99 protein-coding genes (1 of these 99 running past the window's edge) are annotated in these 115343 nt (G+C 46.6%); 42 read left to right on the top strand and 57 right to left on the bottom strand.

What is annotated here, in order from left to right:
• The 3 genes from B9N89_RS06670 to B9N89_RS06660 form a co-directional block, all read left to right on the top strand.
• On the top strand, positions 1-364 hold the 3' portion of the coding sequence (locus B9N89_RS06670) for a cbb3-type cytochrome c oxidase N-terminal domain-containing protein (RefSeq protein ID WP_132316866.1). The gene continues 203 nt to the left of window position 1, outside the view; 364 of the gene's 567 nt are visible here — the last part of the coding sequence; its start codon lies beyond the left edge, outside the window; it ends in the stop codon at positions 362-364.
• Positions 351-1715 carry a cytochrome c oxidase accessory protein CcoG gene (ccoG, locus tag B9N89_RS06665; RefSeq protein ID WP_132316868.1) on the top strand — a complete coding sequence of 455 codons (1365 nt, stop codon included), beginning with the start codon at positions 351-353 and terminating at the stop codon, positions 1713-1715. The genes B9N89_RS06670 and ccoG overlap by 14 nt, the downstream gene beginning before the upstream one ends.
• 111 nt (positions 1716-1826) lie before the next feature.
• Positions 1827-2048, top strand: coding sequence for a hypothetical protein (locus tag B9N89_RS06660; RefSeq protein ID WP_132316870.1), 222 nt, complete (start codon positions 1827-1829; stop codon positions 2046-2048).
• 38 nt (positions 2049-2086) lie between these two features.
• Here the strand turns inward: B9N89_RS06660 and B9N89_RS06655 are convergent, their stop codons facing one another.
• Positions 2087-3529 (bottom strand): sensor histidine kinase, encoded by a 1443-nt coding sequence (locus B9N89_RS06655; protein WP_132316872.1) that lies wholly within the window; start codon positions 3527-3529, stop codon positions 2087-2089.
• A gap of 331 nt (positions 3530-3860) precedes the next feature.
• Between B9N89_RS06655 and B9N89_RS06650 the strand changes: the two genes are divergently transcribed.
• Positions 3861-5369: an OmpP1/FadL family transporter gene (locus B9N89_RS06650; RefSeq protein WP_132316874.1), complete on the top strand. Its 1509-nt coding sequence runs from the start codon at positions 3861-3863 to the stop codon at positions 5367-5369.
• A gap of 16 nt (positions 5370-5385) precedes the next feature.
• Here B9N89_RS06650 and B9N89_RS06645 read toward each other — a convergent pair whose 3' ends face one another.
• Entirely contained in the window at positions 5386-6270 is an 885-nt protein-coding gene (locus tag B9N89_RS06645; protein WP_132316876.1) for a DMT family transporter, read from the bottom strand.
• Between the two features lie 238 nt (positions 6271-6508).
• On the opposite strand from B9N89_RS06645, the gene B9N89_RS06640 reads away from it, so the two are divergent.
• Positions 6509-7018 carry an RNA polymerase sigma factor gene (locus B9N89_RS06640; protein ID WP_159455195.1) on the top strand — a complete coding sequence of 170 codons (510 nt, stop codon included), beginning with the start codon at positions 6509-6511 and terminating at the stop codon, positions 7016-7018.
• The gene (locus tag B9N89_RS06635) at positions 7015-7575 is read left to right on the top strand and encodes a hypothetical protein (RefSeq protein WP_132316880.1); all 561 of its coding nucleotides are present in this window, start codon (positions 7015-7017) and stop codon (positions 7573-7575) included. The genes B9N89_RS06640 and B9N89_RS06635 overlap by 4 nt, the downstream gene beginning before the upstream one ends.
• A gap of 94 nt (positions 7576-7669) precedes the next feature.
• On the opposite strand, the gene B9N89_RS06630 is transcribed toward B9N89_RS06635, so the two are convergent.
• Positions 7670-9562, bottom strand: coding sequence for a 7TM diverse intracellular signaling domain-containing protein (locus B9N89_RS06630; protein ID WP_132316882.1), 1893 nt, complete (start codon positions 9560-9562; stop codon positions 7670-7672).
• 87 nt (positions 9563-9649) lie between these two features.
• Positions 9650-10585, bottom strand: a complete 936-nt coding sequence (locus B9N89_RS06625) for a cyclase family protein (protein ID WP_200820678.1) — start codon at positions 10583-10585, stop codon at positions 9650-9652.
• Between the two features lie 322 nt (positions 10586-10907).
• Between B9N89_RS06625 and B9N89_RS06620 the strand changes: the two genes are divergently transcribed.
• Entirely contained in the window at positions 10908-11606 is a 699-nt protein-coding gene (locus B9N89_RS06620; RefSeq protein WP_132316884.1) for a DUF8213 domain-containing protein, read from the top strand.
• A 30-nt stretch (positions 11607-11636) separates the two neighbouring features.
• On the opposite strand, the gene B9N89_RS06615 is transcribed toward B9N89_RS06620, so the two are convergent.
• Positions 11637-13967, bottom strand: coding sequence for a translocation/assembly module TamB domain-containing protein (locus B9N89_RS06615; protein ID WP_132316886.1), 2331 nt, complete (start codon positions 13965-13967; stop codon positions 11637-11639).
• Positions 13964-15706 carry a BamA/TamA family outer membrane protein gene (locus B9N89_RS06610; protein WP_159455194.1) on the bottom strand — a complete coding sequence of 581 codons (1743 nt, stop codon included), beginning with the start codon at positions 15704-15706 and terminating at the stop codon, positions 13964-13966. Before B9N89_RS06610 ends, B9N89_RS06615 begins: the two co-directional genes overlap by 4 nt.
• 408 nt (positions 15707-16114) lie before the next feature.
• Here B9N89_RS06610 and B9N89_RS06605 point away from each other — a divergent pair, with 408 nt between their 5' ends.
• Together B9N89_RS06605 and B9N89_RS06600 are read left to right on the top strand one after the other, a co-directional pair.
• Positions 16115-16564 (top strand): DUF2383 domain-containing protein, encoded by a 450-nt coding sequence (locus B9N89_RS06605; RefSeq protein WP_132316891.1) that lies wholly within the window; start codon positions 16115-16117, stop codon positions 16562-16564.
• 70 nt (positions 16565-16634) lie between these two features.
• The gene (locus B9N89_RS06600; RefSeq protein WP_132316893.1) at positions 16635-17408 is read left to right on the top strand and encodes an OmpA family protein; all 774 of its coding nucleotides are present in this window, start codon (positions 16635-16637) and stop codon (positions 17406-17408) included.
• Between the two features lie 49 nt (positions 17409-17457).
• On the opposite strand, the gene B9N89_RS06595 is transcribed toward B9N89_RS06600, so the two are convergent.
• The gene (locus B9N89_RS06595; protein WP_132316895.1) at positions 17458-18363 is read right to left on the bottom strand and encodes a hypothetical protein; all 906 of its coding nucleotides are present in this window, start codon (positions 18361-18363) and stop codon (positions 17458-17460) included.
• 307 nt (positions 18364-18670) lie between these two features.
• Here B9N89_RS06595 and B9N89_RS06590 point away from each other — a divergent pair, with 307 nt between their 5' ends.
• Positions 18671-19441: a hypothetical protein gene (locus B9N89_RS06590; protein WP_132316897.1), complete on the top strand. Its 771-nt coding sequence runs from the start codon at positions 18671-18673 to the stop codon at positions 19439-19441.
• 21 nt (positions 19442-19462) lie between these two features.
• On the opposite strand, the gene B9N89_RS06585 is transcribed toward B9N89_RS06590, so the two are convergent.
• Positions 19463-20725 carry an acetyl-CoA hydrolase/transferase family protein gene (locus B9N89_RS06585; protein ID WP_132316899.1) on the bottom strand — a complete coding sequence of 421 codons (1263 nt, stop codon included), beginning with the start codon at positions 20723-20725 and terminating at the stop codon, positions 19463-19465.
• A gap of 272 nt (positions 20726-20997) precedes the next feature.
• Here B9N89_RS06585 and cls point away from each other — a divergent pair, with 272 nt between their 5' ends.
• Entirely contained in the window at positions 20998-22353 is a 1356-nt protein-coding gene (gene cls, locus B9N89_RS06580; protein WP_132316901.1) for a cardiolipin synthase, read from the top strand.
• A gap of 223 nt (positions 22354-22576) precedes the next feature.
• Here cls and B9N89_RS06575 read toward each other — a convergent pair whose 3' ends face one another.
• On the bottom strand, positions 22577-22939 hold the full coding sequence (locus tag B9N89_RS06575) for an HPF/RaiA family ribosome-associated protein (protein WP_159455193.1): 363 nt from the start codon (positions 22937-22939) through the stop codon (positions 22577-22579).
• A gap of 306 nt (positions 22940-23245) precedes the next feature.
• Here B9N89_RS06575 and B9N89_RS06570 point away from each other — a divergent pair, with 306 nt between their 5' ends.
• The 5 genes from B9N89_RS06570 to B9N89_RS06550 all read left to right on the top strand — a co-directional run bounded on the left by B9N89_RS06570 (position 23246) and on the right by B9N89_RS06550 (position 29395).
• Positions 23246-25273, top strand: coding sequence for a sensor histidine kinase (locus B9N89_RS06570; RefSeq protein WP_132316905.1), 2028 nt, complete (start codon positions 23246-23248; stop codon positions 25271-25273).
• A gap of 127 nt (positions 25274-25400) precedes the next feature.
• A complete protein-coding gene (locus tag B9N89_RS06565) occupies positions 25401-25979 on the top strand; it encodes a peroxiredoxin (protein WP_132316907.1) in 579 nt (192 codons plus the stop codon).
• 317 nt (positions 25980-26296) lie between these two features.
• Complete coding sequence (gene pruA, locus B9N89_RS06560) at positions 26297-27925, top strand: L-glutamate gamma-semialdehyde dehydrogenase (RefSeq protein ID WP_132316909.1); 1629 nt, start codon at positions 26297-26299, stop codon at positions 27923-27925.
• A gap of 41 nt (positions 27926-27966) precedes the next feature.
• Positions 27967-28869 carry an N-acetylmuramoyl-L-alanine amidase-like domain-containing protein gene (locus B9N89_RS06555; protein WP_132316911.1) on the top strand — a complete coding sequence of 301 codons (903 nt, stop codon included), beginning with the start codon at positions 27967-27969 and terminating at the stop codon, positions 28867-28869.
• Positions 28870-28999: 130 nt separating this feature from the next.
• Entirely contained in the window at positions 29000-29395 is a 396-nt protein-coding gene (locus B9N89_RS06550) for a response regulator (protein ID WP_132316913.1), read from the top strand.
• Positions 29396-29501: 106 nt separating this feature from the next.
• On the opposite strand, the gene B9N89_RS06545 is transcribed toward B9N89_RS06550, so the two are convergent.
• The 3 genes from B9N89_RS06545 to B9N89_RS06535 form a co-directional block, all read right to left on the bottom strand.
• Positions 29502-31205, bottom strand: a complete 1704-nt coding sequence (locus B9N89_RS06545; protein ID WP_132316915.1) for a 3'-5' exonuclease — start codon at positions 31203-31205, stop codon at positions 29502-29504.
• Between the two features lie 242 nt (positions 31206-31447).
• Positions 31448-32008: an elongation factor P hydroxylase gene (locus B9N89_RS06540; protein ID WP_132316917.1), complete on the bottom strand. Its 561-nt coding sequence runs from the start codon at positions 32006-32008 to the stop codon at positions 31448-31450.
• A gap of 111 nt (positions 32009-32119) precedes the next feature.
• Positions 32120-32515, bottom strand: coding sequence for a hypothetical protein (locus B9N89_RS06535; protein WP_132316919.1), 396 nt, complete (start codon positions 32513-32515; stop codon positions 32120-32122).
• 71 nt (positions 32516-32586) lie between these two features.
• On the opposite strand from B9N89_RS06535, the gene B9N89_RS06530 reads away from it, so the two are divergent.
• The 3 genes from B9N89_RS06530 (at position 32587) to B9N89_RS06520 (ending at position 36887) form a co-directional block, all read left to right on the top strand.
• A complete protein-coding gene (locus B9N89_RS06530; RefSeq protein WP_132316921.1) occupies positions 32587-33792 on the top strand; it encodes a hypothetical protein in 1206 nt (401 codons plus the stop codon).
• 373 nt (positions 33793-34165) lie between these two features.
• Positions 34166-35995, top strand: coding sequence for a sensor histidine kinase (locus B9N89_RS06525; RefSeq protein ID WP_132316923.1), 1830 nt, complete (start codon positions 34166-34168; stop codon positions 35993-35995).
• Between the two features lie 238 nt (positions 35996-36233).
• On the top strand, positions 36234-36887 hold the full coding sequence (locus B9N89_RS06520) for a hypothetical protein (protein ID WP_132316925.1): 654 nt from the start codon (positions 36234-36236) through the stop codon (positions 36885-36887).
• A gap of 37 nt (positions 36888-36924) precedes the next feature.
• On the opposite strand, the gene B9N89_RS06515 is transcribed toward B9N89_RS06520, so the two are convergent.
• A complete protein-coding gene (locus B9N89_RS06515) occupies positions 36925-37668 on the bottom strand; it encodes an SDR family NAD(P)-dependent oxidoreductase (protein ID WP_132316927.1) in 744 nt (247 codons plus the stop codon).
• 242 nt (positions 37669-37910) lie between these two features.
• Here B9N89_RS06515 and B9N89_RS06510 point away from each other — a divergent pair, with 242 nt between their 5' ends.
• Both B9N89_RS06510 and B9N89_RS06505 read left to right on the top strand, forming a co-directional pair.
• On the top strand, positions 37911-38618 hold the full coding sequence (locus B9N89_RS06510) for a hypothetical protein (protein ID WP_132316929.1): 708 nt from the start codon (positions 37911-37913) through the stop codon (positions 38616-38618).
• Positions 38619-38896: 278 nt separating this feature from the next.
• A complete protein-coding gene (locus B9N89_RS06505; RefSeq protein WP_132316931.1) occupies positions 38897-39706 on the top strand; it encodes a LysR family transcriptional regulator in 810 nt (269 codons plus the stop codon).
• A gap of 27 nt (positions 39707-39733) precedes the next feature.
• Here the strand turns inward: B9N89_RS06505 and B9N89_RS06500 are convergent, their stop codons facing one another.
• Complete coding sequence (locus B9N89_RS06500) at positions 39734-40123, bottom strand: response regulator (RefSeq protein WP_132316933.1); 390 nt, start codon at positions 40121-40123, stop codon at positions 39734-39736.
• A 359-nt stretch (positions 40124-40482) separates the two neighbouring features.
• Here B9N89_RS06500 and B9N89_RS06495 point away from each other — a divergent pair, with 359 nt between their 5' ends.
• The 5 genes from B9N89_RS06495 (at position 40483) to B9N89_RS06475 (ending at position 46201) form a co-directional block, all read left to right on the top strand.
• On the top strand, positions 40483-41595 hold the full coding sequence (locus B9N89_RS06495; RefSeq protein ID WP_132316935.1) for a hypothetical protein: 1113 nt from the start codon (positions 40483-40485) through the stop codon (positions 41593-41595).
• Between the two features lie 80 nt (positions 41596-41675).
• The gene (locus B9N89_RS06490; RefSeq protein ID WP_132316937.1) at positions 41676-42983 is read left to right on the top strand and encodes a metal-dependent hydrolase family protein; all 1308 of its coding nucleotides are present in this window, start codon (positions 41676-41678) and stop codon (positions 42981-42983) included.
• A gap of 106 nt (positions 42984-43089) precedes the next feature.
• The gene (locus tag B9N89_RS06485) at positions 43090-44328 is read left to right on the top strand and encodes a hypothetical protein (protein WP_132316939.1); all 1239 of its coding nucleotides are present in this window, start codon (positions 43090-43092) and stop codon (positions 44326-44328) included.
• A gap of 274 nt (positions 44329-44602) precedes the next feature.
• Entirely contained in the window at positions 44603-45385 is a 783-nt protein-coding gene (locus B9N89_RS06480; protein WP_132316941.1) for an endonuclease/exonuclease/phosphatase family protein, read from the top strand.
• Positions 45386-45670: 285 nt separating this feature from the next.
• The gene (locus B9N89_RS06475; RefSeq protein ID WP_132316943.1) at positions 45671-46201 is read left to right on the top strand and encodes a hypothetical protein; all 531 of its coding nucleotides are present in this window, start codon (positions 45671-45673) and stop codon (positions 46199-46201) included.
• 63 nt (positions 46202-46264) lie between these two features.
• Here the strand turns inward: B9N89_RS06475 and B9N89_RS06470 are convergent, their stop codons facing one another.
• Positions 46265-46555 carry a hypothetical protein gene (locus B9N89_RS06470; protein WP_132316945.1) on the bottom strand — a complete coding sequence of 97 codons (291 nt, stop codon included), beginning with the start codon at positions 46553-46555 and terminating at the stop codon, positions 46265-46267.
• 396 nt (positions 46556-46951) lie between these two features.
• Here B9N89_RS06470 and B9N89_RS06465 point away from each other — a divergent pair, with 396 nt between their 5' ends.
• The gene (locus tag B9N89_RS06465) at positions 46952-47149 is read left to right on the top strand and encodes a hypothetical protein (protein ID WP_132316947.1); all 198 of its coding nucleotides are present in this window, start codon (positions 46952-46954) and stop codon (positions 47147-47149) included.
• 61 nt (positions 47150-47210) lie between these two features.
• Here the strand turns inward: B9N89_RS06465 and B9N89_RS06460 are convergent, their stop codons facing one another.
• The 3 genes from B9N89_RS06460 to ligD form a co-directional block, all read right to left on the bottom strand.
• Entirely contained in the window at positions 47211-47774 is a 564-nt protein-coding gene (locus B9N89_RS06460) for a DNA ligase-like domain-containing protein (RefSeq protein WP_132316949.1), read from the bottom strand.
• Between the two features lie 117 nt (positions 47775-47891).
• Positions 47892-48527: a hypothetical protein gene (locus tag B9N89_RS06455; RefSeq protein WP_132316951.1), complete on the bottom strand. Its 636-nt coding sequence runs from the start codon at positions 48525-48527 to the stop codon at positions 47892-47894.
• A 58-nt stretch (positions 48528-48585) separates the two neighbouring features.
• Positions 48586-50712: a non-homologous end-joining DNA ligase gene (gene ligD / locus B9N89_RS06450; protein ID WP_132316953.1), complete on the bottom strand. Its 2127-nt coding sequence runs from the start codon at positions 50710-50712 to the stop codon at positions 48586-48588.
• Between the two features lie 263 nt (positions 50713-50975).
• Here ligD and B9N89_RS06445 point away from each other — a divergent pair, with 263 nt between their 5' ends.
• Positions 50976-51344 (top strand): response regulator, encoded by a 369-nt coding sequence (locus B9N89_RS06445; RefSeq protein WP_159455192.1) that lies wholly within the window; start codon positions 50976-50978, stop codon positions 51342-51344.
• 106 nt (positions 51345-51450) lie between these two features.
• Here B9N89_RS06445 and B9N89_RS06440 read toward each other — a convergent pair whose 3' ends face one another.
• From B9N89_RS06440 to B9N89_RS06425, 4 genes are all read right to left on the bottom strand, one after another.
• Complete coding sequence (locus tag B9N89_RS06440) at positions 51451-54372, bottom strand: tetratricopeptide repeat protein (protein WP_132316957.1); 2922 nt, start codon at positions 54370-54372, stop codon at positions 51451-51453.
• A gap of 140 nt (positions 54373-54512) precedes the next feature.
• Positions 54513-54926 carry a response regulator gene (locus B9N89_RS06435; protein WP_132316959.1) on the bottom strand — a complete coding sequence of 138 codons (414 nt, stop codon included), beginning with the start codon at positions 54924-54926 and terminating at the stop codon, positions 54513-54515.
• 15 nt (positions 54927-54941) lie between these two features.
• Complete coding sequence (locus B9N89_RS06430; protein ID WP_132316961.1) at positions 54942-55985, bottom strand: M14 family zinc carboxypeptidase; 1044 nt, start codon at positions 55983-55985, stop codon at positions 54942-54944.
• A gap of 9 nt (positions 55986-55994) precedes the next feature.
• A complete protein-coding gene (locus B9N89_RS06425) occupies positions 55995-56834 on the bottom strand; it encodes a GNAT family N-acetyltransferase (RefSeq protein ID WP_132316963.1) in 840 nt (279 codons plus the stop codon).
• Between the two features lie 326 nt (positions 56835-57160).
• Between B9N89_RS06425 and B9N89_RS06420 the strand changes: the two genes are divergently transcribed.
• Positions 57161-58048: a lysophospholipid acyltransferase family protein gene (locus B9N89_RS06420; protein ID WP_159455191.1), complete on the top strand. Its 888-nt coding sequence runs from the start codon at positions 57161-57163 to the stop codon at positions 58046-58048.
• Between the two features lie 154 nt (positions 58049-58202).
• On the opposite strand, the gene B9N89_RS06415 is transcribed toward B9N89_RS06420, so the two are convergent.
• Complete coding sequence (locus B9N89_RS06415) at positions 58203-60047, bottom strand: PAS domain-containing protein (RefSeq protein WP_132316967.1); 1845 nt, start codon at positions 60045-60047, stop codon at positions 58203-58205.
• Positions 60048-60105: 58 nt separating this feature from the next.
• Here B9N89_RS06415 and B9N89_RS06410 point away from each other — a divergent pair, with 58 nt between their 5' ends.
• From B9N89_RS06410 to B9N89_RS06400, 3 genes are all read left to right on the top strand, one after another.
• The gene (locus B9N89_RS06410) at positions 60106-61068 is read left to right on the top strand and encodes a response regulator (RefSeq protein ID WP_159455190.1); all 963 of its coding nucleotides are present in this window, start codon (positions 60106-60108) and stop codon (positions 61066-61068) included.
• A 765-nt stretch (positions 61069-61833) separates the two neighbouring features.
• A complete protein-coding gene (locus B9N89_RS06405) occupies positions 61834-62586 on the top strand; it encodes a protein kinase domain-containing protein (protein WP_132316971.1) in 753 nt (250 codons plus the stop codon).
• A gap of 2 nt (positions 62587-62588) precedes the next feature.
• Entirely contained in the window at positions 62589-63347 is a 759-nt protein-coding gene (locus tag B9N89_RS06400) for a PP2C family protein-serine/threonine phosphatase (RefSeq protein WP_132316973.1), read from the top strand.
• Here the strand turns inward: B9N89_RS06400 and B9N89_RS06395 are convergent.
• From B9N89_RS06395 to B9N89_RS06380, 4 genes are read right to left on the bottom strand one after another with little or no spacing between them, the layout of a single operon-like run.
• Positions 63319-64056, bottom strand: coding sequence for an ABC transporter ATP-binding protein (locus B9N89_RS06395; RefSeq protein WP_132316975.1), 738 nt, complete (start codon positions 64054-64056; stop codon positions 63319-63321). The genes B9N89_RS06400 and B9N89_RS06395 overlap by 29 nt on opposite strands.
• Positions 64046-65041: a FecCD family ABC transporter permease gene (locus B9N89_RS06390; RefSeq protein ID WP_159455189.1), complete on the bottom strand. Its 996-nt coding sequence runs from the start codon at positions 65039-65041 to the stop codon at positions 64046-64048. The genes B9N89_RS06395 and B9N89_RS06390 overlap by 11 nt, the downstream gene beginning before the upstream one ends.
• Positions 65031-65924 (bottom strand): ABC transporter substrate-binding protein, encoded by an 894-nt coding sequence (locus tag B9N89_RS06385; protein ID WP_159455188.1) that lies wholly within the window; start codon positions 65922-65924, stop codon positions 65031-65033. The genes B9N89_RS06390 and B9N89_RS06385 overlap by 11 nt, the downstream gene beginning before the upstream one ends.
• Positions 65912-67732 (bottom strand): TonB-dependent receptor plug domain-containing protein, encoded by a 1821-nt coding sequence (locus tag B9N89_RS06380; RefSeq protein WP_159455187.1) that lies wholly within the window; start codon positions 67730-67732, stop codon positions 65912-65914. The genes B9N89_RS06385 and B9N89_RS06380 overlap by 13 nt, the downstream gene beginning before the upstream one ends.
• 265 nt (positions 67733-67997) lie before the next feature.
• Here B9N89_RS06380 and B9N89_RS06375 point away from each other — a divergent pair, with 265 nt between their 5' ends.
• Positions 67998-69917: a sensor histidine kinase gene (locus B9N89_RS06375; protein WP_132316983.1), complete on the top strand. Its 1920-nt coding sequence runs from the start codon at positions 67998-68000 to the stop codon at positions 69915-69917.
• Positions 69918-70105: 188 nt separating this feature from the next.
• Complete coding sequence (locus tag B9N89_RS06370; RefSeq protein ID WP_159455186.1) at positions 70106-72103, top strand: SpoIIE family protein phosphatase; 1998 nt, start codon at positions 70106-70108, stop codon at positions 72101-72103.
• Between the two features lie 20 nt (positions 72104-72123).
• On the opposite strand, the gene B9N89_RS06365 is transcribed toward B9N89_RS06370, so the two are convergent.
• Complete coding sequence (locus tag B9N89_RS06365; RefSeq protein WP_132316987.1) at positions 72124-73146, bottom strand: hypothetical protein; 1023 nt, start codon at positions 73144-73146, stop codon at positions 72124-72126.
• Positions 73147-73399: 253 nt separating this feature from the next.
• Between B9N89_RS06365 and B9N89_RS06360 the strand changes: the two genes are divergently transcribed.
• A complete protein-coding gene (locus B9N89_RS06360) occupies positions 73400-75208 on the top strand; it encodes an OPT family oligopeptide transporter (protein ID WP_132316989.1) in 1809 nt (602 codons plus the stop codon).
• Here B9N89_RS06360 and B9N89_RS06355 read toward each other — a convergent pair.
• From B9N89_RS06355 to B9N89_RS06315, 9 genes are all read right to left on the bottom strand, one after another.
• Positions 75176-76339 (bottom strand): alpha/beta hydrolase, encoded by a 1164-nt coding sequence (locus tag B9N89_RS06355; protein WP_132316991.1) that lies wholly within the window; start codon positions 76337-76339, stop codon positions 75176-75178. The genes B9N89_RS06360 and B9N89_RS06355 overlap by 33 nt on opposite strands.
• Before the next feature lie 32 nt (positions 76340-76371).
• The gene (locus tag B9N89_RS06350; protein WP_165931695.1) at positions 76372-77973 is read right to left on the bottom strand and encodes an ATP-binding protein; all 1602 of its coding nucleotides are present in this window, start codon (positions 77971-77973) and stop codon (positions 76372-76374) included.
• Between the two features lie 89 nt (positions 77974-78062).
• Complete coding sequence (locus B9N89_RS06345) at positions 78063-81242, bottom strand: CheR family methyltransferase (RefSeq protein WP_132316995.1); 3180 nt, start codon at positions 81240-81242, stop codon at positions 78063-78065.
• 87 nt (positions 81243-81329) lie between these two features.
• Entirely contained in the window at positions 81330-82538 is a 1209-nt protein-coding gene (locus tag B9N89_RS06340) for a 7TM-DISM domain-containing protein (RefSeq protein ID WP_132316997.1), read from the bottom strand.
• Positions 82539-82702: 164 nt separating this feature from the next.
• Positions 82703-83056: a hypothetical protein gene (locus B9N89_RS06335; RefSeq protein ID WP_132316999.1), complete on the bottom strand. Its 354-nt coding sequence runs from the start codon at positions 83054-83056 to the stop codon at positions 82703-82705.
• 228 nt (positions 83057-83284) lie between these two features.
• Positions 83285-84388 (bottom strand): PQQ-dependent sugar dehydrogenase, encoded by a 1104-nt coding sequence (locus tag B9N89_RS06330; protein WP_159455185.1) that lies wholly within the window; start codon positions 84386-84388, stop codon positions 83285-83287.
• Positions 84389-84473: 85 nt separating this feature from the next.
• Entirely contained in the window at positions 84474-85007 is a 534-nt protein-coding gene (locus tag B9N89_RS06325; RefSeq protein WP_132317003.1) for a hypothetical protein, read from the bottom strand.
• 69 nt (positions 85008-85076) lie between these two features.
• The gene (locus B9N89_RS06320) at positions 85077-85649 is read right to left on the bottom strand and encodes a hypothetical protein (RefSeq protein ID WP_132317005.1); all 573 of its coding nucleotides are present in this window, start codon (positions 85647-85649) and stop codon (positions 85077-85079) included.
• 30 nt (positions 85650-85679) lie between these two features.
• On the bottom strand, positions 85680-86618 hold the full coding sequence (locus B9N89_RS06315) for an alpha/beta fold hydrolase (RefSeq protein ID WP_132317007.1): 939 nt from the start codon (positions 86616-86618) through the stop codon (positions 85680-85682).
• 11 nt (positions 86619-86629) lie between these two features.
• Between B9N89_RS06315 and B9N89_RS06310 the strand changes: the two genes are divergently transcribed.
• The 3 genes from B9N89_RS06310 (at position 86630) to B9N89_RS06300 (ending at position 93348) form a co-directional block, all read left to right on the top strand.
• The gene (locus B9N89_RS06310; protein WP_159455184.1) at positions 86630-87703 is read left to right on the top strand and encodes a tetratricopeptide repeat protein; all 1074 of its coding nucleotides are present in this window, start codon (positions 86630-86632) and stop codon (positions 87701-87703) included.
• A gap of 298 nt (positions 87704-88001) precedes the next feature.
• Positions 88002-91184 carry a TonB-dependent receptor gene (locus tag B9N89_RS06305; protein WP_132317011.1) on the top strand — a complete coding sequence of 1061 codons (3183 nt, stop codon included), beginning with the start codon at positions 88002-88004 and terminating at the stop codon, positions 91182-91184.
• Positions 91185-91344: 160 nt separating this feature from the next.
• Positions 91345-93348, top strand: coding sequence for a sensor histidine kinase (locus tag B9N89_RS06300; RefSeq protein WP_132317013.1), 2004 nt, complete (start codon positions 91345-91347; stop codon positions 93346-93348).
• A gap of 6 nt (positions 93349-93354) precedes the next feature.
• Here the strand turns inward: B9N89_RS06300 and B9N89_RS06295 are convergent, their stop codons facing one another.
• Positions 93355-94956 carry a chemotaxis protein CheA gene (locus tag B9N89_RS06295; protein ID WP_132317015.1) on the bottom strand — a complete coding sequence of 534 codons (1602 nt, stop codon included), beginning with the start codon at positions 94954-94956 and terminating at the stop codon, positions 93355-93357.
• A gap of 150 nt (positions 94957-95106) precedes the next feature.
• Here B9N89_RS06295 and B9N89_RS06290 point away from each other — a divergent pair, with 150 nt between their 5' ends.
• Positions 95107-95823, top strand: a complete 717-nt coding sequence (locus tag B9N89_RS06290) for a response regulator (protein WP_159455183.1) — start codon at positions 95107-95109, stop codon at positions 95821-95823.
• A gap of 21 nt (positions 95824-95844) precedes the next feature.
• Here B9N89_RS06290 and B9N89_RS06285 read toward each other — a convergent pair whose 3' ends face one another.
• The 12 genes from B9N89_RS06285 to B9N89_RS06230 form a co-directional block, all read right to left on the bottom strand.
• The gene (locus B9N89_RS06285) at positions 95845-96402 is read right to left on the bottom strand and encodes a hypothetical protein (protein ID WP_132317019.1); all 558 of its coding nucleotides are present in this window, start codon (positions 96400-96402) and stop codon (positions 95845-95847) included.
• Positions 96399-96779, bottom strand: a complete 381-nt coding sequence (locus B9N89_RS06280; RefSeq protein ID WP_132317021.1) for a response regulator — start codon at positions 96777-96779, stop codon at positions 96399-96401. The genes B9N89_RS06285 and B9N89_RS06280 overlap by 4 nt, the downstream gene beginning before the upstream one ends.
• 14 nt (positions 96780-96793) lie before the next feature.
• Positions 96794-98311: a PAS domain-containing sensor histidine kinase gene (locus tag B9N89_RS06275; protein ID WP_132317023.1), complete on the bottom strand. Its 1518-nt coding sequence runs from the start codon at positions 98309-98311 to the stop codon at positions 96794-96796.
• A complete protein-coding gene (locus B9N89_RS06270; protein WP_132317025.1) occupies positions 98308-98922 on the bottom strand; it encodes a chemotaxis protein CheX in 615 nt (204 codons plus the stop codon). Before B9N89_RS06270 ends, B9N89_RS06275 begins: the two co-directional genes overlap by 4 nt.
• A 9-nt stretch (positions 98923-98931) precedes the next feature.
• On the bottom strand, positions 98932-99306 hold the full coding sequence (locus tag B9N89_RS06265) for a response regulator (RefSeq protein ID WP_132317027.1): 375 nt from the start codon (positions 99304-99306) through the stop codon (positions 98932-98934).
• 16 nt (positions 99307-99322) lie between these two features.
• Positions 99323-100327, bottom strand: coding sequence for a response regulator (locus B9N89_RS06260; RefSeq protein WP_132317029.1), 1005 nt, complete (start codon positions 100325-100327; stop codon positions 99323-99325).
• On the bottom strand, positions 100328-100711 hold the full coding sequence (locus B9N89_RS06255; protein WP_132317031.1) for a response regulator: 384 nt from the start codon (positions 100709-100711) through the stop codon (positions 100328-100330).
• 282 nt (positions 100712-100993) lie between these two features.
• Positions 100994-103684 (bottom strand): TonB-dependent receptor plug domain-containing protein, encoded by a 2691-nt coding sequence (locus tag B9N89_RS06250; protein ID WP_132317033.1) that lies wholly within the window; start codon positions 103682-103684, stop codon positions 100994-100996.
• Positions 103685-104087: 403 nt separating this feature from the next.
• Positions 104088-104537, bottom strand: a complete 450-nt coding sequence (locus B9N89_RS06245) for a thermonuclease family protein (protein WP_159455182.1) — start codon at positions 104535-104537, stop codon at positions 104088-104090.
• A 950-nt stretch (positions 104538-105487) separates the two neighbouring features.
• Positions 105488-105922, bottom strand: coding sequence for a hypothetical protein (locus tag B9N89_RS06240; protein WP_132317037.1), 435 nt, complete (start codon positions 105920-105922; stop codon positions 105488-105490).
• A gap of 45 nt (positions 105923-105967) precedes the next feature.
• On the bottom strand, positions 105968-106279 hold the full coding sequence (locus tag B9N89_RS06235) for a hypothetical protein (RefSeq protein ID WP_132317039.1): 312 nt from the start codon (positions 106277-106279) through the stop codon (positions 105968-105970).
• A gap of 186 nt (positions 106280-106465) precedes the next feature.
• Positions 106466-107440 (bottom strand): DUF4423 domain-containing protein, encoded by a 975-nt coding sequence (locus B9N89_RS06230; protein ID WP_132317041.1) that lies wholly within the window; start codon positions 107438-107440, stop codon positions 106466-106468.
• 195 nt (positions 107441-107635) lie between these two features.
• Between B9N89_RS06230 and B9N89_RS06225 the strand changes: the two genes are divergently transcribed.
• Complete coding sequence (locus tag B9N89_RS06225; RefSeq protein ID WP_132317043.1) at positions 107636-108040, top strand: hypothetical protein; 405 nt, start codon at positions 107636-107638, stop codon at positions 108038-108040.
• Positions 108041-108088: 48 nt separating this feature from the next.
• On the opposite strand, the gene B9N89_RS06220 is transcribed toward B9N89_RS06225, so the two are convergent.
• Together B9N89_RS06220 and B9N89_RS06215 are read right to left on the bottom strand one after the other, a co-directional pair.
• Positions 108089-108553 carry a hypothetical protein gene (locus tag B9N89_RS06220; protein ID WP_132317045.1) on the bottom strand — a complete coding sequence of 155 codons (465 nt, stop codon included), beginning with the start codon at positions 108551-108553 and terminating at the stop codon, positions 108089-108091.
• A gap of 154 nt (positions 108554-108707) precedes the next feature.
• Entirely contained in the window at positions 108708-109274 is a 567-nt protein-coding gene (locus B9N89_RS06215) for a hypothetical protein (RefSeq protein WP_132317047.1), read from the bottom strand.
• 96 nt (positions 109275-109370) lie between these two features.
• Here B9N89_RS06215 and B9N89_RS06210 point away from each other — a divergent pair, with 96 nt between their 5' ends.
• Positions 109371-110234, top strand: a complete 864-nt coding sequence (locus B9N89_RS06210; RefSeq protein ID WP_132317049.1) for a TIGR02147 family protein — start codon at positions 109371-109373, stop codon at positions 110232-110234.
• 150 nt (positions 110235-110384) lie between these two features.
• Here the strand turns inward: B9N89_RS06210 and B9N89_RS06205 are convergent, their stop codons facing one another.
• Together B9N89_RS06205 and B9N89_RS06200 are read right to left on the bottom strand one after the other, a co-directional pair.
• Positions 110385-111056, bottom strand: a complete 672-nt coding sequence (locus tag B9N89_RS06205; protein WP_132317051.1) for an SGNH/GDSL hydrolase family protein — start codon at positions 111054-111056, stop codon at positions 110385-110387.
• 382 nt (positions 111057-111438) lie between these two features.
• Positions 111439-112011 (bottom strand): hypothetical protein, encoded by a 573-nt coding sequence (locus tag B9N89_RS06200; RefSeq protein ID WP_132317053.1) that lies wholly within the window; start codon positions 112009-112011, stop codon positions 111439-111441.
• 134 nt (positions 112012-112145) lie between these two features.
• Between B9N89_RS06200 and B9N89_RS31270 the strand changes: the two genes are divergently transcribed.
• On the top strand, positions 112146-112364 hold the full coding sequence (locus B9N89_RS31270; RefSeq protein ID WP_132317055.1) for a hypothetical protein: 219 nt from the start codon (positions 112146-112148) through the stop codon (positions 112362-112364).
• 100 nt (positions 112365-112464) lie between these two features.
• Here the strand turns inward: B9N89_RS31270 and B9N89_RS06195 are convergent, their stop codons facing one another.
• From B9N89_RS06195 to B9N89_RS06185, 3 genes are all read right to left on the bottom strand, one after another.
• The gene (locus tag B9N89_RS06195; protein WP_159455181.1) at positions 112465-113217 is read right to left on the bottom strand and encodes an IS5 family transposase; all 753 of its coding nucleotides are present in this window, start codon (positions 113215-113217) and stop codon (positions 112465-112467) included.
• A gap of 752 nt (positions 113218-113969) precedes the next feature.
• Positions 113970-114644, bottom strand: a complete 675-nt coding sequence (locus B9N89_RS06190) for a transposase (protein WP_132317059.1) — start codon at positions 114642-114644, stop codon at positions 113970-113972.
• A 51-nt stretch (positions 114645-114695) separates the two neighbouring features.
• On the bottom strand, positions 114696-115343 hold a 648-nt coding region (locus tag B9N89_RS06185; RefSeq protein WP_200820677.1), incomplete at its 5' end, for an Rpn family recombination-promoting nuclease/putative transposase.

Here is a 115343-nt window from a genome sequence, read left to right as displayed (position 1 = left end):
GATGGAAAAGCAGGCATCAGCGAAAAGCCCCGCTGGTGAGGATCTGATAGCTCAGCTAAAATCAGATGCAATGATCGCCGAGGGTAAGACCCACTATGTAACAAACTGCGCCCCTTGCCACGGGCAAAATGGAGAGGGCCTTGTAGGCCCCAATCTCACGGATGTCTTTTGGTTACATGGTGGTTCCCCAGAGGATATCATCAAGGTGATCACCGATGGGGTACCTGCCAAAGGCATGATTGCTTGGAAAACAATTTTGGGCCCGAAGAAGATCAAAGAGACGACGGCATTTATCTTATCTCTTCAGGGCACCAACCCAGCGAACCCCAAGGCACCGCAAGGGGAAAAGTATGAAGGATCATGAAGTCATCAATAACGATCGACTCCGTGCTCCAACCGTCGACGCCTCAGGGCGTCGACGATGGATCTACCCCGAACGACGGCAAGGTCGCCTGATTAAAATCAGGCGGGCTCTAGCTATGGTTCTGATGGCTATCTATATCATCGCCCCTTTTAGCACATTTCAAGGGCGCCCCCTGATCCGACTCGATGTCTTAGAGTCCAAAGCCTACTTTGTGGGCTTGGTTTTTCCATTTCACGACGCTAGCTACTTGGTTTTCATTCTAATTGGCTTGGCGTTGATGCTATTTCTCGTAACCGCCCTTTATGGGCGCCTTTGGTGCGGCTACGCCTGTCCACAAACGGTTTTCGTGGAGTGGTTGATCCGCCCTATCGAGGAATTCTTCGAAGGTCCAGCATCCCGTCGCATGGTCCGCGATAAAGGGCCCTGGAGCCTGGAGAAAACCCTCCGTAAAACAGGCAAGCATATCACCTATATCATCGTGGTGGCTGTAATATCCAATGCCTTCCTTGCCTTTTTCGTCGACTACAAGATTCTACTTCATTGGATTGTGAGTCCTCCAAGTGAAAACCCTTGGGCCTTTTCATTTATGGTTTTTTTAAGCGCTATGCTTTACTTCGACCTCACTTGGTTTCGAGAGCAGTTTTGCTCATTTATTTGCCCTTATGCGCGCTTTCAGGCCGTGATGATTGATCGTCATACGCCAACGATCTCCTACGATCATAAGCGAGGGGAACCTCGCAGCCGTCGGCCTGGAAAAGGTGACTGTATAGACTGCAAATTGTGTGTTCGAGTCTGCCCAACAGGTATCGATATCCGCGACGGTTTGCAGATGGAGTGCATTCAATGCGGCCGGTGCGCCGATGCCTGCGATCAGATTCAAACCAACCTGAAGCGACCGATCGGTTTGATCCGCACTGCGTCCGAAGCTGAACTCGAAGGGACTCCCGGCGCTTCATGGCGTATGCGCCCCATTTTGTACGGTCTAGGCCTAGTGATTACCATGAGTGTGATTGCCATTCGCCTCAACCTACGTGATGGGTTACGCTATACCGTCATCCGCCAACCTGGGACTACTTACAGCGAAATGGAGGGATCTCTCTGGGGAAATTTCTTCACAATTCGCATTGATAATCAGACTAATGCCTCACTACCCATTAAAGTCAAGGCTCCCGAAGGCGTGACCTTGATCTGCAATGTCTGTCAAGCCACTATAAAGCCATTTAGCGAGCAAAAAGGCTTGCTCGTGGTGCAAGTCCCCCAAACCTTTAGGGCTGATGCAGTGACCTTAAGTTTCGGGGATGGCGAAACAGTTAAGCTTCCCCTAATCATTCCAGGAAACGAAAAACAATAGGCTTTTTGTTAGTCAAGGACTATGATTCGCAGTAGGCTAGATAACAGCCTTGTACCATAGGCCTTTTTTATGATAAGAGCGGGGGTTCTTGTCTAACTTAGGGGAAGTCAAATGAACGATCAGTATTTTTACAAGGACGGCACAACATCCGATGAACTCGACAGCGATAAAGTTCTCCATCGTTTAGACGGTCCAGCTTGTATCGAGGATGGCTTTGCCGAAGCTTGGTTCAAAGATGGCGTTCGTCATCGTGATAATGGCCCTGCGGTCATCTACAAAAATGGTAAAAAGGAATGGTGGGTCAATGGCAAGCGGCTCCCTGACCAGGAATAGTGGGGATCGACAGGAGTTTTTGCCAAAGCTTATCGCAGTCAACGCTTTTTTAAGGGCAGGACAATGTCGATCTCGGTATTGGTGTTGTCATTGTTGACGAAAATACGGCCACCATGCAAATCCAATACTCTCTTGCAAATTGCCATTCCAATGCCAGTCCCACCGCGATCTTTCTTTGTTGTGTAGAGGGAATCAAACATGTTTTGCTGAACCTCTATGGGAATTCCTTGACCTGAATCAACGATTCGTACAAAAAGTTCGTTGTCGATAGTTTCCCAGGAGATTCTTATCCAGGGATCCTCTTGGGATTGAATAGCCTCCACCGAGTTTTTAATGAGGTTCACAAAAACCTGGATCACAAGGCTTCGATTTACGTCCACTGATATATCATCACCAGAACGACTTTCAAAGTTAAGCGGCACCTGGTGCTTTTTCAAATAGTGCTCTAACGAAGCCTGACTATCTTCTACTAAACCTTTGATAGTACGTGCTTCGAAGATTACCTCCTCAAGTAGCATAGACCGCATTCCCGAAAAAATATCTTTAATACGGTCGACTCCAACTTGAATCATATTGCGAATATTCTTCACAAGCTTCACTTGTTCAGGCGGGACTTTGAGCATCTGCACCATGTATTCGCAACCTTGGATCTGAGTTAACGGATTCATTACATCATGCATGATCTGGGCTGATGCCTCTCCGAGTGAGACTAATTTCATCATCTGCATATCTTCTAACTTCTGTATCATGACACTAGTCACATCACGACAAATACATAGGTACTCGGCATTCGGTTGCTGACCACGACTCTGATTAATCATAGAACCTTGCAGCCAGAAGTTTTCTCCCTTGGCTGTTCGGCACTTGATCGTGCCATACCAGGACTGATGAGTTTCGATGGTTTCTTTGATAACACGCCACTCATCGCCACCTTCGAAGCTTGCTCCAAGTTCGTGAAAGGGGCGATTCAACATTTCTCCACGAGGGCGATCAGCATGACGACAGAATTCCTCGTTGGCGAACAATAAAATGCCATCATCATCGAGCTTGAAAATCACTGAAAAGCTGTTGATGAGCAACATATATTGCTTCAGATCGTGTTCAGTACGCAGGTAGCGTTTTTGCATGATTTTCCACATGGAAATATCTTGAACCATGCCCCGGAAAACACCATCACTGGCTCCACGATAGATAGCAATGCGCACGTACTTGCTTCGCCCCGAACGAACAGCTTTCACCCTAGTTTCTATATCCAGTGAGTCGGTTTGCAAGCGCTCATGCCAATCGATTTGATCCTCTCCCTGAAAGATCTCTGCCCAAGATTCAAGAGGGAGTTCTTGATGATCGAGTTCTAGGATATCAGCAGCCTGACTTGAGCATGTCACCATCTGCTTTTCACAGTGCAGGCTCCAAACGCCAATACCTGATTGCTTCATCATCCACTGGATATGGTCATGATGATAGGTTTGTTCTTCGGTCATTCGCTCCGACTCCTACCCCACCTTTTTAATTAGCGGTTTTGTCTTAGCCATATCATACCATGGAAATTCAACGGATTCTTCAACGACAGTCCGTAAATAACCGTAATACGTCATCTAATGCTTAAGTATTTAAATCAGTGCAAGAATCTGACTTGCTCCAGAGTCGAATTTGATGGCCTGGCTGAGACGATGTCCCACAGCTTCGACGGGCCAAGGCCTAGCTAAAAAATTTAGGCTCAATTTTTTGATAAAAAATGATGATTTTCGATTGCAATTCAACTATTTTAAGGCACCTAGTTACAATGTAATACTTATATAGAAGGGGATCAAAATGAACCAGAGACAACGAAGAGCCCATGTCGCTACGGCGTTAGGCTTAGCTTGTATAGGGGCTCCACTCTACGGTGCTGGCTTCGGTGCACGCATTCAAAGTGCTCAATCACTTGGAACGGCCTATTCTGCGGAAGGAACTGGCAAAGATCCTAGTTTAATTTTTTCAAATCCAGCATTGATTGGTTCTTTCAAGCGCCACAGCATCACCATTGGTGCAGCTCACATTCGTCCTGAGGTCGACTTTGAAAGCGGCAGCCGCACAATTCCGGGTGTAGGGCTCACGGCCCAAGATACTGAAACGAGCGTTTCCAATGTTTCACCGAAATCGTCGACAGTACCAACTCTGTCTGGCGTGCATCCCATTACAGAATCCGTAAATATTGGCTGGAATGTTACCGTTCCCTTTGCCACAAGTAGTGATTACGGAGAAGAGTGGGTGGGGCGTTATCACGCTAGCGAAACTCAGCTTCAGGTATTGAACTTCGATTTAGCGGCCTCCTACCAGCTTTCAGAGCAGTGGACTTTTGGATTTGGTGTTCAAGCCCAACGGGGTACAGGTGTGATTGCTGGCGCAAGCAATGGCGGTGCCGGATTTGCTAGCGCTGGCGTCAAGGAGTTTCAAGCCGCACTTGCTGCTGGCGGAGAAGCGCTAAGTACTTTGACAGGTGTTGCCGCTCAAATGTATCAGGCCTTTCAGGGCTTGAATCCTGATCAAAAAGACCCGAAAGCAGTGCAAGCTGCCGCTCGCAAAGCCATTGCCTCAACATTAGCGAACTACGATTCCCAAGGAGATGTCATTGCCGAGTACAAGGGCGATAATCTTGCTTATGGGTATGTTGCGGGCCTCACCTTCGATCCAAGCTCTTCACTACGATTTGGTCTTTCCTACCGGTCATCTATTAAACACGAAACTGAAGGGGATATCACTCTGAGCGGAGACAATAATCTATCCCTCGGCATCATTCAGCAGCGTGGGCTGGTTCCAGGCCAAGCCACAGGCGCAAAGCTTGATATCACGCTACCGGATACCGTCGTCTTTGGAACCTCTTACCTCATCACCGATGATCTAAATCTTTATGGCAACCTTACCTTGACGCGATGGTCGACCGTTGAATCACTCAACATAGAGTACACCGATATTAATAGCGATCCCGTCATCGTAAAACTCGACTGGCAGGATACCCTTGCTTATTCAATCGGAGGTGACTACCGATTGAATGATCAGATCACCTTGCGAGCTGGTGCTGCGATCGACCCAACACCTACAACCGACGACTTAAGGTCACCCCGCAGCCCAGATAACAACCGCACGGTTCTTTCCCTGGGCGCTGGCTATGGTCAAGGCAACTGGCGTGTTGATGGTGCCTTTGCCCACTACATCATCGAAGATCCCACTCTAAACCTTGATGAAAACGCATATCCTGGCGCTGTAGGACGCGGTAATCTCCAAGGTCGCTACAGTGCTACAGTAAATACCTTCATGATGCAGTTTGGTTACCAAATCTAAGCTTTGTTAGATTTCATCAGGGCGGCGTGCCCTGATGCCTCCACTTTGCGATCGCTCGAAGAAGCTGATGCGCCCACGACTCTTCCCCAGTTTTGATCTTCATCGAACTCAGTATCGACCCTCCAACGATGAAACACGATGCCAGCAATTGCATGGCACTCAAGCAATCGTCTGTTAGCAAGACCAGCCACAGAGTTGAAAGCAAAGGAGTGAGGTAAGATAAGCCCCCAAGAATTTTGGGTTCGATTTGTTTGATCGCAATATTCCAAGTATAGAAACTTAAGCCCAACGGGCCAAATCCGGCAAGAATCAAGTAAAGCCATTCCGTCTCATTGGGGTTATAGGGTACTTCGGTAGCCAGTGAAAGAACCAAGGCCAGCAAACCAGAAATCAAGCAGCACAAACCCACGGTTGCCGAATTGATTCGTCCCACTCGTTTCACCAGCAGGGAATAGCTGGACCAAATCATGGCGGCAGCGAATGCTAAAACGTAACCCCAGATCATACCCGATGGATCGTGAAGCCGCTCCATTAGCATCAACACCACTCCGAAAAATCCAAAGGTGCCGCCTAATATATGACGCAGCCCAATCTGTGAGTGAGCGATTATAGGACTCAGTAAGACGATGAGCAACGGCCATAAGTACTGAATCACATTCGCTTCCACAATGGGAGCCAGCTTGAAACTGGAAAAAAGAAAAAAATGATAGCCAAACAATCCATAGATTCCGAGAGCGATAAACGCTGGCTTGAACTGCCACTCTGAATGCCAGGGGAGGGACAACAAGCCTCCCATCGATAAGGTTAAGCCCGTCAATTGAAAACTAGGTATCTGGCTGAGCTGGGCACTAAGCACAGCCAGACTGCTCCATAATGCGATTGTAAACAATCCTGCAAACATGTAGGGACTCCGTGATAATATCTTAGAGACCTTTAAACTATGCGAAATTCCTTCATTTGTTTATCGATAAATCGGTTAGTTTTCCTGAACCATAGCTAAGTTACGAATATCTTGAAGAATAAAAACGTCTCACGAGGCAGGGCTTAATGCCCCATGCTAAGTTCGCTAACGCTAAGGAGGATAAAAAAACATTGTCACAAACCTCGCAGCCCCATCGTAATCAAGATCGGGAGGGATGATGAAACACTGGACGGACGAAGCCCTGATGCAAGCTCATAAAGCAGGCAAAGCTGAGCCATTTGAAGAACTTTATAGCCGCTATGCGGGTAGGATTCTTGGATACTTAAAAGCAAAAGGCTGCCCTGATAAGGATGCTGAGGATTTGATGCAAATGGTACTATTCAAGGTGCATCACAAACGATTTCATTACGATCCCAATTACCCCTTCGCTACTTGGGTGTTTACTATTGTTCGAAATACCTTAATTGATTACTTCCGCCGCCAAAAAAAAGAAGTTCCTATTGAAAATGATATTCCAAATGAGGAAAAACCACAGGTTCCCATTGATCTCGCAGCATACCAAGCGAAACTATCGAAGCGCCACCAGGAAGCCTTGCACCTGCGTTATGAACAAGATTTGAGTTTTGAAGAGGTGGCCCAACACCTAGGATCTAATCCAGTTGCAGCTAGGCAAATCGTGAGTCGAGCGATTAGACAGTTACGAAAAATCATAGGAGAGAAGCCATGACCAATCCTAACCAACATGATTTTGAACAATTTATGAGTTCGGACACCAATCCTCCTGCCACCATCAAAAAAACAGTATTGAATGATATCCGTCGAGACCAAAAACTGTTTCCCTGGCGGTGCCATGGCAAATTCGTATGCATTCATGCGATGGCTGCTAGCTTAACGTTGCTTATCTGCCCGCAGTTTGGCCTAGGAGGACAGAGCTTTGTGATGGATTTTCTACATCGTATCGCCCAGCATAACCCTTGGCTCTGTGCCTTGATCTGCTCTGGAATCTTTTTCTTTATCAGTACCACAAGTTCGGTCTTGGCGATGCGGGAGTACGAACTTCGGGTCATAGAACAGTTCCACCTGCGATCGTTTTCAATTTACACACTAGCCATTGGCGCTCTGATGATGGTCATGGGGACTCAAGGCTCATCAGCACATCAAGAGATGTTTTTTTCCAGTGTATTTATCGTCATGTGGCTGATGTCTGGCTACTTAGTGATGCTGGCCTGTTTTCACCTAGTCAAAACTATTTCGTTTCCCAGTAAGACCGAAAGTAAAGGATAGCGGTATTGCTATCATCGTTTCCTGTCACTGACATTCTTACTGATCCAAATAGTCCTTAGTTTCTCACTGCGCTTGCTCTTCTCATCGATCGAGCCTAAGCTCCCAGAGATAAGGTCGATGGAGCCCCATAAGACCTAACATAGAGCGACTTAGCGTCTCGGTCATCACGAACTTGGATACCTAAGTCTTGAAGATTGATTTCAAGATAGCGACTCTGGAGTGCGGAGTCTATCGCTTCATATACTGAGTTCTGAAGGATGATCCCATGGCCTTGAATGTCCTGGCCCAAGTCACGATGGTCTCCAATTTTCTGATAGCGATCAGCTTGATCCAACGCTGGCCCCGACAGATCGTATACAACAGGGTGAGTCTGAGAAAAGCTACCTTCGATGGTACCACCAGCAACTCCGATGCGACATGTGACTCGATCGTGCAATAATTCATGAAATTCCTGCTGTAGAATTTCAATGAACTCTTCGGCTAATTGCACAGCACTGTCAGCAGGGGTGCGCCCCATTGGTGTGGAAAAAGGAAAACCAACGGTGCAAATCAACCGTGAACCCAGCTCGCGCCAGCGAAAAGCCCGAGCTTGGAGTGATTCTTTGTCATATTCTTCTTGGCAGAGACTACCACATCTTTGGAGGTACCGCCTAAGAGAGTCGCGAATATCATCAGTGTCGCCTAAAGGTTTTAACTGCAATGAGATCACATATCCTCGCCCAATTTCGGTTGGCATGGTATTTACAAGAGCTTGGCCGGATTGCATGGCCGCAACTTGATGGGGGTAGAAGACACGAGCCAACTGCTCCTGGGATTGATTGAGCTGCTCGAACTGATCGCCAAGTGCCATATGCTTATAGCGACGAGCCCGTTCCATAGCTGCCAACTTTCGCCCCAAAGCGAGAAGCAGAAACACATTAGCAACACCGTAGGCATACCAATAAATCCAGGTGGATACACCTTCAAACATGGCAAAATCAGTGAAGCGCCCTACTTGTAGGCTGGCACCTATACAAAGCGCTAGGAAACCGATCCCAATCATATAGGAATTGGCACGCTCCTTCATAATCTGCGCTGCAGAAATAAAGAGGCTTAAGATCATAGCCAATGGCGAACCCAAAGCAAAGATCGTCAGTGCTAGAACATCATCTGCAGGATAGAGGAGAGCCAAGCAGGAGTAAAATGCTAAAATCCCCCGCGCTAGCCATAGCTCACCGCTGCGATAGCGCTTGAGATCAAGAAACTCGATTAAAAATAGGGTCAAAAGCAAAGATGATACAATAAGAGAAAGGCTTCCTAAGTAATTCACCACTGCATCGCCACTTAAACCCGCTGCCACAACCGTAAAAAACAGAAAGAAACCCACGTGGGCGATATAGTAGATTTGATCGAGCTTCCGAAAAGCAATCAATAGCATCACATTAAACAGAACCGTCATGCTGCCAATCGTGAAAATACCTTGGAGTACCGATGACTGGTAAAACTTTTCCTCAAGCAACCGTCTTTCTGAAAGCCAAAACTTCCAGGCGATGGTATGGGCGTGGGGTGAGAAATTTCTGACAAAGTAGGTTTGCGTCGAGCGAGGGGGAATCTGAATTTCAATCACTCGTTCCTGATTGCGGCGATTATGTGCGAGGTTGCTAAAACGCCTGCCTTCTCGGTAGATCGATGTCATAGTTCCAAAACTACTTGGTGTTTTAAGATAGATTTCTTTTGGGGTATCGTAGGGGTTATAGAGAGTAAAGCGCAGCCATACAGTTTTATCACCGACAAACGAAAGGAGGTCGCTTTGCCCTAATTTAAAGTCTCTTTCCCGCATCGGGTCCATCGCTTCTTTTGGCAGTAGATTTTGTCGCAGATAGTAGATTTTTTTGCCAAAGAACTGACCTTCAAGGTCACGAATGTTAATAGCAGCTTTAACCACAGCAAGGGTAACGCTGGCTTGGGATAATAGAACTAGCACTATGAGAGTTTTGTAGTACTGCACCAGATTCCTACTTTTCGGTTCTAGACCTAAGCCTATTCGGCTTTGGAAACGGGCCGGTGATAGGCAATTGGTGCAGCGTCGTGGAGTCTAACGAATCGCAATTGGATTGATCATAGCTTGAACTGATCCGCCAAGCTTTGGAACACCAAGGACAAACATAAATTCATAGGCCTTGTCCCTGGCAAGCTCTTCCGTTCGCAGGGCTTCTAAAATATAGACCCCTTCATCAACCAATAATTTTTGATGAACTGGAAATACCTTTTCAGGGTTTTCAAAAGGAATAACTTCCAAAGCTGCGGTGTCAGCACCGATAGCCACCACTCCCTGGGAAGCAAGATAGGCTGCCCCATCTTCACCTAGTCCTGGGTGGGCTGCAAGCCACTGCTGCTTATCCACCTCAAGTAGCTGATTCCAGCCTGCGTGAAAGATCACAACATCCCCAGATTCTATCGATATGTTCTGGCTTTTTAAGGCTCCCTTAATCTCTTTCCGATTGTAAGGAGTTCCTGCAGCAACCCGGTCTTTGCCTAAAAACTTGGCCATATCGAGCAGAATTCCTCGTGTTACAATAGGTGGTAGCTTGCTAGTGCTAAACTCTTGGATACCGTTGGGTGTGAGGAAACTCTCTACTGGAACTCCGTTATAGTGAACTGAGTTGCTTCCAGCGTGACCAAAGCCATCAATCTGAGTCCCAATACCATTAAAAGTGGTGACCTGATCGTCGAGAAAGGTAATTTGGTTGACCCCAAAAGGCTCGGGGGCTTGCACCGTTTCGATCCCGTAAGTTCGTGGCTCGTAGGCTGGTGTTTCGGAATTCGTTTCAAGAGCGAGGGAGTAGACCTTCCCCTTGGTCACTAAGCTCGCACCCTCTTTAACCTGCTTAGGCCCCAGAAGGTTGATCGCGCCCAACCGATCGTCTGGCCCGTACTTGCTACCCGAGTCCTTGGCACTTAAAGAACTGCCCATAATAGCAGTGAGTAAAAGCGAGCAAGACACGGCTCGGGGTAACTGTCTAAATTGCATGTGAGACTCCTAATGCTAAAGTAATGACATCACTATACGCCTTAGTTCTTTTCACGGAAAATCCATTCTGAGCAGTAGCAATTTGTGGCGCGACGAATTCAAATGTCTGAGAGTCAGCCTTAAAATCTGGGTTTTTGATTCCGTGACATATCTCATCTCATAAATACGCTTAACCGGCTCACAGTCGAAGCTTGTAATGGTCAAAATTCAGTAGTATTTTATGTACTTATGACTGAATCGTAATATTTACTCAAGGTAGTTTGTAGCCCTCCCGAAAACAGAACTGTGTCCTTCGGGACATGACTAAATGGAGGATACTTAGATGAATCCATCACTTGCGCTATTAGCGCTCATCTTTCTGAGTGCTTGCGGCTTGCCTAGCCAATCCCTTCGGTCATCTGGAGGCATATGGGGTGAGCACCGCGGCCACGAAAACAAATTGAATTATTCCGCTCATTACATCAAGGGTGGTGACATTGCCATTCAACTAAGCCTTAATGAAGTCAAGAGGATATATATCGTCATATCCCCATACGAAGGGCTGCGAGAGATTGACGGTCGGGGGCATAGCTTAAATAACGAGGAGATTGCCCTGCTGAAGTCGACCCTCGCGAAGATTAAGAAAAACAACCCAGAAGGCCCAACACGGAATGCCTTGCTGATGATGACAGAGTATATCTCAGAGGTACCTACTGGGCATAAGATGCACCGAGAAACTTACAGCATTGAAAAAACTTTAAAGCACAAGGGGATTCAGTGTCTTAATAAGGGTGAAAACTATCAGGCCCACTGGAGCCTGACCTCAAGCCAAAGGCGCACCCATAAAGTCGACGACAAGGCCTGTCTCGGTCGCTGCGGTCGGGGTTGCGATAGCTCCCCTTCCAACTGGACCCGCGATTGTCTCAATTTAGATGCTTGTAAAATTGCCAGCCAGCACAGCAATCCCTCTCTATGCGGTGATGAGTGGCTGCGTTCTGCTGATGACTGGGCCATGGGCAAGATGCTAGGCTGCCAAATATAGATAGATGAAGCCCATAAATACCCGGGGGCATCAATAACGACGTCCCCACTTCAGCATCGCGATGGTTCGAGTGAGGCTTGAGTCGCCATCTGATACAAAGCTAGTATCCACAACCCACCCAGCTCCCAACCGCTTGCGAAGCCCAACCTGCCTTTGCTCGTCGCCATCAGTACCCAGAGTTAGGGAAAGCCCTTCTTGAACATTCACCTTTGCCGATAGAAGGCCAGAATGAGGGCTATAACCCACGCTTTCGATAGGAGTCGAAGCCAGATAGTACATGGAAATCAAGCTAATCGCGCCATCGGCGATGGCAGCTCTCGTTTCTCCGACTGACTTGAGCTTGTCGGGATCAAGAACGTCTGGATGCTTACCAAATAATAGAATGGCCATAAGATCCTTGTCCGACATGGGAGGATCACTGGTGAGCCGATACTCAGGTTTGTCCAATGTTCCAAAAAGTTCCATAGCGATCTTATAGTCATTATTCTCAAATTCAATGAGCCCGTCTAGGCCCGCTTTATCGCCTTCTCGATTGAAGTTCACCCTTAAATACCGAATCTGGGCTTGCCGCCTTAGTAGTTCGAGGGGAAAATCCTGAACAGCCACCTTGCCCGTAAGCGGGCTGTCATGAGTTAGCAGTAAGTCCACATTAATGGGAACTGGCTCTTTAAGAAGATTCGAGTGAATCTTAATGGAGTCAGCTTTCTTAGTCTTGATACGAAGATTGTAGCTTACCGGACTTTTCTCTGGAGACGCTTTGGGCTGCTTCTGATCTTTGGGATCACTCATCACAATGCGCTCATCGGGGGTCAAAGCAGGCATAGGGGTGCCCGGCTGCATCGTTGGAGCTACCAGCTCGATACCGTCAATAAGGATATCAAAATCCAGATGAGGCCTCAGATCTTCTCCCTCTCGAATCAGCTGCACTTTACCATCTGAATCGATGTGAAGCTTCTGGGTGCTAGATGCCAGATCTAGTTTACATACGAGGGGAAATTCATTGGTGGTAAAGTTTTTAGAATAGTCGCCCTTAATATGACAACGGGCAGGGCCGTCAAGCCCGTTGAACGGCGCTGGTACGGACCACGGACTCCCATTCAACTGGTTGACCAAGCCTGAGAACTGTTCCACGATCAGCCTGAAATCAAAAGTCACATCGATACGATGATTTTCAGGAGCATTCAAAGGCACCGGGCCTTGCGCCATGGCAGCACCAAGAATCTTCACCGCTCCTGAACGAATTTCCTGCAATTCAAGTGAGGTTTCCGTATGCAAGACCTCCTCTCCCTGGCCAAGGAAACGAATGTCGCTGTTGAATTGGAAGTGAATCTCTTCCGGCAAAAAACGGGCAATCATATCTTCTTGCTTAAGCACAGGTCGTTTGGTGCGACCATCACAGGCCACAGCGATATCATAAGGATCGTCCAAGCTTTTTCCCCATCGACCTTCCACTGAACAAGGCTCAAGACTAACATGTGTCATCGCACCAGACACCTCTCTGGCGAGGACACCCCAAGTCCCCTTGAAGCTTGTATCATTCCGTGTTCCCTTAAGGTTCAAATCGATCGCGGTTTGACCAAGATCAACTTTAAGTTTGCCGTTTAAATTTTGTTTCAACTTGCTTTGGGAAGCGATATTGATATCGAGGCTGCCTCGAATTTGCTCAATGTTTGCTTTCGCTGCTAGGCTTATGTTTGCCTTAGGGTCCAGAAGATAGTTATAGTCTTGAATACTAGCATCAATGGTGACTTTACCCAGATTTTTATCCCCTTGGACAAGGTCTTTGACGATCACTTGTAGTTCATCTTTCGAGTTCTGGTTTAAGCCTGTTAGCTTGAAATGACCGGAAAATGAAACGTTACCTGAGTCCTGAATCAAGTTTGCTTTTTTAATCCTGATGTCAATGGTCTCAACAGGGAGCCGATTCCAATCAGCTAGTGCTGTTAAAAATGATGAGTCACTGGAGCTCGATTCTTCCTGATCACCCTTAAGGGCTAGCTCAAGGTTCAGTTCCTTGGCTTCGATCGGACCTAGATTTATGAGCTGCAATTGACCATATCTTAGATCAAGGGTGGCTTTAGCCTTCAATTTAGGCGCTTCGATCAAGACCCCCTCTCCATCTACCTTAAGCTGCTCAGCCTCAAGCCTAATTTCCCTTTGCCAAAAAGATGTTCTGACAAATTCAACATGAATTGACTGCCAGTTTATCAGATCGTTCAGCCACTTCTCTTGAACATAATTCAAAGTCTTCGAATTGATAACAAGACCCGGCTGCCAGAACACAAGCCCGCCAACGAGGGTCAGGGCAAGACCAAGAATAAGGCTAATCCATAAGGTAAATTTCGCTATCGTCTTTGTCAAAACTGTTCCCCCAAGCTAAGAAAGACTTGCCATGATTCAAGATCGCCTTCCAATTTTTCATCATCAGCAGATTCTACAAAGCCGCGGGCTAGGGTGGCTCGTAGCGGGCCAATGGGTGATTTCCAATGTACTCCAAATCCTGGCCCCCAATATAGTTCCTGATCAAACTTCCAGGACTCTTCGCCAACCTTTCCAAAATCCAGAAATACAATGGGCTGAATGCCATAAGCCAGAGTATTGGCCAAGCGCAGCTCAAGCCCCGCATAGGCTGACAGCAAGGCCCCATCCTCAGCCACAAGGTTACGGCCAAAGCCTCGCAGGTTGCGAGTACCCCCAAGACGCTGCTTGAGGTTGTCTGGAACGTCTTCTTCCGCCGTGTCTGAGCCAACCACCGTTGAGGACAGGCTTCCTCTTAGGCCCATGATCCAAATCGGTGGGTCGAAGCTCATAATGTTTGCCAAGTAACTCGATCGTAAGCCGTAGCGATTGATACTCAAATCGGAACCGATTCCTTTCTTGGCAAAGCTGGTGGTAAAACCAAGATCAAAGCCCGAACGAGGATCGTTGCGATGGAGCTGATGGTCGTGGCTCGATACTGTACCCTGGAGTCTCAAAGACAGCATTTTAGACCGACCTAGCCCCTCGCCCCGAACAATTTTGGTTCGAGTCATGGAAAGTGACGGCCACAAGCTAAAAAAGTGATCCGCACTATCGAAATCCCAAGAGGGCCCTGTACTTAAGTCGAGAACCCGAGATTCGAAGTTATCCTCGTTTGTTCGCGTCAATTTTACTGCCGACCGAAGATAGTGACGCATCACGATAGGCGCATAGTACCAATCAAAGGCCAATTCGGCGCTAACGACTCGATAGGATGCTCTGAGGCTGGCATCAAGCTTCGAAGCGGTGGTGGTAAATCGCGTATTCTTCCACCGAAGCTCAGCGATACCATACTCCTCGGTATCGAAACCCAGCCCGACAGTGACGAGCCTTGGCTCACCTGGAATACTTTTCTGGGCTATCTTGAAGGTTTCGCCCTCACACTGGGTCACAAAGTTCGTGCTGATCACAAGCTCATCTTCAATCATTCGCTGGGCACTCAATTGAAGCTTACTAGCATCGTAAGTATCCGACTCTTTAAATGCATAGTAGCGGCTGCCAATATGAGCTATGGTTCCTGGGAGCTTTTCGTAGTCGATCTCGTCTATAGTTTTAAGGTCGCCTGGTTGGATCTCAACCTGGACCAAGCCTTTGCGAGGAAAGGCCTTTGTTCTCAAGGACAAGCAAGGATAGCCTCGTTGCCCATACTGCCCGCGAATCCAACTTTCCAATTGATCAAGGGACTGGGGTGTCATGGGTCTACCATAGATTTTCCAGAAGCGATAGGCTTGCAAATTGGCTTTATTATTAACTAATTCAACCTCATCGATACTAGCAATCTCCTGGAAATCAACAAGCATAGCCCCATTTTTAGAGACAAACTTAGGATTGTAGTAGCCGCGAGTTTGTAAGAAGTTAGTCAAAAAGTATTCTTTCTGCATCAAAGATGTTTTTCGCCAAGCCTCAGGGCCTTTGGTATCACAGACCAGCTCTTTTTCTGTAACCGTCAATTCGATTTCTAGTTTAGATTTTATTGAGATACCGGGGCAGACCATGCGTGTCAGGGTAGGTTCTGCGCTATAGCTAGCAGTGGTCGCGAGTAATACCATCAATAGAATTGTAATTTGTTTTTTCGTCTTCACTATGTCTTGTTTGGAACCCTGCATTTTCATCTCATCCGAACCGCTAGATTTTCAGCCATCAATCGCTCCCCATCCCTTTATCATAGATAGAGGTGCAATTTGAATACCATCGTTGCGGGCAGCATATAAATGGCAAATCGATGATTCTTACAGGGCGAGCAGATCAATTTTCGTATCACCGACCGAATGGCGAATGAGGCTTCATACACCTCCCTTTCTCAGATCGTATGGAAATACGAACAGAAGTGATTCTGCATCCTTACTTGCTCGGCCGATACCAATTCTGAAAACCTTGTTTATCAAATCATTGAGGGTGTTTAGCGCATTTTTTTAAAACCTGGCAAGGTCCTTGCTGAGTAAGGAGTATCGGCCGAGCTATGATGCAACAAGGACGAAAGGATAATTAAGATGGACGTTTCAATGAGCAACAGCACGGGTTCAAAACTGAACGAGATGCTACGCGGGGAACGAGCAGCCACCGAAACCTATGCCCAGGCACTGGAAAAAGTCGGCACAGACCCACGAGCCGACGGACTCCGCGAGATCCAGTCGGATCACATTCAAGCGATTCAAGAGCTGCAGAAGCATCTTGAATTTAGGGGTGAAGAGGTCGACGACGGCATTGGCTCCTGGGGTGTTTTTGCCAAAACCATTATGGGATCAGCCAAGCTTCTTGGTGATCACACCGCACTGATGGCACTCAAGCAGGGTGAGGAATACGGTTTGAATATGTACGCCAAGGCCCTCGAAAATGATGACATTCCGCCCAAGGTGAAATCCCTTGTCCGAGGAACCCTGATCCCGATGCAACACGCTCACAATAGAAAGATCGAAGCGATCGCAAATGTGATGCAATAGACAAAGTTATCGATTAACGGTCGCAACTGATTGCGGCCGAGGAATTTTTTTAATCACAAAGGAGTATGTGATGATCTTGCCAAGAGTTTTGAGTTTAACATCAGCCGCAATTCTAGTTTCATGTTCGACCGTTCCCGATGACGCTCCCCAGGAGTACCATCAGGCCCATGCATCCCTAGAGAAAATGGATGAAAAGGATGTCGATGACATGCTTCCACAAACTGCCGAACGCGCCGAGAAAAAGTTTGAAAAAGCACTCAACATGCTAGAGAAGGCACGGGACGAGGACGACCGAAGCATCACTGAGTACGCAGCTATCGGTCAGGCTAATGACGCTCGCAACACCGCTGACAATGCTATAAGACTTCACGATCAAATCAAGACCGCGGACAAAAGCGAAATGGCATTTCGCAACACCCTGGCTCAGCTTAACCAAGACCCCACAGATATCAACGTTGCTGTGGTAGGCCCAGAAAGCCCGTTCGCTAAACTCAAGGGTAGCGAAGTGGTTTCGACAGTAGCATATTTTGATACAGCCAGTGCTACCGACCCAGTGGTTAATCGAGACGAGATGGATGCCCTCGTTCAGATTCTCAGCAAGGACAAGAACTTTAGAGTGATCCTCAAAGGACACGCCGACCCCCGCGGAGAAAATCAATTCAATAGGAAGCTTGCAATGAATCGGGCTCAGCTGGTTGCAAACAAGCTGCGCGATAAGGGAATCGGGTCCGATCAGATGGTGGTAGAAAGTGTCGGTGAAAGCAGCGCCAGAACTTCGGCTAAAGCTAGCTCGAACCACCTGCAACTGGATCGACGAGTTCAAGCAACTCTCATTCTCCAGTAATAATGAGGCTTTAAGAGCTAGAAAAAAGGGCTGCGACTGCGGCCCTTTTTTAGTGTTGAAGCAAACGATCGATTTGAGCCATCATCGGCTCGCTTAACTTATGGCGGTAACCTAGGGACGCTAGTACATAATGCGCTACATTTTCCGCAAACCACTCATGAGAACTACTGTAGGAATAGGCCGATGGGAATGAGCCGTTAGCGACTGTACCTTGAAATGGATCTAAAAACTGCTTTGCGTAAATATGAGTTCGATGATCGAGTCGCCAGCCACCATGATCATTGGCAAATTGAGAAAAGCTCGCAGTTTGAAACAAAGAGAACAATAGGCCATGACCTAGTTCGTGAGCGATAAGCTCAACTAGCTCCTGGTAGCTTAGATCACTCAAATCAGTTCGTATAACGATGGCATCAATCGGCTCTAAGTAGAGACCAAGGGCCTGCGGCCGCGACAACTCCTTAAAGGCGAACATATACCGAACCCGAGAGAGCTTATCCTTTATTTTCAAACCTATTGGTGACGAGAAGATCTCGATGGCAGCCTTTAGGAAGCGCGGATCAAAGTCACCCTGATTCACAATTGCATAGATGCCCGAGAGATCAAATAACTTCTTTTGCATGTCTGCTATTTTGGAATCATCTGATAAACCATAACTTGGGAAGCTCCTCACATGAGAAATATTTTCATTAAAACGAAGAGGCTGGTGGTCCAAGAAGTTTTCAAGTCCATCCCCATCCATATCAGGATCCCCTGGGAATACTAAACTCCCAAAGTTTCGGTTCCAGCGCCAGTCAAGCTCGCCATCGCCATCCATATCCTGATGTTCCACGATGGAGCAGGCTTGTGACATGGGAAAGTCACGATGGATTGGAAAATACAGGCATGGCTTTGGCGCGCCGATGAGCGCCGTGCTAAGCAAGGTCCATACAAAGCTTAAGAATCTGTATTTATTCAATATTTTTCCTAATTTATGAGGGCTCCCAGCTTTTATTGTAGGGTTTTACTTAAGGGATTTCAAATGGCAATTGTTGCCGAGTGATCACGGATTTAAACCCATGCGCTTAAAATCCGTGATATTGAATTTCTGTCTAATAGATGGCCGATACCACGACAAGCGCTTGTATAAAATTTTCCTCCTTGCTCCCTGCCGGCACTTGACCAATCCCTCGACAAGTCAAAAACTAGTAATATCTGTTAGTTATAGATGGTCTAAACCTTGCTCCCTGATAGGTGTAGGAGTGACTGACACAGGAGCCAATGCATTGAATTCATACCTATCTTTTTGGACTGTACTTGTTGTTTTAGGACTCGGCGCTTGCAATAGCAACGATAGCCGAGGCCCACTCGTCGAGGCCGAAGTGCAAACGGTAACACCACCATCTGATCCTGATGCTGATGCGAATCTTGGTACCGACCTCCCTCCTGAAGAGGGAACTCCTGCCCCCGTCGATACTCCTGAACCTGAAGTAAGCTTCTCCCTCGAAGCATTTTTCTCCATATCTAAATATCAAAATGATGACCTTCCCTATAACCAGAGCACCGTAGACTGCCCAAAGGAAGATGTCGGTCGTCTTACAGTGTCAGCACTCTACCCCACCAGGTTGTGGCAATGTATGGGCTCCCCGGAAACTGGTTTCGCCTGGGAAGCTAAGCTAAATTATAAAGAAGACTACCTCGATGATATCGGACTTGAAACCCCCACCTATTACCCGCCTAAATCTTTTGGGTTTATGATTGGCGATCAAATCTATACAGGCTGGTATTTCCCATACAGTGGTGTTGTGGAAGGACTCGAAGTTTTAGCCCTCGATATATTCGTCAGTCGCGAAACTACTAGCGAGCGGATTGATATGTATCTAAATAGTGTGTTTTTCACCTTCAATCTGGATCAAGAACAAATTCTTCAAGACGAAACAAAACTTAGCGAGATTTCTATCTCCAGCAACTTTGATAGCGATACTCTAAGCATCGCTGTTCGTCATAACGATATGACCATCATCACATTCGATGATGCGATCCAAGCCCTCAAATAGGGCTCATAGATTGTCCAAACCTCATATATAACCTGCTTTACGACATGATTCAAGCAGCTCAGCTCGCACATCGGGATGAGCTAAGTCGATCAAGGCTAGGGCTCGCTCCCGAACCGTCATACCTTTTAGCTGAGCAACCCCAAATTCTGTGACCACAGTATCGATGTCGTTGCGGGAGATGCTGACTTTGGCACCTGGTTGAAGTTCGAAAACGATCTTTGACTGACCATTCTTGGCTCGCGCATGCATAGCAATGATGCCTCTACCTTCTGGCGATCGTTGTGCTCCGATATGGGTTTCACTAGCTCCACCAACACCACTTAGCTCACGATGCCCGACAGACTCTGAGCAGACCTGCCCCGTAATATCAATTTCAACAGCCGTGTTTATCGACATCATCTTATGATTCTTGCCAAGCCTATAAGGGTCGTTAACGACAGATGCCGGATGTAGCTCGACAAGAGGATTTTTATCGATAAAGTCATAGAGTTTCCGACTACCGTAGGCAAAGCTCCCGACCAGCTTACCTGGCCAGCGAGTTTTTTTGCGGCCCGTCACAACCCCATCACAATAGAGATCCATCATGGTGTCGTTGATCATTTCAGTATGAATGCCAAGATCTTGCTTGTCTGCCAGGGCCTTGCCAATCGCGTTAGGAATCGAACCAATGCCAAGCTGAAGGGTAGCTCCATCAGGAATGAGGGCCGCAATATGCCGGGCAATTTTCTCGTCGGTCTCAGTGATGGACGCTCTCTGAACTTCTGGTAGCTCCTGATGAGACTCGACCAGATAGTCGACATCCTCTAGACGAACGGTTGTGCTGCCATAGGTCATGGGAATATGAGGGTTCACTTCAAGTACCACATGCTTGGCTCTTGCTATCACTTCGGACTCATAACAACAAGATGGCCCTAGACTGACAAAGCCTCGATCATCAGGCAAACTACAGCTGCCCCAGAAAAGATCAATACCGCGCTTGGTGAGATGTCCTGCCCACTGAGAGAGGTGATGAGGGAAGTACTGCACACGCTTGCCGGACAACTTCCGTACGGCAGAGGTTAAAAACATGACAACTACCTGAAGTTGATCGAAGCCTTCATCTTGAAAACAACCGTAGGCCCGACTCGGGTTGGCACAATAGAGAGTTTTACCATCGCCAATAAGTTCGGAATGCTCCGATAGGAAGCTGTAAAACTGTTGCGGTTCAGCAGCAGCCATCCCTGTGACGATCCGATTACTTTCGGCAATTAGTGACTTAAGGGACGCAATGTCAACTTGTTTCATAACTCGATCTCCACTCTAGGGTGTCGGATTTCGTATTTAGCTTTTATAGCAAGGGCTAGATTCGATTCTATGCTCTCGTTTCAGCTTCTAAGCAATTCGCATTCCAGCAAAAGAATCAAAATTTTGCACCAAATGAAACCACTTGGACAAGACTAAAAGAGTGAAATCCTACCTTTTGTACCAAGCACCGCGGACCCTGCGGGATATGTCTTTGTCCTAGCCTCCTTATCTGCTAGCCTTAGAGCGTCGACTACGGAGAGAGTACCTACGCCATGATTGATATATTCCAACCTGTTGATGCTGTCATCTATTCTGTGCTAATCGGATGTGTCTATGCGCTAGCAATTCGAAATGTCTGGGCCATCGTATCGAGTGAGATGAACCCTTCGGCTGCCGCCACCTGGATTCTGATCAATATCTCATTCCCTTTCTTAGGGGTTCCCCTATATTTTTTCTTAGGTCAAAGTAAGCTAAGACTTTATAGCAAGCGACGACGAAAACGCCTTAAAGGCCGTAATCACGATTACCCCCCCCTCACAAGTTATAACAAGATTCATCTTTTAACCTCGGGGCAAGGTACATTCGACGAGATTTTTGCCGAGATCGAGAATGCTAAAGACTACATCCTGATTCAATACTATATCTTTCGAACGGATCGACTGGGTCTTAAGTTTATCGACTTGCTTATCAAGAAAGCTCAGCAAGGTGTGAAGGTCTTCTTCCTTTATGACAACTTGGGATCTTTGGGTCTTACTGGGACCCACACCCGCAATATGAAGCAGAACGGTATTTATGTTGCAAGGTTTCTACCACTTAGGATTCGATTTAACTTTCAAATCAATTTCCGTAATCACCGCAAGATCATTGTTATCGATGGTCACAAAGCATTCATGGGAGGTATGAATGTCGGTGTTGAGTACCTTGGTATCGAAAAGCACTGGCGAGATACCCAGCTCAAAATCGAGGGGCCTGGTTGTGCCCAGTTCAGCCAAACATTCGCGGACGACTGGTCTTTCGCTGCATCACCTAAATATCGAGAACCACTGGACACGGCCCTCGACCATAGGAGTGAACATATTCCTCAAGGCCCTTGTGCGACCAAAGTTTACTCATTTGGCCCAGGGGATGACTTGGATTACGGGCTCTACTTATTTATGAATTTAATTCAAAATGCCAAGGAGAGTATCTACATTGCAACCCCTTACCTAATTCCAGATTTGGTTCTCGAACGTTGCCTAGAACTTGCCATCATAAAAGATATCAAGGTGGTCATCATCGTACCAGAGCGCACAGATTCTATTGTGGTTCAGATCATAAATAATCACTATGTTCGTAGACTTTGTCATCGAGGCGCACAGATTTACCTGTATCAAGCTGGGTTTATGCATCAGAAAGTCGTCTTGGTCGATCAGGAGAAAGCATTGGTTGGCTCTAGCAATTTCGACAACCGTTCCATCTACCTCAACTTTGAAACCAGTGTTCTTGTAGAGAACGAATCATTTAGCCTTGAAGTCTATGAAATGCTAATGAACGATATTTCACGTTCCGAGCAGCTAGAAGTCAATAAGATAAGATTTGTCGAGCGCCACCTTGGGAATATCCTACGCATCGCATCTCCCCTTTTCTAGTGCTTAGTCACATTGAATCCTTGGCGTTGTTGTCTTCGTCTCTCAATCGTCGCTGTACGGGAGTACTATCTCCTCATTCATTCCTCGACGCCTAGCCGAGAATCCAATGTGACTAAGCACTAGGCAATCACAGAGCAGTGAAAGGCTTTCAGGGTGAAGCTTTTTTCTATAAGAAACAATATAAACAAAAAGGGAGGCTTAGCCTCCCTTCGCATGTTCTTTTTTAAGCAGTTTCAAGAGCAGCTTCTTCTTGTTCTTCGAAGAACTCCAATTCTCGGTACTTGTCTTTGAATCTACCTTTCAAGCGTTTATCCTTGCGACGCCTCAGGTATTTATCCAGTTGATTCGCAAGTTTGTTGATGGCCACATACATGTCTTGTGCAGCTGCATGAAGGGCAATTTCATCTCCTTTCTTGTCTTTCAACCGGAGCTTAACAATCTGGTCCTCTTTGTTGACCAGGAAGGTGAGATTACCACCGGTAGGTCCTTGGGTGAGTCGATCGATCTTGGCTCCTAGCTTCTTCTGTGCAAAGTCCTCAATGGCTTCAGTTCGGTCCATGTGAAGAAAGGCAGTTTTGAGTACCATATGGAGTTCCTCCATTCTGAGTGAACGATCGGGAATCTCTTCCCTATTCTTAAAGTAACACTCGATTGGTAAGAATCAAGTGAGTCACTTTTAAAAAATTTAGCCAACGCTCGATAAGAGCAAGTTAAGTGCCAATATGATAATATCTAATAATCACTCATGAAATTCTTAAGAACTCTTTTTGTTGGATTATTTGCCTCAAGGAATCTTGAGGAATCCCCACAACTAAGCATGATTTACCCAGATCACTTTCGGTAAGAATCCGATCTCTAGCTGCCTGAAAAAGTCGAAGTCAAGGGTGGTTCTTTGAATCTTCTAAGTATCCTATTTTTGATATCGCTCAACAGCTTACCCCTATACGCTAGCATAGGATTCCAGGCTAATCAGGGCATGGTTAATATTGCCCCCAGCGAAATCTACCAGTTTGATGTTGTAACGATTCGTGGCTCTTGGCAGTACATGGGCGATTTGGTGGAAAGCGATGATATGGACCAAATCCGTCCCTTCCAACGAAAATTCGCGCCAGTTCCTAAAGTATGGGACGACGATGATCAGCGTTTTGCGAGCTACAGGCTCATCGTCCACCTACTCCATGATCCTGACCCTAGTATTCCCCTTGCGATTTCTATGTCTGCAATTCCATCTGCGTATCGACTATATGTCAACGGTGAACTTAAGGCGCAAAAAGGAATTGTGGGTCGGACCTCCCAGGAAGAGACTCCAAGCCTAGGCGACCTTCATTTCAGTTTAATACCTGGAACCCAGATTCTCGATATTGTTTTACAGGTCTCAAGTTTCCATCACCATATCGGTGGCGTCACCTCACCCCTCATCATTTCAAAGGAGAAAAGCTTTCAACAGAATAAAAATAGGGAGTTTGCACTGTCTATGTTGCTGGCAGGCTGTGCCATGATCCTTGGTTTGTATCATATGGGCCTTTTTTTCGTAGGCTATAACAACCCTAGCATCGTTAGGCTTTTTTTAATTGCTATGGCCATTACTTTGCGCCCCTTTATTGACGAGGACTATAGTATTCTGCCACTGTTTTTCGAAACGATTCCGTGGCGACCCTATCACATACTCAAGGTCTTGGTATTTGGCTCCATTGTACCTTTAGCTGTCGACCTGATTCGCTGTATGCGCCCAAAAACATTTCCCCTAGCATTTCAATATATCATCCTGTTTGCCTTTGGTACTGCTGTTCTTGCAACCCTAAGTGCACCGCACCCTGTTCACACCCGCGTGTTTGAATGGCTCCTTATATTCTATCTTTTGGTTGTCATTACCATTGGCATTCACAGCGCTTGGTTCGACCTTCGCTTTGTGAGGGGAAACCCAATGCAGTACCTAACACTAGCCGGCCTGGTCGCTGCAACATTTATTGACTACACAAGTTTCTCTCGCCAATTTATCGATATGGGGAGAATGGATCTTGTTTGGAGTTCCACTATTTTGACAGCTGTTTTAGCCATCGACAGCCTTCAACTGGCTAGTCGTTTGTCTCATATGTCGAGCTTTGCAACCGCTCAAGAAAAAGAGATCATGCGCCTCAACCAGCAGCACAAAGAGCATATTAAACTCTTGGACCGGCAAATCGATGATGCCGGGCATCGCCTTATCCAGCAGGAGAAGCTCGCAGCTATAGGCCACCTAGCAGCTGGAATCGCTTTCGAGTTGAATAACCCCATGGCTATTATTCAAGGCTATAGCCAAAACTTAAGCAAGGCAGCAGACCAAGGGCGCCTCACACCCAACCTACTCGATCGATCACGAATCGGCATCACCAGCGCCTTGGATCGGATGAAACGGGTCATCGACAGCTTAAAAAATGTTTCTGAGAGTACAGGCAACCCTCAACTGCAACCATGCTCACTCCTTGAAATCATCCATAGCGTCCTGATTCTAACCAAAGCACGTTTTAATAAGGATGGCATTAACCTGAAGCTAAGCAACGAACTCCCGGACAGCGATGATCTGGTTGTGGCCAGCAGCGCACAAGTTTGTCAAATTGTCATTAACCTACTGAACAATGCCTTTGAAGCTTTGCATCGAGTTCCCGCACAAACTCATCGAGAAGTTATGATCATCGTGTGGCGCGATCAGTTGGGAGCTACCTGCCTCGCAGTAAACGACAACGGCCCTGGAGTGGAGCCTGACCTTCGGCATCGCATATTTGATGCCTTTTACACTACCAAAGATGTTGGTGAAGGGACTGGGCTAGGATTGTCCACATCCCAGTCTTTGGCTCAGCAAAATGGTGCGACTTTGGAGCTTGTCAACCTGCGTCACCCAACAAGTTTCGTACTGACTTTAACCCAAGCATCCAGCTCTTGAACGGGCTTGTTGTAAAAGGTTCCCGCCTTTCTGTATCACCTTGACAAGACCTAGGACATGTGATTCGATCAACCTCTATTAACTAGTGCGAATAACGCTGCGTTTTTGACCCCGAAAGGAGAATATCATGGGAGTTCTTGTTAACAAACCTGCTCCAGATTTCACAGCTAAAGCCGTTGTCAATAAAGAGTTCAAAGAGATCAGTCTTTCTGACTACCGAGGAAAGAACGTTCTTCTCTTCTTTTACCCACTGGATTTCACCTTCGTTTGCCCAACTGAGTTGCATGCTTTCCAAGAGAAGCTAGAAGACTTCCGTTCTAAGAACACTGAGGTTCTCGCAGTATCTATCGATAGCGAGTTCAGCCACCTAGCATGGCTCAATACTCCTAAAGAAGATGGTGGGATCGAAGGAGTTACATACCCTGTGATTTCAGATATCCATAAGACCATTTCAAGGGATTTCGATGTACTTCACGAAGACGGAGTTGCACTTCGCGGTGCGTTCCTCATCGACTCTCAGGGGCTTGTACGGCAGCAAACCATCAATGATCTGCCTCTTGGCCGTAACATTGACGAATTTCTCCGCCTCGTAGATGCCCTTGCATTCCACGAAGAGCACGGCGAAGTTTGCCCCGCGAACTGGGAAGAAGGCCAAAAAGGAATGACTACTGATTCCGCAGGCCTCAAGTCCTACTTCGGCAGCTAACCCTGTAGATGCGAGAAAGCCACCACAGGCTTTTTCAACCCAGTCCTTGCTGGACTGGGTTTTTTTCTTCCTTTTCTCAAAAACCGTCGACTCGCACAAACTCATCCCTACACATACTTCAAGCACAGTTTCATACTCTTGCTCGCTTCGAGACAGTCAGAAGCTTAGGCCTTTGTCTCTCCTCCAACCCACTGTGCAAGGCTGCTATTTTAGCATAGTTACGTTTATCTTCAGGGGACTATGTAGCTTGCCTTTTCAGGACTGATGCCTATTATGGTAGGCCTGAACATCAAATCTGTTTAAAGAGGGTCCACTGTATGTCAAACGCAAGATCAATCACTCCCAAACCAAGCAATGAGCCGGTTTTAGCCTACAGCCCAGGCACTTCTGAGCGAGAGGCAGTGATCCAAGAACTGAAACGCCAAAAATCTGAAATCACCCAGATTCCGATGGTCATCGATGGTGACAAAATATTTACAGACACAAAAGATAAGGTGGTTTGCCCTCACGATCACCAGCAGGTGATCGCAGAGGTAAGCCAAGGAACCGCAGATCATGCTAAGTCTGCAATCGACGCAGCTCTGAAAGCTCGCAAGGAATGGGCCGCACTTCCCTGGGAAGCACGAGCAGCTGTCTTCTTAAAAGCTGCGGACCTTCTCGCAACCAAGTATCGAGCTGAGATGAATGCAGCGACGATGCTGGGCCAGTCGAAAACTGTTCACCAGGCGGAAATCGATGCTGCCTGTGAGCTGATCGACTTCTTCAGATTTAATGTTCATTACGCCGAGCAGATATATAGCGAACAACCTGGCTCTGCCTTTGGTATGTGGAATCGAAGCGAAATCCGAGGCCTTGAAGGCTTTGTCTACGCCATCACGCCGTTCAACTTTACGTCCATTGCGGTCAACCTGCCAGCAGCACCAGCCTTGATGGGATGTGCTGTGATCTGGAAGCCCGCCCCCACCAGCATGCACGGTGCTTATCTGGGGCTGCGCATTTTGGAAGAAGCGGGACTCCCCAAGGGTGTGATCAATATGATCTCTGGCGACCCGCAGGAGCTTAGCTCTGTGCTCTTGCCTCACCCTGAATTGTCGGGCATCCATTTTACCGGCTCCACTGCCACATTCAATCACCTCTGGCAAGAGGTTGGCAAGAACATCAACAACTACCGCTATTATCCCAGGATCGTCGGGGAGACTGGTGGCAAAGACTTTGTTTTTGCCCATAGTAGTGCCGATGCTCAGGAGCTTTGCACCGCTCTTGTTCGAGGAGCTTTCGAATTTCAAGGTCAAAAGTGTTCTGCAGCATCACGAGCCTATGTTCCCAAAAGCTTATGGTCGAAGCTTAAGCCTGCCCTTGTAGAAACTGTAAAATCAATAAAAATGGGCGATGTGGAAGATTTCCACAACTTCATGAGTGCCGTGATAGATAAGCGATCCTTCGACAAGATCGCCTCTTATATCGATCATGCGAAGCAGGCAAAGGACGCGGAAATTGTAGTGGGCGGTGAGTATGATGATTCTAAAGGGTATTTCATAAGACCAACGATTATCGAAGCATCCAACCCTCATTACAAATCAATGGTTGAAGAAATCTTTGGCCCCGTCCTCACAATCTACGTCTACGAAGATGAGGCATTTGAAGAAACTTTAGCCATCTGTGATAGCAGCACCAAGTATGCTCTAACAGGCGCTATCTTTGCAAAAGATCGTCATGTCATCGATCACATGGCTAAGACTCTTGTACATGCAGCTGGTAACTTTTATATTAATGATAAGCCCACCGGCGCGGTGGTGGGTCAGCAGCCTTTCGGCGGTGGTCGTGCTTCTGGCACCAATGACAAGGCGGGAAGTATGCTGAACCTTTTGCGCTGGGCTTCGTTCCGCACGGTTAAGGAAAACTTCCTTTCTATCACCGACTACCGCTACCCCTTCATGGGCCAATAGGAAATCCAGGGGGTGGCTCAACACCCCCTGAGAGACGTATCATGCTGTTAAAATCAGAGAAAGAAGCCCGGTTCTACAGTGCAAGTCTTTGCTTACTGATTCTAGCTCAGCTCGGTCTTGGCAATGACCCCATTCGTGCAAACACAGCTGGCATCGCCCTTGTTCAAGCCAGTGAGGCCTTCATAGGCGCACCCTACAGCTCTCACCAATCAGTTCTCCTAAGGCCACTGGACAAGGCGCCACAGTTCGACTGCCAAACCCTGGTTGAAGCGACATTAAGTCGCGTCATGAGCCGGGGCCAACAAGACTATTACCATCACCTTCACCAACTTCGTTATTTTAAAAAGCCTGAGACCGAGGCTTATCGCCGCCACTTTATGTCCAGCGACTGGCTGCCGAACCTATGGCAAAAGCAGGTTCTTATAGACGAAACAGCCAAATTGTTCCCGAAAGCAAAAACAATTTCGCGGCGGATTGATAAGGTGCAATGGTTTTTAAAGACTAAGGAAAAGCGCGACCATGAGGCATTTACAAAATCAGGCTTGCCTCAGACTCCCCAGGCAAGGCTAGCATTTATTCCAATTAGCGAGCTTTATCATGAAACCAGGGAAACCGTGGCGCTGTTCCCCGGTAGCAACGATCCGGTGAATTTGGTGAAAGCCAGAGCAAAGCTAAAACCCCTAGCAGCCAAGATTCCAACGGGTGCACTTTTAGTTTTTGTGAGTCGCAACCCCGACCGTTTTATCGAGAAGATTGGAAGTCCTCTTATCGTCGGCCACCTAGGAATCGCTGTTCGCAAAGACCAGAAACTTTTTCTCAGGCATGCTGATCTACCACGAGATACGGTGATTGATATCCCATTGGAAACTTTCTTAAGGTCCAACAGCCATAAATACCAAGGCATTCACATTTCTACCTATCAAGCCAACGCAAACAAGCTCTAAGCAGCTTTGCAGCCGACTCTGAGAACCTTATACCTAGCTTTTACCTTTGTCATCCCCCAGCTTTTTTGGGATAATGAACGGAGGTTTTTCGGAAAACTGAATTGGTAAGCCCTGTCCTGCGAGGTATGTGATGCAACTGAAAGCTCTTATTATCGACGACAACCCTGAAATTGTCGACCTAGTGAGAGAGGTTCTTGCAGCAAACAATTTTTCGGTGACCCCTGCATTGTCCGCAGAAGAGGGACTGCTTCGCTTAAAGCACGGTAAGATTCAAGTTGTGATTTCTGACATTCGGATGCCTGAAATGGATGGCTTCGAATTTGTTGCAGAAGTCAGACGGCTTGGGTATGCCTTACCGATCATTGGTCTCACAGGCTTGAGCGATCTCGGCAAGGATATCTTTGAATCTCAAGACGGTAAGCAACGAGCTTGGCCAGATCAGATGCTAGCCAAGCCTTTTACCTATGATGAGTTCTACCAGGCCTTTGAGAGTATTTCAGATCGCATCGACTACGCATCTGCCTAGGGACTGTTAGCCCTCAAGTATCGGCCTACAAGTTCCAGTTTTTTGTAGCTCCCACCTTGTCTGAGACATTTCCAGACAGTCCCGTATGATTCTGTTTATCACCTAGCTAGCTAGGAATCGCTGACGTGAGTAGCGATGGCAGCTCGTCCACTTGATAAACCCGCACGTCCTCGTGTCGACTGCCAAAGTAGGCCCACCAAAACATCCGATTGATTAACACGGCCTCTCCATATGGCAGGGCCTGAGTTTGCTTGCGACGTTTAAGAACCAAGCGCTTGATCTTCTTGTATAGCTTCACATTCAGCCGACTTTCTGTGAGTGCTTGCACCAAGTCTCCATGCAAAACCAATTCTTCATCAGGCACTCCAGCTGCCACGGTGTGCACATGCCAAGCGTCTCCTCGCGGGACTGCGATGATTCCCGAACAGGCATCGAGCTTATGAAGCTCCATCGGCACATCAATACTGTTAAGCTGATCCCGAAGAGACTCTGCTTTATTCGAGGCGAAAAAGCTGGGAAGTGCGGATAATACCCTATCCACAAGCCCTTCTCGCCGCCGGCGTCCTTCAAGAAAGTCTAGAAGCACACCACCCTCTTTAAGGCTTAATTTCAGACCTTTTTTGCTTATCTTTTGCTCGAAGATGTTCGAGAAATGATCCATAAGGATACTTACTTCCTTGCCCCCTCGAATCGGCCCCAGTGCAAAGACCACATCATGGCTTAGAGGTCCAGTTCCCACCCGATAGGAGTCATCCTCCTGCTTCACAAAGAGGAAATTCGCTGTTCTTTGATGCCAGTTGGCAGGATCGAACCGCAGATCGTTCTCTTTGAGGCCTTCAGCCTCTGCTAAAGCCGCAGCAAATGCAGTGGATGTTTCAGCAAAACGTACCTCAGTGCTCGCCAAAACCGACTTTAGAAGCTGTTTTGGGAGGGAGCTGAAGCGTTGCAGCTTTCGAACCTCTTTGGCGATGTTATGGGCAGAGGACAGAAAGGTGATCCGTCCTGCATAGTCATATAAATAGAAGATCCCAGTTGTTTCGGGTAGCCCTTTCAGCACTTCAGGATCAACCCCCCAGCCTAGTCGGGTTCCAGACTCGTAATCTCCTTGGAACCTAATGGCGTCGATAATGCGATCGATACCTTTTTCTACTAGTTTGTCTTGTAACTTCTTAAAAAGCTCTAAAGTAAGAAAGGCATCAGCCTTAGCCCGATGCAACTTGTCATCAGCCGGTAGATGAAAAAAGTCTGCCAGGCCTTTCAAAGATTTATCTGGTGCTTCAGAAACAAGCTTTTCCACCAGTAGGTGGGTACAAAGATAGTAGTTGCTAACCATCTCCCCAAGAACCTGCTGAGAAAAGTGACGGATAAACTTCATATCGCCAATGGTGTTGTGGCTCACAAGAACATCGTCACCAATAAACTCCACAAAACCCGGCATCACGTCTTCGATCAGTGGCGCGTCCTTCACCATTTTATTGGTGATTCCTGTCATGCGCCTGACAATGGGCGGGATAGGGACTTTTGGATTCACCATGCTACAAAAAGTATCGACAACCTTGCCATTATCATAGCGCAAGGCAAATATTTCGGTGATACCGTTACGCTCAGGGTTGCCTCCGGTGGTTTCAATATCAAACGCGATATAAGAGCCTTCCATGATCTTGGCATGGAGGTGGCGAGTCTTGCCTTTTAGGGTGACAGCTAGGTTATTTTTTTTCTTGGAGCGTCTTTGGTAGGGTCTTGAGCCAGATCGTTTTTTTCGTTTTTCTTGTCCATGATTCCTGCTAGTTTTGCCTGAGTTCGCATCCAAATCTATATCTGCCTTTTATTGCTCAAAGTATGCCACGATTTGTCTCAATCGCTTTCTTGGTGCCTTCAGCCGCCAGTCTCAGCTTTAGAAACAGCTCTTTCTATCAAAATTCGGAAAATTATTCACGGGTTTTGATTGTCAGAGTCTAGAAACAGTTGACATTCTAGCGTACTTTTTCCCAGAAGGCGCGGGTATTCCTGCTTTCCATGATACGAAAAAACACATTATGCCATTAAAACACACTACGAAGGCAAGATGTTTTCGTCTCGAACCCGCTGCCAATAAGCATTGAACCTTTCTGAGCTGGCAAAAGCCTTTTGAAGGCCCTGAGCGAATTGAGCAGCTCGTTTTGGTAGACCTCGATCGATGTAGCTCAGCGCTTGCCTCTGCACATCGCGACGAAACTGGGATGTGTCGTAGCTGCCTCCACCACTCAAATTATCAATACTGAGGTAGAAGTCCCGATCGACGCAGCTGGTAAAAATCCACTCAAGAGCTTGAGGCTTGATCTCAACGTTTTGAAAGGCCATTTGTTGCTCGGGAGATCGGCCATCAGGCTGGTACCAATAGCCGTAGTCTTCTTGTAAGCGACGTTCAGGCCCTGCTACACACCAATGAGCAATCTCATGAAAGGCACTGTTCCAGAACCCATGGGCGAAGACAATTTGGTGATGTTCCTGAGCGTTAGCCTTGGGAATGTAGATAGGCTCATGTCCACGATCGACCAGGGTGGTTTGATAAGAATCTTGAAATAGCTGATGAAAAACGGCTGTGATCTTATGTTTGATGTCTTGTTCGCTCACTTCGGCCTCATATTAAGGCGGCTAACCTAGCAAACGTGGATAAGACTTCAAGAAAAAAAGCAGAGTCTAACTTAGAAAGATTGGGGCCAGCTTACACCAACGGCCCCTTGCTCAAGGCCATAGCTGCCCATGACACAGGTAACAACTGGGGGTATCATCGGTGCCGTTGCCCTCTAAACTGGAGCCATGGCAATTGACACAGGTGGTGAGCGGAGTTTCCAAGTCTGGATGATGGCGATAAATGCCATTCACCACCGTGTGATCATCAGGTGCCGCTGATTCGAAAGGGTCTCCATCGCGCCAGCGACGGCCGTGGCATTGGTAGCAAGATGGTTCCCCTTGATCGCCACCTACCAGGTTTTCACCGTGGCAGTACTGGCAGTAACGCTCAGCCTTTTTCATGGGAACCGCATGAGCAATCCCTAGAAATCCGTAGCTATGAGCGCGAATCGAGCGCAGGCCTTCAGATTCCAGGCTACACCCGCTAAGGCTACCGAGAATCAACATTGCGAAGAGGATGGGATATACTAGTATAATGTTCGTGACCCCAGCAATTGATAAGCTAAGGGAAGTTTAGCATGAAGGTCTATCCATTTCCAAGTCGCTCGCTAGCCACTTTTCTGCTGATCATCAGCTGTTGGGTGGGACTAGCCGAAAGCCTGCGCGCAACGCCATTGCTCGCTCTTCGGGAAGCCGAGAATTGTGGTGGTTGTCATAATCCTGGCCGCTCCCAAAAGCCATTTCTCGATCGACGTTGCTCCCTAGATTGCCAAGGTTGCCACATCGATCCCGGAGGCGGTGGCGCTCGCAATCAATGGGGAGCCTATTATGCCAAGGATCAGTCGTCACTTGTTCACTTTTTAAAGCCCATCGATCCACTGCAAGATCAAAGCTTTATAGATTTTCACTACGATGGTCGGTTTATGTCATGGAGCAAAGACGGCGGAGAAAGCCACACCTTCCCTATGGGTCAAGAGTTTACTGTTCGATTGCGCCCTTTAATCCGCTATCTTCACCTTACCTATACCGCGCTATACTTGGGTCGCATTGAGGATAACCTATTCCGTGTGGTAAGCGAGGGCGATCGACGCTTTCGTGAAAAGTATTCTGTCATGGTCGATAATCTGCCTCTCGCCACCTATCTGCGCTATGCTCGGGGTGCGCCCATGTACGGAATCAAACGTCCCAATCATAGCTTATGGATTCGGCAGCGTATTGGACTCGATCAGTTTGCCACAACGGATTCCTTCGAGTTTGGCCTGACCCCTAACGTACCGTTCTTTCGCTATTCGATCATGGAAGGTGATCCCTACGAAATTGAAGCCAATCGCCAGAAAGGCACCAGCTATCACGGTGGGGTTCGAGGGGTTTCATTTGGTTGGCACCTCAATGGCAGCGGTTGGGAAACCGAATCGGACTATCACAAAATCAAGATGAAGGCTGCTGGTATCGGAGCTAACTTCTTTAAGACCATACTCTATGCAGAAAGGAACTGGCGTAAGGTTGATACCAAAACCGAAGCCCCGGCTGATACCACTCTATTTGTCCATCCTGGGTCTACCATCACTGAGTACACCATTGCCTTTGCCCAAATCAGAGGTGTGACCTTCGGTTTTGTGAAGGAAGAATACGAAGATGATACGATACAAAGTGAACGGGACAATCTTTTTGTCGACATTCATCCGATCCCAGGAATTCAAGTGGAGTTTTGGCAACGCTCGGAAAGCGGTGCGCGAAGCTTAAAAGATGTCTTGGGTATTTTGCACCTCTATTTTGATTGGTAAGACCAACTAACAATTTCTGAGCCCAAGGCAGATCCCTGATATAGCGAGGAAAGTGGCGATCCTATGATTAATCCTCAAAGCCAAGATTAACGATTATAGACAGCTTGGACGATCTATAGTACAGCAGTATCTTTTTGATTTCACTAAAGGGTGGAAGACCTTCAATCTGTGAAAGCCATATTGAGCCGAAACCATCTCGGCATGCTGTATACAACATTTTCATGGGTAATCTTAGTCTTCGGGAGCAGCTCTAGCTGGGCTATCACCTTGCCTACGGAGCAGACTCCTTACGCCATCAATCTATCTGAGCAAATGGAAGTATTGTTGGATCCAGATCGGGCTTGGGATGTACAAGACGTTTTAAAGAGAACAGTTGGATCCAGATCGGGCTTGGGATGTACAAGACGTTTTAAAGAGAACATTTGAGCCACCCCATGCTGGTCCCTACAAGCTTCGCCAAAGTAATTCTGCTATATGGCTTCGATTCCAATTAACGAACCCAATTGAAGTATCACAAACGCTGATTCTCAATTCATCTGCGGTGTTCAATGTTGAATTTCAGTTATTCAAGGTTGTTGGCGACAAAGCCGAACCTTCAGGTAAAGAGTTTAAGTTCCATCGCCCTGCAATTCGAATGACCATCCCGCCAGGGACATCGAACTATGTTGTTAAGCTCGTGAACTGGAATAATTTCTATGAATTAAATCTTCACACCATTGAGCTGCTGTGGAAGGAGGGGGTGCTATCGTTGGTGACCCTTGGCCTTGCCATCGGTATTCTCCTGGTAACCGTATATCTATCGAGCGGCATGTGGATCGGCTTACGACAAACCACCCTTAGCTACTATCTCATATATATCCATACCCTCATGGTCACGATATTTGCCAATTCAGGACTCATTCGCTACTTTTTCGAGGGCCCGGCTCTCACTTGGGGAACTTATAACTTGAGTGGCTTCATGGGTGCTGTCTCTATCATGTGCCTTGCTAAATTGCTGAGTCACCTGCTAAGGCTGAAACTCAACTTAAAATTCCTTTATTACCTGTGTGAGGCCTATACGGCCGTTTTTTTTGTGCTTGGAATCATATCGCTTTTCACGGCTAATCCTGGTTTAAACGAAGGCATCCGACTGGTTATTGCCAGCTTCATGATCATAGGTCTACTGCTATTTGTATTGCCATTCAGTCACCGGGTCAACGGCCACCGTCTTCTCACCATCGGTTGGCTGAGTATCATCGTGGGTACTGCTGGATACGTCCTCACGATTCAAAACATAATTCCCCGATACTGGTTTAGCACCAATTTAATACTTATCGGAAGTTGTATTCATGTTATCTGTTTTACTCTAGTGTTTCTCAAGCAACATAAAATTTTAAAGAAAGAGCACCAGCAGATAAAGGAAGATCTATTGATTCAATCGATGGAGTCCGAGAAAAAGGAAGCTTTGGTAAATTTAGAGAAGGAGCGGACGGCAGCCCTCACCTCTCTTGTTCATGTTTTTAGCCACGACTTACGCAACCCATTGACAACCGTTATGGGGTACTTAGATTTGCTGGTCCATGAAGAGAACAGCGTCCCCCCGAAGAAGCTGTTGCAGAAGATTCACCAATCAGCTCAGCGAATGGACCAAATTATCGATATGGTGAACAAACAAGAGGCCATTCGGCTCAACAAAAAGGAGCTAAAGCTGGAAGACATCGATCTCATGGAGTGTATTCAGGCAACCATGGATATTTTCGAAGGCAAGTTAAGAGCGAAAGGCCTTCGTTGGACTGTTCATGATGAGGAGCAGTTTAAGGATACTAAGGTTAGAGCAGATACAACAGCCCTTACCTATTGCGTGTTTTCTAATATCATCTCCAATGCGATTAAGTACTCAAGCTATGATGACTCCATTGACTGGTCTATCAAAGTGAACCAAGATCAGATCGAGATCGCCATCGCTGATTGCGGAGTGGGTATCCCTCCCGAAAAACTTGAGGCCATTCGAAGTTTTGATCAGCACATCCGATCTAACAAAGGTACCCTAGGAGAGGACGGCACGGGCTTTGGCTTGCAGCAAGTCCACCGCTTCGTCGGTCTTATGGAGGGGACTATGGCCATAGGCCCGAATCCCAATGGGGAGGACCCTAATTTATCTGGTACCGAAGTGAAGATTACACTTAAACTCAGTCCGCAGCAGTCTAAAGAAAAGGTTGCTTAAGGCTAAAAACCTCTTGCGTCTTCTTGCCCCTAGGCATTCAAATATATTCTAAGAGTAAGAATTTACATATTTTATTTCAGGGTTTTTGCATTTATTCATTTTCTTAATGAGATTCAAATCTTGGCTAAGCTCACCCACTTTTTAGGCGGTGAATATTTACATCAAAAAACAGAATCAAGTTTTGGGCCTGAAGTCCGAACCTTACTGAGGAATATATCGTCGATAAGGATAGAGAACTATGAACCTTACAATTAAACGACTAGTGATGACTCTCAGCCTGCTGGTAGGGCTTGCCTGCGCCAATCCAGCGATCGCATCGATCGGTCTGGGCCTGAATGCGGGACTAGGAGTTCTCCCAGTTCCAACAATGGGAGCTGATATCTTTTACGATATGGGGCAAATCACCGTTGGAGCCCACTATGCTGCTGGAAGTGGAGACTTTTCCGATATCGCAGACGTCGGATCAGCTGACATCTCTGTGGAGAAGCTTGAAGCTGACGTCAGCTTGATGACCATCGATGCCCGCTTTTTCCTAATCTTCGGCATGAACTTCTTTGCAGGAGTCGGACAGCGAACTGTAGACTTCGCCTACAGCCTTCGTGATTCCAGCCTTGGTGCGGAAGCTAACGGCACCATCGAGACGAAGAGTACTATAACGAAAGCTGGCTTCGGCACCATGGGCCGATTCGGGGTCTTCTATATCGGTTTCGATTTGGCGGCGGTTCATGCTGCTGCTTCGGGCTCTGCAAGCACTAGCACCACGACCAATATTCCTGCTGCTGCATCAGAACTACAGAACCAACTAGATGATCTTCAGAACTTCGCAGAGAATGACGTAGCCAAGGGTACCACAGTAGGTGTCGCCATCCTAAGCATCGGCGCATTGCTCTAGCCTTAACGATTCACCCAGGGGTTCAGTCTCTGGGTATCTAGTTGCTCAATACCCTACGCTTTAAAGCTTCTGGAAGCAGATTCGCAATTCTGATCAGATAGTAAAGCCGACGAGGAAAGTTAATCACCTTCTTGCCACTTTCAATACCGTCAATCATCAATCTCACAGCATCATCGACCTCCATTAGAAACGGCATCTTGAACTTGTTCTTTGCGGTGAGAGGGGTTTTGATAAACCCAGGGCAAATAGTGGTAACTTTGATACCAAAGCTATGGGCTTCCAAACGGAGCCCATCCAAATGAGCCCGAACCGCATGCTTGCTAGCGCAGTATACATATGTCTTAGGAAAACTTATGTATGACGCAAGACTCGCGACCCCAACGATATGCCCCTGGCGACGGGCTACCATATCAGGGAGCACAGCAGCGATAGTTTCCATCAACCCGATGACATTCACTTCATAGATCTTTTTGGCTAGCTCTGGGTCGAAGCTTTGTATGGGCTGGTCGACACCGATTCCAGCATTGGCCACCAACAAATCGATCTGCCCCAGCTCCCGGCTCACTTGCCGAACAGCGTCCTGCACTTGGTCTCGATTCACCACATCGCACGGACAGGCCACGGCACGACGCCCCTTGGCCTCTACCTTGGCCGCGAGCTCTTTGAGTAGATCCTCCCGTCGTGCCACCATTCCAATATCGTAGCCACGATCGGCCAACTGTAGGCAGAGTTCATGACCGATCCCCGTGGATGCACCAGTGATAAATGCAACTTTTGTCATAGGCTGTGTCTCTTAATTATTTCTTAGAGTAACTCAACCCCACTCATAGAATAGAACTGCGATAGTGTTCAAGTCTTTACGAATCCACAGGGAATGTTTTATCAAAAATTTTTTTGAGGAAGGGAGCAATGTAAATTCTTGGTTTTGGCTTCATTTACTTTTCTAGACTGGCTGGCCAAGCCTTCCTCTCTAGAAATTTCGCTGTTAGAAACAATGCATAACTTTTGGTGAGGGAATACCCAATGACAATTTTAAATGCACTTATTTTAGGTACCGTGTTCCAAGCGGCCCCAGTACAACAAACTTCATCGATCTACGTTCACGAAGCAAGCTACCAAAGCAATCATCAGGTAGAGGTCGAGTTTTCTCATGCAGGCGGATGCCAACCAAGACAGTTTGCAATGGATATCAATTCTTGCAACGGCGAAATACCAGCCACCTGTGCTGCAACCATTCGTGATGTGACTGACACAGACTATGTTTGCGAACGTCTGATGCGAACCAGGCAAATTTTTACTATCCCAGACCACCTAAGAGGTGCAGGATTCTACCTTCGCTTTACCCAAGCGGAAGATATCGAGATTGTTGCATCTGAAATCAAGACGGCAGACTCTGTTATCAGAAGAGCTAGCGTTGAGCCAGTCAATGCTGGTATCAACCCAGACTACAAAGCCTATGAATTCAAAGCTCAGGTTATGGTGGGTGCGAATCCGTGTCAGGCCCGAGATGTGAATGTTGAACTGTCACCTCAGCAACAAGGTGAAACACTCGTTATACGCGCCATACGCTCTTATCCAGAAATCAAAGAGCAAAGTCTTTGCACCTTGGAGTTCAATCCTCAGTTTCAAACTCTAAAAGCTCAGTACCGCTTCCGCGACGGTGAAGTCCGCCAGATCCGGATTGAAAATGTCACGAGTATTGGTGAGCATGTCACAGTCGACATAGATTAAGGTGTGTATTGAATGTTGAACTCTCGATTGGTACGAAAAATAAAATGCCTCGCTTAAAAGCAAGGCATTTCCCTAACCAATCTGCCATCAATCTATTTAGAAATCTAAACACATGAAGGCTTATCCCCTATAGGTTGCTATACCTAGCAGCTCACTAAGTCTCTAATCCAATTCAATTTTTTCATATTTACTATCAGATTTTTAGATATCCTAGACTAGGCTCTAGCTTTTTTTTGAAATTTTGACATAATGAATTCTGTACAAGTAGAGGATTTCTTATGGATTTTAGATATTTGAAGGCATTCATCGCCACCGCCAAACACGGAAGCTTCTCCAAGGCTGCCGAAGAACTCAACATTGCTCAATCCGCTGTTAGCCGCCAGATCAAACTACTCGAAGAGAGCATCAACGATGAGTTGATCCTGAGGTCTTCCAAGCAAATCACCCTGACCCCTAAGGGTAAAGAAATCTTTGAAATTGCTTTAGGGTTTGTGAATCAGATCGACGAAGCCCTTGAAGAAGACCATCAGAAAGAGATTCGGGTCGGCATCATTCATGGCCTTCTTGAAAACTGGTTTCCCGACGTCTTACTGAGCTACTATCAAAAGTTCGACAATAATGTGAAGATCTCAATTGCCAATTTCCAAAAACTCCAGGACCGACTAAGTCAAGGCAAGTACGATATCATCTTCACGCCGTTTAACGTACAAAATGATATTATGACCTCTCGGCTCATCTTCGAGGAGTCTCGTAAGATTGCCTCTGCGAAACCGATTGATATGGAGAAGCTGCACGAAGAACGCTGGATCATCTACAACCAGGAAGATTTAATCCTGAAAATTAGCAAGAAGCATTCGCGGCGAATCATTGAAGTAAATTCCATAACGTCCATGCTTCGATTCGTCAAAGAAGGCTTAGGGATTGCTGTATTGCCCGATCACATGCTGCGCTTCGAGCCTGACCTCAATGTAGTCGAGTTGCCAAAACACGATAAGTCGCCTATTTACATGTCGACACTAAACTATACAGTTATGCCTGGCTACCTAAAAGCCCTTATCGATGAGATCGTCCAACAACCGCCACACTAAAGCCTCGAAAAGAAGACGTTATCCCTTTCAAAATGATGTGGCCACCATTGTCGGGTGGTTCACCACCTGATCCCGCATCACCATCTGATGAATCCAGGCCATTGCATCGAGCAGATCTTTTGGTTTGTAGAATACTCGACTGACACCTCGTTTCATCATTTCGTCCACGCTATATTCAATACAGCCAGAAATCATGACGATTGGTAGATGGGGAGCTGCGTGTCGAATCCGCTGAATTCTATCCAGATTGCTCTTATAAGGCAGACCCAAGTGCGAAACCAATAAATCGTAAGCGCCACCTACGATTTTACTAGGATCTAAAACTTGGAATGAATCTGTTCTTACCGGTAAATCGAGGAATAACTCACGATAAATATCAAGCATATCACTGTTGCGCTCGACGATGGCGATTTTCATATCCAAAGCCCTAGGAAAATAAGATCGTTAGCTTAGTCCTCCCATAGATCCTTAGTCGTCGCAAGAAAATAGACCCAAGTTAAGATAAATTATAGGTTTCAATCAGCCCGCCGCAAAAGCAGGCTGCTGGATGAAGATAGGCCTATAAGCGAGGAAGAGACATGTTGGCAATATGGTGACGGCGAGCGCCAACGGATTGCGTTTATCAAGGCATATCAGATGCTTGTGTTCCAAACGTCAACAGTCCCTAGGTTCAACCTCCCTAAAATCAATTCTCATGCCACGAAAAAAGTTGCGCCAGCGCTCCGATGATCGACTAGACTGAGGAAGCAGCCGATAACGAAAAGCAGGAGGCGGGGATGATAAAAGAACTTTGGGATCGCATAAGAGGCCAGAATCAAGGTCTGACGATCAAAATCAACGAACACTTGAGCGCTATCGCCCAAGAGTCTGAGGGTCACTATTCCATCTGCTACTTGTTTATTGGAGTCCACGGCAATACACTCATCGGCCTCCCACCTCGCCCAGGGAGCTTCCGCCAGTTTTTCATTGATCGCGGCGGGGTGAAACAAGTATTTCCATTCCGAACGAGTCATCACCTAAGCAGCGCAGCCGAGGAAATATTCCGAACATTCGGCTGCCGGTTTATTTTTACAAGTCATGCGGGTCCCTGGTCAGTGCCCTGGCTATCATTAGATGAAACTTTCCAACACGGATTTCATGTAACCACCCAAACAGATGACGAGGGCGAAACCTCATGGCTAGTGAAAACTCGCGGTCAAAGCTTTTTAGTTGGTTCGTATAAGCAGACTCATTCCGATGAAAGTACGGAACTTCGGCTGAGAAACCAATGGAGTGTTCCACCCCTGCCTAGTGACCTGCTGGATAGACGTTTGTCCACAAGCTCGTTGGCAGAGCGCCAGGAATTGATAGATTTGCTTTGCTCACAAAAAATTTTACTCCACCAATCCCCTCATGTACCGCTCATCGCATTATTTGATGATATCGAGTTCGAAGCCTCGGACTACGAAGTCATTTCACCGAAGGCCCGCATGCAATTGGATCAAGCTCTCACAGAACTTGGAGCCATCCGATTTCGCAATCGCTTCTATCGCTGGCGCCAATGGGAACTTGAGATTAGTCGACCACCACGATCATTGGCAAGCCCGCCTCTGGCTAACATCGAAACTAAGCATCAAAAACTCATTTTCGTCACACCGACTCAATTTTTTATCTATGTTATGGAAAGTTTTGATCTGAGCCATCGCGACAAGAAAGAAATAACCTTGGCCTTGGTAGCCGCATTGCCTGTGAACTTGAGAAAGTTAGCTCGCCTTCTACCAGATGTCTGGCGAGACGAAGTGTTTCTGATGCAGCTCAAGCGAACGCAAAAAGCTAGTATCGAGCACTTCAAAAGCCGTAGACCCCGAGGCATTATTGGCCACCCGAATCGCGAAAAACCTCGGGACTAGCAGAAAAGTTCGCCGATCTATTGCCTCCGTTGCCAAGCTGTCATAAGTTCAGAAAAACTTACACACCAACGGAGTTCAATATGAAGCTTGTGGTTACAATCACCCTACTTATATGTAGCAGTGTTGGCTTGGGAAACCAACGGCAAATCATACATGCTGGCCACCTGATCGATGGCGTTTCGAATCAGGCAAGGGAGCGAGTTTCGATTCATATCGAAGGGTCTCGTATTACTAAGGTTCAGTCTGGCTACCAAAGCCCAGCCTCAGGGGAGCAACTGATCGACCTTCGCGATTCCTACATTTTGCCGGGCTTGATGGACATGCATACTCATGTATCCTTTGAGTTCGGGCCAAAGACCTACCTAGAAAAGTACACGCTAAATCCCGCTGACTACACGATCATGGCCCTTAAAAACTCAGAAAAAACCTTGATGGCCGGCTTCACGACAATCCGCGATCTGGGAGACACTGGAAATATAACTGTGGCAGTTCGGGAAGCTATCAACAAGGGCCTGTACCCAGGACCTCGTATTTTCACAGCAACGAAGAGCATCGCAACAACAGGTGGACATGCAGACCCAAGCAACGGCAATCGCTTGACTGATATGCACGACCTCGGAGCAGCTCGCGGGGTGATCAATAGCGCAACGGAAGCCCGCAAAGCGGTGCGCCAACGCTATAAGGAGGGAGCTGATCTCATCAAGATTACAGCAACTGGAGGAGTGCTTAGCGTTGCTAAAAGTGGTCAGAACCCTCAGTTTCAAAAAGATGAACTGGATGCCATCGTGAAAACTGCACAAGACTATGGCTTTACAGTGGCAGTGCACGCTCACGGTAAAGAGGGAATGAAGCGAGCGATTCTTGCTGGAGTCGATTCCATAGAACATGGCACCTACATGGATCAGGAGATCATGAAGCTCATGAAGCAAAAGGGGACTTACTATGTCCCAACCATACTCGCCGGACATTGGGTTGCTGAAAAATCCAAAATATCAGGCTTCTTTCCTGATCTGGTACGACCCAAGGCCGCACAGATCGGACCTCTGATCCTCACTACCTTTAGTAAGGCCTATCACTTCGGCGTTAAAATCGCATATGGCACCGACAGCGGCGTATCCTCCCATGGTGACAACTGGCAGGAATTCGGACTGATGGTGAAAGGGGGTATGAGCCCCATGGAGGCTATTCAATCAGCAACGATCCATGCTGCAAAGCTTCTCAAACAAGAAGACAGCTTGGGCTCTATCGAGAGTAAAAAAATAGCCGATATTGTCGCCACAAAGGACAACCCTCTGAAAGACATCAATGCCATGGGGCAGATTCATTTTGTGATGAAGGAGGGCCGGATTTATAAGAACAATAATCGATCTTTGCAAGTGAGTCACTAAGCTCCCACTGTTTGAGGGCTGTCGTGTAAATAATTCGAGTATTTACTTTGATGAGTAAACATGAAATATTGACGGCCCTCAAACGTCTCGGGAAAGGACATTCATCTTGCTAAAAATACAGAATTTTTTCTTGTGCCTCGGACTCATCTCTTCTTTAGTTAGCTGTGGCGAGCCAGAAACCTCCAGCCCCAAATATGGGATCTATAAAAATCCTAAATCGTCGTTCGAAAGCTTTTCGACCCTCTACACCCTGCAACGAACTCAGGGAACGCTCAATGTCGTACTTTCCTATAAAAACTTCGATGAGCCTATTGGAATAGCTACAGACCAGATGGTAAAGGACAGCATAACCCGCGCCTTGTCCGACTGGAACAACGCTTTGGCAGAACACCCCGACTGGACCCACAAAAATCTAAGGGTGAATTTTGTAGATGGCGATACTGATGATTATTGTACAAAGGATGATGCCGTTGACTATCAATCAACTTGGTGGGAATGCCGACACGAAGATAAAATCAAGATTGTCATCGATCAAAAAATCCGCCGCAGCTATGCAAACATGTGGCATGGGATGCTGATTATTGAAGGTCAGAGAGTCTTTTTGGATGCTAGTGATTTCTATAAGCTAGTGCTTCACGAGTATGGTCACTTGCTAGGTCTCGCGGATACTTATAATGAGCCTGGCCGCCAAGAACTCCAGGATCAACCGCAAGCGATTATGAATAACCTCTGGCTGGTTGACGGCTTACAACGAGATGACGAAATCGGTATCCGAGCACTATGGTCCTATCTTGACCAAGACGCCCCCTATTGCAAGATTGAAGACGGCTATGGCTCCGATGATATCAGCCAGGGATTAGGGCTTTACTGCGTACCACTGAAAGATACGAGTACGATTGAACTACCTCAGCATGGAACCCTTACCAATGCTCACTCATCAACTTTAATGCATGCCAGCAGCTACTACAAAGCTGGACCGGGCAAAGAAATTTATCAAGTTGATGGACCGAAAAACGATGCAGACGTCTACATATTCCATAAGTCGCGGAGCAACCCTGGTTATTACAAAATGATTTCACGGCGCTATAACACATGTGTGCACGGTAGTTCGACTCAACGTTTTGGCAAAGGCTTCAACGTTTATCATAGGGCTTGCGATGGCAGCGACGGCGACTACTGGAAAGTGAAGGCACTATATCGTGGTAACCTTGAGTTTAGGAATAAAGCAAACAATCTATGCTTACGATTTAGCAAAAGCTTGAAAACGTCTGCTCAGAAACTTCAGATTTATCTGAGTTCCTGTGATGAAAACCAAGAAACCCAGCTCAGGGTAACCCCAGAATAAGATCACACGCTTTGACTTGCCTCACGGCAAGTCCTCCTCACCCTCTCGTTAAACTCTCGTGAAGAAATGCAACTCAAAACTCATGTTAGTTTTATAGAACAATCATTCGCCTGTGTTCAGCCAACACAAAAATACCTGTCTATCACTGTCATCTAGCAACACTTAAACGTAACGTTTAGTTAATAAAATCCTTATAATATTTCGCTGTTCTGAAAACTAGAAAGTCTTTAAGGTGTCATCAAAATTCAAGGACCCTATTTTTTATGGAGTAACTATGCTTAGAATCCGCAATGGACTCGTGAAGCTGCTAGTCATTCATGGGATGGCACTTGCAAATCCTTCTGCCTATTCTGAAGACAACGAATATCGCTCACTAAAAGTTATGACTTTCAATGTTAGAACTGAACTGGCTAACGACCCAGGTGAGCAGAACTGGCAAGCGCGAAAACAAGAGGTAGTTCATGCTATCAAGTATCAAGACCCCGATTTACTTGGAATTCAGGAGGCCACATGGCAGCAGTTTGATTTCATTCGCTCTCGATTTCCCCAACTGAGTAGTTCCCCAAGAAATCAGATGTTTTTTAGGAACGATCGCTTTGAATTTCTTGCATCGGGAACCGTAAATCTCGTGGATGACAAGTGGGGTGATCGATTTGCTGAGTGGGTTAAACTTCGCCGCATCGCTACAGGGGAGCAACTGATTTTTTCTAGCTCTCATTGGGGAGTGGATACCAACGCACAAAATGGATCGGCTGGAGCAGTTCGAGACAATCTACCTTATATCAATAATAACTGGCAAATTCCCACTATCATTGCTGGTGACTTTAATGCTCATCCTGGAACTTTAGCGATCAAAATCCTTCTTCAGGAAACTCCACTAATAAACCTCTTTTGGGGCAACACATTTAATTCTTGGGGAGCTATGGACGTTCAGCTGGATTATATCATGGGCTCAAATATTTCAGCTGATACCTGTTACCTCGATTGGTATCAGGAAGGAGCCTTCGCTCCGTCTGATCACAGACCCATCATCTGCCTCATCCGCCTTGGCTCTTAGGAACTCATTATTTACAGATGTCCGTGGCTTTTACATTAGTTTCATGGTTCATTAGCTCCTACCCAGCGCTGTCCAACACAGTGCTGGATGTCTACCTATGCTAAAGCGCTGGAACCACTGACTTTGGCAAACGCTCGTTTTAGATAGACAGCATATCAACATTAGATACTCTTGGAATGATTGATGTTTTTCATCAACAGCCCTGCACTTCGCGCAGATTTTGCAGTGGTGTCGTTGAGAAGACCTTGTCCATCCTTGCTGTTCTTACGTTAAATAGGAGTTGAAATGAAAGCCAGTCACAGCCTGTTATCTCTAAGTATTTTGTTTATTTTCGCATGTCAGCCAAAGAATCAATCAAATTTGGCAAGCTATCAAGATCCTGAATGTGCAAGTATACCAACCCTTGCCCCTGAACCATCCGTGGTCATTGCTGATCTAGAGAAAGATTTAGTTCATAGCGGTTTATCTCAGCCTGAGAGCCAAGCCCTTGCCACCTACATTCTGAACAACCGAGAAGAGTACACCTCCCTAGTGGAACGTATTCGCTTCAACCAATCGGAAGCAGGGTGTGGTATCAATGATGAATCTACCCTCCAAAAACTTGCCTTGCATGGTCTTAATCATAGAAGCCGTGTGAATGTATTTCAGGGAGAAAAACTTAAGATCGTTGGGGTTAGTGATCCCCGTGTAACTTCATATGTTCAGGTATTTGTGGACTTCTACTGGGATTCTGGAGTGTATTGGTTTGTGCTGTCCAACCTAGAAGACCAAACATCTGCCGATCGCTTGATCATAGAGCATGGTGTTGACGACTAGATGTGCTTGTGGGATATAAGAAAGAGCCTAGGCGGCTCTTTCTTGCTGCCAAATTCCACTTAATTACTTTTCACCAGTTGCTGTCACTGAATACATCTGCACAATTATAAAGTTTCTCATTTCAAGACGAGTCGTTACATTCTTAGTCGCACCCTTTTGCTTTAACTGAGCAATCGCACTAGCCTCTAGTGATTTGGCGTTGGGAGTTGTTAGGGATAGAAAACCCATGCCAGACGTTGATGCCATCACTTGACGACCCTTGTCTGCTGTAACGTTGGAAGCACTAACCCCAGCGATGTGAACACAAGAAGTCATGGACAAAGACATTAGAATTGCGAAAAAAATTCGTTTCATGAGGGCTCCAAAAAAATTTGTTAACATTCTCTTAGCTCCCTGGGTGTCGGCACCTAGTCTACAAGTTAAAGCCCAATGGCAAAAAAATACGCCATAGGTCTTTAGTTTTTTCTGGAAGTACCTGCGAATTCTTGGAAAAATCTGCTAGCAAATTCAGCACCTTCTACCCCCGTTGCATGGTTAAGTCGCAGATAAGAGTCCCATGGCAGACGCCATTGAGCAGATTTCAAGCCGGAATATTTTTCCGAACATGCCCCATAAGCTTCAGAATTCACTGACTTTCAAACCGAGCCGTTGGCGCCATGGATTAATGCATTGAAGACTAAGGCCACCATTGACGAGAGTAAGAGTGGTAACCGTCGACCTCCGGGTCGTAACTACATGTTAGGAGTTGACATGAAATCTTTGGTCCCCATCATCGTTAGCCTTTGCCTTGTTCCTTCACTGAGCTTCGCTTGCCCGAACTCAAAGAAGATGAAGGCTGAGACGGACGATAAGAAGAAGAATGTGATTGCTGAAATAGTGGAATCTGAAGGCAGCATCACCAAGTCCCCCGATACCAAGCCCGCTCTCGCTAGTGCCGAGAAGCAGTAAGTCCTTCATTCGATCTGGGTCCTTTAGCGGGCCCAGCTTCAAAAACGCACTCGCGATGTGGTTAATGAATCGAACGCCCAGGCCATCGGCAACGGATCACAGAAGTGTCGTGAAACCCTTTCGTCGACCACGCCTTCAATACAAAGCCTTCAACATACGGCGGTGCTTCTTCGATCAGGGAAAAGCACTGGGCAGCGGATCGCCAAATCCCTAGAGTCTCTACGTTATCTGATTGATACACCCTAGGTAAAAACTCATAGCGATCACCATAGGAGAGATGATTGAGTAACTGGCCGTCCTTCCGTAATATATCGAACAGGAAAATCTTATCCTGGCCTTTAAGCCACTCACCCTCAATGACTGTCCATCCATCCTGCGGGGCGAATAATCGGCGTAATTCCTGACAGAGGACGTCAGGAAGTTCTTTCTTATGAAGCTTACCTTGGCGATTATAAACCAAGACGGGATCACTGGTATTTGCGCTTAAGTGACATTGTGCACGATGACCGTGAATCTTGTACTGCGCGATCCAACCTCGATCTAAGACCCTTTGAAAAGCCCCTTGGTCTGGTCTCATAGTTGTTTTAGGGTGAGGGGAGCGAATATAGCGTGAGGGTAGATCCATGCGAGGCCTCGTAAATATGGTGCTCTGATGAATGCTGCGGATGCCGTGCAATGCTCTCTCCGATTCGGTGGAGAAATCTTATACGCCATCCAATGGGACATCTCAAGGCGTCTTCACTTACCGTATGTAATGCTTCAATTTGAGATCTCTTATCAAGTCAGAAAGTTCATCCGCACTTTTTACATGTTTTTTAGCACGCTCTAATGCACCCGGAGCCGCCTTCATCAGCATCGGCTTAAAAAGGTTCTCTAAGACTTCTTCCGGCAGGGTTTGCAAGGCATCCACTACAGCGTCGTAGTTTGCTTCGAGAACCTTAGGGTCGAACCGTATCGACCTATAGTCACGAACCACTAACTCCTCCGCTGCGTCTTCTCCCCACCGATCACGAATCATATCCAACTCGTCCTCAGTCAAGCCAGCACTTGAGTCCATCACCACATAGGTGACCATCGATTCATCACCCAAAATTTTGTAGCTCTTATCAAGTCCTGACTGAGAACGCTTACAGAATTCACCGCTGGCAAACTCCATAATAGCGTCTTTATGAACGGTCGCTTCAGCCTCGAAGTGTTTGGCCTGTTCCTGTGCGTCTCTAAAATGATCAATGGCCTCTTTGATTTCCGCTGGAGGTTCGACAGTATCTGAAACTTGAACAGACTCTGTACGCGACTTTTTTGTTTTGAAAGGGTCTTTCTTGGAGCTTTTCTTCGGTGCCGAGACCATGGTCCACCTCACCATTAAATCTAAAGACACCTTAGCTATCGGAAGATTTATGAAATAATCAAAAACCTATCAACAAGCCCTCATGTTTCTAGGGCTTTACATCCTTCAGCCGGTGCCTAGCCGTCTCCAGATCGTTAGCTAAACTCAAAAGGTCGGCCCAAGGTTCGCCCCGCGACTTGAGCCGATCGCGAACAGAGACAAGGTTAAGATCACCAGCCCGAAGATCAGGGACAAGCTCATCCCAAAGCAGTGGGCACGACACGCTGGCATCTGGAGTCGGTCTTAGGCTGTAGGGAGCAACAATTGTCTGGCCACGTGCATTCTGATAGCAGTCAAGATAGAGTCGGCCTCGCCGTTTATTGGGATTGCGCTCCAGAGTGCAAATATCTGGCAACTGCTCTTCCACCAAAGTACACACGGAAAGGCAAAAGTCGCGAGCCTGTTCGTAGGAGTGGTTTTGACCAAGAGGAATTCCAATATGCAGGCCTGATCGACCCGAAGTTTTAATTCCGGAAACGACCCCAATTTCATCCAAAAGCTTCTTCACAAGTTCAGCAACACGGTAGGTGTCTTGAAAGGGGCGACCATGGGGATCAAGGTCGATATAAACCAATTTCGGCTTATCAAGCTCATGAATCGTCGACATCCAAGGATTGATCTCAATAGTGCCAAGATTTGCGAGATAGAGCAGTGAATCCAAGTTTTGACAAAGAGCATAATTGATTGTCTTTGAAGATCGACTAGAGCGCCATGGATAAGTCTCCAGATAGCGAGGCAAGAAGCCAGTCATATCTTTTTGGAAGAAGCCTTGCCCCATGACCCCCTGAGGATAACGCACCAGTGATAGAGGACGATCCTTGATATGGGGGATGATATACGGCGCTACCTGCAGATAATAGTCAAAGACATGAGCCTTCTTAATTCTGCGCTCGGGCCAGTAGACCCGATCACCGTGGCTCAAGCGAGCCTTGCCTCGATAGACTTGGGGCTCTGGTAGAATGAAGGATGCTTCAGTGCTAGGTTCATCGTGCTGATGAGCAGCCGAGCCCACCTTCAATTCCGGCTCCTCATGGCCCTCCTTGAAACCCAGCAGGACCTGGTGACTAACTCCAGCTACATAGGAGCCATACATGTAGTAATGGCGAAAAAGCTCTGTTTGCCCCCGTACTTCCCGTGGAAAATACAGGTGACTGCATGAATCGATCAAGGGCTTCAGTGCTGTCTGACGATTTTCGTAGGTTTGATGAACCCAAAGCTTACCATCAAGAGCCACTAGATCGTAGACAATCAAACCATCGACTATTTCTGGCGACAGGACGCAATCGAGAATTCCCTGACTTAATTGCCCTTTTAGGTTACGAATCAAGTCTTTGTAACGAGTGGTATGATCTAAGCCTCCTTTGCTCACAAGTTTAGGCCGACCGTGATGAAAGCTGAGCAAGTACCTCTTGCCCGCCCAATTTGGCTGCATGATCCAGTGCTCGTGGCTCTGCAAGCGCTCTCTCTTTTGTGGAATCATCAGCATCTTACCATCTGAGGCCTTCGCCACAGACTCCCAAATTTCCGATGCCCTGGCCGGTTGTGGGTAAGGACTCTCTTTTTCCTGGCGCTCCGTCCTCTCTCCTGCTCCTTGCCACACCTGGTCAGAGGCTGCCAACTGGGAAAAATCGCGACCAGAACGAATCGATGTCATTGGCCAATTTTGGCGTTTAGTGCTGGCGAATTGGTCCCATTTCTTTACTAGCAACCAGTTTTTTGTTTGCTTGATTCGAATCAAGGCGAACTCACCCTGCACCCTCTTCCCCTTTAGAACCACCGTTATATGGCCGGTATTTAGCGCGTTCTCCATAACCTCCCTAGCACGACCTGGTTCCGGAAAGGAGCGTTCTTGATAGGTGCCCTCATCCCAAATCATTACCGTTCCTGCTCCGTAGTTCCCCGGGGGGATCACACCTTCAAAGTCAGCATAGGCCAGTGGATGGTCTTCAACAAAAACTGCAAGTTGTTGATCGGACGGGTTCAGAGAAGGGCCTTTGGGTACCGCCCAACTCTTTAAAACATCACCAATCTGAAGTCGAACGTCGTAATGCAAACGCGTCGCATCATGACATTGAATAACAAATCGACTCTCATTGGATGATGGTACTAAATCACGATCGTCTGGCTCAGGGGTCTCGTCGAATCGCCTTTTCGTTTTGTACTCTTTGAGACTCATTCTCTGCCCTTACGCTGATCACAGACCATAGTCAATATTCGAGGTGGAGATGCTCCAACAGGTATGGCTGAGATTCTAAACTCTTCAAAATCGTCGATTATCAGAGCAATTCTATCCTAATAACCACTATCTCCATTATCGGCTGGAAAGTTGCCACTCTTAGAATTCTTAGGGAATTTTGCCAGCCTATGATGAAATCTAAGGGTGACTCGACGAATGGCGAGGGATGTTAGATAATAATAGGGTGATATAAGGAGGTGGGCTTGAGCCGAGTTCTTATTGTAGAGGATGATTTCGATATCCTATCAATTATTGAAGAGCGACTAGAGATGCTGGGCTTTGAGATTTCCAGTTGTGGGTCCGCGGAGGGTCTGCCGGAGGCTTTAGATCGGAGTCAGCCAGATATTATTCTCCTCGATATAAAACTCCCTGGAAAAGACGGAATTGAGATTGCTCGCGACCTTAAAGCAGATCCCAAAACCGAGGCTATCCCACTGATTGCCGTCAGCGGCAATCCCGACATTGGAGAAACCAAGCAATATCTCGATGCTGGATTTGCCGATACCTGCCCCAAGCCAATTGATTACACAGACCTGATGATGAAGATTGCCAGAGCTTTAGGTCTCCAGTAAGTCCCTGGCATTCAGGGACTACACTACGTTTTTAATACAGCAAGCACTGATCTTGGACCTTTTAAATCAGACTCGACAGCATATGCCACCCAATAGAGGCGGCCTGCTATGAGCCTTCTTCGAGCCTCTCATTTCGGATTCGATATTTATCAGCAAGGTCGTCGAACTTCGACTTATCTTTTTCTACCTTTTGGAGAAATTCCTGCTGGAAGTCCCGAAGAACCTTTTCCATAGACTGTTGGATATTTCCAGATAGCTCCACAGCACCTATGGCGTCTAGGGAATCCTGGCCAAATTGTTTAAGCCTTTCGTAGGCATTCTGACAATATTTATTTTCCTTAGGTGTACAAACTCTCTCATAGGCGGTTTTTATCGTTTGAAACACCTTATAGATTGATTCAATTTGAGGCCGAAACTCCTCGATGCCAAAGGGCCGATTTGGAAAGGGAACTTCGTACTCATAGTGCTCAGCCAATGAAAATCTCAAGAAGCCGAGGGCTTCACCAACTTCTTTGTATTTCTCCACATACTGCATCAAGATTTGCTCTTCTCGCTTCATATCTTGAATCGCTAATTTCTCAGTAGCGGCCTGAGCCAGTATGGTGTGAGCCAAGACATAATTTTCCTCACCAAACTCAATACGGGCCAGCTTGATCACAGGAATCACATCACTGATGGCCTTATTGCCTTCCCCGTAAAGCCTTTCCAAATTCACGTAGGTTAGTGCCGACCGCACCCGCTCCTTCGTCGTAGCTCTCTTGTCCAGAGCGTGATCGCGCAGGTGTTTCGCCGCCAGTGTATACTGCTTTAGGGCAATTAGGATCTTAGCACGCTCGTAGCGAGCTTCGGTCAGCTTAGGATCGTTTGGAAAATTATCAATATAGATTCGGTAGAGTTCGGAGGTCTTTTCCAATATATCAAAGTCTTTAGAGTCCCTTCCCCAGGCACCTGCTTCCAGAATCATAGCCTTAGACACAGCACTGTTGGGATACTGATCTACAAGATTTCGAACAGTGACAAGTGCCTTCGTCAACTCTCCGAGGCGTTGATAGAGACGTGCAACCTCCACCAGAATATTTTGCCTTTTGGGGTCATTAGGATACTTTTCAACCACCTCTTCCAAATCGACAATAGCCTCTTTGTATTTTTTCTCTTTAGAATACACCTGAGCCCGATTGATCAGGGCGACTTGATAAAACTTCTTCATATCGAGAACTTGTTGTTCTAAAGTAGGTAATATCTTTCGCACCTCGCACAAGCGAGTAAGGTTGATAAAATCGGTCCAGCGTTTTTGCTTAAAATAAGCGGCTAAAAGCAAACCAGCTGCACCGTTCGCGTCTGTTCCTGGCTCAGCACTTGGTAAAGCCTTACTCCAGAGAACCTCTGCATTACTAAACTGACCTGTAACACGATACAGCAGCCCCAGGTGACCAAGATCAGCCCAGCTAATATTTTGCTGGGCCTTGGCTTGGGCTCCAACTATAGCGCTATAAATCTTGATCAGGGTTACTCTCTCTGCCTTATTTCCTGCAGGTAACTTGCCCCAAGGTGGTTGCGGAGGCCAATTTGCCAAGACCCTTTGCGAATCTGAAGCCTTTCGGTAAAAGGTGAGCGGGTCCTCTCTCGCAAGATCAATAAACTCAGCTACAGCTTCTTTATGCAAACCAAGAATCGAATACAGCTGCGCTAAGTTCTTCTTCACCTCTAGAATATCCTTGCGGAGACTTTTAAAAATGTTGGTAAACTCTCGGGAAAGGAGCATTGCTCGTTTTCTAAGCGCAACATCTTTAGACTCGATCGCCTTATCTTGCAAATCTCGTATCATTTTTCGGTAACTTAAAAATATCTTCCTGGAAGCTGACTGGGAGATTTTTTGATACTGAGGGTTCGGTTTCTCATAGCGCTTCACCAGTTCGTTATACACAAGGGCCAAGTCTTCATATCGCTTATTTTTATCGTTTAACATTTGTGCGATCTGAAGGTACCTGAAGTCTAGCTTCACAGCTACAGGAGAGGACCGGAACGCATTGGAAAGGTTTTTATAGGTGAGCAGCCCCTTACGCAGCTGTCCGTCCTGGACCTCTTCAAGGATGATTCGTTCGATAAGTGGAGCGATAAGCTGCTTGCCTCCCTCTCGCACTTCCACCAAAGGTGCACGACGCCAGTCAACTGATTTCTGCAAACGTAACCAAAGGTATAGTATGGTATGATTGATCCGCCAGCGAAGGCCCGGCGCTCGTATCCCTTGAGTGCTACGGTTGATCGCTAGGAGTCGCTGATTCATCTTATCGAGACCTTTACCTCCAGAGATGAGATCTTCCCCAACTTCCAGACGTCTTTCGATATCGATAAGAGCCACGATGGCCTTTTCATAGCGATCTAACTTAGTCTTCTTATTGAAGATCATCCTTGCTGATTTAGCTGTACTAGATGACGAACTAAGGTTGTAGTAGATCAAAATATCTATGGAGCTGCGAAACTGAGAGGGAGCATCTTTTTGCTTGTCAGCAAGCTTCGCCACCGCATCGCCTAGGTAGGCTGGCTGACTCAAACCTGTTGACAAATAGAGGGTATGAACATAGTTCCGCTTCATGGGCTCTTTTTCTTTTAGGTAAACCCATTCTCCAAGTTTGTAGATCATATCCCGAAGTTTTTCCATTTTGTCTTCATGCTGGCTGATGTAGTCGCTTTTTAGGAAAAAGATGTACACATCGACCGCCTCTTCAAAAGCGGTTTCTAGCTTCCCTTGAGTTGCTTTATTGGCATCTTGGATCAATGAACCGTAGCGTTTGGCCAAGCGCTCGTAACGGCGAACAGCATCGCGGTTAGTCTTAGATAACTTTCCGGGGCGGTGGTTGAGGAAAAAGTTCGATTCAATCAGTGAGAGAACACCATTTTCGGGGCTATACTGAATCACAGGCGGCAGTTTCTCACCGACCCGCTCTTCAATATAGGTCTCTGCCTGTAAAGTTATACTGCTCGCTGCAAAGCTGACGGCAAATGCGATGAGGCTCCACACCTTAGCCATCGATCGTCTCCCTTCGAAACATCTCACACAAGTCTTATTCACGGGCAGACTATCGTACTAATTGGTGGTAAACCTTAGAACATATAAGCATCATCTAATTATATCAATGACTTTCGAAAATGCTCAGACCTTTGGTGGGCTCAGGCCCCTTGTCTCATCTTTTGCCCCACCGCGAATGTGATCACGCGATGGAAGCGATCTTGCTCAAGGGGCTTATCAAGAGTGAAGACATGACTCCATGCATCGGTCTTAATTGCCTCGGAGTAAGAATCTGCATACCCAGAAACCACAATGATTGGCACCTGCTGATTGGGCCCTGGATTGGACCGCAAAGCTGTAACCATTTGAACTCCCGTCATCCGAGGCATCTTCATGTCCGCTATGACCAGATCGAATGGCTCTTCATGAAGCTTATTCATACCATCCAAGCCATCAATAGCAGATCGGAAGGCAAAGGTCACATCTAACCCTAAGCCTTTCCACTGAGAAATGATATCCTGCGTATATTCGCGAACATCTTCGTCGTCATCGACGATTAGAACCTTAAGTTCCATCAAAGGCCCCTTCCTTTAGCTTGCCTGTGAGCGATACCAAATATGAGTTGCTTTTTTCTGTAAGTGAATTTTCTGACCAGGCGTGAGGTTCGCCCATGAATCCCCGGAATTCACAGCCTTCAAAAGAAAATCAAACAGCAGTAGGTGTCGGCGCTGGGTGCGTTTCAACCGGTGAGGTAAAACTGGATTAAAAATTCCTAGCGCAGAGAAGACCTGCCTAGGGTTTTTTCGAATCCAATGCCATGACCCCATCTCTAAGCAAAGAGGTACAAAAACCCGATCTTGATCCTTGCAATACTTACGATGCTCAAAATACATGTAGTCCCAGACATCCCCATGGGCCATGTAGTGGATATTTTGAGGTTCGACAGTATAGATATGATTAGGGTAACTATGGTCGAGCAAGCGCTTAAGTGCAAGGACCTTATGGGCATCTGGGAAAACAGTTTCAGAAAAGGCAAATGGAAACCAGAGGCGGTCGATCAAGCCAAAGCCCGAATGGACATCGAGTACTACTGCAAGATCTGAATCGAAGGTATAACGCCTCACATAATCGCATAGGACTTGAGTTTCCAACTCCATAGCTTCGCCCTCCTCGCCACGATACCAAGGAATCTTGGGAGACACACGATGACCACTTACAAATGGCAAGCTGGTTTTGCGAGCATCTATCGGGGCGTTGCGCATGATATCGACACCATTACCATTGGATCTGGTACGACGATACATACCCACTGGATTTGCAAGAGGGTAGATGTGAAGCTGACATTTATCAAGAATTGCCCGCACCGACTGATCCCACTTTAGAAGTCGGATCAAAGTTTGCAGATAGGAGGTCACCACATGGGTACCCACCTTCTCCAAACCGTGAACTCCGCCCACAAGAACCAGCTTAGGAACGTTCTTATCTTCAGAACCGAAGCGAAACGACAAAAGGGGAAACTTGTATTTCTTATAGGAAACCCAAGCCTCCTCGCAGAATTCGCCTACCCCGTTGAGATTCTGTGCGCATTCGTAAATATCTCTTAGCTCTGGGAAGTAACTAAATTCCGCGCTCAATGATTTGCCCTACTGAATTTGTCGTTGTATGTACTTCCTTAGAAAGGACTTCGATAGACGCTCAAAATCTAGGACTGTGAAAAAGTCAATGCACCCAAAGCGTAGATCAACAGCTGGGGCACCATAGATTTTAGCTCCGGCCTTGATATAGCCCAAGAGCAGCGGCGGTATCAAACTGGAGTCAACCACCTCAGGTTCCGATTGCTTGCCAGTCAACATACCTTCTACCTTAATTAAATGGTAGTTGGCATGGGGGCATATGTCAAATTCATCAGACAGTACCCCTTCCTGCTTAAGAAATCTGTAGATATTAACAATCTCTTGCAGATCCAAACTCTGAACGCTACTGCACCCAAACAGAAATTGAGCCCCCGAGCGGGTCATGTATTCGGCTATTCCTCGCCAGAGCAAGTGCAATGCGATTCCTGCTCGTTTACCTTTTTTCACACAGGCCCTTGAAAGCTCCAACGTTCGTGACGAGTTCTTAAGGAAGGGCTTAATGTCGAATTCTGAAGCTGAGTAGAAATTCTTAGAATAATCGGAGTAAATCAGGCGATAGCTGGCAATGACCTCCTCACCTTGCATGATGATGAGAAAGTCAGCATCAAGGTCGAAGGCTTCAAAATCACTTTGATCAGAAATATCGTGGCTGGCAAACTCGCTTAGGAAGACCTCGCGCCTCAACTCCAAGACTTTGTCGAACTCTGCTTTGCTGTTCGCCGTCTTGATCGTATAAGAGGATTGCTGAATCTCGAAAGGTAGTTTGGCTTGCCAAGACTGCGGCAAACTCTTATTTGCTTGTTCTGCCATGGATACCGGAACGGAACACGCATTACTTTCGTAGTACACTTAGGTCTCCAACGCTGGTGAAAAAATGTATAAGGAATAGCTCACTAATCAATCATACTGATTTATTTGAAGTCTATTTAAAGTGTAAATAAACTAAAGATTAAACTTAAGTCGTTTTTTTTCCTTCTACACTGTATGCCATCCAATCGTGTCACTTTAACCTGTTTTCAGCGCCTGTCAAGGGGGCTAGGTTGCTTTCCTAGCCTACCATGCTAGTAGTAATTTAAGGGAATATGAAGACTCTATAAACTTGAAAATTATTTGCTGACGCAGCCTTGTCAATAAAGTTAAGCTTGGCGTTGTTGTTATTACTTAAGGAGATCAAGGTGGCCACGATTCGAGGATTGTATCGTCTCTTACTCGTCATTCTAAGTTGCCTCGCGCTGTTTGGAGTCCATCTCGTCCTAAGCTTCCTTGATGTAGGTTTACGTCTGTTTAAACCTACCTGGTGGAAGGAAGGGGTGCTTCGTGTGAGGCTAAAAGGCTTGATTTTTAAAGCCCTTGTAAAAACAACTGGAATTCGCTTAGAAACCACGATCGAAGCCAAGGAGCCCCTGAGCGACACCAGAATTCTGTTTCTCGGGAACCACGTCAACTATTTAGATATTATAGCTCTTTCTGTTCTACACCCCATGGCTTTTATTGCCAAGGAAGAAGTCGGTCGGTGGCCTCTGATCGGTCCTCTCATAGCTCGTATGCACACGATCTTCGTGCAACGGGAAGATGTCTGGCAGCGTGTTCGCTGCGTGAGAGCCCTTCAGCGGGGAATCAACAGTATGTGCTATTGTCTTTTCCCAGAGGGCACAACCACAGATAAGCTGGTTCCAGACCTTAAAAACTGGAAGGCTGGGCACCTTTTAACCCTGCGAGACCCGGGTGTTCGAGTGATTGCAGCTGGTATCCGCTACCAAGATCACGAGAAGCTAGCCTGGATTGATAATATGACCCTAGCTCCCCATCTATGGATGGTCTTAAAACGCAAAAGCATCATCATTTCGATGCAATTACGAGAAATCGACATTCAGCCATCTGATCTTAATGATCTACGAGGCCTTTCCTATCGGATTCGAGACGAGGTCGCCGCACTATGCGTGAAGGCCGAGCAAGCTCTACGACCCATATCAGCTAGCGCGCCCTGTGAAGACGACGAAGAAGAGGACATGGCACTCATGGTGTCGAGTGGTGAGCTGGAAGCACCCGCCAGCCGCTGTTAGAACCACCACGGCAAAATTTCACTGGATAATATATAGGATTTTAGCTACTCATACGGACTACACAGGGTAGCCTGACTTCAAACTTCACTTCGAAACCATGCTCATCAAGGCAATGCCCCAAAAAAGGACCATCGGGACAAGTAACCATTTGTCCCTATGACACTAAAGGCAAGATGATATCAAATTGGGTATTCTCACCATTGCGAAGCAACTTCAATTCCGCGCCGTAGGCTTCAAGAACTTTTTTCGCAAAGCCAAGACCAATGCCTGTACCTTGCCCTCCTGGTTTGGTGGTAAAAAAGGGGTCGAAGATATGCTCGGCAATCTCATCGCTGATGCCCTTACCTGAATCTACAATCGAGACCACTACAGATGGCCCTTGTTGATGAACCATGACCTTCACCCAAGCGGCATCGGTATCTTTAATCGCATCAAAAGCATTGTTGACTAGATTAATGATGACCTGCGACAACTCAAGGGGTCGGCAGCGGACCCTCATGACCTCATCCTGAACCTTCACAATGAAGAGAACGTTACTACGTTTGAAGCGCCACTCACAGAATTCGCAGGTGTCCTTGACAATACCATTAATATCATGGCTTGCAATGTTATCAAGGGATCCATCACGGGAATAGAGTAAAAGGCTGCTGATAATCTTAGATGTACGAAACACGACAGATTCGATATGACTCAGAAGAGTTTCATATTCCTTACGATCGTCCTCGGGAACACCTTCTGTAAGATCTTGAAGGTCCTCGCTCAGGGCACTGATGATTTGCAGTGGGTTATTAATCTCATGGGCAATGGTCGCAGCCATCTGTCCGAGACTGGCGAGCTTCTCATTGTGAAAAATTGTGGCGTTTTTTTCCTGTAAGGCTCTTTGATAGAGGATGCTCTCTGTTAGATTTCGAATCACTAGGACAAAACCCGTGATAAACCCCAAATCATCTTTGATAGGGTACTTTGAAATTAAAACGGGTATCGATTCGCCGCCTTTATCAAGTCTCATGGTTTTTTGGGGTTCAACCTTAATATCATGAAGAATGGTTTGAAAGCTGGCGAGAGTTTGTTCCTGATCATCTTGGGGGACCAAAAAACTAAGATAGTTTTTACCAAGTACTTCCCCTTCTTCGAAGGAAAATATTTGCGTCGCCCCTTGGTTCCAGCGGGTCACCCGATAGCTCAAATCAAGGCTAATAATCCCATCTTCCGAGAAGCGAACAATACTCTTTAAGAGGGCGTTCTCGGCCTTCAGGCGAGCCACAACTGTCATGTCTTGGTATATTTCAAGAATTCGCGAGACCTGACCTTCAGAGTTCCAGATCGGGGCGCAGCTAAGTTTAACCTGGATCATATTTTGAGACCCACACATCCGCTCCGTACGAACTCCAGAAACTGTCTCGCCGCGCTTCACAGCATCGAGTAGCTCTTTGTTTTCGCGGCTTCGATGGGCAGGAAACATAACTTGTGTCTGGGGAGAACTTTGAAGTTCAGCAAGGGTAAAGCCCAGAGTTGTCACAGCCGCTTGATTGCATTCCAATACCCTGCCCTCAGTATCTCTTAGCAGAACCGCATCATCGCTATAGCGAAACAATAAATCCTGGAGAGATTGAGACTGAGGGGCTCCCGCTTCATGAGGTGCTTGGATGGGTTGAATGAATCCCGCGAACAGCTGCTTAGACTCCTGCCTCAGGGGAAAGAGGGATAAGCGATTCCAAAAACTTCGACCATCCCTGCGATAGTTCAGAATATCAATAGATATGGGTGTGCCATTGTCTATGCTGTTACGAATTTTGGCCACTGTTTGATTGTCTGTGCTTTCTCCTTGTAGAAAGTTACACTTTCGTCCTAACACTTCAGAAGGTTCAAAGCCAGTAATCGTAGTAAATGCTTGGTTCACGTATAGAATGGGTTCGTCTTCTCGCGATACATCACTAACGACAACCCCTACAGGCAAGTGATCGATCATGTGATACAAAGACTCACTGCTAATATTCATGCATATCCTATGATTCGTGCGGCGTTACGACTACAATAATGTTTGTATAGTATCATGTTTGATCGATCGGACCGTTCTTATGGAAGACTGGAGTTTTTTCCAACCGGAGTTCTTGGAAGCCTTAAACCAGATTGAAATTTTCTTACTTCGAATGGAAGAAGGCCAAGACTTTCCTGTGAATATGCGATCTTGCTTGCGAAACCTTCATGTTCTTTCTACAGAAGTGCAGTTCTTAGGGTTAACAGAGATTGCAAAAAAAGTGCGGCATGTCGAAGAGCTTCTGTATGAAAACGTTAACCTCGGCTACCTCTCCAAAGATCTCGCCGATAGTCTATTGGTAAAAATCGATGGCATCCGTCACGATCTTAGCCAAACACCTGGCAAAGACTCCACGCTCGCTAGGGAGCAGCAGGCTACGGAAAGCTCCAAAGAGTCCAAGGCAGTGCCCATGGTGCAGCAAGCCCGCGAGAGGATTGCCAATGAGATGATCCATCGGGCAAAGTTCCCTTATGGACTCGCATTTGTGGTAGAGGACGAGGAGCTAATCCGAAAAAGCTTGAGTCGCAAGCTCAAACGAGCAGGATTCGATGTCTTAGAATTTGAGTATGCGAATGATGCTCTGGTGAAAATGGCTGAAGTCCACCCTGATATTATCATTTCCGATATCAAGATGGACGGTATCGATGGGCTTCAGCTTCTCGACAAGGTCCATGAGCACCGACCTTACCTACCAGTCATTTTAGTAAGCGGCTACCTCACCACGGAAACCTGCATTGATGCCTTGAGCAAAGGCGTTTCTGGGGTCATGGCAAAGCCGTTTAAGAGCGATCAACTGGTTGAAATGTGTAAGCACAATGTAAAGCGATATCGGGCTCAAAGGCTCCTCGACATGAGCATTTCCTATATGGGATACCAGATCGAAAGGGTTAGCCCCATCCTGGTAAATCATAGAGAAAATGAGTTGAACGAAGACCTTATGGAAGAATTCCAAGAGATTTTGGAACTCAAAAAGTCAATATAAGCCAAACTTCAGCAGCGACACAGGGAGCCCGACTTCAACCTAGCGCCTAGTCAAGTTGAAATTCTCCGCTAGGCGATAAGGAGCGAGCGAGTGACAAAGTCAACATCGCCGATCGACTAGGCACTAGGCTTCCTGGAGTTCGATCTCGCTTAGACATTGCTCGATACTAAACTGATAGTCGGGAAAAAGCTCTTTCAAGCAATCTGCTACCAACATGTGTTTATCATTGACCCAAGCTTCTTCTAGAAAATCGGCTAGATCTGATTTTCTTAGCTTGCTTAGCCAGCCGACTCATTGCTTCACAAAGGCTGCCAGACTTGGGTCTGACATGATGATGTTAATATCTGCTCGCATCGCCACCTCAAAAAAAACCCCACAGAGCGAAGGCCCCGTAGGGACAAGACAACAAAGGCAAACCTTTCGCCACTTATACTGACAAGATGATCAAATTGACGCATTCATCCCAACCTGCCACAGATTGAGAAGCAGATAGCGTGCCAACCTAAAAGCCCAGTGCCGTGTCACCATTAGAACAAAAAATAGCAGGTTAGCCTCACTGGAGGCGGCTAGTTTTACTCCACTACTGTAGCATAATACTTCAATGTTCTCCCTAGCAGTTGCTTTCTCTGGCAACAGGCTATACGCCGCTCCTGCAACAGGAATTCACTGACAGCTTGGCTAGTTCCAAACTAGTTATTGAAGGCACACAGCTTAGAAAGCCGTCTCGATCGAAGAAGGGGATTATCATCCGGCCGGATTCTTGCTATGATTCGTGAACTTGATGATCCAAAAGGAGGCGAGCGATTGTCAGAAAGATTTGATATCCCCACGGGCCGCACTATTGCCGGTAAATACCAGGTTAACAGCCTCCTTGGGGTTGGCTGGGAGGGCGAGGTTTACCTCGTGGAGGAACTGCAGACTGGCATTGAGCGGGCTGCAAAATTTTTCTACCCAGAGCGGAATGTTAAGAATCGCCGAGCCAATAACTTTGCCAAAAAACTTCATCGCAATCGCCACCACCATATCCTGGTCCAGTATCTCCACCAGGAACGAGTGAAACTGCAAGGCCACGATGTCACCTGCTTGGTATCCGAGTTTATCGAGGGTCAAATTCTTACTGATTACATTAAAAATCGTGATAACTCATTAGAATCATACGAAGCCCTGAGCATCCTTTGGGAGATTTGCTCCGGCTTAGAACCGGTCCACCAAGCCGGCGAGTACCATGGCGACCTTCACACCGATAATATTCTTATCAGACGCCAAGGCATCCATTTCCACATTAAGCTAATCGATTCGTTCGATTGGAAAGACAGCCGATCCAAGAATGTTCGACAGGATGTGGTAGACTTAGTAAGAGTTCTCTACGACATGGTGGGGGGGCGCGATCGCTACAGCGAAGTGGGCCCTGAGATCAAGGGAATCTGCTGCGGCCTCAAAACTTCGCTAATCAACAAAAAATTCAAGAACGCCGGCCAGCTCCGCAGCCACCTTGATAGCTTTCTTTGGGAATACTAAGAATGACAGAAGACAATCAGGACTTGGCTCAGTGCCTGATTTTGGGTCGCTTCCAAGTGGCTACCCGTACCCGGCCAGCCCCTGGAAAGGCTCAAAATGAAGATTCACTGGCAGCTAAAGAAGTTCCCAGTGGACTCGTAGCGTTGATTGCTGACGGAGTCGGTGGTTGCCCTCGCGCTCACGAGGCCTCTCAAGCAGTGGCTACCGAGCTAGCAGATCAGGCGGACAAGCAGGATTTCGACCTCATCACCTTTGCTGATAGATGCCAGGACCGCATCCGCGATATGAAAGTAGGAGCAGCCTCCACTTTAGCTTGTATCCAAATTGTAGAACATACTTTGCGCTACCTGATTGCTGGGGACAGCCTGGTGAAAGTTATTGGTGGCAGAGGTAAAATCAAGGACGAGTCACCCGGGCACTCGGTTTTAAACATGTGGGAATCCACAGGGATTCTCGACTCCATAGCCCCCTCTCGTCAAGTCCAAGCAGGATATGAGCTTCTTAACTGTCTCGGTAGCGACACCTGCTACTATCATATCAGCCCAATGATCCCACTGGCCCCTAAGGATATCATTCTCATCGCTTCTGATGGGATATTTGACAATCTCAGCAGCCAAGAGCTCGTGCAGGTGATAAGCAGTTCAGGCCCATCGGCTCTAGAAATCTGCCAAGGAATCTTCGAAGCCCTCGATCGATCTATAGCCCAGGCAAGCGATCCCAAGCTCGACGACTCTAGTCTGATTGTGATTCGCCAAACTTAAGGCCCTTGAGATCAAAAAGTAGCGAAACCTCTTGGTCTGACAAGGCTCCCGACTGATAAGAAAACATTTCGCCAGTCTTGAGCGCTAGGCTCCAGTCGGTATAACGTGGGATAATATAGTGATCGTGGCTCGTCATTAGAACCAGTGCTGATTGCCCCACCATCTGAAGAATCTCCATGAGTTCGTAGCGAGCCTTGATATCCAGATGCGAGCAAGGTTCGTCCAGAATTAAACACCGGGCTTCGCTAGCTAAGGCACGGGCGACCTGAGCTTTCTGGCGCTCACCTGAACTCAAGGTAGACAGCATCCGATCGCGCAAACCTAGCAGCTCCAAGCGTTCCAAAACCTTTTCCACCGCTAGGCGATCGTCTCTTGTGGGATAACCTTGGTTCCAAGGATATCGGCCGAGGCCCACCATTTCAACCAGGCTGATGTCAAAGGATAAGTCCAGCTCACTAGGTACCCATGCTACGTTCCGCGATCGTTCCTGGCTGGAATGGTCCTTTAGGTCCTTGCCCCAAAGCCTTATCTTGCCGTTATATTCCCTTTCTAAACCAGCTAGAATTCGAAGCATGGTGGTTTTACCAGCTCCGTTCGGCCCTAGAATGGTTACCAGGCCTGCGGATGGCAATGATAGCTCTGTTAAGGTGAGAATTCTACGGGACGATGCTTCAAAACTTAGGCCGCTGATCTCAAAACTAAAACCCATGACGACCTCGCTCCTTCAGCATAAGCCCCACAAAGACTGGTGCTCCAATCAAAGACAGAATTGCGCCCACCTGTAGCTCCTGGGGAGCCATCAAAGTGCGTGAAATGGTATCAGCCGCCACCACAAGAATCATTCCATTGATGCAAGAAACCTTGACCAAGTGTCTATGATCAGCACCTAGGTAGAGACGAGTGAAGTGTGGCACCATAAGCCCGACAAAGCTAATTCCTCCAGCAACGGCAACAGAGGCACCCACTAGCCCTGCAATGACGGCTATTGTTTGCCAACGGAGCTGACTGATCGGAACGTTAAGGCTTTGAGCCACATCCTCTCCTAAGTTCAATACATTCAGTCGCCGCGCAATGGGTCGACTAAGCCACAAACCAATAAGCAGCCATGGAAGAGCCATCAAAACATGTGGCCAACCTTTGCCATTAAAACTCCCCATCAACCAAAATAAGATTGATTGGGATAGATTAAACTCGTGGAGACTCAGTGATAATAGAAAGGTAGTCGTGGCCGCAAAAATCGAATTTATGGCGAAGCCTAGTAGTAGCAATCGACCAGGATTCTGAAAGGACTGCCAGGTAGAAAGTCGCCACACAAGACTGGTCGCGAGAACTGCTCCTATAAAAGCTGAAAACGGTTGGACGAGCCAGTGCTCGTAACCCCAACCTAGAAACATGGTTGTCACCACAAAAAGGTTAGCACCACTTACGGTACCTAAAATCGAAGGCCCCGCTAGGGGGTTTCGAAACAAGCCTTGGGATAAGACGCCGGCCATGGCCAGCGCTCCCCCACAAAGAGCAGAAACCAAAACCCGAGGCAGGCGAATGTCCCAAAGAATGATGCGACGGAGAGGATCATCAACTTGCGACACAAGCTGCCAACCCTGAGGCCCCCAACTGATTGCCCACAAAAGAACGAAGGTAAGAAGACTGAAACTCCAGATATATGCAGCAAGGGGGCTGACTTTAGATCGCACAAAGAATCTCCATGGCCTTTGTAATATGATGAGACACGGATGCCAAGTAGCGGCTTGGAACCATAAGCAATCGGCCCTCGCGAACCGCGGCGAGGTGTTGCCAACCTACTTGCCTCTTCATCTCATCCAAAAACTCGCTTTTACGATCTGGATCCGCGCCCACCACGATAAAGTCGGGGTTCATGACCAAAAGACTTTCTCTACTAACACGACTCCAGCCTTTCACACCTTGCTGAGTACCAGCATTGATCGCTCCAATCTTGGCAATCATGCTATCAAAGCTTGTGCCAGCGCCAAAGATCGTGCCATCCTTGCTGTAATTCACAATGCGCTTGCCCTTAAGCTTGCAGCTGTTCTTTAGCGTAAGTATGGTTTGATCCATAGATTCTATGAGAGCTTTCGCACGAGCCTCCTCATGAACTAGCTTGCCCATGATTTCAATATTTCCTTGAATATCAGAGATGCTGGCAAAGCTGCCCAGAACAAAGTATGGCACCTTGGCGACGTCTAAAATACGAAGCCATTCAGCACGAGTATAGCTAGCGACAATAACCAAGTCTGGCGTCATCTTTAAGAGCGACTCAAGCTCATCTCCAAATTGATGGGGCCAGGCTTTCGCTTCTTTATAAATCGCGCTATAGCGTGGATCGCGGGATAAGGGCGAAAGCGCCAGAATAGACTTCGGTCGGTCTTTGAGAAGGTGGACCAAAATCTCGTCTGCCCCAACAAACCCTGAAACCACCCGCGGTGGCTTGACACTGGTTTTGATTTCATGCCCACGACTATCTGTAAGCTTCTGGGGCGCAGCATGGACCTTTGCTGAAAATAGACTGAGCCCTAGAACACAGCAGAGAAGATTCCAATACAGCTTTAAAACTGCCAAGCAAGACCTCCAAAGATGCGACGAGGATATGGAGTATAACCTTCTGCGTGTACGATAGATTGATTCAATATATTTTCTCCACGAAGGTAAGTTTGGAGCCCACTGCTCCATCGGTAACCGTATTTTAAGGAGCCATTGGTATAAGAACTGAGGTTCTCGCCATCAGCATCAGGGCGTTCCGAAGCCCAGACCCCCTGCAAGAAAACATCGTGGGAGCCACTCGTTACCCCATAGCTCAGCCCTGCACTGCGTTTGGGTTGCCTAGCCAGAGTTTCGCTATCATCGTGATCGTAGCGCAGTGATGCATACCAAAGTCCGATCTCATGGTCCGGTCGCCACTGCCAAGCCCCATAGACTTCTGCTCCTTCGTACTGGCCTTCACCCTCAATGTTAGAATAGGAACTGGTGATATACGAGAAGTCAATCTCATCGGTGAGATTTCGTCGATAGGTGTCGGCCCTCAGCAGCCACTGGTCTGCCTGGTACATGTAGCCAGCTTCGATGGCTTTGCCGGATTCTGCTTTAAGATCTGGGTTACCATATGAGCTATAACTTCGGTAGAGGCTTGGTGCCTTGAAGCTGGTGCCCGTGCGAACAAACGCCATATGCTTACGATTCTCGTAGACAATTTCTGCACTGTAAGTGGCCTGATCTCCAAAATCATCAAATTGATCTTGTCGCGCACCAAGCTGGACGAGCCAATTTTCAGCAAGACGAGTATCAGTTAATAGAAAATAGCCAAGGGAACTACGGCTCTCATTGCGCTCTTCAACTTCTGTGAACTCCTCACGTAGTTGAACCCCTGCGTCCACGTGGGTAGCGCCAAACGCTCGACCAAACTTAAGCTCACTAAACTGCCCCTCGCCATCGAACTTAGAGGTTCCATCGAAGGGAAATAAAGCATCGATCTCATCGCGATACTCCCGTTGCACCTGATGATAGCTGACTTTGATACTGCTGTACCAAGTTCCTCCATCATAACGCCCTTGAAGGCGAACAGCCTTCATCTGATCATCAGAAACAAAATTTAGATCGTCTCGGACCAGCTCGTCAGCAAAGCTATATCGATCCAAGTCTTTCTCAGCGTCAGCCCGCTCAACATTGAGGCTTGCGACCCATGGTCCTTGACTCCAAGTCGCCCGTCCATAAAACGCCTGTCGTTGATAGCGATCTTTTTCACTATTTCCTTCAGCTTCTTCAGCCTCGGAAAAAGCTTCATCATCGATCCCATGACCAGCAAACAGGAGGCTCCATTCTTCGTTCAAGTTGATCCCATAAGATAGGTCCAATCGTTTATAACTGCGATTGCTCACCTCTCCTAGGAGGCTGCCGCCATCCACCTGCGTCCGCGTAATAATATTGATCGCCCCAGCCAAGGCGTCCGAGCCATAAGCAACTCCCATGGGACCCTTGGCCACCTCAATGCGTTCCACTTGATGAACACCGAGGTGATCGAGAGATAGAACTCCCGAGATTTGACTTTGGTCTGACACTGGAATACCGTCTATCAGCACCAAGATATGGTCGTTAGTGCTGCCCCTTATGGAAACGCTGGTGTTGCCCCCCATGACTCCAACTCGGGTCACATGAACTCCGGGTATCTGAGCTAAGTAGTCGACTAAGCTAGGTGCATTCTGCCGCTCGATTTCATCCCGATTGATAACGTAATGGGACCGGGTGAACCGATCCAATGTGCGTGTGCGAGTTCCGATGACCGACATCCGCTCCGTTTCATCAGTAGCCCCAAAGGCTGCTAGGCCAGTGTTTATGAAGCCTAAAGCTAACACTCCAATTTGTAGACGGTTCATCTTCCCTCCCCCGGCGTGGACTTTCTCTAGCATGGTAAATCAACGTATTTCTTCACAAAGAAATTCTTGGTTATAGCCACTAATGCCGGGCAAATCTATTAGCAATTATGACGCTTATAGCCACTTACCGGGAGTTTCTGCCTACTGCCGTAAGACTTATCCCTACCGGCAAACCAGCTCACCCAAAACCTGATTCTAATGATTTACTCATAATTTCCGATAGTTTAGCCGGACAAGTAAAATCAAAAGCACCCTGGATACTAGCTTGAGATACTTCTTATCTACATTGCTATTTAGCCTGCTTTCTTTGGAAGTCTTAAGCGCTTCACCAAAGCCGATTATCGATCGCAAGCTAAGCTACGAAGCTTTTGTCTACGAAGATAAGACAGGCCAACTCACAGCGCACGATATCATCTCGGGCCCAATGACCGCAAAATTCCAGTCCCTGAAAGAGACCGGACGAATCAGTTACGGCTACACTGATTCGGTATTTTGGCTCTATGTGGACATCACGAACGACAAAGAATACCCACTCCATGCCTATATTGGCAGCCTTCGACCTGATCCACTTGTGCTTGATATGTATGAAGTCGTTGGGGACCGGATCATCCAACACCGCGGCGGCACCTCGGTCCCAATTGCTGAGCGGGAGTCGTTTCGGCGACTTCATTTCTTTGAGGTCAATATTCCCGCCAAGAGCATGCAGCGATTTTACTTCCGAACGTACTCATCGCTGGATATGACTCTGGACTTGCATCTCTTCGACGAAAATAGCTTGTTGATGACCCAAGTGCAGCTCGACCTAACCCACTTTGCATATTTCGGAATGATGACGAGCCTAGTGATTTACAGTTTGTGTCTCTATCTGTTTCTACGAAGAATTGAATATCTTATCTATGGCCTGTTCGCTGGCAGCATCGCTGTTTCAGCATTTATTTATTCAGGTTTTTTAGAGTATTGGGATATTCAATTGGGGCCATTAACCTCGAACCAACAAGCTAGACATGCTATGGCCATAAGTCCTATCCTAACGATGATGTATACGATACAATTTTTGAATCTCAAATCTCTTTCGAAATGGGTGTTCCGATTCGCCCAAGCTCTTCTCTGCTATTGTCTTATGGTAGCCATATATAGCTTCATCGAACGGTCGCCCTTTGGAGCATTGCTATTGGTTGGATCTCAAGCGAGCACTATGTTCGCATCGTTTTTTCTCGCCTGTTATGCGGTTTATCGTGGAAGAAAATCGGCGATCTATTATGCGACTGGCACATTTATTTTTATCTGTACCATCATCATCTGGACTCTAGGCAATCAGGGGGTCATAGAAAAAAGCTACTTTGTGGCATTTACCCCACTCTTCGGAGGCGCCCTAGAAATGCTGTTCACCATGATCGCCCTATCTTGGCATTTCAAGGAATATCAGGAATACCAGTTTGCCAAAGAGATGTCCGATGCTGAAGCGGCAAATCTTAGAACTTTGGTTCAGGTTGTGTGTCACGACATTGCCAATCCCCTAAGTGTTATCATACTGGCTAAGAAAATGGCTCAGAAGCTTAATATTGAAGATCCAAAACTACAAAAAATCTTTGAAAATGTTGATCGCGCCAGTCGCTCGATCAATGCTATCATCGCTCAGGTGCGCCGAATCCAGTCGATCAAGTCAGGCAAATTCAAGGTAACGTTAGAGTCAGTCAGCATCAAATCCCTGTTTAGCGATGTTCAGTTCAATCTCGAACAGAAGGCAAAAGCCAAAGGAATCACCCTGACTTTTAATCTAGCCGCGAATTCAGAAGACGACCTGCTGGCGCTTGCAGAGCCAACATCCTTGTCTCATGACGTGATCAGCAACTTTGTATCCAACGCAATTAAGTTTTCGAAAAAAGGCGACGACATCAAAATTCGCGCATATATGAACCAAGGCAAAATCATATTAGAGGTTATCGACCAAGGAATCGGCATCCCCAAGAACATCTTAGAGAGTATTTTTTCACCATCTAAGGCCACGTCTCGGCCAGGTACAGAAGATGAATCAGGAACTGGCTTCGGGATGCCTTTAGCCAAGTATTTCATCGAGCAATACGGCGGCACCGTCGCCGTTGAAAGTCGCGACATCAGTCAACACCCTGAAAGTCATGGCACCACTGTCCGCACTGAACTCACCGCTTACAAGGCAGCCCCCTGAGAGTCTGAATAGCTTTCATGATAGCGATGTTTCATCACTTTCCAGGTTTTTTTGTGATTTAGGAAACCGAGCTACTTGTTCTCTTGCGATGCCATTCGAATTTAGATTTCCTACCAATAGATCAGAATAGGGCCAAACCCTTTGATTTCTTTATAGTTGATCCGATGGGAGAACTAGGAGACCTGTCGATGACGAACGCTTTAAAAGTTTTGCTTAGCGGGCTGGCCATTGTCGCTAGTTCGTTGGCCCAAGGTAGCCCTCAAGAAGCACTTCCCGTAAGTAAGACGATGGATGGTGTAGAGATGGCATTATGGGGGCGTTACTTTATCGACTCACAAGACTTATCCGTCAGCGCAGCAAGTCGCTCCCCACACCGTTATACTGAACAAGCAGCATCCACAACAGGACACTTTGGGCCAAAGGCAGAAAAAAATGCCCTTTTTGCCCGATACGTGCTTCATAACCCAACGACAGAACCTATTGAAGTTGTCATGCAGCATCGCTGGGATACCGTTCACGCAATCGATCTTGTCATTCAATACCCCGGCCTTGAGCAACGACGAAGTCTGAGTCGAGATCATTCCCTAGATCAGCGAGATTACGGCTACCGACTCCTTCACGCCTCTTTAGAACTTCTGCCAGGGACAACAGTCGTTTATGCCAAAATTACAGGGGCGGACTTTCTTAAGGGTAATATCGATCTTTGGACAACACGAGTCTTTCAAGACTACGTTTTGCAGGAAACAATGCTCATGTCAGCACTCGTCAGTGTTGTAGGGGTATTCGTGATCTCATTTTTTATCATGTGGGCTACCACCCGCGAAGTCGTTTTTCTTTGGCCCGCAGTTGTCTTCTTTACCTTCTTGACCTTCAATGCCCACTTCAGCAACTTCTACCTTTATGTCCTCGACCTCTTGGACATTCCTTACTACGATCCGAGTCTCTTTATCATGCTGTCACCGCACCTCTGCCTTTACAGTGTGGCTCAATTTACCAGCAACTTCTATGACTTGAGACACTCGTCACCAAAGCTTCACCGCTTGTTTGTGTGGGTCAGTCGGTTGATGCTTGTTTTTTGGCTTCTGGTAGGCCTATCAAATTCTCGTTTGCTTAACACCTCTCTGATCCTTCTTGGCAATCTTATCACGATGATTCCAGTTTTCATTTGCGCTTTTTGGATGGTATTGAAAGGTTATCGACCTGCATACTACAACCTGGGAGGCTGGCTACTACTTTGCCTGGGTAATGCCCTCGCTGTAAGCGCAATACTCGGCTTTACTGACAAATTTCTCCAATCAGACAAGGGCTTGCTTTTCGGCTCAGCTGGTCTAGCGACATGTCTTGCTCTGGCACTGGGAGACAGAATCAATCTGATCAATCGGGATAGAATCAAGATCTTAGGCTCTCAGCAGGCATTACAGGCATCCTTAGAAGCTGCAAGTCTCGTCCAAAATCGTTTTCTTGCTCGTGATAAAATCCCTGGTTTTTCCCTTGCCAGTTACTATCACACTGCTGATATTGTCGGAGGTGATTGGTATTCCTTTCACGAGCGCAACAACTGGGGGCTATTCTTTATCGGTGATGTAACAGGCCATGGCTTATCGTCAGCTCTGATGACAGGCAGTGTTGCAGGTGCGATTAAGTCTTATATGAATGATGAGCATAGTTCATGTGAACCTCAAGAGTTTCTACTTCGCCTTGCTAGCAACCTCAACCGGGTGATTATCGATTGTAACTCTGATGATGACGCGATTCTATTGACAATGGCTGTAGTCATGGTGGATCGCGTCGAGGACAAGGCTTACTACCTGAATGCTGGCCACCCTGGTTTGATGTTACTTCAGGATCAGTCGATCAAGCCTATGATCATACCTGGCTCTCCCATGGGATTTCGAAAAGACCCCAAGTTTAGAGTGAGTCAATTCACATTTTCACCAGGCTCCGTGATATTCATGTATACAGATGGTCTCACCGAGAACTCGTCAGCAGAAGGTCAGGTGCTCACCACCAGAGCTATTGGCAAATTACTCAGTTGTGAAGCTAGCATTCAAGATAAGGCCCAGAAGATCAAAGAAGCTATCCAGAGCGTTTCTGAAGGTCATCCAGCCGAAGATGACTGTACCTTTGTGTTGATAGAGCGGTTGGATAATGATCACAGTCAGATTTTAGAGATATCTGCAGCCTAGATGCGCCGCTCGAAATACCACTAGCCAGCGGGAATGGCAATCACACGTATTCCATCCAATGCGGTACCAGCTCGATCGGATACTCCTATTTCTAGGAACTCAACCTTGACCCGATCAACTTGAGCTTTAAAGATAAGCTTCCCACGGCGCCAGTCCGCCTGGTATGTGATCGTTGCTTCCTGCCAAAGAGTATCGCCGTTGACCTTAACTTCCATACCCATGGATTTCGCTGGATTGTTACGGGCATTATACCAGAAGTCTAGCAGATAAAGGCTGCCCGCTGTAAGTTCAAGATCCTGCTCAATTCCGACATTTCCTGCCTCAATAGAGGGATCGGTAAAGCAGCCTCCGTCAAGATCGAGAAACTGCTGCCCAAACTTTGCCGCTTCACCTGTAGTGGGGTTGCTGGTATTAAGCTCAAAGACAGGGATCATATCAGGGCAGTTATTATCCTCTTGAAGAGTCGCCGTCCAAGCGGAGCCCTCTCCATTCGCAACATAGATGCGAAAGGAAACATCCGTTGCATTATCAGCAACACTGATCGCCTCGAAGTCACCGTCCTCAAGCAAATTATTAACAGAAGCATCGCGGCTCACCTCCCAGTCGCGGAGCATTTGACCACCAGGGTATACAAGCTCGATCCGCCACATGGTATTAATAGCAGGCAATTCAAACTCCAAGCTGTTTTCATTTGGAAAAGTAAATGGGTGATCGGCAAAAGCCCTATCATCTGCCAAAGAATAAAGGTTAAGCATCTCTACCCTACCAGCTCCAAAACCAGCTTGAATTCCCGCTTCATCGATTTGACAAGCCATGGCTGCGCTTTCAGAGCCCTCAGATCTTTGGCAGCTTAAGAAGGCACCAGCAATACTCACCGGCTCGCTCACGATAGTGTCAGGTTCTGGCTCCTCATTGGACGTTCTCTGAACGGCTTTCGGCGCATTTGATTCTTCCGCTTGATCAGGATTGCTACCGACTAGCTTACTTGGATCGCTGCAAGAAAACGAAAGAATCGCTCCCATAAGGTATAAGTATCGCAACATTTAAGGGCCTCCTGGAAGTCTCTATCGGCCGCACCCTACGGCTCCTTTATCACAGCTAATTTGATGTAGTAATTCGGAGGAGTAGCTTCGGACATTTCCCAATTGGCAGCGCTCTGGATTAGACATCTTGCTCCAAGGCACCGAAACTTTTACTGGTATATTTGGCACTGATGAGCTATGGTCGCGGCCCAAAATGAATGTCAGACTGCCATGTCTGTAGGGAATTTCAATGAGTTACGGGGCATAGAAACACATGAATCAAACGCACGACGAGCAAATTTACATTCCGCAGGAAGGGGAGTCCCAATTAACCTTTCGGGCGGTAGCCGCTGGTTGCCTTCTTGGTGGAATAGTTACCAGCATGAACCTCTACCTTGGCCTAAAGATTGGCTGGAGCATCGGTGGTTCATTGATGGCGGCTATCCTTGGCTTCGGACTCTTCGCACTTATCAAACCGAAAAAACCCTACTCCGTGCTTGAAGCAAATATCACACAAACAGCCGGTTCAGGAGCCGGATCTATGGCTTCTGCTGCTGGGCTTTTAGCACCAATACCTGCCATGGGGATGTTGGGGGAAGAGATCCCTACCTGGGGTTTGTTCGCATGGTCGTTAGCAATCGCCTATTTAGGTGTGATGCTCGCCGTACCTCTTCGTCGCCAGTATGTGGTAATCGAGAAATTACGATTTCCCACTGGTACGGCCACAGCAAATACAATCGTTGCCATGTTCGCATCGGCTGGTGAATCCTTGCGAAAAGCTAAGGTCCTCAGTTATTTTAGTGTTGGAGCATTTCTATATATAGTTTCGTCATACTTCATACCTCAGCTAGAATCGCCGCCGTTTCATAAGTGGTTCGACATCTCTGCTCTGGGTGTCATGGCGCTTTGGGGCTTTAAGCTCGCCGTGAGCCCAATGTTGTTCGGAGCTGGGCTATTGATTGGTCCTCGTGTCGGCGCTTCACTCATAGGTGGTGCCATTGCAGGCTGGGCTCTCCTTGGCCCCTCCATCCAAAGCATTGGTTGGGCCCCCCATGAAAATCCCATGGTTATATTCGACCAAGAAAGCAAGCTTTGGGGTGTGCGGGGTTGGATTCTGTGGGTTGGAGTAGCCATCATGGTAGCAGACGGCTTAGTTTCACTTGCCCTTTCTTGGAAAACCTTCATGACAGCGTTCCGAGGAACAAGAGATGCGATGTCCCATGGAGATTTAAAAGAGACATCCCAAGAATCGACAAGTATTCCAAACAGCTGGTGGATGGGCGGCTTCGCCCTTGCAAGCATCGCCACAACGATCGTTGCTAGTCTTGTCTTTCACATTCCTCCCTTACTTACAGTCGTTGCTATCTTTCTATCAACGATCCTTGCCAACGTCGCCGTTCGCTCTATTGGAGAAACCGATATTAATCCCGTAGGAGGCATGGGTAAGGTCACCCAAGCGATTTTTGGTTCCGTGTCCTCCTCGATGGCAACGAATCTCATGTCAGCTGGTATAACTGGTGCTGGCGCGTCCCAGGCTGGCGATATGATGCAAGACTTGAAAACAGGCCACCTACTGGGAGCTTCTCCCAAAGCCCAATTTAAAGCCCAATTGATCGGCATTCTCTCTGGGGTATTTTTTGCTGTACCCGTTTACCTTGTATTCGATCAGGCCTATGATATCGGAGCAGCAAACTCCCCTCTCACAGCTCCTGCTGCCCAAGCCTGGAAGGCTGTCGCCGAGGTGATGTCGAAAGGCTTCGCCGCCTTACCACCCATGGCTGGTTGGGGAATGCTAGCTGGCTTCCTGCTGGGAGGTTTGTTCCCTGCAATCAAGCGCTTTTACCCGAAGCTTGCTCCCTATACGCCAAGTGGTTTGGCTTTAGGCATTGCTTTTATCGTTCCGGCAAAATACTCCATTATCATGTTCCTCGGCTCCCTAGCTTACATGATTTGGCAGCGATGGCGTCCGAGTAGCTTTGAAGCATTGGTTTTCGCAGTGTCGTGTGGGCTCATCGCTGGTGAAGGCTTAGCAGGCATCACAAACGCGATCCTAACTTTGATTGGAGTCCCTAGCCTCTTCTAAGAGCTTACGATACCAAGTCCAAAAACTCGTTTTTTGGCTGGCATCATACACTTGATGCCAGCAATCGTGCCCCCAGCTAAGGGGCACAAACTCCGATAGCCCTCCTTGAAGCTTGATTGCTGACACCATACTTTCCACTAATTTATATGACACTACCTGATCATCCTTGCCGTGATAGATGATAGACGGACAATTGCTCAATGCCTTTGCATCGGAAATCTTTGGAACAGCACCGACTACGGAATAGCCTAGGTAGGGAAAGGCATTTCGCGCCACCAACTCCAAGACAGCGGTACCCCCAACACTGATTCCGGCTAAGACAATTCGATTTGGGCTATAGCCATGATTATCCACCATGTCCTTAATGATTGATTCAATATCGTCTAGGTTCCACTGGCGTCCTGTTGAGATAGGCGATACTAGTGTGAATCTTGGGAATCTAGCATCGAAGTCATAGATCACCCGAGGGGGAACCTGCATTCTCATAAGCCATGTACCTTGACCCGCACCATGTAAAAAAACCAGTAGATCCTTGGAGCTCGGATAGCCATCCGATTCAGTAATAAGGTACTGACAGCCGCTGCCCAAGGCTTCGCAGATTTCACATACGGTCCTCTGTAATCTAGGAACTTGTGTTCCCTCTTTGCTAAAAAACTGGCATCGAGCTGCAAATTGTTGAATATCTTCCCACGAGTGGAAGTTCGCATTAAAGACTCTTAGGCAGATGCTGCACAGCAGAAGCGACTCTTGCTTACTTCGTGCACGGGTACGAGCTGATGGGGCCTCCAATAGAACGTTGTGAGGCGTTGACCACTCTTTGACTAGATAAGTCTTTATCTGAAGACTGCGATCTTCTCTTGGAACGATCTCTAAAAGCATCTCTCTGGCCATATCAGGAGAATCACAGCGAAATGGAATCTGTTGCACCTTGCGGTTGCAGCGTGCTGACATAAACACTTGGTAGAAGTAAGAGCGAAGCTCACTACCAGCAATGAAGGTTGTAAACGGCTTGCCGATCACCCCCTCGGCTAAGGTTGAAGCTCCCGCTTCGCTAGCGAACTCTGCAAAGTTGCTATCCACATGATCAATGATATTGGTTGGTGAAATCCGATAGATACAGCTAAGCTTCATGATGCCTCCTCCCCCAGTTCGGAGCCAAGGCTTTAACTAGCCTTCTTGCTAATTGTTAGACACGTAAACTGTCTAAGAATCTCTTCTTTATCAATAGGCTTTACCAGCTTTTCATCAAAGCCGATCTTGATCAAGGACTCTCTCTCGTTTCCGTATATATCGGCGGTTAAGGCTATAACGGTTGATGGTTCGCGACGCTCCTCTTCCTCGATCTGCCTCATGTGCACCACCGCTTCGTTACCATCCATTTCGGGCATCTGTAAATCAAGAAATACAAAGTCGTAGTTTTGGCTCTTAAACTTATCAACAGCGATACGTCCGTTTTCAGCATAGTCGACTGAAAAGTCCGTTTTCTTAAATATTGCCTTAGCTAGAAAGGTATTGTCTGGTGAGTCATCGACAAATAGTATTTTGGCATTCTGCCGCATGGTTTCTTGCAGAGCGTTCTGCATTGCCAGTGGCTGGCTATCATTGAGCTTCTCACCTATGGCAGCATCTTCGACTACCGGTAGGATCACCTGAAAGCAAAAATTCGAACCACTTTTTTCTTGGCTGTTATCCTCAACCCAGATACGCCCTCCCATAACCTCAATGACCTGTTTCGATATAGCTAAACCTAAGCCTGTGCCACCATACTTTCTTGTTGTCGACTGATCGACCTGAGAAAACTCTGAAAAAATTTCAGCCTTCTTACTATCAGGAATACCAATTCCCGTATCTGAAACAGTAAAAAGTACTTTATCCTTACCAAGCTCTTTCAGTCTGATTGCAACAAAGCCTTGTTTGGTGAATTTTAAGGCATTGCCAACTAGATTGATCAGAACTTGCTTCAGACGGAGGCTATCTCCATAGCGATACTGGTAGACACCATGAAGAATATCGTTTTTAACTTCAATCAGTCCCTGAGATTTTGCCTTGAAAAGGTTAGTAACTTCACTAACCACCTTATGCAGATCAAACTTCACGATATCAAGCTGAAGCTGCCGCGCTTCAAGCTTTGAAAAATCAAGAATATCGTTGATCAAGCTGAGGAGATTTTCTCCTGCGTTCAAAATTACATCGAGATTTCTGAGCTGATGAGGATCTTTGATCTCCTCTTTCATGATTTTGGAAATTCCCAATATTGCATTCATGGGCGTACGGATCTCATGGCTCATTTTAGACAAGAAGTCAGTTCTATGCTGTAGGGCTGCATTCAGATCATGATTGAGAGCCTTCAGTTGCTCATGTTCCTGGTTGAGCGCACTTTTAAGCATGCGACGAGTTCTGAGTTCCCTTTGCTTTTGGGATTGCAACAAGACCCCAGTCGTTTCAATAATAAGATGAAGCAGGTTCCTGTCGGATTCTGATAGCTCATCTTCAATAACAATCGCAACATAGCCAACCGCGCTTCCGAAGGCCTTCATTTCGATTTTTTCGGGAGTCCCAGCGCCCACGGTCGATACAAGGCGAGTTGCCTGGTTGCTTTCTTCCAGGAAATAGATCGCAGCCTGCATCAGATTCAATTCGGACTCCAAGTAGCTGTGCGATAAGCGTGCGATTTTCTCTAAGTCACTGACATGAATAGCCCGACGCCAGAACTGATTGATCTTGAGCAAATTATTGAGTTGATACTCTTCACGGCATATAGTCATGCTTAAACCTATTCTCTCCGACATACTCTACACAAGTATCGGCCGATTGTTCATCGGAAAATATGATATTCGGGTGAACTTTGATGAATTTAGTTTAGTTTAGGTAGTTGCAAATAGGCAGTAGTACCTACATTTTCTTCCGACTCAAGCCAAATTTTCCCTCCTAAGCGATCGGCGAAGCGCCTAGAGAAACTCAAGCCAACTCCCAATCCAACGGAAGATTCCCCCGGGTCTCCTAACTGTCTAAACATTTTGAAAGCTCCCTCAAGATCTCTAGCCGGTATGCCTTGACCATTGTCTCGTACATAGATTGTCGTCATAGCATCGCCTTCCGAATCGATTACCCCCAATTCAATTACTTTTTTTGATGAGTGATTGTACACCACACCGTTCATGATCAAGGCCTCCAAGATATAAGATATCGCGCTGTGATCAGTGAAAGCGTGGGGAAGATCGTCGTCGAAGAAGAATGTGCAGCCTGCAGACTTAAATCTCCTTGTCAGGTCCCCTATTAGTGCAGTCAAATCAACATCTTCCAGCTTCATTTCCATCTGACTGATATTAGAAAACTTGCTAAAACAGTCAACAATACGCCCCAAAGTTTCACCATCCTGGTGTAACGCGAGCCAGCTTTCATTAGACTTTATCTTAGGAAAATCATCGATCAGTTTGTTTAGGTGCAAGCTAAAACCTTGTAAAAGCCCTTTCAAATCAGTTGATGAAAAGTATGCGAAATCAACAAAGTCCTGATGAGATCGGATAAATCGATGTTCAGAGCTATCAAGCTTTTCTTCCATAGACTTGACTTCATTGATGTCGAGAAAGGTAATCACCGCCCCTCCTATGGATCGATTCACCATATAGGGAATAACCTTCATCACGTACCAGTTTTCATTGTAGATTCTTGCTGGTAGGGTTCGCTCAACCCCGCCCCCCATCACCCCATGAATCACATCAATTAAGTTCTCGTGATTAAACTTATATACGAAGCTCTCGATACTCCTGCCGATGTCATGGTTTAGGATGCCAAAGTTTTTTGAGATAGCGGGCGTGATACGCCGAATATTTAAGTTTTTATCAATAAAGATCGTGCCAATATTCGCACTTTGGAGAAGGTTATCAATGTCATCTTCAAGGGTAGTCAGTTCTTCGATTTTCTTTTGAAACTCTGAGTTCACCGTGTAGAGTTCTTCATTGACGCTATGCAGCTCTTCGTTGGTGGATTGCAGCTCTTCGTTAGAGGCTAGCAACTCTTCATTGGTGGCTTGCAGCTCTTCATTGGTCGTTTCTGATTCCTCTAAGGCTGTATTCAGCTCCTCCTTGCTAATACGAAGTTGAAGCTCCAGATCTTTAATGATGTGCTTGGATGTGTCGCTGACGTCGTAATTTTTCGTCTGCTTGACATGTTCGACGCCATCTTCAAAATGAATTAGATACAGTCCGATAGTTAGAGTATCCGGCTCAAAAATAGGAGTGATGATCAAATTGATAGGATGAGGTATCTGCGAATGTTTGATGTTTTCAAAGCGAACAGGAGTCGCCTCCTTCTCGGCCCGAAACAAACCGGATAGTAGGATAGAACGCAGCTCATCATCAATAAGCTGACCAATGTTATTGGACATTCGACCTGATTGAAAACTGAGGTAGTTCTTAGCATTGCCAAGCAGGTGCAATACCTCTTCATCTGCATTCAAGACGATACAATCATGGAGAAGGTGCTCCAATATGCGATCGTAGCTACTACTGGTTATGGAATTCACTTTCAGGCGATTTCCAGGCCGAGCTTGAACAGGCTTGATTTTGGAATTTGGAGAGGCTTTCATAGCGCTAAGGGGAAAACGCGAATCATTAGTCTTGCGAAACATACGAAATGATGAGCTTTCCGTTGCAAAATCCCGGCTGAAGTTACCTAACCCTTCGCTCGGCCCAAGGAATAGATAACCATTCTTCTTTAGGGCAAAGTGGAAGGAAGAAATCACCCGTTCCTGAACACTTTGCTTTAAATAGATCAGCAGATTCCGACAAACTACGAGATCCACTTTGGTAAATGGAGGATCAGTCAGTACATTTTGTGCTGCGAAGACAACCATATTACGCAGCTCTGCAGAAACGTAATATTGATTATCTCGCTTCTTAAAGAACTGCTCCACATGGTGGGGTGCAATTTCGACTATCTGTGATTCGTTATATACTCCCTGATTGGCATAGGCAAGGGCCTCGCGATTGATATCACTACCGAAAATCTTGATATCATAGGCCTGCTTTATTTTCTCTGAATACTCTTTGAATAAAATCGCTATGGAATAAACCTCTTCTCCAGAGGCACAACCTGCGACCCAAATCCGAATCTCGCGAGTTTCAGAGTTTCGATGAAAGATGTTGGGAATGACTTCTTTAGCTAGAAATTCAAATGCTGTTTGATCGCGAAAGAACGACGTCACGCGAATCAGCAAATCTTGACAGAGTCGCTCCTTCTCCTGCTCATCTGACTTGAGCCGCGCAACATAATCTTCTAAAGAGTTTAGAAGGAGCGCTTTAAGTCTCCTCTCAATCCGGCGGTATATAGTTTTCTCTTTATACTCACTAAAATCAATCTTTTTATAGTTATAGATGATAGTAAAGATCTGTGCGTATAGATCATCCGAGGAATCACTACCGGACTTTTCATGGTGTTTTTCCTGAACAGAGGGGTTTGCCACATATTGGCCAATATATTTGGGGATATCAGCAGCGACTAGCACCTTATTTACAGCATTGGTCGACAAAGCGCTTTTAGGCATCCCATCAAACTTAGCTTCCTCTGGATCTTGTACAATCACAAGCCCACAGTGCTCCGAGATTTCTAACACCCCGCGGGAGCCATCGCTGCCAGTTCCTGAAAGGATCACGGCAATCCCGTGGCTTTGGGCATCCTCTGCCAAGGATTTGAAGAAGATATCAATGGGAAGATTGAGGTTATGATCTCGCGTCTGCTGGGTCAGAAATAGAAAACCGCGATTGATCGTCATATTTACTTTGGGCGGGATCAAGTAAACCGTATTCCGCTCCACAGCCATCTCGTTCTCAGCTACGACAATTTTCATATTGGTAAGTTTTGCGAGCAGTTGATCCATCAAACTTTTAAAATCAGGAGAAAGATGCTGGATCACGATAAATGCTAATCCGGTGTCTTCGGGTAAATGGCTAAAGAAACTTTGCAATGCCTCAAGGCCTCCGGCAGAGGCACCCACTCCAACAATAAAGTCAGGTTTATTTTGTATGCTATTCACAATTTACCTCAGCTGTGAAAGGATCGGGACTTCGGTACTTCATTGAATATAGTACCTTTATGCGATCACTTCTAGCTCGGATTTTCGCTAACGCAACTTGGGTTTTAGATGCTTCCAAGCCGGTTCTTGTTGAATTTGCAGGGGGCGACGATGTTTGATAATGAGATAGCTAAAGAATATAGAAATGTGACATAGCCCTACCCAGAATATCACTAAGCTAGGCATCGAACTTTGGATGATCCAGAAAACTCCTGATATTCCAAGGATGACTAATCCAGGCACCCAAGATAAAACGAAGGCAATGCCTAATGGCTCCCGTCGCCATGCTGATAATAAGCTCTGCCACAATATGAGAACTCCCCAAAGTGCGCTGTTGGCATAGTAAACTAATATGAGCCACGGCTTTCCTCCAGTACTGGCACTGATAATAATAAAGGCTGAGCTTACTAAAAGAATCCACTTTAAGATTACTGGCCCTAGAGACGATCGTAGGCCTATGACATGACTCATAGCAAAAAATAACGCGACCTGAGATAAGACTCCACTTATCAGGTAGCCGTAGGTCAATAGCCATTGGCCATCATAGGCAGGCCAGTGCCATGACACCAGCCCAGACGCCACTAGCTGATTGCTAAAAAATAGGACGATAAAAGTACCATATAAAAAAAGAACCATCTTTTTTAAAGGGTGTAGCAGAGCGTGAATCATTCCTGCGTAAAGCCAAACAACTAGGGTTAAGGGTATGAGCAAGCCCAACCCATACCACCAACGCCACAGATAGCGAGAACGATCCCACTCAAGGTGGAGCGGTAGACTCAGAACTCCTGATGATTGCATGCGCACCAGCACCTGATTCATACCTTTTTTTAGCCCCCAAGACAGCACTGGATAACGGTACGGTAGTGTTTGAGAATCTTGAGACAATGCTGCGCCTTGTCCAGAACTCGTAGCGAGGACTTTTCCACCTTGGACTACGAAAAATGCAACCGAACTGCTTTGAGCGAAGCGGAATTCCAAAAACGCAGTCTGTAGCGCTCCACTATCATTGACAAGCTGAATCAAAGCCCATTCCGTCTTATCTCTTGTGGCTAGTCGTCGATCCATATTTTCATAATATTGGCCCTCGCCAAAGTGAAATTTCGTGAGCGCTTCTTGAGGGCTTAGATCGCTCGTCTGATCTTCAAGAAGAATCAGGTACGACTCTAAATTCTTGCTTTGCTGGCCCTTGATCACGACAGGGCTTGCATTCATGAAATGTGACGCAACTAAGACCAATACAGCCACCACCCTATTCATCGCCACATCTCCATCAAGAACAAATTTCAGGTTCAATGTCTCTTAACATGGATCTATAGCAAGGGGCAAAATGGATTTACCAGTACAACGTCTTCTATGGGCTGGAGCGAAGTTTTTTAGTAGTTTTAGAAATGTCTAAGAGCCCGAACGGGCTCTGACTAAGTTCAAGGAGTAGGTTCTACAGGCTCTGGAATTTCAAACTGTTGCGCAAGCCACTCCGAAAGAATCATTCCGCCTTCACTTTCACCAAAAGTTGGATTCCCTAAAGGCATCCGGCCGGTAGAGATTGCATTATAGGCAAGCTCTGCATTGGCGATTACATCTTCTTGGCTTGCAAGGGATATGCCCGCAGCGGGGAATGCTGCGTTGTGACAGCCAGTGCAGTTGGTCTCAAGAACTGGCAAAACATCCAGCTCGTAATCGATCTCAATTTCAGCTGGAACTCCTGTATCTTCCGCTAATACAGGCATGGAGCCAAACACCAGCATGGACACTGCCATCCATCGACAAAGGGTCATAATTAATGTCTCCCAAAGTTAGAGCTACCGAAGATCGCAGACTCTCAAAGGAGCGTCTGCCCTACAGCGTAGCAAGTATGTAGTCTTCAATTACTTTGGGTTGTTTACTTTAAAAAAAGAAAAAATGCTAAGAAAAATACTGCAAAGTTAAAACGAAGAGCCTATCGGTTAGCCGATAACAATTGGCTGTATCCACACCACTCGTCGGCTTGAAGACAAGTTAAACAACTACTTCACCGGTAGGAGTCGCAGGATCTGCCCCGAGTCCACAGCAATATAAAGTAGGTCATCAGGCCCCTGCTTTATGTTTCGAATGCGCTCACCCCAATCATCCAGGAGCCGTTCCTCTTTGACGACAGCTCCTTTGCCATTGAGCACTAGACGATTGATATGAGTCAGCTTCATCGCTCCCGAGAAGATATTGCCATTCCACTTAGGATAGGCTTTCCCCTGGTAAATCTCTAGGCCCGATGGGGCAATGGAGGGTGTGTAGTGATGTACGGGTTGAGCCAGCCCCTTCTGCTTGCTTGGTCCGATGGACGGTCCCCAATACTCTTTGCCGTAAGTTATCTTGGGCCAGCCGTAGTTCACACCTTTTTTGATCAGATTGATCTCGTCACCACCTCTGGGACCGTGCTCTTGCTCCCACAAAGCGCCAGTTTTAGGGTGAATCGCAAGACCCTGAGGATTTCGATGCCCCCAGGACCAAATCTCGGGCCGTGCTCCTTTTTTCCCAACAAAGGGGTTATCTTTGGGAACTTTCCCATCACGATGGAGCCGGATCACCTTCCCTGAGTGATTATCGAGGCTCTGGGCTCGGTCCCGCTCCCCCCGATCGCCAACTGTAATATAAATGTAGCCTTGTCTATCGAACGCAATACGAGAGCCAAAGTGGATGTTGCGACTGCCCTTCGGTTCCGCGGTGAATATGGATTTCACATTCTTCAATTGATACTTACTGAGAATTGCTGAAGACAAACGAGTGGTATTGCCACCTTGGTAGGCGATACTATAGGTAAAATAGATGGTTTGATTGTTTTTGAAATCGGGGTCGAGGGCCACATCTAGCAATCCGCCTTGGCTTTCAGCATAAACCTTCGGTACTCCCTTTATGGGGGTTTTCTTGGCCCCTTCAACCCAGTACAAGGTTCCAGAGCGACTTGTAACAAGGATATTTTTACTATCAATGAATGCCATTCCCCAAGGAACCCCTAGGCCATCGGCTACCTTTTCAAGGCCGATCGTCATGCTTTCAGACTTAAAGGTTTTAACGTAAGTTTTGCCATACGACAAGGAGCTCAGCATAAGGGAATACAGGGCTAACCGAATCATAACCAGTATCTCCATAGTGACAAAGACAGCTTAGCTTGCAAGGGAAGGTTTTGGCAAGACAGCCTGATAAAACGGTGGCACCTGGCTACAAGGCTTGGGTGGAAAGAGGCTCGCGGACACAGTCCCCCTCACCCGCCATAGCCTTTTCGAGACGATAGGGCGAAAGGACATCTTGGCCCTGGCAAACAATCATCAAAAAGTCTGGAAGCCTTTCATCCTGCAAGCGCAGCTCCCGATAGAATTGATTGCCTAGCTTAGGACGAATTTTCATATGTTTCAGCACCATTTCAGGGAAGCTTTTGGTCGGCTTGCCTTGGGCATCCAGCCAAGTTGTATAAATGGTCCCGTGTATTCCTGAGACCAAGTGAAGGAATAGACGATCCCCTTCTTGAAGGGTTTCTAAATCTGATCGGTGAAAGACATCCTTCCCTCGAATCACGTAGGATGCAAGCATATAAGGCCGTCCTTCAACAGGTGGAGGCTCTTCGGCTTGGCGAAGTAGAAAGCTCCCCGCATACCCGGCCCCAAAGGCCATCACGGCTAAAACGATCGCTATGCTGGCGAGTATGCTTCGCCAACGGGAAGGTTGCTGCTTGGCGTGTTGCTGACTTTCGGTCAATGGAGGCCCTTTCCGATCCGATTCACACTACTCTGGAGATAAGCACAGGATGGGTCTGCTGGCAAGATTTCAGAAATACAACATTCCACCTACGGTTGCGGTTACAAACTGCCCGGTAATGTCAATTTCATCTTGATTGGGCAAAACTACAGGCTCCATATCCTCCCAAACCGACTCGCCTCGCACCTGGGCGGTGATCGCAACGTTGCTGATGATACCTAGCTTAACCCCGATCGATAACACTCCCGCGGGACGAATACTCTGCTCCTTGAGGCCCATCTCACTAACATCAACATCTGTGACGACCCAAGCCAGTCCGGGAGTCAACTGGATAAAGCCGATCCCTACTGGCAAAAACAACCAGTCCCAAAGGAGTCTGTTATAGTGACCAGATAAGCCGTCTTTCAATCCGTAGTTGGCATAGGTGATATCCCAGCCGAGTCCTACTGCACCTAATTTAATTTTTGCGCCACCAAAGAGCCTCAAACGATAGGCGTCCCCTGGGGAAAAGTAGGATGTGAGTTCGTTTTGGGGGAAGGACTGCCCATATTCAAACTGGACTAGGCCTGTAGCCTCTGTCTTCCCATGAGCCAAAGGCGAAGTCGCTAATGCAGTCGTAAGAATTACGGCGCTAAGTCTCATATAAACTCCTCTATTCAGACCACACACCTATCAACTGGCAAAGCCAAGATGCTTTTGCGTCACAGATTCCTGTGATGGCTTTCCCTCTAAAAAGCGCTTAAAACACCTGAAAAATTTGAGCGGCTCAGTGAACAGCAGGCCATGACCGCTTTTCTTGAAGACGGTGACCATTGCATCATCGGCCATCGCTAGGCTGCCATGGGGATGAAAAAACTCGGACCTCTGCCCTACAAAGAATTCCATAGGAATCGGAGAGCCGTTAATAATGGGGCGAAAATCAAAGCCCTGGGTTAAGGCATAAACCAAGTCAACGGTGACAGACCAATGGGGTGCAAGACTTCTACAGTAGGCCAGAATATGCTTGCGATCGAGTCGATGGAAGATTTGCTTGGCCTGCCTCTGGGGCAAGAGGTTCACAACAAGCTGATGGAATAAGACTGTGTATGAGTCAAGAAAATATCGCGGCAATTCATCAAAGCCTTGGGACCGATCATATCCGTCTCTGAATAAAGTATCGCAGTCAGCTCTGAACTCATCGACCGCATCGACCAACTTGTGGTTTAATCCATAACCCCAGGATTCGGTGTGATCAGACTTGGGTGAAAAATCAATGTTCAGATAGCGCACCACTTTGTCGAAACCAAAGGCTTGGAGGTAGCTGAGAGAGGCAGCAGAACCCAGGGAGTAGCCCCCAAGAATCACATGATCGCATGCAATGTGATTGATCAGATGCTTGATGTCCTGGGCTGCAACATCCATCACATCCCGACCTTCAAAGTGCACCGATTTTGATCGGCCGTGCCCCCTCATATCGATGAGAAGGAAACGAAAGCGATGAGTCAGCGGTGTGATATAGGGTAACCATTGCCGACTATCCAACGAAAAGCCGTGAATCAGAACGCAAGGCTGCCCCTGCCCAATATCGCGATAGAACAGCCGTTGATGATCAAATGAGGCAAAGCGAGGCATAGATATTTTCCGTGCAAAGGATTTCTAACTCCATTATAGGCCAACTAAGCCAGATTCGCAGCTACTCAATTGATCCGAACTTGCCCATTGACAAGGGACGGTCTATGATTTGCCTCAAGTCCGGCAAAATATCACGAATCAATCAAGAGTGGGCCTATAGAATGAAGTCGCTTTTTGCTGCATTTTTTTCCTTATATTGTAGTGCATTGGTGTCTTGTGCCAGCCTGAAGCAAGACCCATTGCCCAAGGGCGTCCTGAAGCCACAAAATCAAGAATTAGCAGACAAGCTGGAGCTGCTTGAAAACGGAGCTTCTCATGTATCTCTCGATCACAGCGATAGCCAGGGACTCAATAAGTACTGGTATCGCTATGCCGAAGGGATGCAGCTTATGAATTTGGGCCTCGAAAGCGATGCTGATGCGTCTTGGCAAGCGTTAATCGAAGAACTCAACACACCTCCATCGCAGCCTAAAACGGCTGCTGAATTCAGACTCCTCGCGAAGGCTCTGCGAAAGGTAGGCGCTCTTAAAAGAAAGCAAAAAGACTATTGGCAAGCTCTTGGCTACCACACCATGGCGCTTAATTATTTGCTAGAGCATGGCTCACCAGCAGAGGCTCATCAAGCTTTGATCAGCATGGAGATTGACATGCACTATCTCAGCCACCCCCTTGCTGCGATCAATCTATTAAAGAAAAGCGTCCAGTTTGCCAAACTGATCGATGATCAGAAACTTCGGGCCGAAGCCTTGGGCATCACCTTTAACAACCTGGCTAGCACCTACCAGGATTTAGGTCGCTTTGCTGACGCAGAATCGGCCATACTACAGAGCTGGGTCGCATGGAAACGCCTTGCAGCTTTGATTCCAGCCAAGAGCGATAGGCTAGTCCGCGCCTACCTTGGTGTAAGCGACGTATACTTCAACTGGGCGCGAGAGCTTAAAGCCCGGCAGTCATCGTACCAGGAGCAGGTGGCCCTAGGTCTTGATGCTGTAGCAAAAGGTAAGAGTCTAAGCAAGCTGCAGGGGCCAGGGGAAAACATCGACGCATCGTTCGAAACTATCGAGAAGGGGCTTTTGGCTTTATAAGGCCTGTTGATGTTTTTTGAACCGAATGAAAGCGGATCACGAAGCTACTTAGTCATAGCTACTTGAGAGTAGCAACCTGTAGTAGAAGCTGTAGCGCTCGTGAGGGATGTGAGCTGTCATCCCAAAGACCGTGTTAAATCTGTAAAAGCTACGAACCAAAAACCAAAATTCCGACTCTTTTAATAAAATTTTAATAAAGGCTAGATTTACTCGTACAGAATTTCCTAAGATTACGCTAAGAGAAGTCGTCTCTGCTAAAGCAGAGCCATGTCATCGTAAATTTTTAGGGATAGGTAGCATGTTAGCGTTCTTAAGCGCTGGTCAAAGATCAGCAAGGTTGAGACTCCTGAAGATTCTGGTTCCCCTCGCATTTTTACTTGGCGTCTCGGACGCATTTGCACAGGTCACGAATGCTCGGTTCCGAGGAACAGTCATTGACGCCTCTGGTTCGCCAGTAGCAGGGGCTCAGGTCACCATGTCACATGACAAGGGTCTGGTTAAAAAAACCACAGAAACCAACGCATCGGGGGTATTCGTTTTCACCGGTTTGAAAGTCGGTGGCCCATACACTCTCACCACAGTAAGCTCTGGTGCAGAACCTATCAAAAACGAGGGTATCTCCCTAGCAGCAGGCAACAACCCGCCGTTTGAGGTCGCTATTGGCGGTGGCAGCGGAGAGGTGGAAACCATTACTGTGACTGGAGGGCGTGTAGCTCCGAAGATGAGTGGTAATGTTTACGATGCTGGTGATATTGAAACCGCACCCACTGCTCAAGGGGACCTAAAGGATGTCATTCGCTTTGCACCGGATGTCTACCTTGAAGGCGATCGCCTTTACTTGGGTGGTGCTAATAACCGCTTCAACTCAGTAACCATCGATGGTATCCGTCAGGACGATGACTTCGGCCTCAATAATAACGGCTACCCTTCGCTCCGATCGCCCATTCCATTGGGAGCCGCGGAAGAGATTGCTGTCAACCGCTCGCCATTCGATGTCCGTTACGGCAACTTCATTGGTGGTAACATCAACGTCGTTACCAAGTCTGGCTCCAATGACTTAGAAGCTGGCATCAACGTTGTTCATACTAATGATCGATGGCAAGGACAGAAAACAAAGGATACGGACGTATCTTCAGAATTCGAAGAAAATCGAGTTGGTATCCATGTCGGTGGTCCGATCATCGAAGATAAGCTCTTCTACTTCTTTGCAGCAGAAGCCCTAACCCAAACGTCACCGAACTACAACGGCGTCGCTGGATCTGGCGCAAGCAACGAGGCTAGCGACATCTCAGCAGCGGATGTTGCCCGAGTCCAGGATATTTCTAGCCGCATTTACGGATTTAACGCTGGTAAGGTAAGCCAGTCCAACAAGGCAGAAGACCTTAAGTTCCTCGTTAAGTTCGACTATGAAATCAATGACAGCCACCGGTTGGAAGCGAAATACCAGTCTGTTGACGGCACCTCTGTTGAAGATGGAACTGCCAGATCAAACTATCTTCCTCTTACATCAAACTGGTATGAGAATAAGCAGTCTCTAAGCACCGTATCCCTTCGTCTATTTTCAGACTGGGACCACGCACTATCGACCAAGGTAGAACTCAGTACAAAAACGACCAAGTCTAATCCAACCCCTCTTGAAGGTGATGGCTTCGCACAGATGACTGTGGCCCTTGAGGACGGTGGCCCTGAAATTGTTCTCGGTCCGGACCCCTTCCGACAAGCCAACGAGTTGGAAACCAACACGCTTCACTTTGGTACAGAGGCGAACTACCTACTGGGCTCTCACCTGATTACTGGTGGTATCGACCTTGACACTGTTGATGTCTACAATCTTTTCGGGCCGTTTTCTTCCGGTACCGCAGAATTTGACACAATCGACGACTTCGAAGCCCAAGAGCCAAGTAATCTTTACTATCAAAATGCTCTGAGCAACAACGTGGACGATGTTGCTGCTGACTGGGGATACAATGTCACCACAATCTACCTCCAGGACGAGTACCAAATCACGCCGCAGTTGACCGCCCGTTTTGGTTTACGAACCGAGCTATACAGCAGCAAGGGTGACATCAACTATAATGCTAACTTTGAACAGCGATATGGCTTTGACAACCGCGCCGACCTCGATGGTAAGCAACTATTTCTACCCAGAGCTGGTTTATCCTATCAGGCAGCTAAGAGACTTACCTTTACTGGTGGTTTAGGTATTTATGCTGGTGGAACCCCCAACGTCTGGCTCTCAAACAACTACTCAAACGACGGCGTAAATATTGACGACGTCTCTGCTAGTAGCGCTTCTGGCTTTGACGGCCGAACGATTCCAGACGACCTCAAAAACCAACTTACGGCCGGTGACGGAAACGTGGATGCCCTCGACCCCGACTTCGAGCTACCTCGAAACCTAAAGTTCGCTCTTGGTGCAAAATATGGCTTCGATTTAGACATGCTTGGTGACTTCGGCGAGAACTGGTTCCTTGAGTCGAGTTATACCTACGATCAGGTGCAACAAGCCCTTCTTTGGAAAGATCTTCGCCGAGACAACTCCCAATTTGATAACAATACCGCCAACGCAGTTGCTCCCGATGGACGACAGATTTACGATACGGACTTAGACACAGAGAGCGGGACGGACTTCAACACTCGCCGCGGCTATGACTTGCTTTTGACCAACACGGACAAAGGCTTTAGCCACAACCTGAACCTAACCCTTAGCAAGACATTTATGTCTGGCTTTAGCTTCAGCGGTTCTTACAACTGGCAGCGATCAGAAGATGTGAATCCTGGCAATAGCTCTCGCTCCGTATCGAACTATGGGCAGGTGGCTATTGGTACCAACCCTAACGATCCCGGTTTGGCAACATCAAACTATGAGCGACAGCATCGCTTTGTATTCCGTTTTGGTTATGAGCAAAATTTCCTAATGGACCTCATGACCAGCGTTAACCTTTTCTTTGAACGACGATCAGGGCAGCCCTTTAGCTATACGTTCGGTGGCGATCGGGATCGTCTAGGTGCTCTATTCGGCGAAGAGCGTGAGTTTGCACGACGTGAAAGAATGCTATTCTACGTGCCGAAGGGTGATGGCAGCGATGTCATTCTCGATGGAATCGATGAAGCTGCATTTAATGCCTACCTAGCACGAACAGGCTTGGATGAGTATCGTGGAGAAATCGCGCCGAGAAACGCCTTTAAAGGCGACTGGGTAGACAACATCGACCTTAAGATTTCTCAAGAACTCCCCGGTTACGGTGATGGCAAGGCTGGAATCGCGCTAAACATCCAGAACCTACCCAACTTCTTGAACAATAAGTGGGGCCAGCAGAAGAACCCCAACTTCCCGTTCACAGTTCCTGTTGTTGACGTTGCTTACGACACAGCCTCTGGGCGCTACATCTATAGCGACCTTGACGAAAATGGTAACGATAACATTGAGGAGATTCGATCAATCTGGAGAATGCAGCTTACTGCTTTCTACCGCTTCTAAGAATGGCTGATCAATCCATCCCGCACCTCTGCGGGATGGATTTCCACCCACATAAATTCAATCAGAAAAACTTACCTCCCCACTCTCTTAGCTCCGGCGGCCGCGAGACCGAATAAGTCTTCAGGACCATTGCGTTTAGTTACCATCAAGCAGGTAAGATATGCCTTCTGGTCGAAAAAGCATTTCGAGTCGCATCAATCGTCGCGTATTGAGCACGATCGCTATAGGCACCTGCATCCTATCGATCGCCTTGGGAGTGAAGCAATACCTTGACTCAATGGCCTTCCTAGAGGCCAAATCGGATGCATCTCTTCACCTTTCAACCAAATCTCTCGCTGAACCGATTTGGAACTTTAGCCAAGAAGTTATCATCGATTTTTCCCAATCAATCGTCCTTGATCCTGATGTTCATAGCATCGAGATCGTTAGCGCCGAAGGAGACCTCGTTTATCGATCCAATAACCTAGCAACTGGCAACCCACTCGAAACTCTTTGCAGATCTTCAGAGTATTTCTGTAAATCTCGGGAGATTTATCGTGATCAGGAGTTTATAGCTCTAATAACCGTGGCTTTCGACTTATCCCATATGCGCAAGCGGGTGATCGAAACAACGCTATTTGCACTTATTATGGGTCTATTGGCAACTCTGGTGGTTGCCCTGGTAACATCACGCTACCTGAGCAACATTATAAAAACGCCCTTGGAGACTCTGAGCCATGGAGCGAAGCGTCTTTCAGAAGGTGATCTTAACCATAACTTCATTGTGGAGTCTCAAGACGAGTTAGGAAGCCTTGCCGAAAGCTTCATGCTCATGCGTGACTCCATTCGGACGAAGATTATGGATCTTGTCGCTATCAATGATATTAGCCTTAGAATTGCGCGGCTCAGCCACGAAGCTGATGTTCACAGCTTATTGCTCAACTCTTTCAAACAGAAACTCCGTGCAGAACATATCATTTTTATCGAAAGCAACGACCGTGGAATGATCACTGTACCGAACCTCGTAAGCTTCTGGCAAAGCCAGAAACAAGATATTCTAACCCATGGTCAGAAAGCGATCGCCCGTGCCTCGATCGACGTGGCCCCCTATATGGAAGGCCAAAACATATTTGTCCCTCTGGTAAACTTTGATAAGACGTGCTTCGGTTTGATCGTCGCCCACTTGGATCATCAGAAAGCCGTCACCAGTATCGACCAGAATTACCTAGAAACTCTAGCTGGTGCCGCTGTATCGAGACTCGAAAATCTTAGAATCTTGAGGCTCATCGAGTATGAGGTTATCAAGAAAACAGAACAGCTTACAGCGAATCAAAGAGAGTTGGTTGAGGCCTCAAGAAAAGCTGGAATGGCTGAAGTGGCTATCGGCTTTCTTCATAATATCGGTAATATTATGACATCTCTTTTTGTAAGCTGTTCGGAGGCTCTCGATCAGGCTCACAGGGACTTTTATCCCAACCGAGCGAAAAACTTTGTCGCTCTTGTACGCGAGAAGGTACCTGAATTGGAAGTCTATCTTCAAGCGGAAGGCCGCGAAGTTTTAAACTTCTGGAATCTTCTGAACTCTGAAGAGGAGCACAATAAAGAAGAACGGATTACCAACCTAGAACGCATTCGGCGAGGGCTTCAAAATGTCGATGAGATTGTGAAGCTACAGCTTAATTATGCTAAGATTCCCGATCTTGAAGAGGTAATGACTCTCCAGTCGATCATCGATAAAGTTCTCGATCTTTGCTACTTAGAAATTCAAAAAAACAAAGTGAAGATTCATGTCGATATTGCAGATAAGACGACTCTAACATCGGTCCAAAGCAAAGTGTCCCAGATTCTCGTAAACCTTCTCCTTAATGCCATCCAAGCCTTTCCCCCCGACGCTCAATCGCGCCAGGTATGGATTCAAGCTTTGGCCTCGGAGACGGAGACTGAAATCAGCTTTTCCATAAGGGACAATGGATGCGGTATCTCTCCTGAAAACCAAGTGAAGATATTTAACTTTGGCTTTACCACGAAAAATACAGGCAATGGCTTGGGGCTCCATAGTAGCTCGCTCATGGCTTATGAACTTGGTGGGGTTCTGGTGGTAGAAAGTCCTGGAGTTGGCAAAGGTGCCACCTTCTCTTTGACTCTGCCGAAGACCCCAGGGCAAATCAATGATCAGAGTGCTTAAAGTGACTCAGAAATAAATCACATTCTGCCCCTTTGAAAAGCTTAACCGAATGCGAGATCCCTTGCCAGCTTGGGATTCAATTGCAATAGAGCCACCAAGGGAGCTGACCGTTTGCTTCACCATGTCCATACCCACGCCTCGCCCGGATACCTGACTGACCGATTGGGAGGTACTGAACCCAGGGCTAAAGATAATATTGGCTTTTTCCTCGTCACTCATTGACTCCAAGGTTGTCGAATCGTACAAGCCTTTTTTCTCAGCAATTTCACAAACTCGTTTCAGATTTACCCCCTGACCATCATCCTCAATCGTCACAATCACATCAGCCTCGGTTTTCTCTACAACGATTGTCAGGCTGCCAACCTCGCTCTTGCCAAGCTTCAATCGTTCATCAGGAGATTCCAAACCATGATCTAAGCTATTTCTTATCAGGTGAACCATGGTATTGCTCAAAACCGATGCAATCGTACTATCGATCCGAAGGGATTCTCCACGCAAATCAAGATTAACAGACTTTCCCAAGGTTTTAGACAGGTCACGAACAATGCGAGGGAACGGCCGGAACACTGATTTTACAGGCACACAACGAACCTCTTCAAGCTTCTCAATGAGGCCCTCTTCTAAATCCCGTAGCTCTTTGTTGATGAATTGAATGCTATGGATTTTCCGCTCAAAGTTTTTCGGGCTAAGTTGATCGATCAGATGCCCCATCTTTTTCTGATTCTCTGTAATGACAGCTACGTAGTAACTTAATTGACTTAGAGAATCCACAGGGACTTTGATGGACTTGACTCCCGGATGCTGGGGTTCACGACTCGCTCCGCCCTTGTTTGAGTTTGCATCAGCTTGTGCAGAAATATCAAGATCAGTAATCCACTGAGACACATCAAAATCTCGATTTTCGGATTCCGAGCTTATTGCCTCAATAAGGATCTTGATCCGGTCAAAGCCTAGCAGTAGGACATCGCCCAATTGCGAAGATACTGGAATTTCGCCCGACTCCACGCGACTCAGAAGGTCTTCATAACGATGTACAAATATCTCAAAATCCTTCCAAGCGACAACCGAAGACGAACCCTTTATCGTGTGAACGATCCGAAATAGGTTTGCCAGAGCTTCCTTGTCGGACACATTGCTTTCTAAATCTAATATCACCGACTCAGCCTCTTCAAGAAGCTCCCCAGATTCCTCAATAAAGGCCTCGCGTATCTCTTGATCAATCTCAAGGTCCTCGCGGCGGTTATACTTCTTTATGGAGTTAGTTAGATCTTGTACATCATAGTCCGAGATGACCCGACAGATTCTAAGACTGATAATTTTGTCCATCTCTTCAAAGTGAACCATTTCATCTAAGCGTACCACAGTTGGTATATCCCAGCCTTGATCCAATAAATATTGCCTCACCACATAGGCATCTTCCCCCCCTACATGTTGGTCAATCAAGATCAAAGCTGCGAACAAGTGTTTCTTAGAGAGAAAGTCATAGAGACCCTGACTCGCTTCAAAGTCAGCGAACCTAAAGCCACAGGACGTCACTACTTGATCAAGGATCTGCCGTGAAGCTGCTTCGACTCCAAGGGCACAAACCCAGTATTTATTCTCTGCCATATGCTGCTCATGAACGATTGATGTCAAGGCTATTGTAGAAAATCTTTCACGATATCGCTACAATGTCCTATAATAGTTCCTTGATGCATAAATTTCCAAGGCAATGATGCTAGCTTATGGGGAAGCGTCCGTACTCATAGGGAGGCTCGCTTGAGTTCAACTGTTCTGGTTCTCGACGATGAACACCTTATTCGTAGAATCGTATCTGAAGAGCTAGAGGATGCTGGCTTTCACGTTATCAGTGCTGGTTCTGGTCAGGAAGCGCTCAACCTTATGGCAAATCATGAAATTGATATTGTGGTTTCGGATGTAAAAATGCCGAACATGTCGGGGATCGAACTCCTAGATCGCATCCAGGAAACCATGGATAACCCACCCCCAGTGATTCTCGTCACAGCCTTCTCTGAAAATACAGTTCAAGAAGCCTTAGTTAAAGGAGCACAGGCTGTGTTTCCCAAACCAATCGACTATGAAGCACTTATCGAAACTGTAAAATCAAAGCTAACTCCCATAGCGAGTCGGTGGGGAGTCGAAAATAAGATTGATTCCCCGGTGCTTAGCCTCGCAGAGAACTTTAGTTCAGCAGAATCCGCCCAAGGACGGCTACGCCTAGGAACCGGAGGCTTCTTTTTAGCTGATCCCAAGGAAATGCCACGGCCTGGCGATGTAGTCGCTTTCACCTTTACGTTTGATGAATTAAAGCCCCTCAATGGCCAAGCCCAAGTACTATGGACCCGAAAACAAAGCGAGGGTGATTTACCTCCAGGATTTGGAGCAGAACTTACCTTCCTTGAAGATCCCGATATCGATAAGATCATCGATGACTACAAAGCATTAAACAGCAAGAGCTACGTGCCCAATGCTTAGTTAAAAAATCATTGCAAATTCTTAGGCTGCTATTCTAAATGCTTGCATTGGTAACATAATCGTTACCGTACCACTAAGATCTCGCCGACGATTAACAAACTTTGAACTTAGAAGTAAATAGCTAGCACTATCAAGGATTTGCTTCTGTAGAGCCTCTTGCAATCGGTGAGGAATCCCGCCCATAACATTATCATGAAGCTCTGGTGCTAGTTCTTGGATGCAGGTGTTGATGATAATATTACTTAGTTCACAAAGAACGTCAGTTTTGTAGTCATCAGATACATTATCTTCTTGGCAGATATCTGCCACCAGATGATCAGCTTCTTGATCAGAAAAGAGAAGTGCTGCCATACCGAGAACCTCTGTCCCCCCACTCAGTTCGATTCCATAGGCCTCGACATAAGGTTTCAAAAGGCTTTGGCTGGATTGGGGGCCAAATGATACGACAGATGAATCTTCAATAGAGAAGCTGGTCTCCTCTTGAAACATTTGACTCAGATTTTGAGTTGCCTGATCTAGCCCCTGATCAAACATACGCTTGATACGAACTTCCCAATCATTTGGAACGACTTGAATCATGATGCCTGCTCTTGAAGTTCGTCTTTGCCTAAGGTGGCTTCCAACTTTTCGATGGAAAGGGGCTTTTGGATCAACCTCACCCCCTCGGGAAGGGTTTGAGACTTTGTAGCAAAAGCCGAAGTCGCCGTGAGTAGTATTACTTTGGCAAGATCCACATGATCTTTCAGCTCATCTAGCAGCTGCAAGCCATTCATTTCCGGCATATTGAAATCTAAAAAGATCAGGTCAAAGATTTTGCCTTCGTCTCGAATCAACCGAATCGCATCGCTTGGCAAATAGGCTAGTGTAACATCGACTCCAGAGTGAAAATTTTGAATCATCTCACCTTCCCGCTTACAGGAAAACTTACTATCATCAATAAGTAGAACTGATTTCAATGGGTATCTCCTATTTAAGCAACCTTATCGCGAGTTTGTCTTAACGGAAGTATGATTACAAAACGCGTGTTCCCAGATTTCGAGTCATAAAAAAAATGACCATGGTGGTCTTCTATGAGCCCCTTCGAGATGCTAAGTCCTAGCCCTGTGCCATGCCCGGCAGGCTTGGTTGTGAAAAATGGTTGGAATAGCTTCTCGATGTTATCTTCAGGAATCCCAGACCCTGAATCCTCGACGCTGACCATGACTTTTTCATCACTCGCACGAACACACACCCGGATCCAACGATCATCGAGATCATTCACCGCATCTTTAGCATTATTCAAGAGGTTGAGAAGTACCTGAGAAATTTGTATTTGCCGACACTCAACCACGAGGTTGTCAGGAACGTCGGTGACTTCCAAGGTGATTCCAACCATTTTAAAGCTTTCAGCACATAGCGCGAGGGTATCATCAACTATTTGCTTTAGGCTAGCTGGCATAAAGTCATCTTTATCACCGCTACGAGAAAAGGCTTTAAGGCCTTTAATAATCTTAGTGATTCTAGTGGTAGTTTGGTCGATTTCAGAGATGATGTTAAATAGGTCCGAATCCTCTGGTATCCCCTGCTTCTTGAGGGTCTTATTGAGTCGATAGGCAAGCCCGTGTATGATCGCCACTGGGTTATTGATCTCGTGTGCCACCCCCCCGGCCATCTCTCCCAGGGCTGACAGCTTTGATGCTGCTGCGAGCTGTGCTTTTTGGGCCACAACCTGTTCCTCGGCCCTACGTCTTTCCGTAATATCCTTAGCTATCGCAACAAATCTGGTATCCTCGTTATCCTTACGGTTGATATGGGAGCCCGATAGGATCACCGTTAGTTGGCTACCAGATTTAGTCCTCATTGTAACTTCAAGGTCTTTCAACGGCTTCTCCATATCCGCAGATATGAAGTCATGAGCTGATTGATCACCACTCTCACAGAGTAGCATATCCAGTGGCTTGCCAACCATCTCATCCGCCTGATAGCCTAGAACCTGAGTCGCAACCTTATTGACCTCACAAATAATATGATCTGCGTCCAGAATAATCATAACTTCTTGAATCGACTCGATCACTTTACCTATATAATCTTTGGTTCTAGCAAGGTACTTTTCCCTTTCCGCACCTGCACTTTGGTCGGTAATTTCAAGAAAACAATATCGCTCGCCTTCAAACTTTTGAGGTCTGGCGACAATCCTCTGCGTCATGGGGGATTTCTTGCTTACCTTGCGATAGAGGGGAAGGTGATGGGGATTAAAGGACTGAGACAGTAGGGTGCTCTTGCCCTGAACAAGAGATTCCCTCACCGCTTTGAGGACCTTGCTCTTGTCTTCAAGGTTGAATATTTCGCCCAATTTTCGGCCCAAGGCTTCCTCGCTCGCAACACCAGAGTGCTTAGCAAGCCAGTCATTCCACACAAGAACTTCTTCTTTACTGTTAAGAATGATAATACCGTAGTCTGCTGAGTAAACCGCAGTTTCCAGTAAAGGCCTTGGAATCTTGTTCCTCATGCACTGATTTTCCTATAGTAATTTTCCAGGCATTCTAAAAGATTATGTATTTTATCAGTATCAAGGATAAAGCTTAGATAACCTTGCAATTTACCCGTCGCCACTTGAAATCCCATCTTCAGAAAGACCACTTGTTTTCCTTCGTCGAGCTTTCCTTCGAGGGTAAGAACATCTTTTGTAGTTCCTGAAAGAAGTTCTGGTAGTTCTGTTTCAATCTCCGCTTCAAATAGCCCACCAAGAGACGATAGACAGCCGTTGAGTACAATATTACCCACTTCGCAGAGAGCATCGTACTCTAACTCTGAAAGCTGCTCGGAGGGAGTATCGGAACCCATAATCAAGCGCACGAGATCGAGGCTAGCCTCTTCTGAATAGAGCATCATTGCTGTTCCTTCGAAAGGCCCCGAGTAGGTTTGAATGACAGCGGAGAGGCTGCTGCCTTCCATCGCTGAGATATCATTGACCAAGGTTTTGAGCTGACAAATTTGAACCTCAGGAACAGTTAGCTCAACCTCACAACCAGCAAGCTCACCGATTGAAGCAGAAGCCTTACCCACTCCCAAGTTAAATGTTTCTTTAAGAAGCTCTTCCTGCCATTCTGTTAGTTTCATGGGACACTCCTAAGATGCTTTTCGACTCTGCTCTTCGCAAATCTGATTCATCTTCTCTTGACTCAAAGGTTTCTCAACATATCGAGCACCTCGTTCTGTGACTTTGGCTTCCAGGATCTTTTGAAGATTCGCAGTACAAATAACAATTTTGTTGATATCCACGGAGTCGCAGATCGACTCCAACACCTCAAGACCAGTCATTTCCTTCATGTTAAAGTCAATGATGGCAAGATCAATATTGTTGCCATGTTTCTTTGCTAATTCGATTCCCTCGCTAGGGCTCGTGCTGCTGATGAGTTCGCAGTCGGGAAATATCTTATGAACATACTTTTTAACCTGCATTAAGGCTACCTTTGAATCATCAATGGCCAGTATCATACGCATAGCGAACTCCTTTTATCTAAGCTATCCTTTTTAAATCCATTCCCAATACTAGTTCTGGATCAGAAATAATTGATGTTAACTTAGCGACTTTCTCAAGTTTACTCTGGATTCTATCTTCTACTGGCTTGCCATTACGAAGCAGATTGAAATCGAGGTAGATTTCAAAATTAAGTTTCGTCAAACAAGCTAAGGCATCGGCCACCCGCTTAGTTTTGACAGCATTTGCCACTGTATTGAGGATTTCGATACGACTTTCACTCTTATCGATAAAGGCAAAAGTTCGAAGCTTGATAAATTGCTCTAAGCTTTGTCGATTTGCATGAGCCGAGAAAAAAACGACCTCGACCTTCTGATCCCTTTTACGAACTTCAGTGATAAAATCCACACCGTTCATATCGGGCATTCGCAGGTCAGAGACTATGACATCAACTTCGTTCTTGTTGAATTGTTCAAGCCCCTCTTGCGCTGAGTTAGCCTTTACGAAGTTTACAGGCAGATCGCTCAAGTAGGTTTCTAAAATCTGTAACATGGTAGGCTCGTCATCCACGAGCATCACTGTCGGTTGATTGTCCTCTGAAGGCTCATCTTCGAAAGTTCCAAAACTAGGAGCGTTATCCTTCAGCTCAACACGAAGATCAATATTTTCCTTAACTTTCAGCATGTTCAGATGGTCGAGAAGCTCAACGTCTCCCGGACAGTAGTCCATATCATCGGCCAGCTTCTCCAGCCAGAAAGCGATCCAGTCATTGGCTTCCACTAAGATGGTGAGCGACTGGTCGGGAATCTTACCCTGCTCGCGATACAGGTTCACGGCGTCTTCGACGGCATGAACAAATTCAGAAAGCTTGCTGAAGCCCACAACCCCTGCAGACCCTTTCACCGTATGAAGGTCGCGAAATAATCGATCCACAGCTTCTGGATTATACGATTGCTTACTCAAATTAGTGAGAGCGACTTCGCAATCCTCAATGAGTTCTGTGGCTTCCTCGATAAACTCCCTGCGGATATCAACTTGGCTCATCTAAGCCCCTTTCCGCATAGGATTTATGGCCCCACCAGTAACGATACGGATCATACGATGTAGCTGCCCCTCGCTCACTGGCTTGCTAATAAAGTAAATATTCTCTAGCGACTCCTCTTCAGGTAGAGAACCGATGTAGCCCGAAATCAGAATGATGGGTGTGTCTCGATTTGGGTTCTCTTTTTGCCTGACAGTACTCGCAAACTTTAGGCCATCGCAATGAGGCATATGATAATCACAGATAATCAAATCAAATTTTTGAGACGCAGCTTTTTCCCAAGCCTCAAACCCATCTGCCGCCTCAGCAACAGCTGGCTCATCGACTCCAAGTAAGGCTATGGTAACCTGACGAACATCTTCTTCATCGTCGACAATCAATATCATTTTGACCCTCCTATGTAGGAGACTCGGACTCTGGAGACCCTGATTTAATACTTTTTTTGTACCATTCGCACAGATTACTATAAATAGTTAGATTGACGTGTAGTTTACTCGAATTTGATCACTTAATTTAGGCCGTTTGCACCATTCAGCGGTGGTTCAGCATGGTGTTGAGAGCGAAAAGGTTGTATTTGGAAATATTAAGTGCGGGCACCCGGGAGGAATCTTTACGTTCAGTAAGAAAGAAACAGGGAGTGGTTTGAGCACCACTCCCTCATGAGTAACTTAGAAGGTTTGCGTATACTTCACAAAATAGCTACGACCTGTGTAGCTATAAAGGCTTGTTGTTTCGACACTCTCTGATCTCAGAAAGTTGCCATCCTCAATGCCACCAATGGTATCGAAGACATTGTTAACACCGATCTGAAGGCTCCCAAACCCAGCAGAGTTCATGGAGTAAGCTAGATCGTATTCGGTGTACTCACCTACTTTAGAACCGATGCTATCGTCATCTGCATCCTCAGGATCGATCTCAGTTCCAGCGATGGTCTGAGCACGAACAGTCATGCTGTGAATGTCATAACCTAGTGACACGGAATTGTTGTACCGGTAGTCAGGAGTGCCAAAGTATCCAACTTGCTCTTTCAGTTCCTTGCCCTCGGCTTCTTGTAGCTTATAGGACAACATGCGGAAGTACTCATTCGAATAGACGAAGCGAATGGAACCAAACTTTTCGCGGTAAGAGGTGCTTAGGTTAACCGCACGAACTTGGAGTTTACCTAAATTACGATAGGGGCGGCTGATTCGGCTAATGATACCGTTAGAATCGACTCCAACAACGTTGCCGTTAATGTTATCACCACTGCTACCTTCTAGACCGTTATCTTTGTACCACTCGTCTACAACTTCCTGGACCTCGTCTTGCTTGAACGTACTTTCAAGATCAACATGGTAGTAATCAGCAAGAAGCGCTAAACCTTGGATAGGCTCAAAAATGAAACCACCGGTGTAACTCACGCCAGTCTCGGGCTGAAGTTCATCGCTACCTTTGCTATCTACATAGACCTGACGAGTTGGGTTCGCTGGGTCACAAACTTGGTTATCCTTGATCTCTTGCTCACAGTTAAGTGCATCGAGCACGGTGTAGTAGCCACCGCCACCCTCTTGACTGATATAGGAAAGCAATGGAGCCTTGTAGCTCGTTGAGCCTTTCGCACGGAAGGTAAGAGAATCTAGTGCCTTAACTTTCGCTCCGAGGCCAAAGTTCGTCGTATCCCCAAAGTCAGAGTAGTTGTCGTAACGAATCGCACCATCAAGCTCTACCGCAGCCGTCAGAGGGGCGTTAAATTCGGCGTATACCGATCCGACGTTACGATCGCCCTCACCACTATTAGCAAAGGTTCCCGTAAATACCGGTGATTCGCTTATTTCATTGAATTGCGTATCTTTCTCGTCTGGATTCTGCTCAAAGGTTTCCTGCACCAATGAGGCACCCACACCAAGGCTGAATGCTCCGCCACCGAGCTGACCGATTTCACCAGAGAAGAAGACATCTGCCGATGCCTGGGTACTCGTCTCACTAGACTGTAAATCTTCAAAAGCTGTTGAAATGACTGACAGGTCGCGATCAGCATCAATAAGGCTATATTCCGGCGTTGATCCAGCGGGAGCTATCAGCAAACTTTGTAGCGTATCCTTGTTGGTAATGTTCTTACCTTCGCGATCAGCATTTGATATGAAGTAGGAGAAAGCCGAACTCATGGTCCAGTTGTTATTCAGATCACCTTCTAACTTTAGGTTGCTACCATAGGTTTCGTTGGTATTGATATAGGTTCGGCTCGGTTGGCCCGGCATAGGTGCGAGAATCTGGACGAACTGAACGTCACCAGCCCCTGTCAGGTTCAAGCCAGCTTTTTCGGCATCAGTTAGCGTGATCGTTGGCTGAGCACCCGAGTAGGGATCGTATCCATATGAATAGAACACACCATTGTCGGTTGTGTTCACACTATTGCTGTAGGTTAGAACACCCGAGAGATTCCAATCGCTGATTGATGAGTTGAAGAATGCAGATGCATAAGCCTCTTCTTTCTTAGGAATCAGTTCCACAGGGCGGCCAGCGCGGGGTCCAGCACAGTAAACATTAAGGGGATTAGCTGGCACCGTAGCCACCTGATTTTCAGCGGGACAAGACTCACTTGGTGTCCAGTTACCAACAACATAGTTTCCTTCACCATCCAAAGAGATCGGACGGTACGAATATCCGCCTGCAGGAGGATTGCCAGCTGTGAAAGCTCGTTCTGGCCGTTTCACGTAGGCTAGGTCTCGATTTTGCTTATAGATCGGCTGCCGACCCTTGTAACCTGCGGTGACTACGTAGTTGAAGTTAGGGCCTACCTTGCCTCCGAAGGCAGCCTGAATATCAGTTTCTTCACCGCCGCCACCTTGTGTGCCAGTAGCCGTGACTGAAACTAAAGCTCCATCAACTTCTTTTTTGGTGATGATGTTGACTACACCACCAACAGCATCTGAACCGTAAACGGAGGATGCACCACCCGATAAGATCTCGATTCTTTCGATGAGAGAGATAGGAATGTTATCGATATTAACGGCACCTAGGCCTTGGTCGATTGGCATTCGCTTGCCATCGAGAAGGACAAGGGTTCGATCGGAACCGAGACCAAGAAGGTCGATCGTTGCGGCACCGGATGCCACGAAGCCGCTTGAGCCCGAGAAGTTACCAGTCGGAGAACTCGATGCAGATTTTCGGATCAAGTCGCCAACGCTGGTGACCCCGCTGATTTCGATCTGCTCGCGATCGATAACCTTGATGGGACTCGATGTTTCGAGGGTCGCTCGCTTCAGACGTGAGCCGGTAACCTCTAGTTTCTCGATGCTTTCCTCTTGTCCATGGAGGGTTGCCGGTAGAGTCAGGGCTCCCAGCAAGCCTGGGACGTAGATTAAGGATGTTAAACGCATGTACCTTCTCCTTACCACTTTATCAAAGGCTGTTTAAATTTAGACCCGTATAACCTTGTCTGTTCGAACATATGACTGGCCAGACAACCAAACCCACAGTCAAAAAAAGGTCCCTCATGCCAATTTGGGACTTGATACTGCTGTTTGGGATTCGCTCTCATATTTAGCGATAGTTTACGAAAACCACAAGCAATAATCTTATTTTCACTAATTTTATTTTATAATTTTTAATGATTATTAAGATTTTTCTTGTAGAAACCTGTGAAAGGCCTTCCTCTACGTAATTTAAACAGAACTCGCAGAATAGCGAAAAGGGCCATGATAGAGTCATGACCCTTGAATAGGTGTTTAATTGACTATGAGTATTTATTCTAGCAGGTTAAGAAAGGACACATAAAATGCACTAGTTATTCCGGCGCCATATCCAAGGAGCTTCTGGATCCTCACCATCCCACAGGCCGCGACCAGCATCCCGCGCCGCCTCTTCTTCAGCTGCATATTCATCGCCGCAGTATTGGGTATAGTTCCAGGCTAGGCCTTGCTGCACCTGATAGCGGTTAATGTCGCGGCCATTCGAAAAGATGAAGCCCAGGAGCCGACCATAACGATCTTCACCGGTGATTTCTAAGTCCACCGTACGGCCCTCCACAAGACGAGTCAAAGCACGTGTCGACTCGTATCCAAATTCCTGGCGCGATTCTGGAGCATCGATACACTCTAAGCGCATAGTCTCGGTGTCACCATCAATGCTAACTTTCACGGTATCACCATCAACAACTCGTTCCACATAAGCTGTTACGCCAAAGGCAGAGCTTGCTACGACAATAGACGCAGCCAGGGCCAAGAATTTCATATGCACTCCTAAGTTACGATTGTTTTGATCTCTATTCTCTTTAGGAACGTTAAGATTCAAACAAAGAAATGGTGATGGTTTTTGGAAAATTTCATAAAGAAGACCGCTTATGGAGACTAAGCTGCAAGTTAAAGAGACTGAAACATTTTTTAAGATCCAAACATCAACTGGAAACCACATCAAATCTAAGTCACCAAAGAATGATTTAGCGAATCAGCAACTTGGATGGCGGTAGCTCAGAAAAACTAATACTTTTGCAGTGCTATGACTACAACTTAAGAATTTACAAAGATGAACCGATAGGGGTGTTAGAGGAGTGGATTGAAAACATGTCTGCTCCCAGGAATCAATGCAGTACCTTCGCCGAGACTTGTCCCCGGCGTGGTAAACCCCTAAGAGGACATCGCTGGCTCCCCGGCCAGCGGTGGCCCGCCCTGACTCCCAGCAATATACAACATTGAATATCGAGAATACCTTTTGAGTTTAGTCAAACTTAAGACTGAATACACTGGAACGCCCATCCCTTCGTCCACTGACCCAATTGGCAAGAGCCATCAGAAAGGGTGGGCGTTCCTGAACCATGAAAGTCACTTAAACTCTATGGCGTGAAATCAAGAAGTGCTCTTCTCATCTTGAAGTTTAGCGCATGTTCGATAGCCGCTAAAATCAAGTAGACAACATTCACCGATGATCAAAACACTCCAAAACAAGATAATAAGATTCCCTTAAGTCTCTAACAGGGAGATTGATGGTAGGTAGCAGATTATTACTTCGTTGATGATTTGGTATTCGCTGCGTGGTTATACTAAGCGTTTCGGAGAGCATCTTCGAAAACTTATCAAAATTTTTACTTACTCGTTAAGATGCTGTTTTCTTGAAAGGATTCGAGGCTTGGATAGAAACCTTTATACTCTGAAATGAGGAGAGCAATCTCTCCTCAAAGAACATGGCTATTCGCTACAGGTGAGGCTATGGAATACAACCACATCGAGATAGCGGGTGTAGTCCCGATCGACGCCTGTTTGATAGCCTTTACTTTGGCAAAAGCGATCTTCAAAGCGCGAAAGCCCTAAACCATCGCTGGGACCAAAGTAAAGAATTGCGCGCCCGTCATCCGAAGTGAACGTCTCTGTAAGAGCTGATCGTGAGCAAGTAATGTATTCGAACACTAGCTCAAAGTCCTGAAATTCGGACTTGCTATCTACAGCTTTTTCAAAGCCTTGGTCACGACAGAAGTCTCTTTGAAACCATGCGATTCCTTTCCCATCAAAGGGTCCACTGTATGCTATAGTTTGCTCGTCGCTGCTATAGAATGTTTTCTCAACATCTGCCATAGCTGCAGAACTAAGCATACCCATTGCTAAGATCGTCGCTAAGTATCTCATGTTCATTCTCCTTTAGTTCGATAATCTAAGAAATCAAGAAAGACCTTAGTCTTCCCAGTAGAGTTCGCATACATTCATAGGTGTCTTACCACCTTCACTGGGGAAAAAACCTGCGATTCCTGCAGGAATCTTGCGGTCAGCAAAGCGTTTCGCGGCATCTAGAAGCGAGTCTGGAAAGCAAAGCCCAGTAACTGTTGTAGCTTCATAGCCAGTGATCACAAAATCGCAGTTTGAAGGGTTTTCATAAGGCGTTGCAATAATACCCGAGACGTACTCCTCTGGTGTACACTCTTTCCCATGGGCTGTTCCTACCGACATAATCGCAAGTGACGCCATGCAAAGTATCTTTTTAATCATCTCAATCTCCTTGGTGGTGTTTGAATCTCTGCACTAGACTTACGAGATCTCAAATTTGATTGCAATGGCTTCTAGGCAAAAGCACGGATGTTCTATGAACATATTTGCAGAGGGGATCGCAAATCTAGTACTTTCTCAAAAACCACAAGTTTATAAGATAGCAATAGACTAATCGGGGGCCAGAGTTCAATCTGAAGGTGGAATAAAAGGTTCGGTGACTTGCATATTGACCACAAGGATGTGCTCAGGATTGGCATTGTCCTCTTCCTTTAAGATCTGGCTGACCTCGTAAAAACACTCGTAGATCTTCTTAGAAATCTTTTCTTTCACAGCGCCATTGGCAGTAAGAATATTGACCCCGAAAAAACCAGATTCATCACCATCCTTCATGCTAGCGATGGATTCATCTGTTTTTTTCAACCAGAATCGCTTCATATCTTGTCGCTGCGCAAAGGAACCGTTGAAATGAATTGTCGTATCATTGACAATATACTTAGCTCCCGAGAGGGATAAGTTTCCGGCCTCTAGCAGCAAGCGCAGATAGTTTCGCTCATCCTCCAAAGGAATCCCAAGGCGAGCCGCTATATGGCCATCCACATGACGGTCAAGGCTCACATAGTCATCCAATTCCAAACAGCGGATCACAGCGGGCAAAATTGGCTCTCTGGCAAAGATTTCACTGAGGCGATAACGACTTTTTTCTTGCAGAGGGAATTCATCGATCTTATCGAGACCCACAAGATCTTCCAAGACTCCAGCTAGAAAGCCGATTTTCACCTTAAAGATAGCCATTAGTAATAGCCTAATTGGCGGCTCTTGATCCTCCGCCAAACACCGATAGAGCTTGTGCCGCGAAACACCTAGCCTTTCGGCAAACTCTTTGGTTGAATCAGCCCCCTTAAGCCTCTCCAAAATCTCGGCAGGTTTTGATAGATTACAGTTGTAAGATAGTATTCGTGATAACCAATTTTTAAAAACGGTCTTCCTGCCAGCAACTTTCAAAATAGCTAGGAAATCAGTCCACATTACGCGTTTTTTGCCGCTTTCCCACCGGTAATACTGATTAAAGTGATAGCCGAGCTTCTTATTCATCATCCCTTGGGTCCGAGAACCCCGAAGTGCGATGATCAGTTGGCGTTCCAGTGTGGCAAAGTCGATCAATGATGCACCTATCTAATCGAAAAATTCTTGGTAAACACCTCGGATAAATTTGCAAACAGATTCGCAAATCTATCTATAGTCTTTCGTTCACAATCCCCGATTGAACTTGCCATTGTTCCTTCGATTCGATTAGATGACCGTAGACGACCATGAGGTGTTACACCTATAGCAAATATACAAGGGGAAGGGGAGACTATGATCGCATCTAAACTCAAACTTTTAGGCGCTATTTTCTGCTGGCTGCTCATCACAGGGCAAGCTTTGTCAGTGCCTGTGAACATTCCCACCTGGCTTTCGACACCAGTCATAGAGGTCCCAGGTGTGCAACAGCTTATGATTGTTGACCAAGGTCGGTCTCTAGCCATTAGATTAGGTGATGAAGTCAAGGTGCTAAACCTGAACGAAGAGTTTCACATCGAAGAAGGCCAGCTATATGAAATCAACGCAGTGGTTGGTTGGCGCGGCCGTTTACACGTCTTATCAATTGAACCCGCGACAAAGTTCATTGAACCAGCGCTTGAAAAATCTTTGTTCAATCGTAAATTCCTGAGACCTGGCCAGCAGGTATCTGTCATGGGTGAGTTCATCATAACCATATAAACTGGCTTTAACTGCAAGGAGGCCCTTTGACCTCCTTGCTAAGCTCTGTTACTTGCGAATTGGCGAGTAGCTGAACCACTTATAACCTTGTCCCGCTAGACTTTCCTTGACAATAATTTTCGCTGGAACGAGATCCTTGCAAAGACGGCCACGATGATCGATGATATCTACCGTATCAAGTTCGCCAGTTTCAGAATTCTTGCGAATACCTTCGTATTTTACCGACCCACAACCAGCTGGCTTTGCAGTTAGGAAGTAAGATCTTGGATTGGGGTTGTAACCAATCTTGCAGTAGCCATCGAGCGTTCGCTCTAATTTTGCCAATCCAAAAGTATTCTTATCAAATGCCTTGATAGAGAGTGCCTCAAAAAGATCACAGCCTACATTTGGCTGCTGAAAAGGTTCTTCGTACATCTTAAAGTCACCGCTTGTAACAACAATAGGACGAAGACTTGCTGCATTTGCCGAAAGAGCAGTTAAGCCAAAAAGAATACCAATAGCCAATGAACGCATGTTTAAACTCCTTCTATTTTGATCTGATTCTCACCCTAAGGTGTTGCGCTCAAACTAGGGAGTCTTGCCCTTGAATACAAGGGCCGAGAAGGCTTCAGGAGCAGTTCCCGTTCTCAAATTGAGACCACCCCTGAAAACCAGCGTAGAAAAGTGATTAGGGATTGCTAATATGCACTTCCGGTGGATATGCAGGATCTATTGGCAGCACGCGGCTCCAATCAAAGCTTTCTAGTTGCTGACGACTAAGAAAGCGACTGTCTTGGCTAACATAGATCGCATCAGTTCTCTGCCAATTGCCGACAGTCACACCACCTTTATCGAAGCTAGGATTGCGGATATCAGATTCATTGGGAAATAGATAAAGCGTACAAGCGTAGGACACAGCTTTAATCCCAATCAACTGCCTTGAAGGGGGAATTCTGACCAATCGATTCTCTGTTTTCTTGTAGCAGCGCATCCCAGAAGAATCGACTGTTTCAATCTTACCCTTTGGATAAAAACTTTGATGGAGACTGATCGGATCGATTCGCTCATAGAGTAACTGAGCAGGCTTGCCGTAGATAACTGTATAGAGACGTTCTGAGTCAGATGGATCGATGATGCTAATGGTGCCAGAAACCTTTGGCTTTTCTGGCGCTACTTCGGCAACCGCTCGCCAATTTCCAAGGCCAAAAAAAGTACTGGCTAACAAAGTTCCGTGAAGCAGATGTTTCCTAAGCATGGTTTTTCTCGCTATGTATGTTAGATTTCATAAGTCCCAACCAATGGTGCTGGGAAGCCGTTGTCACCCTTGGTCTTAACAGTTACGGATAGAAAATTGAAGCCCTTGGATACCTATTCTCAGATCATCCTGAATCATGAACGAAGCATCACAATTCTTGATCAGATGATCAAAGCCTATCAAAAGCAACATGTGCATCAAACCCTGGCGGCTCTCTCAAAGAAAATCGGTCTCAAGTCTCGCTCCAATCTTTCTGAAGCACTCCGCGGCCGGAGGAAGCTTTCAAGGCCACACTGGCAATCACTGCTGACCATTCTGGGAGCCGAAAAAAAGCACATTGATTACGTTTTAGCTCTCTTCGATTGGGAGCATGAAAAATCGGCCACCAAAAAAGACTCTCATCAAGCTCATTGTCAAGTGCTTCGTAGGCAAATTGAAGGGCCTCTCGATGTGTTTAAGGCTAGGATAAGAGGAATGAACTTTGCGGTGGAAGTTTATTGCGCCTTTGCGCTGTTCTCTAACGAACCGGAGAGAAAGGATCTTGTTAGATACTTCGGCAAAGACCGGGGTATTGAAGTGGATCGAGCCCTGGCACTCCTCTTAAAAGAAGGACTTATCGAAAAAAAGCATACCGGGAACTATACTTACCGCCAAGAGAGCCAATCGATACTTTATCTCTATGATGACGGCGATACTGAAGCTTCCATCAACTTTCTCCAGGCTTCTTTACAGTCATCTTCGGACAATTTACCTCGATATTTTTCCAAGAAAGATGAATCTCTATTTGCATCAACGATTCTCACCATCAAAAAAGATGAGTACAAGAGCAAGCTTAAAGAGTTTAAAGAATCCCTATTAGCCATGCACAGCAGCTTGCAAAGTGATGATCCCGATAGCCTACTGCACATTAACATCCAGGTTTTTCCATCTCACCACGGCTCACAGGAAACTCATTATTAATGGAAGAAAAATCTATGAGACAAGGCTTAAAAAAATGCGAGGAGATAGTACAAATCGTAGATTGACGGGTATTTTTACAGGCGTAACGAAGTGTCATAGGTTTTGCTTCTCTTAATAAGCCGTGAGCCCAAGGGGCTCACGAAATGATGATTAGCGTAACACCTCCCAGATGGCATCTGCCATTTTTCGCGATCCACGGAAGGTAGGATGAATGCCATCGATGATCCGATTGCCGAAACCATTCATCAGACGTCGGGTTTCAACAACATCACATGGCAGGTTAGTAGCTCCGCAGATCTGCGGAATCCGTGCCATAGCATAATCGATAGCATTATCCAGGCCACCACCAATGAATTTGGTGTAGTAATAGCCAAGATAAACGATTCGTTCAACGCCATCATCTTCCATGAGTTGAATCAGATCGACACCTTGATCAATCGCTCCTTCAATAGCATTGACACAGCGAGAATTAAGAAACCGGCAGGATGTGATGTTACCCAGCACATCATTACCACCACCATTCATAATCACCGTCTGTGGAATGCCACGAGCACGGGCACGATAGTACTGCTGCACCACATCATCCATCTCTGCCCCATTGCGAGCATAGGATGTGATGCGTTGCCCTGAATTGCGTTCGAGTCGTCGTTCGATTTCACCATTCAAGGCGAAGATACTGTCTCCTAAGATAATCGTATCACCTAGATCTTGCTGAGATACCTCTTCAACATAGATTTCATGAGAACTAGCCTGCTCAGCAAAGGCAGCACTAGTTAGCAGGAGTCCATGGGCGAATAGACTCACGATAACTGTCTTCAACATTATTCGATCTCCCCAATTTAACAAGCTATCACGACGAATCGTAATAGTGTGACAAAGAAGAGACAGCTGCCTTTAGAACCAGTTTGAGGGGACATACTTAAGATTCACAATTCAGTTTTCCTCATGACTGAACTGCCAGAAGTATTTTTAGAAGGCTCACAGAATGCTCAAAAGAATAGGATATTTCTGAGGTTTCAAGATATCTTCATATGAAGTTGGGAGAGATTTTGTGGGGCTCACAAAACAAAACGAATTGAGTACAAAAACGCCAAGATAAGCACTGCGTAAAGATGTTGAGAGAATTAAAAAATTTGAATCAATTGATCTAGCGTCAAAATTTTTGAATTGTAAATCCTTGCCACTTGGCTTTATTCAGCTACCATTAAAACTTGAACCACAGAGCAATCATCGGCATCAAATGGGTATGTGTTATGTCTATTTCAGTCACCACTCCCGCATCTTCCTGCTCTTCGTAGGTAAATGTGGTTTGCGTTAGCTGAGGGCCAAATGCAAAGTTTCCGATCCAGTAGACATAGGCTAGGTCGATCACTGATGCTGTACCTCCCGAATATGTGACATCAGCCGATTCTCGCTTTGGGTCTTGAAACAGGTAACTATATTGCAGAACCAAGCCGAAGTCTACATAGTAGCCGAGAGTCATCCCCGAACCGCTGGTCAGATCTTTGGTAGATGTGGTAACTGTTGTCGAAGCTACCGTAACTGTTAGATCATTTATGACATTTTTCTGATAGTACTTAAGCCCTAGAAAGAGACCAAAATCGAATAGATAGCCGATGCCTAGATTCAAGGTTTGTCTGGTTTGCTGAACTTCACCAACACTGCCCTGATCGACCTTCTCTTCTTCGTAGTTAAATCCCAAATGGGTTAGGATCTCTGCTTTGGCTGATAGGGGGTGAAGCATCGCAAGAACTAGTAATAGCTTAATGAAAGACATGATCGACCTCCTGTGACTGTCTTTTCGTATTTTAGTTTCGGTTGTCTGCGATGGATGTTTAGGCTTGATGGAGCGGTTTGGTAGGTAGATCCTACCGGTTTCATTATTCTAAAACTGTTCTATGATAAACATTGATGACTAAACCAGATTTCTGGGAGCTTATAATGGTGCGCGGCCCTTGGTTTCTATTATTTTTGAGTGTCATTTGTATCTCTCAACCTGTTTTGGCTCAGGATTTGACAAAGCGAGTTGAGGACCTTGAGAAGTTGGTTAGGTTGCAGCATGAGGAAATTGTAGGCGCTAGAGATAAATATCAAACCATCGGAGAGAAGCGTCTAGTAGAAGATTGCTAGCTCTGGAGATTTCTCCAATACCGCCTTTAATTTAAGAAAGGTGGTAAATAAGCCTTTTTGATCGGCCCACTCTAACGCAAAGACAGACGCTACTAAGAGCCTATCCGAAAACTCCTGACTTCGCGAAAGCTATGTGAGCAAAGGCGATATGTAGCTGTGCTTGATAATGGCTGGCTTTCTTGTCCCACCGGGTTTTGATATTGCGACACTGGTTTTGCCAACCAAATGAAGCCTCTGCTACCCATCGTTTCTTGTCTTTCTTAATAAGAGGTCTTCCCCTTCGATCTCGCCTTTTCTTATTTGGAATGACCGGAATGTAGCCATGCCTTCTACAAGTTTCTCTACACTTTTTTGACGAGTAACCTTTGTCCGCATGCAGATGCATAGTCTTTCGACACCTATTGCGTCGTCTGCGAAATTTTCGGCTCTTAAGGGTTTCCTGGAATGACTTAGAATCATGCACATTTGCAGGAGCTATCACGCAACTGAGTGGCACTCCAAGCTCGTCTACCAGGACGGAGCGTTTGCTGCCAAGCTTTCTTCTGTCGGTCGGATTTGGTCCTGTTTTTTTCCCCGCTAGCGGTGACTTGACAATTGCTACGTCAACTGATTGATGCTTCCAAGAGATGCCTTGTAGCTCGTCATATTCTTTCAAAGCCAACTCCCAGAGCTTCTCGAAAACACCCTGTTCTACCCACCGAGTAAAATAGTCGTGAATTGTACTTGGCGGACCAAAACATCTAGGAACAGCTTTCCATTGGCAGCCCGTGCGAAGCTTATAGAAAATGCCATCAGCGATATCACGTAAGTTCTTCCGACGAGGACGTCCTCCCTTCGGAGAGGGGTCAGACACTGCATGCGGTATTTTGAAAAACTGGTCATAGCTCGCCTCCTAACCAGTTCTCTTTATCATATTCGTAGGTTTTCGGATAGGCTCTAAGTTATCGGCAGAAATATCCTCTGCGTTTACCGGAACCCTCTTCTCATCAAAATAGCAAATTAGATACAAAGGAACAGTGACATCGTAGCTCTTCTAATATTTCGTTATTTGATTGTATCTTTCTTAGCCTTCTCGGCAAAAGCGACCGTAACGGATACCTTTGAGAGCAAAACCAGCACTTTATCGAAAAAAATACCCTAAAAATCCCAACCCAAACGAAGTCAGAGCATCGAAATCAATAACCGTAACGGATACCTTTGTAATAACCGTAACGGATACCTTTGAGAGCAAAACCAGCATGTTATCATGATAAATAACCGAATAACCGTAACGGACACCTTTGAGAGCAAAACCAGCACTTTATCAAAAAACCCCCTAAAAACCCTAAGCAAACGAAATAACCGTAACGGATACCTTTGTAATAACCGTAACGGATACCTTTGAGAGCAAAACCAGCACTTTATCAAAAAACACCCTAAAAACCCTAAGCAAACGAAGTCAAAGCAAAGAAATCAAGGCCTATGAAAAGACGAAGCAAAGAAATTCAATCCAACGCGGGAAAATTTCACATCGAAGATTATAAAATGACGAGTTATAAGCTAAGAAGACAATAGAGGGAATTGCAGATACAATATCTGCTGAATTTATCCTACTTGTAGCCAAGTTCAAGCAGACGAAAGCCGAGGTATCAAGCGCCTTATCTTCCAAAAGTCATAACTACCAACTGAGTGAAGGTTTTCAAATACCTCACTTATATAGCCAGAAATCCGATTAAGAACGATCTCCAACCAATAGCGAGCAAACTCCTGAACGGACCTACCATGCAAAAGGCTAATCCCAAGAAGTTCAGACAACACAGAGTCATCTGACACCAAGGGATCGTCAAGTCCTCGCCATTTAAAAAATAGAGAGCTATAGCGATAGTTTTGAGCATTCTGGGGATCAACTAGCTTTGCTCGTACTGGATTGAGCCAGATATAGCCCACCGTGTTCAGAGCATAGCTCTCATTTTCGATCACCGGAGACTTGAAGCGATCCTCGATGGCTTGCCCTCGTCTTTTGAATGCTTGATTGATCACCTTAGCAATCGCTAGGTTGGTACTGTGCAGATATCGAGACAGGGTTTCTCGATCTGGGCTATACACAAGCAGATGCACATGATTACTCATGATCACCCGGTCAAATCTATGAACATTAAAGGTCTCACGGTACTTTAAAAGAATCTGATAGACGCGCTTTTTCATTTCTGGCGAATGAAAGTAGAATTCCCGATTGTGACACCTGAAAGTCACGTGGAGTAATGAAGAAGGTTTCACGATGTCTTGCCTAGCTCGACCCATGGGACGAGATTAGCAAAAAGCTCCCATAGGGGCCAAAGACATCGACTCGATTCAGACATTTTTGGCTAGGTCTTCAATTTCCTCCAGCGATAGTTCGGTTGCCTCAGCAATCATGGCCTTATCGAGACCTTTCTGAAGAAGTGCCAGTGCTATCGCTAGTTGGGCCTCTTTTCTGCCCTCTATCTTACCCTCTATCTTGCCCTCTATCTTGCCCTCTTTCTTGCCCTCTTTCTTGCCCTTAGCTTCACCCTCTGCAATCCAATTATCAATTTTTTTAGAAAGCATGATTTCAACCTCATCCAAACTTTTCACTTTAATCGAAGGATCTCTTTCCTCCGCCCGAGTCACGGCTGTTACATACGCGATAAATGCTTGAGCTATATCTGCGAATTCTGGAGAACTTTCCAAAACACGTTTCAACAGCAAAAACGTCGTGTACAGATTCTTATGGTCCGCCTGCTCCAAGGCAAATATCGGGGCCACAAGATTATCCGAGCTGATGTCGTCATCGCTCACGGGTACACGTTTTTCATCAAGAAGGAAAAACTGGATCTCAGGCTGGTACGGCTTCAAGGTATCGGGACAGTCTGGGTGTAGCAAATCTGCCATTGAGACGCCTGCCTTCCACTCTTTCTCTCCATTATATAGCACTAAAGGCAGAACTGGTGGTAGCTTATCCGTGATTTTTCCTTCTTTCAC

This window comes from Pseudobacteriovorax antillogorgiicola (genome assembly GCF_900177345.1).
GTDB classification, from domain to species: domain Bacteria; phylum Bdellovibrionota_B; class Oligoflexia; order Oligoflexales; family Oligoflexaceae; genus Pseudobacteriovorax; species Pseudobacteriovorax antillogorgiicola.
This window is presented reverse-complemented; position numbering and strand designations above follow the sequence as displayed.

Excerpts from the sequence above, each read along its gene's own strand:
- ccoG (WP_132316868.1), top strand. The coding sequence starts at position 351 with ATGAAGGATCATGAAGTCATCAATAACGATCGACTCCGTGCTCCAACC.
- B9N89_RS06660 (WP_132316870.1), top strand. The coding sequence starts at position 1,827 with ATGAACGATCAGTATTTTTACAAGGACGGCACAACATCCGATGAACTC.
- B9N89_RS06655 (WP_132316872.1), bottom strand. The coding sequence starts at position 3,529 with ATGACCGAAGAACAAACCTATCATCATGACCATATCCAGTGGATGATG.
- B9N89_RS06650 (WP_132316874.1), top strand. The coding sequence starts at position 3,861 with ATGAACCAGAGACAACGAAGAGCCCATGTCGCTACGGCGTTAGGCTTA.
- B9N89_RS06645 (WP_132316876.1), bottom strand. The coding sequence starts at position 6,270 with ATGTTTGCAGGATTGTTTACAATCGCATTATGGAGCAGTCTGGCTGTG.
- B9N89_RS06640 (WP_159455195.1), top strand. The coding sequence starts at position 6,509 with ATGAAACACTGGACGGACGAAGCCCTGATGCAAGCTCATAAAGCAGGC.
- B9N89_RS06635 (WP_132316880.1), top strand. The coding sequence starts at position 7,015 with ATGACCAATCCTAACCAACATGATTTTGAACAATTTATGAGTTCGGAC.
- B9N89_RS06625 (WP_200820678.1), bottom strand. The coding sequence starts at position 10,585 with ATGCAATTTAGACAGTTACCCCGAGCCGTGTCTTGCTCGCTTTTACTC.
- B9N89_RS06620 (WP_132316884.1), top strand. The coding sequence starts at position 10,908 with ATGAATCCATCACTTGCGCTATTAGCGCTCATCTTTCTGAGTGCTTGC.
- B9N89_RS06605 (WP_132316891.1), top strand. The coding sequence starts at position 16,115 with ATGGACGTTTCAATGAGCAACAGCACGGGTTCAAAACTGAACGAGATG.
- B9N89_RS06600 (WP_132316893.1), top strand. The coding sequence starts at position 16,635 with ATGATCTTGCCAAGAGTTTTGAGTTTAACATCAGCCGCAATTCTAGTT.
- B9N89_RS06585 (WP_132316899.1), bottom strand. The coding sequence starts at position 20,725 with ATGAAACAAGTTGACATTGCGTCCCTTAAGTCACTAATTGCCGAAAGT.
- cls (WP_132316901.1), top strand. The coding sequence starts at position 20,998 with ATGATTGATATATTCCAACCTGTTGATGCTGTCATCTATTCTGTGCTA.
- B9N89_RS06575 (WP_159455193.1), bottom strand. The coding sequence starts at position 22,939 with ATGGTACTCAAAACTGCCTTTCTTCACATGGACCGAACTGAAGCCATT.
- B9N89_RS06565 (WP_132316907.1), top strand. The coding sequence starts at position 25,401 with ATGGGAGTTCTTGTTAACAAACCTGCTCCAGATTTCACAGCTAAAGCC.
- pruA (WP_132316909.1), top strand. The coding sequence starts at position 26,297 with ATGTCAAACGCAAGATCAATCACTCCCAAACCAAGCAATGAGCCGGTT.
- B9N89_RS06555 (WP_132316911.1), top strand. The coding sequence starts at position 27,967 with ATGCTGTTAAAATCAGAGAAAGAAGCCCGGTTCTACAGTGCAAGTCTT.
- B9N89_RS06550 (WP_132316913.1), top strand. The coding sequence starts at position 29,000 with ATGCAACTGAAAGCTCTTATTATCGACGACAACCCTGAAATTGTCGAC.
- B9N89_RS06535 (WP_132316919.1), bottom strand. The coding sequence starts at position 32,515 with ATGTTGATTCTCGGTAGCCTTAGCGGGTGTAGCCTGGAATCTGAAGGC.
- B9N89_RS06530 (WP_132316921.1), top strand. The coding sequence starts at position 32,587 with ATGAAGGTCTATCCATTTCCAAGTCGCTCGCTAGCCACTTTTCTGCTG.
- B9N89_RS06520 (WP_132316925.1), top strand. The coding sequence starts at position 36,234 with ATGAACCTTACAATTAAACGACTAGTGATGACTCTCAGCCTGCTGGTA.
- B9N89_RS06515 (WP_132316927.1), bottom strand. The coding sequence starts at position 37,668 with ATGACAAAAGTTGCATTTATCACTGGTGCATCCACGGGGATCGGTCAT.
- B9N89_RS06510 (WP_132316929.1), top strand. The coding sequence starts at position 37,911 with ATGACAATTTTAAATGCACTTATTTTAGGTACCGTGTTCCAAGCGGCC.
- B9N89_RS06505 (WP_132316931.1), top strand. The coding sequence starts at position 38,897 with ATGGATTTTAGATATTTGAAGGCATTCATCGCCACCGCCAAACACGGA.
- B9N89_RS06500 (WP_132316933.1), bottom strand. The coding sequence starts at position 40,123 with ATGAAAATCGCCATCGTCGAGCGCAACAGTGATATGCTTGATATTTAT.
- B9N89_RS06495 (WP_132316935.1), top strand. The coding sequence starts at position 40,483 with ATGATAAAAGAACTTTGGGATCGCATAAGAGGCCAGAATCAAGGTCTG.
- B9N89_RS06490 (WP_132316937.1), top strand. The coding sequence starts at position 41,676 with ATGAAGCTTGTGGTTACAATCACCCTACTTATATGTAGCAGTGTTGGC.
- B9N89_RS06480 (WP_132316941.1), top strand. The coding sequence starts at position 44,603 with ATGCTTAGAATCCGCAATGGACTCGTGAAGCTGCTAGTCATTCATGGG.
- B9N89_RS06475 (WP_132316943.1), top strand. The coding sequence starts at position 45,671 with ATGAAAGCCAGTCACAGCCTGTTATCTCTAAGTATTTTGTTTATTTTC.
- B9N89_RS06470 (WP_132316945.1), bottom strand. The coding sequence starts at position 46,555 with ATGAAACGAATTTTTTTCGCAATTCTAATGTCTTTGTCCATGACTTCT.
- B9N89_RS06465 (WP_132316947.1), top strand. The coding sequence starts at position 46,952 with ATGAAATCTTTGGTCCCCATCATCGTTAGCCTTTGCCTTGTTCCTTCA.
- B9N89_RS06460 (WP_132316949.1), bottom strand. The coding sequence starts at position 47,774 with ATGGATCTACCCTCACGCTATATTCGCTCCCCTCACCCTAAAACAACT.
- ligD (WP_132316953.1), bottom strand. The coding sequence starts at position 50,712 with ATGAGTCTCAAAGAGTACAAAACGAAAAGGCGATTCGACGAGACCCCT.
- B9N89_RS06440 (WP_132316957.1), bottom strand. The coding sequence starts at position 54,372 with ATGGCTAAGGTGTGGAGCCTCATCGCATTTGCCGTCAGCTTTGCAGCG.
- B9N89_RS06435 (WP_132316959.1), bottom strand. The coding sequence starts at position 54,926 with ATGGAACTTAAGGTTCTAATCGTCGATGACGACGAAGATGTTCGCGAA.
- B9N89_RS06415 (WP_132316967.1), bottom strand. The coding sequence starts at position 60,047 with ATGAATATTAGCAGTGAGTCTTTGTATCACATGATCGATCACTTGCCT.
- B9N89_RS06405 (WP_132316971.1), top strand. The coding sequence starts at position 61,834 with ATGATTCGTGAACTTGATGATCCAAAAGGAGGCGAGCGATTGTCAGAA.
- B9N89_RS06400 (WP_132316973.1), top strand. The coding sequence starts at position 62,589 with ATGACAGAAGACAATCAGGACTTGGCTCAGTGCCTGATTTTGGGTCGC.
- B9N89_RS06395 (WP_132316975.1), bottom strand. The coding sequence starts at position 64,056 with ATGGGTTTTAGTTTTGAGATCAGCGGCCTAAGTTTTGAAGCATCGTCC.
- B9N89_RS06380 (WP_159455187.1), bottom strand. The coding sequence starts at position 67,732 with ATGAACCGTCTACAAATTGGAGTGTTAGCTTTAGGCTTCATAAACACT.
- B9N89_RS06370 (WP_159455186.1), top strand. The coding sequence starts at position 70,106 with ATGACGAACGCTTTAAAAGTTTTGCTTAGCGGGCTGGCCATTGTCGCT.
- B9N89_RS06365 (WP_132316987.1), bottom strand. The coding sequence starts at position 73,146 with ATGTTGCGATACTTATACCTTATGGGAGCGATTCTTTCGTTTTCTTGC.
- B9N89_RS06360 (WP_132316989.1), top strand. The coding sequence starts at position 73,400 with ATGAATCAAACGCACGACGAGCAAATTTACATTCCGCAGGAAGGGGAG.
- B9N89_RS06355 (WP_132316991.1), bottom strand. The coding sequence starts at position 76,339 with ATGAAGCTTAGCTGTATCTATCGGATTTCACCAACCAATATCATTGAT.
- B9N89_RS06350 (WP_165931695.1), bottom strand. The coding sequence starts at position 77,973 with ATGACTATATGCCGTGAAGAGTATCAACTCAATAATTTGCTCAAGATC.
- B9N89_RS06340 (WP_132316997.1), bottom strand. The coding sequence starts at position 82,538 with ATGAATAGGGTGGTGGCTGTATTGGTCTTAGTTGCGTCACATTTCATG.
- B9N89_RS06335 (WP_132316999.1), bottom strand. The coding sequence starts at position 83,056 with ATGACCCTTTGTCGATGGATGGCAGTGTCCATGCTGGTGTTTGGCTCC.
- B9N89_RS06330 (WP_159455185.1), bottom strand. The coding sequence starts at position 84,388 with ATGATTCGGTTAGCCCTGTATTCCCTTATGCTGAGCTCCTTGTCGTAT.
- B9N89_RS06320 (WP_132317005.1), bottom strand. The coding sequence starts at position 85,649 with ATGAGACTTAGCGCCGTAATTCTTACGACTGCATTAGCGACTTCGCCT.
- B9N89_RS06315 (WP_132317007.1), bottom strand. The coding sequence starts at position 86,618 with ATGCCTCGCTTTGCCTCATTTGATCATCAACGGCTGTTCTATCGCGAT.
- B9N89_RS06305 (WP_132317011.1), top strand. The coding sequence starts at position 88,002 with ATGTTAGCGTTCTTAAGCGCTGGTCAAAGATCAGCAAGGTTGAGACTC.
- B9N89_RS06300 (WP_132317013.1), top strand. The coding sequence starts at position 91,345 with ATGCCTTCTGGTCGAAAAAGCATTTCGAGTCGCATCAATCGTCGCGTA.
- B9N89_RS06295 (WP_132317015.1), bottom strand. The coding sequence starts at position 94,956 with ATGGCAGAGAATAAATACTGGGTTTGTGCCCTTGGAGTCGAAGCAGCT.
- B9N89_RS06285 (WP_132317019.1), bottom strand. The coding sequence starts at position 96,402 with ATGATTCAAGTCGTTCCAAATGATTGGGAAGTTCGTATCAAGCGTATG.
- B9N89_RS06275 (WP_132317023.1), bottom strand. The coding sequence starts at position 98,311 with ATGAGGAACAAGATTCCAAGGCCTTTACTGGAAACTGCGGTTTACTCA.
- B9N89_RS06270 (WP_132317025.1), bottom strand. The coding sequence starts at position 98,922 with ATGAAACTAACAGAATGGCAGGAAGAGCTTCTTAAAGAAACATTTAAC.
- B9N89_RS06265 (WP_132317027.1), bottom strand. The coding sequence starts at position 99,306 with ATGCGTATGATACTGGCCATTGATGATTCAAAGGTAGCCTTAATGCAG.
- B9N89_RS06260 (WP_132317029.1), bottom strand. The coding sequence starts at position 100,327 with ATGAGCCAAGTTGATATCCGCAGGGAGTTTATCGAGGAAGCCACAGAA.
- B9N89_RS06255 (WP_132317031.1), bottom strand. The coding sequence starts at position 100,711 with ATGATATTGATTGTCGACGATGAAGAAGATGTTCGTCAGGTTACCATA.
- B9N89_RS06250 (WP_132317033.1), bottom strand. The coding sequence starts at position 103,684 with ATGCGTTTAACATCCTTAATCTACGTCCCAGGCTTGCTGGGAGCCCTG.
- B9N89_RS06245 (WP_159455182.1), bottom strand. The coding sequence starts at position 104,537 with ATGAAATTCTTGGCCCTGGCTGCGTCTATTGTCGTAGCAAGCTCTGCC.
- B9N89_RS06240 (WP_132317037.1), bottom strand. The coding sequence starts at position 105,922 with ATGAGATACTTAGCGACGATCTTAGCAATGGGTATGCTTAGTTCTGCA.
- B9N89_RS06235 (WP_132317039.1), bottom strand. The coding sequence starts at position 106,279 with ATGATTAAAAAGATACTTTGCATGGCGTCACTTGCGATTATGTCGGTA.
- B9N89_RS06225 (WP_132317043.1), top strand. The coding sequence starts at position 107,636 with ATGATCGCATCTAAACTCAAACTTTTAGGCGCTATTTTCTGCTGGCTG.
- B9N89_RS06220 (WP_132317045.1), bottom strand. The coding sequence starts at position 108,553 with ATGCGTTCATTGGCTATTGGTATTCTTTTTGGCTTAACTGCTCTTTCG.
- B9N89_RS06215 (WP_132317047.1), bottom strand. The coding sequence starts at position 109,274 with ATGCTTAGGAAACATCTGCTTCACGGAACTTTGTTAGCCAGTACTTTT.
- B9N89_RS06205 (WP_132317051.1), bottom strand. The coding sequence starts at position 111,056 with ATGTTGAAGACAGTTATCGTGAGTCTATTCGCCCATGGACTCCTGCTA.
- B9N89_RS06200 (WP_132317053.1), bottom strand. The coding sequence starts at position 112,011 with ATGTCTTTCATTAAGCTATTACTAGTTCTTGCGATGCTTCACCCCCTA.
- B9N89_RS31270 (WP_132317055.1), top strand. The coding sequence starts at position 112,146 with ATGACTAAACCAGATTTCTGGGAGCTTATAATGGTGCGCGGCCCTTGG.
- B9N89_RS06190 (WP_132317059.1), bottom strand. The coding sequence starts at position 114,644 with ATGGGTCGAGCTAGGCAAGACATCGTGAAACCTTCTTCATTACTCCAC.